The organism is Desulfomicrobium salsuginis (genome assembly GCF_054657795.1).
Genome location: NZ_BAAHYA010000002.1, coordinates 56,575 through 165,254 on the forward strand (window position 1 = coordinate 56,575; position 108,680 = coordinate 165,254).

General features: G+C 64.2%; 117 protein-coding genes and 1 riboswitch (1 of these 118 running past the window's edge). Of the genes, 56 read left to right on the forward strand and 61 right to left on the reverse strand.

The annotated features are described in order from the left end of the window. The 3 genes in view from hypA to ACYQ3G_RS07460 are tightly spaced (at most 17 nt apart) and all read right to left on the reverse strand, a layout consistent with a single transcriptional unit that may run on beyond the window. Positions 1-30, reverse strand: partial view of a hydrogenase maturation nickel metallochaperone HypA gene (gene hypA / locus ACYQ3G_RS07450; RefSeq protein WP_028577460.1) — the start only. 324 nt of this gene lie to the left of the window's left edge; only the first 30 of its 354 coding nucleotides appear in the window; its start codon is at positions 28-30; its stop codon lies beyond the left edge, outside the window. 16 nt (positions 31-46) lie between these two features. After that, positions 47-376, reverse strand: coding sequence for a hypothetical protein (locus ACYQ3G_RS07455; RefSeq protein ID WP_459824295.1), 330 nt, complete (start codon positions 374-376; stop codon positions 47-49). Between the two features lie 17 nt (positions 377-393). Beyond that, entirely contained in the window at positions 394-2,157 is a 1,764-nt protein-coding gene (locus ACYQ3G_RS07460) for a type IV pilus assembly protein FimV (protein WP_459824298.1), read from the reverse strand. 131 nt (positions 2,158-2,288) lie between these two features. Here ACYQ3G_RS07460 and ACYQ3G_RS07465 point away from each other — a divergent pair, with 131 nt between their 5' ends. Next, positions 2,289-2,942 carry a CBS domain-containing protein gene (locus ACYQ3G_RS07465; protein WP_459824301.1) on the forward strand — a complete coding sequence of 218 codons (654 nt, stop codon included), beginning with the start codon at positions 2,289-2,291 and terminating at the stop codon, positions 2,940-2,942. 73 nt (positions 2,943-3,015) lie between these two features. Here the strand turns inward: ACYQ3G_RS07465 and ACYQ3G_RS07470 are convergent, their stop codons facing one another. The 8 genes from ACYQ3G_RS07470 to ACYQ3G_RS07505 form a co-directional block, all read right to left on the reverse strand. Continuing rightward, on the reverse strand, positions 3,016-3,849 hold the full coding sequence (locus ACYQ3G_RS07470; RefSeq protein WP_459824304.1) for an MBL fold metallo-hydrolase: 834 nt from the start codon (positions 3,847-3,849) through the stop codon (positions 3,016-3,018). Between the two features lie 35 nt (positions 3,850-3,884). Continuing rightward, entirely contained in the window at positions 3,885-4,199 is a 315-nt protein-coding gene (gene ppnP / locus ACYQ3G_RS07475; RefSeq protein WP_459824307.1) for a pyrimidine/purine nucleoside phosphorylase, read from the reverse strand. A gap of 123 nt (positions 4,200-4,322) precedes the next feature. After that, the gene (locus ACYQ3G_RS07480) at positions 4,323-5,627 is read right to left on the reverse strand and encodes a M23 family metallopeptidase (protein ID WP_459824309.1); all 1,305 of its coding nucleotides are present in this window, start codon (positions 5,625-5,627) and stop codon (positions 4,323-4,325) included. Positions 5,628-5,767: 140 nt separating this feature from the next. Further along, the gene (locus ACYQ3G_RS07485; RefSeq protein WP_459824311.1) at positions 5,768-6,592 is read right to left on the reverse strand and encodes an ADP-ribosylglycohydrolase family protein; all 825 of its coding nucleotides are present in this window, start codon (positions 6,590-6,592) and stop codon (positions 5,768-5,770) included. Beyond that, positions 6,579-6,854 (reverse strand): HypC/HybG/HupF family hydrogenase formation chaperone, encoded by a 276-nt coding sequence (locus tag ACYQ3G_RS07490; protein ID WP_459824313.1) that lies wholly within the window; start codon positions 6,852-6,854, stop codon positions 6,579-6,581. The genes ACYQ3G_RS07485 and ACYQ3G_RS07490 overlap by 14 nt, the downstream gene beginning before the upstream one ends. A gap of 11 nt (positions 6,855-6,865) precedes the next feature. Further along, a complete protein-coding gene (locus tag ACYQ3G_RS07495) occupies positions 6,866-7,351 on the reverse strand; it encodes a HyaD/HybD family hydrogenase maturation endopeptidase (RefSeq protein WP_459824316.1) in 486 nt (161 codons plus the stop codon). Positions 7,352-7,474: 123 nt separating this feature from the next. Further along, entirely contained in the window at positions 7,475-9,184 is a 1,710-nt protein-coding gene (locus ACYQ3G_RS07500; protein ID WP_028577451.1) for a nickel-dependent hydrogenase large subunit, read from the reverse strand. 50 nt (positions 9,185-9,234) lie between these two features. Continuing rightward, positions 9,235-10,194, reverse strand: a complete 960-nt coding sequence (locus ACYQ3G_RS07505) for a hydrogenase small subunit (protein WP_028577450.1) — start codon at positions 10,192-10,194, stop codon at positions 9,235-9,237. A gap of 408 nt (positions 10,195-10,602) precedes the next feature. Between ACYQ3G_RS07505 and ACYQ3G_RS07510 the strand changes: the two genes are divergently transcribed. Together ACYQ3G_RS07510 and ACYQ3G_RS07515 are read left to right on the forward strand one after the other, a co-directional pair. Beyond that, positions 10,603-11,262, forward strand: coding sequence for an NAD(P)H-dependent oxidoreductase (locus ACYQ3G_RS07510; protein ID WP_028577449.1), 660 nt, complete (start codon positions 10,603-10,605; stop codon positions 11,260-11,262). 29 nt (positions 11,263-11,291) lie between these two features. Continuing rightward, positions 11,292-12,074 carry a hypothetical protein gene (locus tag ACYQ3G_RS07515; protein ID WP_459824320.1) on the forward strand — a complete coding sequence of 261 codons (783 nt, stop codon included), beginning with the start codon at positions 11,292-11,294 and terminating at the stop codon, positions 12,072-12,074. Here the strand turns inward: ACYQ3G_RS07515 and ACYQ3G_RS07520 are convergent, their stop codons facing one another. The 10 genes from ACYQ3G_RS07520 to ACYQ3G_RS07565 all read right to left on the reverse strand — a co-directional run bounded on the left by ACYQ3G_RS07520 (position 12,075) and on the right by ACYQ3G_RS07565 (position 21,466). Next, the gene (locus ACYQ3G_RS07520; RefSeq protein WP_459824323.1) at positions 12,075-13,229 is read right to left on the reverse strand and encodes an MFS transporter; all 1,155 of its coding nucleotides are present in this window, start codon (positions 13,227-13,229) and stop codon (positions 12,075-12,077) included. A gap of 83 nt (positions 13,230-13,312) precedes the next feature. Beyond that, positions 13,313-13,762, reverse strand: a complete 450-nt coding sequence (locus ACYQ3G_RS07525) for a GNAT family N-acetyltransferase (protein WP_459824325.1) — start codon at positions 13,760-13,762, stop codon at positions 13,313-13,315. A gap of 44 nt (positions 13,763-13,806) precedes the next feature. Then, positions 13,807-16,074, reverse strand: coding sequence for a hypothetical protein (locus tag ACYQ3G_RS07530; RefSeq protein ID WP_459824328.1), 2,268 nt, complete (start codon positions 16,072-16,074; stop codon positions 13,807-13,809). Between the two features lie 110 nt (positions 16,075-16,184). Then, positions 16,185-16,844 carry a thiamine phosphate synthase gene (thiE, locus tag ACYQ3G_RS07535; RefSeq protein ID WP_459824331.1) on the reverse strand — a complete coding sequence of 220 codons (660 nt, stop codon included), beginning with the start codon at positions 16,842-16,844 and terminating at the stop codon, positions 16,185-16,187. Further along, positions 16,841-17,467 (reverse strand): sulfur carrier protein ThiS adenylyltransferase ThiF, encoded by a 627-nt coding sequence (gene thiF / locus ACYQ3G_RS07540; protein WP_459824334.1) that lies wholly within the window; start codon positions 17,465-17,467, stop codon positions 16,841-16,843. The genes thiE and thiF overlap by 4 nt, the downstream gene beginning before the upstream one ends. Next, complete coding sequence (gene thiH / locus ACYQ3G_RS07545; protein ID WP_459824337.1) at positions 17,464-18,576, reverse strand: 2-iminoacetate synthase ThiH; 1,113 nt, start codon at positions 18,574-18,576, stop codon at positions 17,464-17,466. The genes thiF and thiH overlap by 4 nt, the downstream gene beginning before the upstream one ends. After that, positions 18,573-19,364: a thiazole synthase gene (locus ACYQ3G_RS07550; protein ID WP_459824340.1), complete on the reverse strand. Its 792-nt coding sequence runs from the start codon at positions 19,362-19,364 to the stop codon at positions 18,573-18,575. Before ACYQ3G_RS07550 ends, thiH begins: the two co-directional genes overlap by 4 nt. Positions 19,365-19,409: 45 nt before the next feature. Beyond that, the gene (thiS, locus tag ACYQ3G_RS07555) at positions 19,410-19,610 is read right to left on the reverse strand and encodes a sulfur carrier protein ThiS (RefSeq protein ID WP_459824343.1); all 201 of its coding nucleotides are present in this window, start codon (positions 19,608-19,610) and stop codon (positions 19,410-19,412) included. A 79-nt stretch (positions 19,611-19,689) separates the two neighbouring features. After that, a riboswitch (TPP riboswitch) is annotated at positions 19,690-19,790 on the reverse strand. 43 nt (positions 19,791-19,833) lie between these two features. Next, the gene (locus ACYQ3G_RS07560) at positions 19,834-20,844 is read right to left on the reverse strand and encodes an inorganic phosphate transporter (protein ID WP_459824346.1); all 1,011 of its coding nucleotides are present in this window, start codon (positions 20,842-20,844) and stop codon (positions 19,834-19,836) included. After that, positions 20,837-21,466, reverse strand: coding sequence for a DUF47 domain-containing protein (locus ACYQ3G_RS07565; RefSeq protein WP_459824349.1), 630 nt, complete (start codon positions 21,464-21,466; stop codon positions 20,837-20,839). Before ACYQ3G_RS07565 ends, ACYQ3G_RS07560 begins: the two co-directional genes overlap by 8 nt. Here ACYQ3G_RS07565 and ACYQ3G_RS07570 point away from each other — a divergent pair. Continuing rightward, a complete protein-coding gene (locus ACYQ3G_RS07570; protein ID WP_459824352.1) occupies positions 21,453-21,740 on the forward strand; it encodes a hypothetical protein in 288 nt (95 codons plus the stop codon). The genes ACYQ3G_RS07565 and ACYQ3G_RS07570 overlap by 14 nt on opposite strands. Here ACYQ3G_RS07570 and ACYQ3G_RS07575 read toward each other — a convergent pair. Both ACYQ3G_RS07575 and ACYQ3G_RS07580 read right to left on the reverse strand, forming a co-directional pair. After that, on the reverse strand, positions 21,722-23,029 hold the full coding sequence (locus tag ACYQ3G_RS07575; protein ID WP_459824355.1) for a histone deacetylase family protein: 1,308 nt from the start codon (positions 23,027-23,029) through the stop codon (positions 21,722-21,724). The two genes, ACYQ3G_RS07570 and ACYQ3G_RS07575, sit on opposite strands and share 19 nt — an antisense overlap. Before the next feature lie 11 nt (positions 23,030-23,040). After that, positions 23,041-24,702, reverse strand: coding sequence for a hydantoinase/oxoprolinase family protein (locus ACYQ3G_RS07580; RefSeq protein WP_459824358.1), 1,662 nt, complete (start codon positions 24,700-24,702; stop codon positions 23,041-23,043). Positions 24,703-24,950: 248 nt separating this feature from the next. Here ACYQ3G_RS07580 and ACYQ3G_RS07585 point away from each other — a divergent pair, with 248 nt between their 5' ends. Beyond that, positions 24,951-25,733 (forward strand): inositol monophosphatase family protein, encoded by a 783-nt coding sequence (locus ACYQ3G_RS07585; protein WP_459824361.1) that lies wholly within the window; start codon positions 24,951-24,953, stop codon positions 25,731-25,733. 10 nt (positions 25,734-25,743) lie between these two features. On the opposite strand, the gene ACYQ3G_RS07590 is transcribed toward ACYQ3G_RS07585, so the two are convergent. The 4 genes from ACYQ3G_RS07590 to ACYQ3G_RS07605 form a co-directional block, all read right to left on the reverse strand. Beyond that, entirely contained in the window at positions 25,744-25,950 is a 207-nt protein-coding gene (locus ACYQ3G_RS07590; protein WP_459824364.1) for a hypothetical protein, read from the reverse strand. Between the two features lie 196 nt (positions 25,951-26,146). Continuing rightward, positions 26,147-26,431 (reverse strand): hypothetical protein, encoded by a 285-nt coding sequence (locus ACYQ3G_RS07595; RefSeq protein ID WP_459824367.1) that lies wholly within the window; start codon positions 26,429-26,431, stop codon positions 26,147-26,149. 83 nt (positions 26,432-26,514) lie between these two features. Further along, positions 26,515-27,357, reverse strand: coding sequence for a menaquinone biosynthetic enzyme MqnA/MqnD family protein (locus ACYQ3G_RS07600; RefSeq protein WP_459824370.1), 843 nt, complete (start codon positions 27,355-27,357; stop codon positions 26,515-26,517). Between the two features lie 58 nt (positions 27,358-27,415). Continuing rightward, positions 27,416-28,087 carry an adenylate kinase gene (locus tag ACYQ3G_RS07605; RefSeq protein WP_459824372.1) on the reverse strand — a complete coding sequence of 224 codons (672 nt, stop codon included), beginning with the start codon at positions 28,085-28,087 and terminating at the stop codon, positions 27,416-27,418. A gap of 140 nt (positions 28,088-28,227) precedes the next feature. Here ACYQ3G_RS07605 and ACYQ3G_RS07610 point away from each other — a divergent pair, with 140 nt between their 5' ends. Next, positions 28,228-29,031 carry a hypothetical protein gene (locus tag ACYQ3G_RS07610; protein ID WP_459824374.1) on the forward strand — a complete coding sequence of 268 codons (804 nt, stop codon included), beginning with the start codon at positions 28,228-28,230 and terminating at the stop codon, positions 29,029-29,031. A 158-nt stretch (positions 29,032-29,189) separates the two neighbouring features. On the opposite strand, the gene ACYQ3G_RS07615 is transcribed toward ACYQ3G_RS07610, so the two are convergent. The 10 genes from ACYQ3G_RS07615 to ACYQ3G_RS07660 all read right to left on the reverse strand — a co-directional run bounded on the left by ACYQ3G_RS07615 (position 29,190) and on the right by ACYQ3G_RS07660 (position 40,455). Next, positions 29,190-29,975, reverse strand: a complete 786-nt coding sequence (locus tag ACYQ3G_RS07615) for an ABC transporter permease (protein WP_459824376.1) — start codon at positions 29,973-29,975, stop codon at positions 29,190-29,192. A 166-nt stretch (positions 29,976-30,141) separates the two neighbouring features. Then, entirely contained in the window at positions 30,142-31,011 is an 870-nt protein-coding gene (locus tag ACYQ3G_RS07620) for an ABC transporter permease (protein ID WP_459824379.1), read from the reverse strand. Between the two features lies 1 nt (position 31,012). Next, positions 31,013-32,218, reverse strand: a complete 1,206-nt coding sequence (locus ACYQ3G_RS07625) for an ABC transporter substrate-binding protein (protein ID WP_459824382.1) — start codon at positions 32,216-32,218, stop codon at positions 31,013-31,015. Between the two features lies 1 nt (position 32,219). Further along, entirely contained in the window at positions 32,220-33,209 is a 990-nt protein-coding gene (locus ACYQ3G_RS07630; RefSeq protein ID WP_459824384.1) for an ABC transporter ATP-binding protein, read from the reverse strand. Positions 33,210-33,216: 7 nt separating this feature from the next. Further along, entirely contained in the window at positions 33,217-34,329 is a 1,113-nt protein-coding gene (locus ACYQ3G_RS07635; protein WP_459824387.1) for an NAD(P)/FAD-dependent oxidoreductase, read from the reverse strand. A gap of 110 nt (positions 34,330-34,439) precedes the next feature. Then, a complete protein-coding gene (nudC, locus tag ACYQ3G_RS07640) occupies positions 34,440-35,372 on the reverse strand; it encodes an NAD(+) diphosphatase (protein WP_459824390.1) in 933 nt (310 codons plus the stop codon). Beyond that, positions 35,327-36,304 (reverse strand): radical SAM/SPASM domain-containing protein, encoded by a 978-nt coding sequence (locus tag ACYQ3G_RS07645; protein ID WP_459824393.1) that lies wholly within the window; start codon positions 36,302-36,304, stop codon positions 35,327-35,329. Before ACYQ3G_RS07645 ends, nudC begins: the two co-directional genes overlap by 46 nt. Continuing rightward, complete coding sequence (locus ACYQ3G_RS07650) at positions 36,301-38,481, reverse strand: ATP-binding protein (protein WP_459824395.1); 2,181 nt, start codon at positions 38,479-38,481, stop codon at positions 36,301-36,303. The genes ACYQ3G_RS07645 and ACYQ3G_RS07650 overlap by 4 nt, the downstream gene beginning before the upstream one ends. A 189-nt stretch (positions 38,482-38,670) precedes the next feature. Next, entirely contained in the window at positions 38,671-39,102 is a 432-nt protein-coding gene (locus ACYQ3G_RS07655; protein WP_028577425.1) for an ACT domain-containing protein, read from the reverse strand. 51 nt (positions 39,103-39,153) lie between these two features. Next, a complete protein-coding gene (locus ACYQ3G_RS07660; RefSeq protein ID WP_459824398.1) occupies positions 39,154-40,455 on the reverse strand; it encodes a phenylacetate--CoA ligase family protein in 1,302 nt (433 codons plus the stop codon). A 278-nt stretch (positions 40,456-40,733) separates the two neighbouring features. On the opposite strand from ACYQ3G_RS07660, the gene rsfS reads away from it, so the two are divergent. Both rsfS and gpmI read left to right on the forward strand, forming a co-directional pair. Further along, positions 40,734-41,093: a ribosome silencing factor gene (gene rsfS, locus ACYQ3G_RS07665; RefSeq protein ID WP_459824401.1), complete on the forward strand. Its 360-nt coding sequence runs from the start codon at positions 40,734-40,736 to the stop codon at positions 41,091-41,093. After that, positions 41,090-42,625, forward strand: coding sequence for a 2,3-bisphosphoglycerate-independent phosphoglycerate mutase (gpmI, locus tag ACYQ3G_RS07670; protein WP_459824403.1), 1,536 nt, complete (start codon positions 41,090-41,092; stop codon positions 42,623-42,625). Before rsfS ends, gpmI begins: the two co-directional genes overlap by 4 nt. Before the next feature lie 68 nt (positions 42,626-42,693). Here the strand turns inward: gpmI and gndA are convergent, their stop codons facing one another. From gndA to ACYQ3G_RS07685, 3 genes are all read right to left on the reverse strand, one after another. Continuing rightward, positions 42,694-44,097, reverse strand: a complete 1,404-nt coding sequence (gndA, locus tag ACYQ3G_RS07675) for an NADP-dependent phosphogluconate dehydrogenase (RefSeq protein WP_459824405.1) — start codon at positions 44,095-44,097, stop codon at positions 42,694-42,696. A gap of 110 nt (positions 44,098-44,207) precedes the next feature. Continuing rightward, complete coding sequence (locus tag ACYQ3G_RS07680) at positions 44,208-44,576, reverse strand: cupin domain-containing protein (protein WP_459824406.1); 369 nt, start codon at positions 44,574-44,576, stop codon at positions 44,208-44,210. A gap of 2 nt (positions 44,577-44,578) precedes the next feature. Beyond that, entirely contained in the window at positions 44,579-45,295 is a 717-nt protein-coding gene (locus ACYQ3G_RS07685; RefSeq protein WP_459824409.1) for a CHAP domain-containing protein, read from the reverse strand. Between the two features lie 292 nt (positions 45,296-45,587). Here ACYQ3G_RS07685 and ACYQ3G_RS07690 point away from each other — a divergent pair, with 292 nt between their 5' ends. From ACYQ3G_RS07690 to ACYQ3G_RS07705, 4 genes are all read left to right on the forward strand, one after another. Continuing rightward, positions 45,588-45,866: a hypothetical protein gene (locus tag ACYQ3G_RS07690; protein ID WP_459824411.1), complete on the forward strand. Its 279-nt coding sequence runs from the start codon at positions 45,588-45,590 to the stop codon at positions 45,864-45,866. Continuing rightward, a complete protein-coding gene (locus ACYQ3G_RS07695; protein WP_459824414.1) occupies positions 45,859-46,179 on the forward strand; it encodes a hypothetical protein in 321 nt (106 codons plus the stop codon). Before ACYQ3G_RS07690 ends, ACYQ3G_RS07695 begins: the two co-directional genes overlap by 8 nt. A 190-nt stretch (positions 46,180-46,369) precedes the next feature. Next, positions 46,370-46,624: a type II toxin-antitoxin system RelE family toxin gene (locus ACYQ3G_RS07700; protein ID WP_459824416.1), complete on the forward strand. Its 255-nt coding sequence runs from the start codon at positions 46,370-46,372 to the stop codon at positions 46,622-46,624. Beyond that, positions 46,621-46,995 carry a helix-turn-helix domain-containing protein gene (locus ACYQ3G_RS07705; RefSeq protein WP_459824418.1) on the forward strand — a complete coding sequence of 125 codons (375 nt, stop codon included), beginning with the start codon at positions 46,621-46,623 and terminating at the stop codon, positions 46,993-46,995. The genes ACYQ3G_RS07700 and ACYQ3G_RS07705 overlap by 4 nt, the downstream gene beginning before the upstream one ends. Positions 46,996-47,795: 800 nt before the next feature. Here ACYQ3G_RS07705 and ACYQ3G_RS07710 read toward each other — a convergent pair. Continuing rightward, positions 47,796-48,695, reverse strand: a complete 900-nt coding sequence (locus ACYQ3G_RS07710) for a DMT family transporter (RefSeq protein ID WP_459824421.1) — start codon at positions 48,693-48,695, stop codon at positions 47,796-47,798. Between the two features lie 205 nt (positions 48,696-48,900). On the opposite strand from ACYQ3G_RS07710, the gene ACYQ3G_RS07715 reads away from it, so the two are divergent. From ACYQ3G_RS07715 to ACYQ3G_RS07740, 6 genes are all read left to right on the forward strand, one after another. Then, complete coding sequence (locus tag ACYQ3G_RS07715; RefSeq protein ID WP_459824423.1) at positions 48,901-49,644, forward strand: ABC transporter substrate-binding protein; 744 nt, start codon at positions 48,901-48,903, stop codon at positions 49,642-49,644. A 94-nt stretch (positions 49,645-49,738) separates the two neighbouring features. Next, positions 49,739-50,407: an amino acid ABC transporter permease gene (locus ACYQ3G_RS07720; RefSeq protein ID WP_459824425.1), complete on the forward strand. Its 669-nt coding sequence runs from the start codon at positions 49,739-49,741 to the stop codon at positions 50,405-50,407. Between the two features lie 3 nt (positions 50,408-50,410). Beyond that, positions 50,411-51,181, forward strand: coding sequence for an amino acid ABC transporter ATP-binding protein (locus ACYQ3G_RS07725; protein ID WP_028577416.1), 771 nt, complete (start codon positions 50,411-50,413; stop codon positions 51,179-51,181). Then, positions 51,178-51,849, forward strand: coding sequence for an amino acid ABC transporter permease (locus ACYQ3G_RS07730; protein WP_459824427.1), 672 nt, complete (start codon positions 51,178-51,180; stop codon positions 51,847-51,849). Before ACYQ3G_RS07725 ends, ACYQ3G_RS07730 begins: the two co-directional genes overlap by 4 nt. Before the next feature lie 90 nt (positions 51,850-51,939). Continuing rightward, a complete protein-coding gene (ettA, locus tag ACYQ3G_RS07735; protein ID WP_459824430.1) occupies positions 51,940-53,622 on the forward strand; it encodes an energy-dependent translational throttle protein EttA in 1,683 nt (560 codons plus the stop codon). A gap of 116 nt (positions 53,623-53,738) precedes the next feature. Then, the gene (locus ACYQ3G_RS07740) at positions 53,739-54,191 is read left to right on the forward strand and encodes a methyltransferase family protein (protein ID WP_459824433.1); all 453 of its coding nucleotides are present in this window, start codon (positions 53,739-53,741) and stop codon (positions 54,189-54,191) included. Positions 54,192-54,271: 80 nt separating this feature from the next. On the opposite strand, the gene ACYQ3G_RS07745 is transcribed toward ACYQ3G_RS07740, so the two are convergent. Then, positions 54,272-55,141, reverse strand: coding sequence for a hypothetical protein (locus ACYQ3G_RS07745; protein ID WP_459824435.1), 870 nt, complete (start codon positions 55,139-55,141; stop codon positions 54,272-54,274). Between the two features lie 351 nt (positions 55,142-55,492). Beyond that, positions 55,493-56,215, reverse strand: a complete 723-nt coding sequence (phnF, locus tag ACYQ3G_RS07750; protein ID WP_459824437.1) for a phosphonate metabolism transcriptional regulator PhnF — start codon at positions 56,213-56,215, stop codon at positions 55,493-55,495. A gap of 102 nt (positions 56,216-56,317) precedes the next feature. On the opposite strand from phnF, the gene phnG reads away from it, so the two are divergent. The 9 genes from phnG (at position 56,318) to ACYQ3G_RS07795 (ending at position 63,494) form a co-directional block, all read left to right on the forward strand. After that, positions 56,318-56,767, forward strand: a complete 450-nt coding sequence (gene phnG, locus ACYQ3G_RS07755) for a phosphonate C-P lyase system protein PhnG (protein ID WP_459824440.1) — start codon at positions 56,318-56,320, stop codon at positions 56,765-56,767. After that, entirely contained in the window at positions 56,767-57,369 is a 603-nt protein-coding gene (phnH, locus tag ACYQ3G_RS07760) for a phosphonate C-P lyase system protein PhnH (protein WP_459824442.1), read from the forward strand. The genes phnG and phnH overlap by 1 nt, the downstream gene beginning before the upstream one ends. Positions 57,370-57,371: 2 nt before the next feature. Further along, entirely contained in the window at positions 57,372-58,469 is a 1,098-nt protein-coding gene (locus tag ACYQ3G_RS07765) for a carbon-phosphorus lyase complex subunit (RefSeq protein ID WP_459824445.1), read from the forward strand. Then, positions 58,459-59,307: an alpha-D-ribose 1-methylphosphonate 5-phosphate C-P-lyase PhnJ gene (locus ACYQ3G_RS07770; RefSeq protein WP_459824447.1), complete on the forward strand. Its 849-nt coding sequence runs from the start codon at positions 58,459-58,461 to the stop codon at positions 59,305-59,307. Before ACYQ3G_RS07765 ends, ACYQ3G_RS07770 begins: the two co-directional genes overlap by 11 nt. Beyond that, positions 59,308-60,081, forward strand: coding sequence for a phosphonate C-P lyase system protein PhnK (gene phnK / locus ACYQ3G_RS07775; RefSeq protein ID WP_459824450.1), 774 nt, complete (start codon positions 59,308-59,310; stop codon positions 60,079-60,081). Between the two features lie 7 nt (positions 60,082-60,088). Next, positions 60,089-60,787 (forward strand): phosphonate C-P lyase system protein PhnL, encoded by a 699-nt coding sequence (gene phnL / locus ACYQ3G_RS07780; RefSeq protein WP_459824453.1) that lies wholly within the window; start codon positions 60,089-60,091, stop codon positions 60,785-60,787. Between the two features lie 5 nt (positions 60,788-60,792). Then, a complete protein-coding gene (locus tag ACYQ3G_RS07785) occupies positions 60,793-61,926 on the forward strand; it encodes an alpha-D-ribose 1-methylphosphonate 5-triphosphate diphosphatase (protein ID WP_459828298.1) in 1,134 nt (377 codons plus the stop codon). Positions 61,927-62,328: 402 nt separating this feature from the next. Beyond that, entirely contained in the window at positions 62,329-62,889 is a 561-nt protein-coding gene (phnN, locus tag ACYQ3G_RS07790; RefSeq protein WP_459824455.1) for a phosphonate metabolism protein/1,5-bisphosphokinase (PRPP-forming) PhnN, read from the forward strand. A 2-nt stretch (positions 62,890-62,891) separates the two neighbouring features. Further along, the gene (locus ACYQ3G_RS07795) at positions 62,892-63,494 is read left to right on the forward strand and encodes an LbetaH domain-containing protein (RefSeq protein ID WP_459824458.1); all 603 of its coding nucleotides are present in this window, start codon (positions 62,892-62,894) and stop codon (positions 63,492-63,494) included. Between the two features lie 17 nt (positions 63,495-63,511). On the opposite strand, the gene ACYQ3G_RS07800 is transcribed toward ACYQ3G_RS07795, so the two are convergent. The 3 genes from ACYQ3G_RS07800 to ACYQ3G_RS07810 all read right to left on the reverse strand — a co-directional run bounded on the left by ACYQ3G_RS07800 (position 63,512) and on the right by ACYQ3G_RS07810 (position 65,878). Beyond that, positions 63,512-63,775 carry a type II toxin-antitoxin system RelE family toxin gene (locus tag ACYQ3G_RS07800; RefSeq protein WP_459824461.1) on the reverse strand — a complete coding sequence of 88 codons (264 nt, stop codon included), beginning with the start codon at positions 63,773-63,775 and terminating at the stop codon, positions 63,512-63,514. Continuing rightward, on the reverse strand, positions 63,762-63,995 hold the full coding sequence (locus ACYQ3G_RS07805; RefSeq protein WP_459824464.1) for a CopG family transcriptional regulator: 234 nt from the start codon (positions 63,993-63,995) through the stop codon (positions 63,762-63,764). Before ACYQ3G_RS07805 ends, ACYQ3G_RS07800 begins: the two co-directional genes overlap by 14 nt. Before the next feature lie 530 nt (positions 63,996-64,525). After that, entirely contained in the window at positions 64,526-65,878 is a 1,353-nt protein-coding gene (locus tag ACYQ3G_RS07810; RefSeq protein ID WP_459822997.1) for an IS1380 family transposase, read from the reverse strand. Positions 65,879-66,242: 364 nt separating this feature from the next. On the opposite strand from ACYQ3G_RS07810, the gene rbp reads away from it, so the two are divergent. After that, entirely contained in the window at positions 66,243-66,506 is a 264-nt protein-coding gene (gene rbp / locus ACYQ3G_RS07815) for an RNA-binding regulator (protein WP_028577408.1), read from the forward strand. Between the two features lie 157 nt (positions 66,507-66,663). Here rbp and ACYQ3G_RS07820 read toward each other — a convergent pair whose 3' ends face one another. Beyond that, positions 66,664-67,083: a type II toxin-antitoxin system RelE/ParE family toxin gene (locus tag ACYQ3G_RS07820; RefSeq protein ID WP_459824468.1), complete on the reverse strand. Its 420-nt coding sequence runs from the start codon at positions 67,081-67,083 to the stop codon at positions 66,664-66,666. A 42-nt stretch (positions 67,084-67,125) separates the two neighbouring features. On the opposite strand from ACYQ3G_RS07820, the gene istA reads away from it, so the two are divergent. Both istA and istB read left to right on the forward strand, forming a co-directional pair. Next, positions 67,126-68,658, forward strand: coding sequence for an IS21 family transposase (istA, locus tag ACYQ3G_RS07825; RefSeq protein WP_459822249.1), 1,533 nt, complete (start codon positions 67,126-67,128; stop codon positions 68,656-68,658). Beyond that, complete coding sequence (gene istB / locus ACYQ3G_RS07830) at positions 68,652-69,395, forward strand: IS21-like element helper ATPase IstB (protein ID WP_459822251.1); 744 nt, start codon at positions 68,652-68,654, stop codon at positions 69,393-69,395. Before istA ends, istB begins: the two co-directional genes overlap by 7 nt. Positions 69,396-69,724: 329 nt before the next feature. On the opposite strand, the gene ACYQ3G_RS07835 is transcribed toward istB, so the two are convergent. The 10 genes from ACYQ3G_RS07835 to ACYQ3G_RS07880 all read right to left on the reverse strand — a co-directional run bounded on the left by ACYQ3G_RS07835 (position 69,725) and on the right by ACYQ3G_RS07880 (position 77,634). Continuing rightward, positions 69,725-70,456, reverse strand: a complete 732-nt coding sequence (locus ACYQ3G_RS07835) for a DUF1045 domain-containing protein (RefSeq protein WP_459824470.1) — start codon at positions 70,454-70,456, stop codon at positions 69,725-69,727. An 84-nt stretch (positions 70,457-70,540) separates the two neighbouring features. Beyond that, on the reverse strand, positions 70,541-71,674 hold the full coding sequence (locus tag ACYQ3G_RS07840) for an alpha-D-ribose 1-methylphosphonate 5-triphosphate diphosphatase (protein WP_459824473.1): 1,134 nt from the start codon (positions 71,672-71,674) through the stop codon (positions 70,541-70,543). A 13-nt stretch (positions 71,675-71,687) separates the two neighbouring features. Continuing rightward, positions 71,688-72,491 carry a phosphonate ABC transporter, permease protein PhnE gene (gene phnE, locus ACYQ3G_RS07845; protein WP_459824475.1) on the reverse strand — a complete coding sequence of 268 codons (804 nt, stop codon included), beginning with the start codon at positions 72,489-72,491 and terminating at the stop codon, positions 71,688-71,690. Between the two features lie 59 nt (positions 72,492-72,550). Beyond that, positions 72,551-73,516, reverse strand: a complete 966-nt coding sequence (gene phnD / locus ACYQ3G_RS07850; protein ID WP_459824479.1) for a phosphonate ABC transporter substrate-binding protein — start codon at positions 73,514-73,516, stop codon at positions 72,551-72,553. 31 nt (positions 73,517-73,547) lie between these two features. After that, on the reverse strand, positions 73,548-74,387 hold the full coding sequence (gene phnC / locus ACYQ3G_RS07855; RefSeq protein WP_459824482.1) for a phosphonate ABC transporter ATP-binding protein: 840 nt from the start codon (positions 74,385-74,387) through the stop codon (positions 73,548-73,550). Positions 74,388-74,582: 195 nt separating this feature from the next. After that, positions 74,583-74,762, reverse strand: coding sequence for a hypothetical protein (locus ACYQ3G_RS07860; RefSeq protein ID WP_459824485.1), 180 nt, complete (start codon positions 74,760-74,762; stop codon positions 74,583-74,585). A 117-nt stretch (positions 74,763-74,879) separates the two neighbouring features. After that, positions 74,880-75,464, reverse strand: coding sequence for a tetratricopeptide repeat protein (locus ACYQ3G_RS07865; protein ID WP_459824486.1), 585 nt, complete (start codon positions 75,462-75,464; stop codon positions 74,880-74,882). Between the two features lie 3 nt (positions 75,465-75,467). Then, positions 75,468-76,013, reverse strand: a complete 546-nt coding sequence (locus ACYQ3G_RS07870; RefSeq protein ID WP_459824488.1) for a cysteine peptidase family C39 domain-containing protein — start codon at positions 76,011-76,013, stop codon at positions 75,468-75,470. Further along, complete coding sequence (locus ACYQ3G_RS07875; RefSeq protein WP_459824491.1) at positions 76,000-76,398, reverse strand: PA2779 family protein; 399 nt, start codon at positions 76,396-76,398, stop codon at positions 76,000-76,002. The genes ACYQ3G_RS07870 and ACYQ3G_RS07875 overlap by 14 nt, the downstream gene beginning before the upstream one ends. A 114-nt stretch (positions 76,399-76,512) precedes the next feature. After that, the gene (locus tag ACYQ3G_RS07880) at positions 76,513-77,634 is read right to left on the reverse strand and encodes a LeuA family protein (protein ID WP_459824493.1); all 1,122 of its coding nucleotides are present in this window, start codon (positions 77,632-77,634) and stop codon (positions 76,513-76,515) included. A gap of 312 nt (positions 77,635-77,946) precedes the next feature. Between ACYQ3G_RS07880 and nifH the strand changes: the two genes are divergently transcribed. From nifH to ACYQ3G_RS07940, 12 genes are all read left to right on the forward strand, one after another. Further along, positions 77,947-78,777, forward strand: a complete 831-nt coding sequence (gene nifH, locus ACYQ3G_RS07885; protein ID WP_459824496.1) for a nitrogenase iron protein — start codon at positions 77,947-77,949, stop codon at positions 78,775-78,777. A 181-nt stretch (positions 78,778-78,958) separates the two neighbouring features. Further along, positions 78,959-79,315 (forward strand): P-II family nitrogen regulator, encoded by a 357-nt coding sequence (locus ACYQ3G_RS07890; protein WP_459824498.1) that lies wholly within the window; start codon positions 78,959-78,961, stop codon positions 79,313-79,315. 2 nt (positions 79,316-79,317) lie between these two features. Then, on the forward strand, positions 79,318-79,692 hold the full coding sequence (locus ACYQ3G_RS07895) for a P-II family nitrogen regulator (RefSeq protein WP_459824501.1): 375 nt from the start codon (positions 79,318-79,320) through the stop codon (positions 79,690-79,692). 41 nt (positions 79,693-79,733) lie between these two features. Continuing rightward, positions 79,734-81,374: a nitrogenase molybdenum-iron protein alpha chain gene (gene nifD / locus ACYQ3G_RS07900; RefSeq protein ID WP_459824504.1), complete on the forward strand. Its 1,641-nt coding sequence runs from the start codon at positions 79,734-79,736 to the stop codon at positions 81,372-81,374. 12 nt (positions 81,375-81,386) lie between these two features. Beyond that, positions 81,387-82,763 (forward strand): nitrogenase molybdenum-iron protein subunit beta, encoded by a 1,377-nt coding sequence (gene nifK / locus ACYQ3G_RS07905; protein WP_459824507.1) that lies wholly within the window; start codon positions 81,387-81,389, stop codon positions 82,761-82,763. A gap of 46 nt (positions 82,764-82,809) precedes the next feature. Next, positions 82,810-83,151, forward strand: coding sequence for a NifB/NifX family molybdenum-iron cluster-binding protein (locus ACYQ3G_RS07910; RefSeq protein WP_459824510.1), 342 nt, complete (start codon positions 82,810-82,812; stop codon positions 83,149-83,151). A gap of 26 nt (positions 83,152-83,177) precedes the next feature. Then, positions 83,178-83,480, forward strand: a complete 303-nt coding sequence (locus tag ACYQ3G_RS07915; RefSeq protein ID WP_459824513.1) for a (2Fe-2S) ferredoxin domain-containing protein — start codon at positions 83,178-83,180, stop codon at positions 83,478-83,480. 23 nt (positions 83,481-83,503) lie between these two features. After that, positions 83,504-83,998 (forward strand): GNAT family N-acetyltransferase, encoded by a 495-nt coding sequence (locus ACYQ3G_RS07920; protein ID WP_459824516.1) that lies wholly within the window; start codon positions 83,504-83,506, stop codon positions 83,996-83,998. Beyond that, complete coding sequence (nifE, locus tag ACYQ3G_RS07925) at positions 83,976-85,364, forward strand: nitrogenase iron-molybdenum cofactor biosynthesis protein NifE (RefSeq protein WP_459824519.1); 1,389 nt, start codon at positions 83,976-83,978, stop codon at positions 85,362-85,364. The genes ACYQ3G_RS07920 and nifE overlap by 23 nt, the downstream gene beginning before the upstream one ends. Continuing rightward, positions 85,357-86,709 (forward strand): nitrogenase component 1, encoded by a 1,353-nt coding sequence (locus ACYQ3G_RS07930; RefSeq protein WP_459824522.1) that lies wholly within the window; start codon positions 85,357-85,359, stop codon positions 86,707-86,709. The genes nifE and ACYQ3G_RS07930 overlap by 8 nt, the downstream gene beginning before the upstream one ends. A 216-nt stretch (positions 86,710-86,925) precedes the next feature. Continuing rightward, positions 86,926-88,182: a nitrogenase cofactor biosynthesis protein NifB gene (gene nifB / locus ACYQ3G_RS07935; RefSeq protein ID WP_459824525.1), complete on the forward strand. Its 1,257-nt coding sequence runs from the start codon at positions 86,926-86,928 to the stop codon at positions 88,180-88,182. A gap of 395 nt (positions 88,183-88,577) precedes the next feature. After that, positions 88,578-89,987: a D-alanyl-D-alanine carboxypeptidase family protein gene (locus ACYQ3G_RS07940; RefSeq protein WP_459824528.1), complete on the forward strand. Its 1,410-nt coding sequence runs from the start codon at positions 88,578-88,580 to the stop codon at positions 89,985-89,987. Between the two features lie 479 nt (positions 89,988-90,466). On the opposite strand, the gene ACYQ3G_RS07945 is transcribed toward ACYQ3G_RS07940, so the two are convergent. The 4 genes from ACYQ3G_RS07945 to ACYQ3G_RS07960 all read right to left on the reverse strand — a co-directional run bounded on the left by ACYQ3G_RS07945 (position 90,467) and on the right by ACYQ3G_RS07960 (position 94,365). Continuing rightward, positions 90,467-91,507 carry an IS110 family RNA-guided transposase gene (locus tag ACYQ3G_RS07945; RefSeq protein ID WP_459822339.1) on the reverse strand — a complete coding sequence of 347 codons (1,041 nt, stop codon included), beginning with the start codon at positions 91,505-91,507 and terminating at the stop codon, positions 90,467-90,469. Positions 91,508-91,868: 361 nt separating this feature from the next. After that, positions 91,869-92,216 carry a PilZ domain-containing protein gene (locus tag ACYQ3G_RS07950; protein ID WP_028577392.1) on the reverse strand — a complete coding sequence of 116 codons (348 nt, stop codon included), beginning with the start codon at positions 92,214-92,216 and terminating at the stop codon, positions 91,869-91,871. A 100-nt stretch (positions 92,217-92,316) separates the two neighbouring features. Continuing rightward, positions 92,317-92,646 (reverse strand): PilZ domain-containing protein, encoded by a 330-nt coding sequence (locus tag ACYQ3G_RS07955; protein WP_028577391.1) that lies wholly within the window; start codon positions 92,644-92,646, stop codon positions 92,317-92,319. 315 nt (positions 92,647-92,961) lie between these two features. Further along, positions 92,962-94,365 carry an SLC13 family permease gene (locus ACYQ3G_RS07960; protein ID WP_459824532.1) on the reverse strand — a complete coding sequence of 468 codons (1,404 nt, stop codon included), beginning with the start codon at positions 94,363-94,365 and terminating at the stop codon, positions 92,962-92,964. 226 nt (positions 94,366-94,591) lie between these two features. Between ACYQ3G_RS07960 and ACYQ3G_RS07965 the strand changes: the two genes are divergently transcribed. The 14 genes from ACYQ3G_RS07965 (at position 94,592) to ACYQ3G_RS08030 (ending at position 108,582) form a co-directional block, all read left to right on the forward strand. Further along, positions 94,592-95,296 (forward strand): Crp/Fnr family transcriptional regulator, encoded by a 705-nt coding sequence (locus tag ACYQ3G_RS07965; RefSeq protein ID WP_459824534.1) that lies wholly within the window; start codon positions 94,592-94,594, stop codon positions 95,294-95,296. 370 nt (positions 95,297-95,666) lie between these two features. Then, a complete protein-coding gene (locus ACYQ3G_RS07970) occupies positions 95,667-96,563 on the forward strand; it encodes a transporter (protein WP_459824536.1) in 897 nt (298 codons plus the stop codon). A gap of 210 nt (positions 96,564-96,773) precedes the next feature. Beyond that, positions 96,774-98,222: an aryl-sulfate sulfotransferase gene (locus tag ACYQ3G_RS07975; RefSeq protein ID WP_459824538.1), complete on the forward strand. Its 1,449-nt coding sequence runs from the start codon at positions 96,774-96,776 to the stop codon at positions 98,220-98,222. 54 nt (positions 98,223-98,276) lie between these two features. Next, positions 98,277-99,098, forward strand: a complete 822-nt coding sequence (locus ACYQ3G_RS07980; RefSeq protein WP_459824540.1) for a thioredoxin domain-containing protein — start codon at positions 98,277-98,279, stop codon at positions 99,096-99,098. Between the two features lie 25 nt (positions 99,099-99,123). Then, positions 99,124-99,510, forward strand: coding sequence for a glycine cleavage system protein GcvH (gene gcvH / locus ACYQ3G_RS07985; RefSeq protein ID WP_459824543.1), 387 nt, complete (start codon positions 99,124-99,126; stop codon positions 99,508-99,510). Positions 99,511-99,625: 115 nt separating this feature from the next. Then, positions 99,626-101,038 (forward strand): dihydrolipoyl dehydrogenase, encoded by a 1,413-nt coding sequence (gene lpdA / locus ACYQ3G_RS07990; RefSeq protein ID WP_459824546.1) that lies wholly within the window; start codon positions 99,626-99,628, stop codon positions 101,036-101,038. A gap of 337 nt (positions 101,039-101,375) precedes the next feature. Beyond that, complete coding sequence (locus ACYQ3G_RS07995; protein ID WP_028577383.1) at positions 101,376-101,936, forward strand: 4Fe-4S dicluster domain-containing protein; 561 nt, start codon at positions 101,376-101,378, stop codon at positions 101,934-101,936. Next, complete coding sequence (locus ACYQ3G_RS08000; RefSeq protein WP_459824550.1) at positions 101,929-102,813, forward strand: CoB--CoM heterodisulfide reductase iron-sulfur subunit B family protein; 885 nt, start codon at positions 101,929-101,931, stop codon at positions 102,811-102,813. Before ACYQ3G_RS07995 ends, ACYQ3G_RS08000 begins: the two co-directional genes overlap by 8 nt. Before the next feature lie 10 nt (positions 102,814-102,823). After that, positions 102,824-104,806 (forward strand): 4Fe-4S binding protein, encoded by a 1,983-nt coding sequence (locus ACYQ3G_RS08005; RefSeq protein ID WP_459824553.1) that lies wholly within the window; start codon positions 102,824-102,826, stop codon positions 104,804-104,806. After that, positions 104,773-105,276, forward strand: coding sequence for a hydrogenase iron-sulfur subunit (locus tag ACYQ3G_RS08010; RefSeq protein ID WP_028577380.1), 504 nt, complete (start codon positions 104,773-104,775; stop codon positions 105,274-105,276). Before ACYQ3G_RS08005 ends, ACYQ3G_RS08010 begins: the two co-directional genes overlap by 34 nt. An 8-nt stretch (positions 105,277-105,284) precedes the next feature. Next, entirely contained in the window at positions 105,285-106,241 is a 957-nt protein-coding gene (locus ACYQ3G_RS08015) for a 4Fe-4S dicluster domain-containing protein (RefSeq protein ID WP_459824556.1), read from the forward strand. Next, positions 106,241-107,269 carry a 4Fe-4S dicluster domain-containing protein gene (locus tag ACYQ3G_RS08020; protein ID WP_459824559.1) on the forward strand — a complete coding sequence of 343 codons (1,029 nt, stop codon included), beginning with the start codon at positions 106,241-106,243 and terminating at the stop codon, positions 107,267-107,269. The genes ACYQ3G_RS08015 and ACYQ3G_RS08020 overlap by 1 nt, the downstream gene beginning before the upstream one ends. Then, positions 107,266-108,096, forward strand: coding sequence for an FAD/NAD(P)-binding protein (locus ACYQ3G_RS08025; protein ID WP_459824562.1), 831 nt, complete (start codon positions 107,266-107,268; stop codon positions 108,094-108,096). The genes ACYQ3G_RS08020 and ACYQ3G_RS08025 overlap by 4 nt, the downstream gene beginning before the upstream one ends. Positions 108,097-108,105: 9 nt before the next feature. After that, complete coding sequence (locus ACYQ3G_RS08030) at positions 108,106-108,582, forward strand: ferritin-like domain-containing protein (protein WP_459824565.1); 477 nt, start codon at positions 108,106-108,108, stop codon at positions 108,580-108,582. Positions 108,583-108,680 lie beyond the last annotated feature (98 nt).

Here is a 108,680-nt window from a genome sequence, read left to right on the forward strand (position 1 = left end):
GAGGCTCTCGGCGATGGACAGTTCGTGCATGTTTTCTCCTTGTGTGCTACGAGCGGCGCTCCGATGCGTAAGCCGTGTCCAGGGCGTTGTCCAGAGCGATGCGCGCCCGCGTCATGGCTCCGCCGGCGATGGTCACGCGGAACATCTCCCAGTCCTGGTGGTTGATGATGTCGACAATGCCGCGGGCGTCGGGGCCCAGCAGGGGCAGGAGGCCTTCGAGGTCGCTGTCCACGTCGACGAAGCCGCCTTCGTGCAGGAAGTCGAGGACGTTGCCGGCGGCCTCGCATTCGTAGGTCGCCAGATGCGCGGTGCAGGCCTGCATGCGGTCGTGGTCGAGCCCGACCAGATGGCCGTAGACACGGAAGTCGTGAGGCATGGGTCAATCCTTGGGGTTCAGTCCGGCAGGACGAAGCACGTGTAGCCCTCGCGGGAAAGGACGGAAACGAGATACGGGTCGGCGAAGCGCCTGTCCAGCAGGATGATGCGGGAGGCTCCTCCGGATACGTTCCAGGCCGGTACCTGGATGCCGATGCGGGTGCCCGGGCCGCTGGCCCAGGAGGCGCTCGCCATGCCCTGGTGCAAATCGTCCTTGCTGCGCAGCAGTTGCAGGAGGGCGCTCAGGTCGGCGGGCAGGCCCTGGCCGAAATAGGCCTCGGGATTGGCCGGGTTGATGGCTCGGATGAGGTCCATGTGCGTGGCCACGGGCACGTAGATGGAATCCCGGGGTCTGGCGGGCAGCCGGGAAAGTTCGTTGAAGGCGTCCAACTCGATGACATTGACCTGGGCCTCGTCCAAGACCTCGTGCAGGCCCTGGGGCAAGGGCGATTCGCCCGGAGTCTGTCTGGCCCAGACCATGTTGACGGTCTTTCTGCCCCCCATGTCCACGATGGCCATCTGCGGGGACTGCAGGGTCAACCCGACTCCGGACCTGGTCAGGACCAGGTCGCGGTCCGCGGACCACAGGCGGAAAGCGCGGGGGGATGCCTGGGCCACCTTCTCCAGCACCTCCTGCAGGGACCAGCGGGGCGAGACGGTGCAGACCTTCATGCCCAACTTGTTGGCGTTGGCGATCCAGTCGGCGCTTTTGGGCACGGGGCAGAAAAGGATCTTGTCCCCCCAGGGCGCCTCCACCAGCGGCGTCTCGAAGAGCTTGACATGCAGCCAGCCCGAGCCGGGAAGGGGGAACATGCTCTCGTCGCCGGGCATGAACGTGAAGCGCATCTCCTTCAGGACGGTCTTGATGAACGGAAGGCCCGTCTGCGGCGTGCGGGTGTCGGCAGGCCCGGTCGCGTTGGATGCGGAGGGCGCCGCGTTGGCGACTTCGGGTTGCGCAGGCTCCTGCGGCCGGGATTCGGGGAGCGGAGACGGGGCCGGTTCCGGCGCGGGGCCCGCCTGCGACACGGCCGGCCCGGCCGCTGCGGGGGACGGTGCGCCGGACAGCCCTTGCATGGACGTTCCCGTCTGGTTCGCTACGGCCTCGACTCTCGTATCCGGCGAAACCGGCACGGCGACGATGGTCACTGGCTTGGCGGGTGCCGGGGTTGGATCCGGCGCCTTCTCGACCTGCGCGGGCTTCTGCGGGGGCGTCGTTTCGGCGGGAGCCGTGGCCGGGGCAGTGCCTCCCTTGACCACGGGCAGGATGATTTCCTGCCCGGCGCGCAGGGTGTTGGTGTCGGGGATCGAGGGGTTGAGTTCCAGGAAGAGGTCCATGTACTTGCCGAAAATCAGGCTCGCAGGCACGCCCTGGTGCTGCAGGATTTCGACCAGGGTGTCGCCGGCCTGGACCACGTAGGCCCGCTTTTCGTAGGTGTCGGGCGAAATGTTCGGGGACGGCCGGGCAGGGGCTGGCGGCGCGGCCGCGACGCCCTCGGGAAGGCGGATGATCTGGCCGGGCTTGAGGCGGTTCAAGTTCGGTATATTGGGGTTCAGGGCCTGTATGCCGGGCATGAGCTGCTGGATCTGCGTGCCCGAGTATCCCTTGTCCTGCAGGATCTTGAAGAGCCATTCGCCCTGCCGGACGGTGTGCTCCTGTCCGGGTTCGGCCTCGACGCTGATGTTCTTCTCAAAAAAAAGACGCAGCGGTTTTTCTGAAAAAGCGGGCCTGGTTATGCTTGTCAGGAAGCACAGGCCGATAATAAGAAGAACTGCACGTCTCATGATGTTTCGAACGGGGCCTTGTTTCACATGGTGGTTATTTCCGGCAATGGAAACAAGGATATAGCAAAAAGGATCGTGGCTGTCACTGCACTTTGCGTGAGGGAATCACCCAATTTTTCAAGGAGAAAACCATGTATGTAGGCCTTGCCATGCAGAAGCATGTCCCCACCATCACCTCCGACACCTTGATCATCAAGGCGGACCGGATGATGGAGGAGAACAAACTCTGGATTCTGCTCGTCGTCGAGGGCGGGAAGCTCAAGGGCTATGTGGCCAAGGAGGACATCCGGGCCGCCCTGCCGTCGGGTGCGACCACCTTCAGCAAGCACGAGCTCAATTACCTCTTTTCCAAGCTGACGGTGAAGGATCTGGTGCGCAAGGAGATGCCCACGGTGCATCCGGAGACGGAGATCGAGGTGGCGGCCAAGATCATGCACGACCGGGACCTGGCCGGGCTGGCCGTCGTCGATAGTGACAGCCGCCTCAAGGGCTACATCAGCCGCAGCTCCATGCTGGCCGTGCTGGTCGAGGAGATGGGGCTGGAGTTGGGCGGCAGCCGCATCGCCATCGAGGTCGAGGACCGCAAGGGCGTCATGGCCGACCTGAGCCGACTCTTCTTCGACCTGGGCGTGAACATCCTGTCCACCTCGACCTTCTACCGCGACAGCAAGCGCCTGATCGTCTTTCGCATCCTGGCCGAAGACATGGCCGCCATCGCCAAGGTCGTCACGGACAAGGGCTACAAGATCGCCGGGCCGGAATACTTCGCGCACGAATGGGCCTAGGCCGGACCGCCTCGCCGACCGCAGGGACGTTTCTTCACGGAGCGTCCCTTTTTTTGCACCGTTGTCCGGCAGCCTAGGCGTAACTGACCGTGAGCCCCACGCCGACCTCGCGCAGGGGTGCCGCTCCGGCCAGGGCGATCTTCGAGTGCAGATCCGTGCAGTGGCAGGGGCTTAGGCGTTGCGGGGCGAGGGTGCGCAGATGCGCGACGGTCCCGTGCAGGCGTTTAGCCGAGGGGGACAGGAGGTGCAGGCCGCCGATGACGTCCTGGATGCGGGTCTCGCCGGTCAGGGCGACGGCGTGGTCGACGATGTTGCAGACGCCTGCATGGGAGCAGCCCGTGACGACTACCAGCCCGTCGTCCCCTCGCCAGACCAGGGCCGAGTCGTCGGGGAGCAGGTCGGGACTGTCGTCCCCTTCCTTGGTGCCGATGCCCGGGGACACCTCGAAGGCGTGGCTGCGCGGGATTTCCCCGAGGAAGAGAAGACGCTCGCCCATGGGCAGGGGCGCGGCGGAGAATTTCAGGGCGAAGTGCCGGGAGAGCTTGCACGGCTCCAGCAGCGGGCCGAGTTCCGGGTTGCCGCCTTCGCAGATGCTGCGGAAGGCCGCCGGGTGAGCCACCAGGGTCGGGCGGGAGCAGGGGCGGCCTTCCAGGCGCTCCTCGCACAGGTGGCGGGTCAGGGCTTCGAGGCCCCAGGTGTGGTCCAGATGCCCGTGGGACAGGACGACGGCGTCGAGGTCCGAGAGCGTGATCCTCATCTTGCGGGCGTTGTCCAGGAAGAGCCCGGAGTAGCCGCAGTCGAAGAGGACCTTCAGGCCTTCGTCCTCGATGAGCAGGCAGAGGCCGGGCTCGGCCCGGAAATAACGGTCGATGAGGGTGGCGTTGTCCACCAGGACGGTGATCTTCATGGCGTGGTGTCCGGGCCGGATGTCCGGCCCGTGGGTCACTTGACGAAGGAGCAGCAGTAGTCCGTGAGGGTCCGGACCTTGAGGGAGAACTTCGAGTTGGCGGGCACCTCGAAGGACGTGCCGGCGGCGAAGGCCTGCCAGGCGTCGGCGCCGGGCAGCAGCACATCCAGCTCTCCAGCAAGGATCTCCATGATCTCCCTGTCGGCCGTGCCGAATTCGTAATCGCCGGGGAGCATGACGCCGAGGGTCTTTCTGGACCCGTCGGGAAAGACGATGGTGCGGCTGGTGACCTTGCCGTCGAAGTAGACGTTGGCCTTCCTGATCACGGTGACGTTGGCGAATTCGGACATGGGATCCTCGTGGCGTGCTGGGGTTGCGGCCGGGGCCGGGGCGATGCAGCCTTCTAGCAAAGCCCGGCCCGGCTTGTCACCCGTGTTGCACGGCACGAAAAAAGGCCCCGAAGGGGCCTTTGGTCACTGCAGCTTGGAGGTGATGTTGTCCTTGATCCAGTGCGGGTCCCACCATTCGATGGGCTGCACCTCGAGGCCTGAGACGAGCATGCCGAAGTGCAGATGGTCGCCTCCAGCCATGCCCGTGGCGCCGGTCTTGCCGATGATCTGGCCGCGCTGGACGGTTTCGCCCTTGTGCACGTGAATCTCGCTCAGGTGCGAGTACAGGGACTGGATGCCGAAGCCGTGGTCCAGGACGACCACGTTGCCGTAGATGCCCATGAACTCGGCCAGGACGACGCGGCCGGTGTTGCCGGCGGGCACGGGCGAGGTGGCCAGGGATGCCAGGTCCACCCCGAGGTGGGTCTGGTTGTCCACGGCCTGCCCGCCATGCATGTACGTGCGGTTGTCGGCGAACCCGGCCATGGGCGCGCTGTTGGGCAGGCGGACGAAGGGGCCGTCCCAGAGCTTCTGGGGCACCGTGTCCTTGCCGAGCTGCAGCAGGTAGGCGACATTCTTGGCCCTGAGTTCGCTGTTGACCTTGAGGAAGATGTCGATGGGCTGGGTCTGGTCAGGGAAATACTGCGTGAACTGACCCATCTTCGACTGCAGGAAATTGTCGGAGATGTTGATGCTGTCGTGCTTGAACGCCTTGGCCTTGGGGTTGAAGAAGAACCCGATGGACACCTCGTTGCCGGCCAGGTCGCTGGCCACCAGGGCCGGGGTCAGGGTCTTGACGTCGGCGTCGTAGGGGATGGCGAAGAAGCACAGGTACTTGCCCGGTTGGAAGGGAAAGCCCGGGAAGAAGTGCTCGCCCATGCGCACGCCGCTTCTGCCCAGTTCTTCGTCGGTGCTGTAGACCAGAAGGCCCGTCCCGCCCTGGTTCACGTTGTGCTGCCCCGAGAGGACGGAAACGACGGGAGGCTTGGAGTCCACGGTCATGTCGCGCTTGAAGTCGGCCCTGTTGCCGTGGCCAAGACGATGCCAGGAGTTATCCTTGACCGTGACGGCGAGGGTAACGGCGCCGTTGGACACGTTTTTTGGCAGGGAGAAGGTCTCGGTCAGGTCGCGGGTTCCCTCGGGGAGGTCCTTCTTGACGATGTCGATGGTGTTGCCGTTCTGCGTGGCCGTGACGTGCAGGAGCCTGAGGCCCGAGTCGGCATCCGAAGCCGTCACGGTAAACACGGTCGACGCGCCCGCCGTGGACTGGTCGGGCGTCACGGACAGGGTCGGCGGGTTCCACTCGCCCTTGACGTAGTAGAGGGCTCCCAGGGCACCGGCCAGCAGGAGGAAGACGAAGAAAAAGGCGAAGGATATTCGGCTGCTCATATTGCAAACTCGCTTATGTTCTGTGTTCTTTCGGCAAAGGGGCAACATCCGCAGGGCCTTGGGCGCAAAAAAAATGGGAGCGCCGCAAAGGCGTTCCCATGCTACGGACGGGGGGGGCTTTTGGCAAGTTTTGTCGGACTTCAGCTTTTCTGCAAGGACTCCGCCGCCTTCTGCAGCAGTTCGACGCGGGCCAGACTCCGCCGCCAGGCCGCGGGTATGGCCTCGAACCCGTACCAGGCGCCGGCCAACTGCCCATAGGCGGCCATGGCGCGCGGTCCGTGCGGCAGGCACAGGGCGCAGCCGTAAGCGAAGGATTCGCTTCCGGCAAAGGCGTTCACGGCCGCGGCCAGCGCCCGGCAGGCCGGGTGTTCGCCAGGGGCCGGAGCGGTCCCGCACAGGCTCGCTGCTTCGGGGCAGAGGTCCGCGGGAGGCTGCGGGCGCAGGACGCGCTGCTTGTCCGCTCCCGTCAGGGCTTCGTCCAGCATGGCCGCCAACAGTCTGCAGGCGTCCACGCTCTGGCGGCCAGAATGGGTGATGCGGGTGGCGCGTGCGCAGGCGTCCAGGGCCGCTTCGGTCGCACCTGCGAAAAATATTGCCGTCGGCGCGACGCGGGCCAGGCACGCATCGCCCTGGGTCAGGTCTTCGTCGATGGGGTTCCAGGTGCGCTCGAAGCGCATGATGGCGGCCTTGACGGTATCGTCGATGCGGTCGCAGGTCTCCCCGGAGCTCTGGTAGCCGTAGCGGAACCAGCTGGTCAGGCGGACCATCTGGTCGCGCTCGTCCACGCCGCCGCATTCGGCCAGGCTCTCGGCAAGGGCCAGGGTCATGGAGGTGCCGTCACCCCACAGCCCGCTCTCCAGGGGCACCGTGACGGGCGGGGTCGTTCCGGAAAGTTCGGCCAGGGCCTCGCACACGGCCAGCCCCGTCAGGCAGCCGAGGGCCTTGTCGGCATCAGGCTTCGACACCGCCGACCTCCGTGTCGTACTTGCGTTGCACTTCGTCGTAGGCGTTGGCCAGGTCGCGAAGGATGGTCAGGGTTTCCTGGGCTTCCTTGAGGTCCAGCTTGCGGATGGCGAAGCCGGCGTGGATGATGACGTAGTCTCCCAAGGTTGCTTCCTGGTCCAGAAGCATGAGGGAGGCGGTCACGAAGGTCTCGCCTTCGCCGACGCGGCACTGGGCAACGCCGTTCTCGATGGATTCAATTTTTGCGGGAATGGCCAGACACATGGTTGCCTCCTTCAGTTGGGTGTGCAGGTTCCGCCGGCCGAGAGGATCTCCCTGACCACGGACTCGATCATGACGGGCATGGCGCGGTCGGCGGTTTCCGAGAGCTCCAGGGCCATGGTGTGGTAGTCGAAGGGCTCCATGCCGATGACGATCGCCTCGGGCCGGTTGCCGACCAGTTCGCACATGCCCAGGGTGTCCACCAGGTCCGTCTGGTGCATGGAGTCGCGGAAGGCGAGGCTCTTGCGCAGGTCTTCGCCCATGAGACGGTACACGGAGCCGGGCGCGTCGCCGCACAGGACCGCGTCGCAGACGATGAGGTAATCCGATTCGAGGATGGATCCCATGAGCTTCGTGCCCAGGGTGCCGCCGTCCAGGAGGCTGACGTTGTCAGAAAAGGTGAAGTCCTGCTGCATCCTTTCGATGCAGCGCACGCCGATGCCTTCGTCGGTGAACAGGATGTTGCCCACGCCGAGAACGAGAATGCGCTTGTCTGCCATGAACTGTTCCGTGTTGGAAAATGGGTGACGATGTCCGCTTCGCCGCTTGTGCTACGCAAAAACGGGTTCCGGTTCAAGGAAAGAAAGGGGCCCCGGAAAGCGGGGCCCCCTTTGTGTACATGATTACAGGATCTTGAACTTGCGGACCTGGTTGGTCTTGGCGTCGATGACATGCACGCCGCAGGCGATGCAGGGGTCGTAGGAGTGCACGGTTCTGAGGATTTCCACCGGGCGTTCCGCGTCGGCGATGGGGGTGCCCATGAGGGCTTCTTCCACGGCCGAGAGTTTACCCTCGGAGCAGCGCGGGCCGAGGTTCCAGGTGGACGGGACGACCAGCTGGAAGTTCTCGATCTTGCCGCCCTTGATCTTGATCCAGTGGCTCAGGGCACCGCGGGGGGCGTTGACGAATCCGACGCCTTCGGCTTCGTCGGGCATCTTCCAGTCCTGGTAGATCTTGGTGTCGCCCTTTTTCACGTTCTCGGCCAGCTCGTTGACCCAGTCCATGAGCTTGTCGGCGATGACCTTGGTCTCGATGCCGCGGGCTGCCGTGCGGCCCAGGGTGGAGAAGAGGGCCGCCGGGCCGACGCCCAGATGGTTGAGGACGTAGTCCACGGTCTTCTTCACTTCGGGGTGGCCCTTGCCGTAGGCGACCAAGACGGTGGCCAGGGGGCCGGTTTCCACGGACAGCTTGTCGTAGCGCGGGGCCTTCATCCAGGAGTAGCGGTCCCGGTCCTCATAGGAGGTGTACTTGGGCTCGGTCACGCCCTGGAAGGGGTGGTGGGCCTTGTCGCCCTGATACCAGCTGTGGCGGACGTGCTCTTCGATCAGTTTGGGGTTGAAGGCGTCGACCTTGCCGATGTTGCGGTTGAGGATGACGCCCGGGGGCAGCCAGCGGCTGTTCAGGTCGTTTTCCACGGCCGGGAACTCGCCGAAGCTCATGAAGTGGGTGGTTCCGCCGATGGCGGCCCAGTCCTTGTAGTAGGAAGCCACGGCCAGGAGGTCCGGGATGTAGCATTCGTCGATGAACTTCTTGGTTTCCTGGAACAGGCCCACGAACTCGGCCATGCGCTCGTTGGTCAGGCTCTCGTAGCAGGTCACGCCGCCGACCACGGTGAACTGGGTGTGCGGGTTCTTGGCGCCAAACACGGCCATGGCGCGGGCTGCCTTGACCTGCAGGTGCAGGGCTTCCAGGTAGTGCGCGGTGGCGATGAGGTTGACTTCGGGCGGCAGGTAGTAGGCGTCGTGGCCGCCGAGGAAGTAGGCGTTGGTGAAGATGCCGAGCTGGCCGGAGTCAACCAGGCTCTTTACTTTGTCCTGCACGGCCTTGAGGTCTTCGGCCTTGGTCTGGCGGGTGGAGATGGAGTTGGCGATGGATGCGGCCTTCTTCGGGTCCGCGGTCAGGGCTGCGGTCACGTCGACCCAGTCCAGGGCGTGCAGGTGATAGAAGTGTACGATGTGGTCATGCAGGAACTGCGCGGCCAGGACGAGGTTGCGGATGAGGCGCGCGTTGTCGGGCAGATTCTTGTCCACGCCGACGGCGTTGTCCACGCAGCGGGTCGAGGCCAGGGCGTGGGTGTAGGTGCACACGCCGCAGGAGCGCTGGGTGAAGTGCTGGGCGTCGCGCGGGTCACGGCCCTTGAGGATCAGTTCCAGGCCGCGGAACAGCTGCGAGCTCGACCAGACGTTGGTGACCTTGCCCTTGTCCACTTCGACTTCGATCTTGAGATGACCTTCGATGCGGGTCACGGGGTCAACGATGATGGGCCCCTTGAAGTTCTTATCCATTGGGGTGGCGACGACACCCGGAGCTTGGTTGGGTTTGCAACCGGACATATGTTCTCTCCTCTGAATTCAGTGATGTTTGTGCCTGACGCAACAGCCGATTACGCTTCTTCGTAGAAGGGCGAAGAAGAATCCCAGAAATCGGGTTCACTGCAACCGATACACGGGTGTCCGGCCTTGACCGGCCAGTTCGTCTGGTTGAACAGGACCTTGGGGCAGTTGTTGTAGGTGGTGGGGCCTTTGCAGCCGAGCTTCGCCAGGCACCATCCCTTGCGGGCTTCTTCTGAATCAAAGGAGGGAGCGAACTCGCCGGCCTCGTAATGGGGCAGGCGTTCGCACTGTTCGTGCACGGTCTCGCCGTAGAACATGATTGGACGGTTGATGTCGTCCATCTCGGGGATGGCCAGGTTGTGGGTCAGCAGGTGAACGATGGTGCCGACCAGATTGTAGGGGTTGGGCGGACAGCCGGGGATGTTCACGGCGTTGACGCCCAGGTGCTTCAGGGCGTCGTTGACGCCCAGGGCGCCCGTCGGGTTGGGCTTGGCCGCCTGCACGCCGCCGTAGGTGGCGCAGGTGCCGTAGGAGATGGTCGCGATGGCTTTGGGCACGACTTCGGAGCAGATTTCCAGCATGGTCCGTCCGGCGACCTTGCCGTAGATGCCGTTGTCCTTGGTCGGGATGCCGCCTTCGACAACGCAGAGGAAGCCGTTGGGCGAACTTATGGCCTGATGGAGGGCTTCTTCTGCCTTGTGACCAGCGGCGGCCATGATGGTCTCGTGGTAGTCAAGGCTGATTGTGTCCAGGATCAGGTCGTCGATAAAGGGACGAACCGCGCGCAGAATGGATTCGGAGCAGCCTGTGCATTCTGCGTTATGCAGCCAGACCACGGAAGGACGCTTGGGAGAGGTCATCGCCAGGGCGATTTTGTTGGCAAATGACGCCTCCATACCCATGACCGCGGCGATGGTGGAACAGAACTTCATGAAATCTCGGCGTGAGATCCCACTTTTTTCCAGCCGTTCCTCGGCCCCGGGTTTGCCTAAACCTACCGCAAACTTCATAACACACCTCCATCAGTGTATGAATAAAAAGACAGGCGCCGAGAAGGCGCACAGTCGTAACCGCAACAGTTCTGTAGCGTAGAAGTTTGGCCTTTCTTTCCCATAGCATAGGGAAATGATGCAGGTCAATGGGGATAAGGAGAAAAACAGAATACTATCGGCCATCTGTATATAGATATTGCGTACATATAGGCGGGGCCGATTTCGTGGCGTCGGTAGTACGAAATTTAAATTTATAACACTTACCAGCTCATTTCGTATTTTTTGTTATCTTGGTTGGCGTCGGGGAAGAAGGCATTCAGACTTGAGGGGCCCTCCGGCCTTGAACTCATGGGCGACCATGCGTACTGCAGAGATGGCCGGACATGACCCGGCCCTTCGTACGACCCTTTCCCCGGAGACTACTTTATGGATAAGCAGATCATTCTCGATGCCTTCATGTTCCGCCATGCCTGCAAGGAGTTCGATCCCGAAGCCAAGATTTCCGAGGAGGACTTTCTCTTCATCCTGGAGACGGCGCGGCTCTCGCCGAGTTCCTTCGGCTTCGAACCCTGGCTCTTCCTGGTGGTCCAGGACATGGACTTCCGCCGCAAGCTCCTGCCCCACACCTGGGGCGGAAAGACCCAGATTCCCACGGCCAGCCATTTTCTGGTCTGCCTGGCCATGAAGACCCCGCTGCTCAAGTTCGACAGCGTCGGCATCGCCGAGTTCATGCGCACCATCCAGGAACTGCCCGAGGAACGCATCACGGCCCGTACGGAGTACTACGCCACCTTTCAGCAGTCGGACTTCCGCCTTCTGGACAGCGATCGGGCCATGTTCGACTGGGCCTGCAAGCAGTGCTACATCGCCCAGGCCAACATGATGACCGCCGCGGCCCTCATCGGCATCGACTCCTGCCCCATCGAAGGGTACGCTCAGGACAAGGTGGACGAGGTGCTGGCCGAGGATTTCGGCGTGGATCTGGATGAATACGGGGTGGCATACATGCTGGCCTTCGGCTACCGGGTCAAACCCGCCAGGCGCAAGAAGCGCCGGCCCCTAGAGCAGATGGTGCGCTGGTTTTGAGCGTGACGAAAATCGACATGGATTCGGGAATGATCTCTGAGGACGGATGCTCCATCGCGGAAGTGTCCAAATACTGCATGGCCACGGACCTGGGGCTGGAATGCGTCTGCTCCAAACGGTCCTCGGTCACCATCGGCACCGGCACCACGGCCAAGAGGGAGGACAGCACCCTCTACTACTACGCCAAGCAGATCGATGACGACCTCTTGGCCGTGCAGTCCCTGAACGCCAACTGGGCCCCCTCGGGACCGGCCGTGGAGGTCACCCTGGCCGAGCTGATCACGCAGTATCAGCCGGAAGTGGACATGTTCCTGAAGAAGGTCAAGCCGGTCATGAAGCGGATCGCCAAGCACGTGGCCAAGGGCGACCGGCACCGCGCCAAGGGCGAGCCGTATTCGGCGGCCATGGAGTACACCAACGCCCTGGGCCTGGACGAGAAGAACGTGCGGGCCATGTTCGGCCTGGGCCTGACCTACCTGCAGTACGACCAGCACGAAAAGGCCAAGGTGCTCTTCGAGGAGCTCATCGGCCTGGACGGGTTCGCGGCGCCCGAACACAAGCATCTCTTCAACCAGTTCGGCATCGAGCTGCGCAAGCAGAAGATGCTCGAACAGGCGCGCAGATACTACGCCCGCGCCATCGAACTGTGCACGACGGACGAGAACCTCTACTTCAACCTGGCCCGGGCGTTTTTTGAGGACGGACGCATCGGCGACGCCGACAGGACGCTTGAGACGTGCCTTGACATCAATCCGGGCCATGAAGAGGCCCTCAAGTTCAGAAGATACCTTTCCGCGGTCAGCCTGAGCTGATCACCGGCCGCCGCGCAGCTCGCGCACGCCTGCGGCCAGAAGCAGCGCGAGCATGGCCAGCCCCGACCCCGTCACCCCGGTCCAGCCGAAGTGCTTGAAGCCGTACCCCATGACCGTGATCCCCGCCGACCCGCCCAGATAATACCACAGGATATAGAGCGAATTGGCCCTGCCCCGGCTGGAGGAGAGCCTGCGGTTCATGCTGCCCACGGCGGCGGCGTGGATGGCAAAGAACCCGGCGCAGGCCAGGCCCAGGCTCAGGCAGACCACGCCCAGGTGCGGGACGTGGCTCAGGAGCAGCGCCGCGGCGAAGGTCAGGGAGCCCAGGATCATGGTCAGGCCGTTGCCGAAGCGGTTGCTGAACCTGCCCGAGAGGGGGGCGATGATCACACCGACGATGTAGGTCAGGTAGAGGAGCGTGATGCGGTTGGTGCCCGCCGAGAAGGGCGGGGCGCTCAGGTAGAAGGGCAGATAGTTGAAGGTCGCGCCGAAGACGAAGAGGGAGCCGAAGCCCACGGCGAAGTTTTGCAGCAGGTCGGGACGGCGCATGAGTTCAAGGTAGCCCGGACCCGTGTCGGTTTTTCCGGCCGGCCGCTCCTCGGCGGGTAGGAGAACAACGGCGGCCGCGGCCGTGACCAGGACCAGGACCGAGGCCGTGACGAAGGCGTAGCGCCAGTGCAGGGGCGGGTGGATCCAGCCGCCCAGCAGCCGCCCGCCCAGCCCGCCGACGACCGTGGCCGAGACGTAGGAGCCCATGACCACGTTCAGGCGCTCCACGGGCAGGTTGCGGGCCAGGTAGGCCGCCAGGCAGGTGGTCAGGGCCGGGATGCCCAGTCCCTGCACCAGGCGCAGGGCGATGATGGCGTCGAGGCTCCCGGTCAGGGCGCAGGCCATTCCCGCCGCGGCAACCACGGTCCCGCCGACGGCGATGAAGGGCTTGACCGGGTACATGTCGGCCAGCCGCCCGAAGACGAGGGTCGAGAGGGCCACCCCGAGGATGACCATGGACACGGTCTGGGCGGCCCGGGAGATGGAGACGCCGAACTCCGCCTGCAGCACGGGCAGCACGGGCTGGACCAGATAGATGGTGGTGAAGCTGGCCGAGACCAAGGCGAAGACCAGGGCCTGCAGGGCCAGGGGTGAGAGTTGCTTCATGCAGCGAGGTCCTTGGGAGGGCGGATGGGAGAGGCCCCAGACCTGAGGCGGGGCCGTCCGGAGTCGTGCGCCGCCGGTGCGGCTCAGAGGGGGACTGCTCCTTCGGGCGGGGGCTCTTCGACGCAGCGCATCAGGACGTGGGGGATGCCGGCTTCCATGAATTCCTCCCCGCAGGCGCAGAAGCCGTGCCGGGCGTAGAAGCCGAGGGCCCTGGTCTGGGCGTTCAGGACGAAGCGGTGGAAACCGTGCTCCCGGCACTGGTCGAGCATGAAGGCCAGGAGCTTCCCGCCGACGCCCCGGCCGCGCCAGGCCCGGCGCACGGCCAGACGCTGCAGTTTGGCCTCGCCGGCCAGGAAGCGGATGCGGCCGCAGGCCACAGGCTCCCCGTCGATCACGCCCAGGACGTGCAGGGCGGCGTGGTCGTGCCCGTCCATCTCCTCGGCGCAGGAAATCCCCTGCTCCTCCATGAACACGATGGCCCGGATCATGGCCACCTTGACGAGTTCGTCCGCCGTCGTGACGAGTTTGAACATCGGCGATCCTCAGTAAAGAGCGCCGGCCATGGGGCCGGCGCCGGTCATTTTGATGGTTGGGCAGGTGTGGCCGGACCCGCCGTGGCATTGGGTGCCGGGGCCTGTCCAGCGGCGTTGGACGCGGGAGCGACCTGCTCCGTGGCGTTGGTTTGCCTGCCGCCGAAAAGCGGCTTCAGCGCGTCAGCCAGTTGCCCGATGTACCCCTTGTCCCAGGCCATGCCAAGGGCGACGAAGAGGGCCAGGATGACGGCCCAGCGTTTCCACGGGGTCTTTTTCTCGGCAAAGGGGTCGCGTAGGGAGCGCTGGGCGCCCTTGGGCAGTTCCGCGACCTTGGTCAAGGTCGCGCCGAAGGGGATGTTGATGCTGGCCCGGGTGTTCACGGCCCAGCCGCACGCGTCGAGGATCGGGCCGAGGTTGCGCTGCCTGAGTTTCAGGTAGGCGATGAGCATGGACGGCCCCGAGATCATGAGCATCACGCCGCCCACCACCAGCGGCATCTGCCACACGGCCAGGGACAGGAAGCCGCCCAGGACGGATGCGATGGCCGTGCCGATGGCGCCCAGGGCCAGGCCGATGGCGGCGAAGATGCCGGCGAACTTGCCCACGTCGAAGGGCGGCTTGACCGCCGCGTCGGGTTTGGCGCCGACATCCGCCAGCTTGGCGCCGGCGTTCGCGTTCACCGCGCTGTCCTTGGCCGCGGCGAACTTGGCGACCTGATCCCCGATCATCCGTCCCATCCGCTTGTAGGGCAGCCAGAACGCCTGCCGCACGCTGATGGGGTGCTCGACGATCTTGACGATGGCCGCGTCCCAATCCTGGCCGTCGCGGTCGTAGAAGATGCCGTTGCGGCCGACCATGAGGTTGTCCGCATCACCCCCCGTGAAGGCCGCGGCGATGAACATCTGTTCCGTGCTGCCCCGCCGGGTGCAGCGGCAGTAGGCCAGGTAGGTCTGGCTCAGGGCTGCCAGGGTTGCGTGGGCGTCGGGGGACGCGACGCGGATGCACAGCTCGCAGGCCCGTCCGTCCAGGTACAGGGTGCCGGCCTGGAAGACCGCCTTGCGGTCCTGGACGTAGAAGTCGCGGAAGGACACGAAGTTGTTCAGCAGGACCAGGAGGTCGCGTGTGCAGTGCACGAGCCGGATGACGCCCTCGAAGCTCTCGACCTGCTCGGCCAGGCTCAGGTCCTCCTCCAGGACCTTGCTCAGCCGGTCCCGGGCGTCGCCGGCCAGGAGCGCCCGGACCCGGTCGGGCCCCAGGGCCTCGACCTCGATCCCGGCCTTGGCCGCCTGCCACGCCTCGTAGGGGGCCATGAGGGACTTGAGGCGCTCCCAACCTTCGGCATCAAGGCTGTTGGCTTCCCCGAGAAGAGGCGCGACGACCCGGGTCCGGAATGTCGTCAGGGCGGCAGCCCAGGCCGGGTTGACCCCGCTGCCCAGGGGCAGCGCCCGACCGGCTTCGATGCGGGCCAGGGGCAGCCGTTCGAGTTCGGGGTCGGCGGCCAGGTCCCGCAGGGACAGCCCTTCGTAGGTGGCCAGGGCCGGGCTCAGGGCCTCGCCGGCCTTGGGGTCGTAGGCCGCCAGGGCGCAGCGCGTGAAATAGTCGTCGATCTTGGTCCGCAGCGTTCGCATGCAGTCCGCCGCGTCCGTCGTGCCGTCGCGCAGGGGCATGACCGGCGGGGTCTGGCCTTCCTCCCACCAGGCGGCATGCAGGGCCGCGGCCTGAAAGAACGCCTCGATCTGCTCGGCCCCGATCCCGTCCGCGCCGCCCCGGTCCGGGACGCTGCCGACGCAGGACATGATCTCCTCGATGAGCGCGTGCGTGTCCTCGTCGCGGGCCGAGGCCGGGGTGATCACGCCGTCGCCGTTGAAGGGCGAGTCGTGGAGCAGGGTTTCGGTGCCGGCCACGTCCTCGACGGAAATCTCCTCCACCCCCGGCTTGTTCAGGAAGTTGAGGATCTGCCTGGCGGCGGCCAGCAGGCGGCGCCCTTCGGGGTCGACCTCGTTGATGGCCGCCAGGGGCAGGGCCTCCCGGCCTTCCATGACGGGCTTGAGGTCGCGCAGCACGGTGCAGACCCAGCGCACGGCGGCCAGGATCTCCGGGACGCGCACGCGGCCGTCGCCGTCGGTGTCGAGCAGGGCAAGGGTGCGGCGGTCGAACTCCAGCCCCGTGACCGGGCAGCTCAGGGCCGCCCAGAGCTTCTGGTCGAGTTCGCTCAGATGGAGAAGATCCTCGGCGGAATCGAGGCGGACCTGGTCGAAACCTCCCAGACGGAAAAAACGCCAGCGGTGTGTGGAAACGGCTGCGGTATCCATGCGTGTTCCTCGCGTATGCGTATTATTGATAAGAGAAAGTGAGACGATGGAATCAGGTACGCCCAATACGCATGTCAGATCAAGGAGGAATGCGGTCTGACAGGGATGCCTTATTTCCGGGTTGCGCCGAGTATGCTGTGCAACGCGGCGACCTTCGTCCGAATGTCCGGCGCCCCGACGATTTCGGTCACCAGAGCCGGACAGCGCGCCCCGCGACCGGCCACCTCGGCCAGGTTGCCCTCCTTGATGCCGCCGATGGCCACGAAGGGCAGGTCGATTTCCCGGACCACGAAGTCCAGGTAGGACAGGCCCACGGGCGCGCAGACGTCGTCCTTGGTCTGCGTGGCGTAGATCGGCCCCACGCCGATGTAGTCCGCGCCTGCGGCCACGGCCGCCCGGGCCTGCTCCGGCGAGTGGGTCGAGAGGCCGATGGCGCGCCCTTCGCCAACCAGGGAACGCACGGCCGCCACGGGCAGGTCCTCCTGGCCGACGTGCACGCCGTCGGCGTCGACCAGCAGGGCCAGGTCGATGTCGTCGTTGACGATGAAGGCCGCGTCGGCCTGGCGCGTCATGGCGCGCAGGGCCAGACACTCCTCGTATTTGGCGCCCATCTTTTTCGTCTTCTCGCGGTACTGGATGATGCGCACGCCCGCGTCGAGCATGGCCCGGACCACGTCCGTGTTGCTGCGCCCGAGGGAGAATTTCCCGGCAGTCAGCCCGTAGATGCCGCCCTGGCGGATGAGTTTCGTGACGAGCAGACGTCCATTCATGGTTTCTTCTCCTTATATACGGTCAGGAAATGGTGCAGGACCTCGTCGGCCTGCATGGCCGCGGCCATACCCACGCCGGGGGACAGGGGGGGGGTGGCCGCGTCGCAGGGCGTGGTCAGGTCGCCGACCAGAACGAGGTTCGGCAGCGGCCGCGACACGCGCATGCGTTCCGAGACGCCGGCCCCGCCCAGGCCCGACGCGCCGACCACCAGCCGTCCCGTGGGCAGGAGCGTCTCGATCACGAGCTTCTTGGTCCGGGCGTCGTCCACGGCTTCGATCACGGCCCGGCAGGAACCGAACAGCTCCCCCATGCTTCCCGCGTCCACGGCCCGGACGTGGGCCCTAATCCGCGCGTCCGGGTTCACGGCCAGCAGGTTGTCGCGCAGGGCCAGGACCTTGGGCCGCCCGACCTGGGCCAGGGTGAAGTGCTGGCGGTTGAGGTTCGACGCCTCCACCGTGTCCGGGTCGGCCAGGACCAGGTCGGTGAAGCCGGAGCGGACCAGATGCATGGCGCAGTTGGAACCCAGCCCTCCGGATCCGATGACCCCGACCCGGACCGTGCGCAGGAAGGCGATGAACCCTTCGTCCAGATACAGGGTCAGGCCGCGCTCGAAGGCGTTCACGCGCTGGCCTCCAGGGGTTCCCAGTCCTTGAAGACGGGCTGGTAGCCGCGGCCCTTCAGCATGGCGCAGACCTCGGCCACGCTGCGCGGGTCCGAGATCTCGAACTGGCCGGTTTCCGCCGCCTTGGCGTGCCCGCCCACGGCCGTGCTGACGCCCGCCGACATGCGCGTCACGCCCAGGGGCAGGATGTTGTCGCGGAAGGCCGGCGTCTCGCGGGTGGAGATGGTGATGGACAGGCGCGGCAGGAAGATGCGCAGGGCCGTCATGGCCTGGACCAGTTCTCGGTCGGACACGGGGCAGGCCGGCTGGAACGCCCCGGCGTGGGGCCTCATGCGCGGCAGGGACACGGCCACGTCGACGCCGGGGTAGCGCTTCATGAGCCAGGCCGAGTGCAGGCCCGTGACGAAGATCTCCCGCCGCCAGCCGGTCAGCCCCAGCAGGGCGCCGATGTTGACCACGCGCATGCCCGCCTCGGCCCCGCGCATGGGCGTGTCCAGGCGCCAGGCGTAGTCGCGCTTTGGGCCGGCCGGGTGCAGCTCGGCGTAGAGCTCCGGGTCGTAGGTCTCCTGGAACACGGTCAGGCCGTCCACGCCCGCCGCGGCCAGGCGCCTGTAGTCGTCCGTGGCCATGGGGAAGACCTCCACGGCGATGGACGGGAACAGCGGGCGCAGGGTGCGCACGCAGTCCTCCAGATATTCCACCCCGGCCCTGGCGGGCGACTCGCCCGTCAGGAGCAGCAGTTGTCGCAGGCCCGTTGCGGCGATGGCCTCGCCCTCGGCTCGCACCTCGTCCATGGTCAGTCGGGAGCGGGGGATGGAGTTTGGGGCCGCGAAGCCGCAGTAGCGGCAGTGGTTGGCGCAGTGGTTGGAGACGTAGAGGGGCGTGAAGAGGCTGAGGGTGCGGCCGAAGCGGCGCAGGGTCAGGTCCCGGGCGCGCCCGGCCATGGTTTCCAGATGGGCGCCGGCGGCCGGGGAGAGCAGGGCCAGGAAACCGTCCTCGCCGACGCGCTCCCGTTCCAGGGCGCGCAGGGCGTCGTGGCCGGTCGCGGCGGCCATCCGCTCCTCCAGGGGTTCGCGGTGCAGGCGCAGGGCCTCGGGCAGGAAGCTCATGCCGCGCCCCCCGCGTCGCCCAGGAAGCCCGTCAGGGGGGACGAGGCCCGGGCCAGGGCGGACACGGCCCCGGGGCCGGCCAGGAAGGCCTCGCGACCGGCGGCCACGGCCCGGCCGAAGGCCCGGCCCATGAGCACCGGGTCCGCGGCCGTGGCGATGGCCGTGTTGACCAGGCAAGCCGCCGCACCCATCTCCATGGCCTGGCAGGCCTGGCTGGGCGTGCCGATACCGGCGTCGACGATGATGGGCAGGTCCATCTCCTCGATGAGGATGCGGATCATCTCCTCGGTCCGCAGGCCGCGGTTGGTGCCGATGGGCGCGCCCAGGGGCATGACGGCCGCGGCCCCGGCGTCGGCCAGGGAACGGGCCACGTAGAGGTCCGGGTTCATGTACGGCAGGACGACGAAGTCCTCCTTGGCCAGAGTTTCCGTGGCTCTGGCCGTCTCGTAGCCGTCGGGCAGGAGGTGGCGGTTGTCGGAGATGACCTCGATCTTGATCCAGTCCCCGCAGCCCATGGCCCGTGCCAGGCGGGCGATGCGCACGGCCTCGTCGGCGGTGCGCGCCCCCGAGGTGTTGGGGAGCAGGGTCATGTGGCCGGGGATGTGGCGCATGACGTTGTCCGCGCGGCCGTCCAGGTCCACCCGGCGCAGGGCCACGGTGATGACCTGGGAGCCCGAGGCCTCGCACACGGCCGGGATGAGGCTGTCGTCGCCGTACTTGCCCGTGCCCGTGAAGAGGCGGCTGGTCAGGCGCTTGCCGCCCAGTTCGAAAATATCGGTGTGTTCCATGACGGTTCTCGCTGTTGGTGGTGGGGAAAGGTGGACGGCGCGCGCTCAGCCGCCGCCGACGAAGCTCAGCAGTTCAAGGCGGTCGCCGTCGTGCAGGACGGTTGCGGTGAACTGCGCGCCGGGCACGATGTCGCGGTTCAGTTCCGCCACGACCACTGCCGGGTCGAGGTTCATGGACAGGACCAGGTCGCTCAGGTTTTGGCCCGGCGCGATGTGGCGGCTTTCGCCGTTGAGGGTGATGTGCATGTCTGCCTCCGCGTTCTGTGTCGCAAGCGGGGGAGGCGAAAGAAAAACCGCGCCGGGGAGGCGCGGTTCATAGGGTGGACGATTCCGGAACCAGCTTCCCTCCGGCAGCATGAACTGCGTCAGGTTCAAAGGGTCGGGATCGTATCCCCTCTCAGCCCGAAGGCTCCCCCAGCTTGTGTGCGAAGACATGTACGGCGTATGGCCGCCGCTGTAAAGTTTCGAACTAGTCGGCGATGCCCATGAGCGTGAATACGTAGAAGGTCGCCCCGGCGATGAGGGCCGAGGCCGGGATGGTCAGAATCCAGGCCACCACGAGGTTGCCGGCGATGCCCCAGCGCACGGCCGAGAGGCGCTTGGTGGCCCCCACGCCGAAGACGCAGGCGCTGATGGTGTGGGTGGTGGAGATGGGCGCGCCCATCAGGGACGCGCCGGTGATGACCATGGCCGCCGACGTCTCGGCCGCGAAGCCGTGGACCGGCTCCAGCTTGAAGATGCGGTGTCCCATGGTCTTGACGATCTTCCAGCCGCCCAGGGCCGTGCCCGTGGCCATGGCCATGGCGCAGGCCAGCTTGACCCACAGGGGCACGTGGATGGTGTCGATCTTGTGGAAGAGGAAAAGGGCCAGGGTGATGACGCCCATGGTCTTCTGGGCGTCGTTGAGCCCATGGCTGGTGGCCATGAAGGCCGACGAGAGAATCTGCAGTTTTTCGAACCAGCGCGAAAGGGTGTGCCGGTTGGCCCGCCAGAAGACGAGCATGATGGCCGTCATGACCACGTAACTGACCCCGAAACCCGCCAGGGGCGAGAGCACCAGCGGCAGCAGGACCTTGTTGCAAATGGACAGGCCGTTCAGGGAGGACACTCCGGCGTGGCAGATGGCCGCACCCATGAGACCGCCGATGAGGGCGTGGGATGACGAGGACGGGATGCCGAAATACCAGGTGATGAGGTTCCAGGCGATGGCCCCGATGAGGGCTGCCAGGACCAGGATCTGGCTGCCCATGACCATGTCCGTGTTGACGATGCCGGAGCCCAGGGTGTGGGCCACCTCCTCGCCCAGGAGGGCGCCGAAGAGGTTCAGGCTGGCCGCCATCATGACCGCCGAGCGGGGCGACATGACCTTGGTCGAGACCACCGTGGCGATGGCGTTGGCGCAGTCGTGGGCCCCGTTGGTGAAGTCGAAGACCAGGGCCACGAGGACGATGACGACGAGCAGGATCGGCAGCTCAGGCATTTTTCAGCACCACTTCCTCGATGGCGTCGGCCAGGTCGTCGATGCGCTCGATGGCCATCTCGAAGCGGTCGTAGACCTGGGTCCAGCGCATGATGTCGATGACCTCCTTCGTGTCGCCCGTCTCCACGTCGTGCAACTCGGCCAGCCCAGTGGAGAAGAGCATCTCGCACTCGTTCTTGAGTTCCTTGATCTTGCGTATGGTGTCGGACACGTCGCGCTTGCCTTCCAGGCAGCAGATCATTTCCCCGGTCAGGGCGGTCATGCCCAGGATGTTGCGCGCCATCTTGCGGGCGGGGAAGCGGATGTAGTCGAAAGCGCACAGGCGCATGCGCGAGGCGATGGCCGTGATGCGGTTGATCGAATCCTCCTGGGTCATGTTCAGGCGGTAGATGTCTTCGCGGTCGATGGGAGTGATGAAGGTCTGGGAGAGCTGCTTGGCGATTTCGCGGCAGAGTGCGTCGGCGTCCGCCTCGATGAGGGTCACGGTCTTGCAGGCCGCATCCACGCAGTTGAGGTCCTCGACGATCCTGGCCAGTTGCCCGGCGGATTCGTTCAGAATCCGGTTCTGCCTGTTCAGGAGTTCGAAGAAGTGAATGTTACGGGGAAAGATGGAAAAAGCCATGCGCGCACTCCGCGTTGTGATTGCAGCCACGGGATTCCCGGAAATCCGGGGGCTTGGGACGGGTTCGGAAGGCTTGGACCGTCGCGAACGGGAGGACATTAATGCCGCGCACGGATGGGCGCAATGGTTCTCGTCATACAAATGTAACATTTCACAAAGAATGTTACATGTTGATGAACTTTGGAAAAAAATTGGGGAAATTCAGGAAGATGCAAAGAAGGGGCATGAGGCGGACATCCTCATGCCCCGCGCGGGCTATTTGGCGTATTCGTAGCGCTTGGTCACCCGGTCCGAGAGCTGGGCGTAAGCGAATCCGGCCTGGCGGGCCTTGGCGAAACGCTCCTCGGCCTCCTGGCTGCACATGTCGCAGCCCTGGACGGGGACGTGCAGCCCAAGGCAGCGCGGCGTGTCGGCCGTCTCGCTCTCGACGATCAAGAGGCCCGGGCAGTGGGGACAGTCCTTGAGGCGCTCTACCTGGTTCTCGGTGATGTCGTCGGTGTCGTAGTAGATGGAGCGGCGGCGCACGAAATACCCGCCCTCGCGCACGGCGTCTGACGGCCTGGGGTTGAAGTAGACCTCGGGCAGCTGGTCGCACAGGGCCGAGAGGTAGTCCATGGTGGACTTCTGCTCGCGGATCTTCTCGCGGTCGAGTTCCGGTTCCTGCACGGCCGTGAAGTCCACGCCGGCCAGAGCCAGGCTGATGCCCAGGTTGACGTAGGGCAGGGCGCCCTTGATGGCGTAGCCGCCCTCGAGCACGGCGATGTCGGGCTTGAGCATCTCGGTCAGCCGCGCGTAGCCCTGGGCCGTGAAGTTCATGTTCGTGATGGGGTCCGAGAAGTGGTTGTCCTGGCCCGCGGAGTTGATGATCAGGTCCGGCTTGAAGTGCTCCAGGATGGGCATGACGATGCGCTCCACGGTCATCAGGTAGCCTTCGTCCGAGGTGCGCGGCGGCATGGGCACGTTGATGGTCCGCCCCATGGCCTTGGGTCCGCCGCATTCGGACGGGAAGCCCGTGCCCGGGTACAGGGTGCGCCCGTCCTGGTGCAGGGAGATGAAGAGCACGTCGGGGTCGTGCCAGTAGATGTCCTGGGTGCCGTCGCCATGATGGCAGTCCGTGTCCACCACGGCCACGCGCAGATTGCCGTAGTGCTCGCGGATCCACTCGATCATCACGGCTTCGATGTTGATGTTGCAGAAGCCCCGGCTGCCGTGGACCGTACGCATGGCGTGGTGTCCGGGGGGGCGCACCACGGCGAAGGCGCGCTGCCTCTCCTTCTCCATGACCAGCTGGGCTGCGCGGATGACGCCGCCGGCGGAGATGAGATGGGAGTCGGTGCATACGGCCTGCACGTTGGGGAAGCAGAAGTGGGGGCGCAGGATGTCCTTTTGCGTGGCCACCAGGGGGCGGTATTCGCGGATGCCCTCGATGTCGAAGATGCCTTCCTCCCGGAACTGGTCCTGGGTGTAGAGGAGGCGCTCCTCGCGTTCGGGGTGGGTCGGCGAGATGGCCCAGTCGAAGGCCGGGAAGAATATGATGCCGAGGCTGTTTCGTGCGGTGAGCATGGTCCCTCCGTTCATGGCTCCAGGGTGGTGATGACGCCGGGCCGCATCTGGCAGCGGACGCGGATGTTGCGGCCGATGGTGTAGTGGCCTTCTACCATGTTGAAGGCGTCGGCCTGGATGACCTGGATGTCGCCCTCCTCGGCCGGGATGCCCTGGCGGTCGAGTTCCGCGCGCAGCATGGTGGTGGCGTCGTGTACGGCCTCGTCCAGGGTGTATGTGCGTTTGATGGGCTTGTGGATGCCCAGGCCCGGCACCGTGAAGCTGCCGCGCGAGGTGTCCACGGTCAGGACCAGGGACTGGGTCGGCCGGGTCAGGCAGGCGCCGATGGCGTTGGCCACCTGGGCATGACGGGGGGCGATGACGGGCAGGCCGAAGGTCTCCTCCAGCAGGGGGACCATGGCCTCGGCCGGGCCGCCGATGACCATGATGCGCTTCGGCTTGACCGTGCGGTCCTCGAGGATTTCCTGGATGGTGTAGACGGGACGGGAGTTGATGGCGTTCAGGAAGGCGTCGACCTTGCGCTTGAGGATGGACATGGCCATGTGCACGGCCTGCTCTGCGCATTCGCGGGCCGAGAGGCCCTGGGCCATGGCCACTTCCTTGATGCCCTTGGCCGAGCGTTCGCGGTCCCCGAAGGCGGCGTGGCCCAGGACGTTCATGGCGTCCATGAGGGCTGGGGCCGGGCCGCCGGCGGCCATGCACGGGCCGTGGCGGTCGGGGCCGACGCTGAGTTGCCCGCCGCGGGAACTGATGAACGAGTCGCCGCCGATGCCGATGGACTCGACCTTCAGGGCCCGGACCAGGGTCGGGTGCTCGCCGATGGAGATGCCGTCGCGCTCCAGGAGCGGGATGCCGTCCAGGAGCACGGCCATGTCCGTGGTGGTGCCGCCGATGTCGAGGATGAGGGCGTCCTCGGTCTGCGGGGCGGTGCTGAGTATGCCCATGACCGAGGCAGCCGGGCCGGAGAAGATGGACTGCACCGGAATCTCACGGGCGAGCTTGAGCGGCATGGTGCCGCCGTCGGCCTTGACGATGTTGATGTCGGCCTGGATGTTCAGGTCCAGAAGGCTCTGTTCCAGAGCGTCGGCGAAGGAGTTGAAGGTGCGCCAGACGGCCGAGTTGTAGTAGACGGTGCTGACGCGACGGCCGAAATTCAGGGACTCGGACACGCGGTGCCCCTGGGTCACGAAGTCGGCCTGCGGGGCCAGGGCCTCGGCGATGGCCATCTCCTGCTCGGGGTTGCGCGTGCAGAACTTGCCGACCACGCCGTAGACGCGGATGCCTTCTTCGCGGCAGCGCGCGGTCATGGGCTTGATGTGGTCGGGGCGGACCTTGGCCGAGACGGCACCGCGATGGTCAACGCAGCCACAGAGCACATGGTACTGCGCGCCCAGGGCGTAGGCCTGGGGGTTGATACCGGGGCCGGGGATGACGAACATGCCGACTTTCTCGGTATGGCCGGTGACGATGGAGTTGGTGGACAGGGTCGTGCTCAGGTTGAGGGTGCGGATCTCCGCGCCCTTGCAGTCCTTGAGGATGAGGCGGAGCACTTCGGAGATGGTCGCGAGCAGGTTGTCGTGGTCCGTGGGCACCTTGGCCATGGCTTCCACCCGGCCGTCCCGGATGCAGACACCGTCCGTGTGGGTTCCGCCGACATCGATTCCGATAAGCATATATCCGATCCTTGGGGCTGACGGTTGGCCGTGGCGGACGCCGCGGCTTCCGGGCGGCTTCGGCCGGCCAGGCGTGCGCGGGCGGGCTGAAGTCGGACTTGAGTTTTTTCCAAGCATGCAGCACCTCTGGCCGCAGGCGCCGGAGTCTGGTGACTCCGGGCGGGAGAAACGCAAGTTGCTTTTTCAGGTTGCATATTTACCGGACTGCAGGCGAAGCGCAAGCAGAATTCCGTAAACGGAGGGATATGATGGATAAACAGCTGGTGGACGGTTTTTTGGACTGCGTACGTGAGGCCGGGAGAGTAGTGCGTGAGCAGTGGAACGACCCCAGGGAGATCGCCTTCAAGGGGCGCATCGATCTCGTCACCCAGACCGATCTGGCCGTGGAGCGCCTGCTGTCCGAACGCCTGCCCGCGCTTTTGCCGGGGTCGTCCGTGCTGGCCGAGGAGTCGCATACGACCCTGGTCCCCGGCGATCTGACCTGGATCGTGGACCCGGTGGACGGAACCACGAACTACGCGCACCGGATTCCGATGGTCGCCGTCTCCGTGGCACTGTGGCGCGGGGGAAGGGTGGAACTCGGCGCGGTGTTCCTACCCGTCATGGACGAGCTTTTCTGGGCCGTCAGGGGAGAGGGCGCGTTCCTGAACGGCGAACGCATCCGCGTCAGCGGCGAGGCGGTCATGCAGTCGGCCCTGGTCGCAACCGGTTTCCCGTATTCGTTTTACGCGGAGATCGACGAGGTTTGCGCGCGACTGCGCCGCGTGCTGCTGGCATCCCAGGGCATCCGCAGGATGGGCGCGGCGGCCGTGGACCTGGCCTACACGGCCTGCGGCAGGCTCGACGGCTATTACGAGACGGGGCTCAAGCCTTGGGACACGGCCGCAGGGTGGCTTCTGGTGGAGGAAGCCGGAGGCCGCGTCAGCGCCCTGGACGGAGACTACGCCCTGGGCAGCCACATGATCGTGGCCACGAACGGCGCCGTGCACGACGAGTTGCAGGAACTGCTGCGGCTTGGGGACGAGGTCTGAGGCTCCCGGTTCAGATGTCGATGTCCAGGGACGAGAGCGGCGCGATCAGATCCCCCTTGGAATTGTAGAGCCCAGCATCGGGCTGCCCTGCCGGGGCGCCCTGGTCCTGTCCGGAATACCGCTTCCGGTGTTTCTTGCGCTGGTGGGTCAGATCCCAGGAGGGCTGTCCGTCCCTCCATCGCCGCTGCGATTCGGATTCGAGAACACGCAGGCCCATGCCCGCCTCCTTGGCCGTCCGTGGCCGCTGTCGTTGCCTGGAAAGGGCTTCCCTGCCCATGTACGTTCTATCGGACGCCCGCCGGAAAACTTGAATCCGTGTTTTTCCGCCCCCCCGACACGAAAAAGGCCCCCGGTGAACCCACCGGGAGCCTTCTTGCGGAGCGTCGCCCGCAATGAGCGTCATGCCTGTTCCCTCAGACCGAGCTGTCCAGGAGCGTGCCCCGGCCCGTGTACACGGGCATGAGCACATCCGTCTGGAAGGTGTACGAGTTCTGGTTCTGATGCTGGTTGGTGTTTCTGTTCATGTAGTCGATGGTCGTGCTGACCACGGCCGCCCCGAAGGTCTCCCTGTCGAAGGGCGCGGCTTTCGGGGACCCGTCGCCGTGCATGTAGTCGAGTGTCTTCCCGACCACGGCGGCGCCGAAGGTCGTCTTGTCGTAGACGGGGGCGTATCCCCCCGACATGCCTTGAATGTCCATGACTCCTCCCTGGTTTCGGGAACATGACGCCTGATTGGAACAATCGGCCGGATGGGCGGAAAACTTGAGGCCGGGACGGCGCGTCAGGAAAACCAGCGCAGGCCCGGCATGCCGGGCAGGAGCCCCTGCCGCGTGCAGCACTCGCCGAAGAGGGCCAAGCCGGCCTGCTCCCTGGGGCCAAGGTCGTAGTTCATGGCGCGCCAATAGCGGAGCAGGGCGGGGCTGGTCAGCCAGTCGGGCAGGTCGGGCAGGCGGGAGAGGGCTTCGAAACGGTCTTCCAGGCCGGCGGTGATGGCGGCGATATGCGCCTGCAGCCGTCCGAGCTGTTCCCGCGCGGCCCCGGCAAGTCCGCGGCGCACGATCCACACGGCGAAGACGAAGGGCAGCCCGGTCCAGGCCGCCCATTCCGTGGCCAGATCGACGATGTGCCAGCCTTGGGGCGGGTGCACGAAATGGCGCAGGGCGATGTTGCCGATCTCCAGGAAGGGTCGTCCCGTGGCCAGGCCGGCTCCGGGTTCGACCTCCTGCCATCTGGGCGCGGGCAGGCCCCACTTCTGGCTCCAGAGGACCTTCAGCAGCGCCGTGGACGTGGCCGACGCGCCGGTCAGGCAGACGGGGCCCGGGTTGCGCTGGAGCCATGCGGGCAGTTGGGCCAGGGGTACGGGCGAGAGGAAGAGCACGCTCTGCACTTCGGCGTGGGCGCAGATGGACGCCCCGGGCAGGAGTTCGTATTTTTCGGCGCGGAGCAGGTATTCGAAGGCCGAAGACGGGGAGATGTCCAACTCGCCCGAGGCCAGGGCCGCGTTCAGGCGGCTGGGATGGCCGGGTACGTAGCCGAAGTCAGGGCCCTCGGGGCAGACGCCTTCCAGCAGATGGAAGACGTGCCAGATGTTCAGATAGTCGATTCTGCCGATGCGAAGTGTCATGTGCGTAAAAAAAGGCGGGGTCGCCCCCGCCTCCGGTTCGTCATATTTCGGGGCCGGATCAGTCCAGCTGGGCCATCAGCGTGGCGCGGATGTCGTCGATGGAGCCTTCGCCGTCCAGTTCAATGTACTTGAAGCCGGCCTCTTTGGCCAGATTCTTGTAGTAGTAGGATGCGGCCAGGGTGCCGGTCTTGGCATCGTAGTAGATGTCGTGGCGCTTGTCGATGGCGCCTTCGTCCTGGTCGTCGGCGCGAGCGGAGAGATCGCCGCCGCAGACGCGGCACTTGTCGCCGTTGGGCTTGATGGCGTCAATAAAGATGTTGTTGGGGTGGTTGTTGTCGTTCTTGCAGAGGCGGCGGCCCATGATGCGGTTCTTGGCCACTTCGCGGGGCAGGAGGATCTCGATGACGAAGTTCAGCTTCACGCCGTCGGCCTGCAGGGCTTCCCACAGCTTCTGGGCCTGGACGATGGAGCGGGGGAAGCCGTCCAGCAGCCAGCCGTTGGGGCTGGAGTTCTTCAGCACGTCGAGGACCATGGGGATGGTGATGTCGTCAGGCACGAGTTCGCCCCTGTCGATGTACTCCTTGGCCTTCTTGCCGAGTTCGGTGCCGCCGCCGATGTGCTTGCGGAAGATGGCGCCGGATTCGATGTGGTCGAGGTCGTACTTCTTCTTGGCCAGAGAGCCCTGGGTGCCCTTGCCGCTGCCATTGGGTCCGAAAATGAGAATATTCAAGGCGAAAACCTCCTGTAAAAAATTTCACAAAGTACTATAGGCAGGCTTTTGGCCTGTCAATGAAAGATCGGAGGCGCTCTTGTCAGGAGAGGGACGCGCGGTTAGGGTCGCCCTACAACCATGAGCAGACGGGAGGGACCATGGGGCTGTTGGACGAATGGGGCGACGCCCTGGTGGAGGAGGGACTCAAGGAGGCCGCCGACACCTTTTTCGGGGCCCGCAAAGCCCTCGACGACGAGATCGCCTGGTTCGAGGAGCAGACGGCCAAGCTCCGGGCCAGGGCCGTGGAGATCCGTTCATGGTTCGCCGGACTGAACTGCCTGCTCGGCTCCGAGGCCGCCTCCCGCATGCTGTTCGACGCCCTGGGCGTGACCCTGGGCGACCCGTCCCTCCATGCCCACCAGGTCTGCAGCCTGCAGTTTCGCAGGCCGCGCAGCTTCACCCGCAAGGGCCTTTTCGCCAAGACCGTCTGGGAAGTCTACGAGCCCCTGGCCCGGTTCATCGAGGCCTACATGCACGGCGCCCCCTTCGCCGATCCCCTGCAGCCCGGCCGCGTCCTGATCACCGTCAACCACGACCATCTGCGCAAGCGCTGCGCGGAGATCAACGCGCGCATCAGGGGCGTCAACGAGTCCAACCGCCCCTCCGAATCCCTAGGCTTCGCCAAGAAGATGGACCAGATGCAGATGCTGAAGGAGTCCATCACGGGCGGCGGCGGCCAGACCTGGACCCTGGACAGGGACATGGCCTTCACGCCCCTGGACTTCGACACCTACGACCTCCCCGCCTTCCCCGACCTCCCCGTGGACAGCCGCGCCCAGGACAAGATCAGGTCATGCTGCAACACCATCTTCGCCACACGCCGCGACCACGTGGAGGACGTGCTGGGCGAGGTGTTTTCGCCGGATGACAAGAGGTTTTGCGTCTTGAGCCGGGAGGGGTGAGGAGGGGGAGAGAAAAGGATGGACGATATGGACGAGATGGACGTTATGGACGAACACGGACCGGGCGCGGGGTGACCATTGTCCGTGCAGGTCCGTGAAAGTCCGTGTCAGTCCATAAAGTCCATCGTGTCCATTTCGTCCATTGCCCTCTCTCCTGCCTACCTCATGCCCCTCTTCCTGAAATACCCCCCCAGCAGCAGTTCCAGCATCACGAAAAGCGCAATCGGCACGGCCAGGAAGATGAGCGTGACCATGGCGCCGAGGCCGCGGTTTGACGAGGTGATGACCGGGAAGAGGTAGCCCGTGAAGGACGGCACCGTGCCGCCGCCGATGAGGAAGACCAGGAAGTACTCCGAGAAGGCCACCAGGAAGACCACGCTGCCGCCGGCGGCCAGGGCCGGGAGGAGCAGGGGCAGTTCGACCTGGCGGAAGGCCTGCCAGGGCGAGGCGCCGAGGTTCAGGGCGCAGGTGCGGTAGTCCGGTCCCAGATGCGCGCAGGCCGTGGTCAGGGCGCGCAGCATGTAGGGGTAGGAGGCGATGGACAGCACCAGGACCACGCCGACCGTGCTGTCGGCCAGGCCCAGGCGGATGAACGCGAAGTGCAGTCCCATGCTGTAGGTCATGGCCGGCACCAGGGCCGGCGTGAGAAGGAGCCCTTCCAGCAGGTTCTTGCCCCGGAAGGACGCTCGGGCCAGGAACCGCGCCGGCCCCAGGGTCATGGCCACGGTCAGGGCCACGGTGGCCAGGGAATACGCCATCGACGACCCGAGGGCCGTCAGCATGGCGCCCGGGTTCCGCAGCGCCTGGGCAAAACCGTCCCAGGACAGCTCCGGCGGAAGCACATCCGGATAGCGCCACCCCGGCGCGCCCGCCTGGAGCAGGAGCACGCCCACGGGCAAAACGAAAAGCACGCCCAGCAGCACCAACGTCGCAGCGTTTCTCATGCCGTGTTCCACCCCACCAGCAAGGGGTGCAGGGGACGCGTCCCCTGCCCGCCGGAGGCATGCCTTCTCCCCCCGTCACAGCGTTTCTCATGCCTTGCCCCACCCCCCTGCAAGGGGTGCAGGGGACGCGTCCCCTGCCCGCCGGAGGCATGCCTTCCTCCCCCCGTCACAGCTTCCTCCCCCGGTCGTCCACGCGGCGGGCAAGGGCGTTGTAAAGCATGGTGAAGAGGGCCGTGAAGGCGAACATGAGGGCCAGGATGGCCATGGCCTGCGGTCGGTCGGCCAGGTCCTTCTGGAAATAGATGTCGTAGACGCGCATGGACAGCATGCCCGGCCGCGACTCGCCCAGCAGGAAGGGGATGTCGAAGGCCCCGAAGGCGTAGAGGAAGAGGATGATGAAGGCGCTGTGCATGGCCGGCAGCAGCCGCGGCAGGGTCACGCGGCGGAAGGTTTCGAGGGGGCCGGCGCCGAGCATGGCCGCGGTCTGCAGCAGGCGCGTGTCGAAGCCGAAGAGCACGGCCAGGACCATGAGCATGGCGAACGGCGTGCCCTTGAACATGTAGGCCAGGATCATGCCCAGCCCATCGCCGGCGTAGAGGAGTTGCGGGAAGTCCTGCGGGGTGGGGGCCAGACCCAGCGCGTGCGCGAGGGAGGCCAGCAGGCCCGTCTGCCCGAAGCAGAGGAGCACCAGGAAGGCCACGGCCACGTGGGGCAGGATCAGGCCGACCTTGTAGACCACGGCCGCTTGGCGCAGGCGCGCCGGGAGCTTCCAGACCATGTACCCGAGGGTCGTGCCCAGGAAGACGGAGCCCAGGGCCGAGACCAGGGACACGTAGAGGGTGAAGGCCAGGGAGCGCCGCATGGCCGCGCTGCCCAGGACCGCCCAGTAATGCTCCAGGGTGGGTCCGCCTGACGCGGTCGGCAGGAATAGTCCCAGGCTCTGCAGCGCGGTCAGGCACAGCCCGGCGGCGAAGATGCCGGCGAAGGGCGCAAGCAGCGGCAGCAGCGCGCGCGACGTCAGCGGGCTACGGGTCATGTCACCGGTCCAGGACGTTTGATTCCCAGTCTTTTTCCAGCAACTCCAGATAGTCTGAAGGGATTTCTGGGACTGCGGCCGCCGCCAGCGCGTCGGCGGGCAGGGTGGCCGCGCCGAGGTCCACGGCGGCGAACGCGACGGCCATGTCGGCCGGGAGGCGCTTCATGTCCAGGGCCGGCAGGTCGCCCCAGTTGGCGGGCAGGTACTTGGACAGCTGGGCCTCGGGGCTCATGAGGAAGTCGGCCACGACCATGGCCCCGGGCTTGTTGGGGGCGTTGAAGGGCATGGCCGTGAAGTGCGTGTTGGAGATGGTCCCCTCCTGCATGACGAAGGTGCGCACGGTGTCAGGGTAGGTCTTCTCTAGGATCTTCATCTGGGCGTGGGCCGGGTGGTAGGACATGCCCATGTCGATCTCGCCGCGGGCGAAAAGGGTGTCCAGGGCGGCGGCGTCCTTGGGGTAGGTCTTCCCCTGGCGCCACAGGGCCGGCGCCACCTCGTTCAGCCAGGCCCAGGTCTTGGGGGCGTTCGCGGCGTAGAGGCCCGCGTCGAGGCCCTGCATGTACTGTCCGTGTCCGCCCGTGGTCGCGTAGAAGACCTGGCGGACGAAGGCCGAGCCCGTGAAGTCCGGCGGCTGGGGGTAGGTGAAGCGGCCCGGGTTGGCCAGGATCCAGGCCTTCAGTTCGGCGAAGCTGCGCGGCGGGTTTTTGATCTTGGCGCTGTCGTACTCGAAGACGAACTGGGCCCGGCCGTAGGGGGCCTCGAAGCCGTCCACGGGGAAGCCGAAGTCGAAGCGGGACGCTTCGGGGTCGTAGTATGCCTTGAAATTCGGCATGCGGTCCAGGAACGGGCCGTAGAGCAGGCCGGCCTGGCGGGCGTTCTTGAAATTCTCGCCGTTGATCCACAGCAGGTCCATGGTTCCCGTGCCTTTGCCCGCGGCCTTCTCGGTCAGCAGCTTGTTGACGAAGACCGACGCGTCCATGGGCACGCGCACCAGCTTGATGCCGAAGCGCTTCCCGACCTCGGCCGCGACGTAGGTGTCGACCCAGGCGTTGATCTGGTCGCCGCCGCCCCACATGTGCCAGCGCACCTCGGTGCCCCGGGCCGCGGCCAGCATGTCGGCGTGGGTCATGGAATCGATCTCGGCGGCGCGGGCAACCCCGGCCAGGGACAGAAGGCAGAGCAGGGCAAGGATCAGATGTCGCGGCATGTCAACTCCCGTGTGTCGGATATGTGGTGTCGTCGATGGATGTGCGCAGGTCGGCGCCCGGCGCGCAGAGGCCGACGCGCACGCGCTGGCCGGTCTCGCCCACCGGGGCGAGGCTGTAGACGGTCAACGCGGCGCCGCGCAGGCTGACCTGATAGCTGATGTAATGACCGGCGAAGTGGAGGCCCTCGATGCGTCCCGGCCCGTCGTCGTCGACGGTCAGGCACAGGGATTCCGGGCGCAGGAGGGCGGCTTCGGCGGGCAGGCCCAGAAGGGCGGCCTGGGCCGGTTCCAGGCGGTTCACGGGCCCCAGGAACCGCGCCGTCTCCTCGTCGGCCGGGCGCAGGTAGACCTCACGGGGGCTGGCGTACTGGCGCAGGCGGCCGTCCAGCATGATGCCGATGCGGTCGGACATGGCCAGGGCCTCTTCCAGGTCGTGGGTGACGCTGACGGTGGTGGTCGAGAATTCCCGCTGGGTGGCGCGGATGAAGAGGGCCGTCTCCATCTTCAGGTTGCGGTCAAGGTTGGCGAAGGGCTCGTCCAGGAGCAGGAGCGCCGGTTCCACGACCATGGCCCGGGCCAGGGCCACGCGCTGCCGCTGGCCGCCCGAGAGCTGGGCGGGGTAGGCCCGGGCGCGGTCCTGCAGATGGAAGTAGCCGAGCATGTCCGTGACGCGCCGGCGGATTTCGGCGCGGGGCAGACGTCTTGCGCGCAGGCCGAAGGCCACGTTCTCGAACACGGTCATGTTCGGGAACAGGACGTAGTCCTGGAAGACGAGGATGGCCGGCCTTTCGCGGGTGACGGGCGGGTCCGTGGCCACGTGGCCGCGGTCCGCCCGTTCCAGGCCGGCGATGATGTGCAGCAGGGTGGTCTTGCCCACGCCCGAGGGGCCGATGATGGAAACCAGTTCCCCGTGCCCCGCCTCGAAGCTGACGTCGCGGAGCACGGGGACGCCCTGGAAGGACTTGCCCAGGTTGGAGATGGCCAGGCGCATGGGAGCGCTATTTCTCCAGAGCCTGGAAATGGCGCATGAAGCGCCGGTCGATGAAGTCCTTGAGCGTGAAGGCCAGGGAGTTGCGGAACGCGAAGGGCCCCTTGCTGAAGATGGCCGTATCGTCGCCCATGTTGAAGAGCAGCAGGTAGCTGCCACCCGGGTCGAAGGCCATGAGCCGCTGGCCGTTCAGGCTGGCCCTGACGTTGCGGTACAGGACGGGGTTTTCGCGCACGGCGTATACGCCGACCTTGTCCAGGGGTTGGGGCGCGAAGTCGATGCAGTCGCCGCCGCCGAAGATTTCCGGGTGCTCGACGCACTGCAGACGTTCGTTGACCAGCAGCCCGCCCGTGGGTCCCGTGGGCAGGCCCGATTCGGCGAAGATGCGTGAAGGGCGTACGCCCGTGGCGACGAAGACGAGGTCGGGACGGTGCGTCATACCACCCTGAAGCACGGCGCCGTCGCGGATCTCCTGCACGTAGCCGTCCTCACGGATGTCGATGTCCTGGGCGCTCAGGGACTGTCGGGCCATGTCGCGGATCTTGTCCGGCAGGCGCCCCAGCAGGCCGCGGCCGGCGAAGAGGGTGATGCGCGGGGCGTGACGCCCGCGGTGCCTGGCCAGCCTGCGGACGTTGCCCGCGATCTCCAGGGCGGCCGGCCCGCCGCCGACCACGGCCACGTGCCCCTTGGTCCTGGCGGCGCACAGGGACACGACGGCGCGTTGGGCCTCCTGCAGGCGTTCGATGGGCTTGACCGTGAAGACGTTCGCCGTTTCGCCGTGGATGTTGTCGAAGGGGATGAAGCTGCCCGCGTTGCAGGACAGCACGTCGTAGGCGATGACCTGGCCCGAGTCGGTCGTCACGGTGCGGTCCTGGGCGTCGATGCCCGTGACCTTGGCGCGCACGAAGGAGCCGCCCTGGCGATCGACCACGTAGCGGGTGGCGAAGCGGATGTCGTCGGGCGAGTAGCTCAGGCCGAGCATGCCCGGTCCCATGCCGGAATAGTAGTGGAAATCGGAAGGTTGGATGACGACGACCTCATGGCCGTCCCTGACCAGGTCCCGGATGTGGGCCAGGATGGTCATGTGCGCATGGCCGCCTCCGGCCAGGACGAGTCTGCCCATATTTATGCTCCGTGATGAAGTTGGAGACGAGGCGGCAAGGCCGCCTGATCATGTTTAATCATACTCTCGGGGGCGATGCAACGACTTGGCCGCAATGGCGCCCGTCCGCCTCAGGGCGCCGGGATGCGGCCTTCGTACCAGGCGTCGAAGAGATGGCGGGAGATGGTTTCGGACGCGGGCAGGGCCAGCACGCCGGATTCGAGCAGGGCCGGAATCTCGGCGCGTGCGAACCAGCGCGCGTCTTCGAGTTCCTCGTCGTTCAGGCGGATGCGGGTGGAGGTCGCCCTGGCGTGGAACCCGAGCATCAGGGAGTTCGAGAATGGCCAGGGCTGGGAGCAGAAATAGCGGATGTCCGTGACGTGGATGCCCGTTTCCTCCAGGACCTCGCGCATGACGGTGTCCTCGGCGCTTTCGCCGGGTTCCACGTAGCCGGACACGGCCGAATAGACCCGCGGCTTCCACCCGGCCTGCCGCCCGAGCAGGCATCGGTCCCCGTTTTCGTCCTCGTGGCGGACCAGCACGATCATGGCTGGGTTGACGCGCGGGTAGTGCTCCATGCCGCAGGCCGGGTTGGTGCAGGCCTGGGCCAGGGAGAATGGACGGGGCGTCGTGGGGTGGCCGCACAGGCTGCAGAAGCGGGCCTGGTTGTGCCAGGACGCCACGGAGCGGGCATAGCCCAGCAGGGCCGTCATATGCGGCTCAAGGGACGCCGCCCGGGGCCGCAGCGGTTGGAAGACGCCGAGGCCCGAGATGCAGTGGGCGGTGCGTTCGGGCAGGCGGTCGATGCTCACGGCGAAATAGCTTGTCTCGCCGTCGTCGCCCAGGAGCAGGGTCTCCAGGCGGATGCAGTCGCATCCTTCGAGCATGCGCGCGGACAGGAGCAACGGCTCGCCGAGGCGGTCGTCGAAGAGGATCTCGTCACCCCTGACGATGATGTAGGCTTCGCGCCCGCTTGGGGCGGTGTCTGCGGCGGGGCGGGCGGGCTTGCGGTTCAGGATCAGTCCCGAGAAGGCGTTGCGGGCGGAGCGGCTGTAATGGTCCATGAGGCTTCTTCACTGTGTTTGCGTTGGGCGCGGTGCGTTGCGTGCAGCCGTTGTGCCTTGCTTTGGAACCTGCGGCAATAGGTGCAGTGGCGGCAGACCTCCTCCGTCAGTTCGCCCCGCGCAAAGCCCTGGCGCATGGCGCGGGCCCGCGGCGCGGCCAGGATGTCGTCCAGGGGGGCTTCGTGCAGGTTGCCCAAGGCCAGGCGGCCTTCGGCGTCCAGGCAGCAGGGGCAGACCGTGCCGTCGGCCAGGATGGCGCAATGCGTTGACAGGGCGTGGCAGAAGCCTTGCGCCTGTGCCTCGCCGGTCAGGTCGCCCGGCCAGTCGAAGACCGTGTCGGCGTGGAGGTAGACGCGCCCCGTCAGGCGCAGGCTCTTGCGTCCGGCGGTCGGCGCGGGGAGGGCGATGCCCAGGCGCTGCGCGACGCGGTCCAGGACGGGCGCGTTGAAGTCGCCCAGCATGGGGTCATGCCGGTCGTCCAGGGTCCAGAGCCTGAGATTGATGTAGAGTTCGGGCCGCTGCCGCATCGCCTGCAGGCAGAAGGAAAGGATGCGCTCCAGGGCGTCCCGGTCGAAACCGTCAGAGGTCCGCAGGGCCTGCAGGGAGAAGTTGACCTGACGCAGGGCCGGGGCCGCCAGCAGGAGTTCGCCCCGTCGGTCCAGCAGAAGGCCGTTGGTGGTCAGGTTGACCTCGATGTCGGCCGCGGCGCTTCGTCCCATGATCTCGGGGAACTGGGGGTGCAGGAGGGGTTCGCCCAGGACGTGCAGGCAGATCTGGCCGGTCAGCGGGGCGACCTGCTCCAGGACGCGCCCGAAGAAGGCTGGCGCCATGAACGCGGCGGCGCGCTGTGTGCCCGGGCAGAAACTGCAGCGCAGGTTGCAGACGTTGGTGATTTCCACATAGACGCGCTGCAGGCGTCCGGACGCCGTCAACCCTGCCCCTCCTCTTCGCCCGGAGCCGGGACAAGCGGTAGGGAGAAGTGGAATTCGCTGCCCTGGCCCGGTTCGGAAATCAGGCACACGCTCGAACCCATCAGGCGCAGCAGGCGCTTGACGATGGCCAGTCCCATGCCCGTCCCGCCGAACTCCCGGTTTGCGGCCATGTCGGCCTGGGTGAAGGGTTCGAAAATGGCGGCCAGCTTGTCGTCGGCGATGCCCACGCCGGTGTCGCTGATCGCGAAATGCACAATGCCGCGTCCCGCGCCGTTGCGCAGGGGCAGCATGGAAATTTCCACGCGGACGGAGCCGTGCTGCGTGAACTTCAGGGAGTTGCCGACGAGGTTGAAGAGGACCTGCCGGATGCGGCGGACGTCGCCGGTCAGTTTCTCCGGCACGTCGGGGCCCGTGGTCACGGTCAGCGTGAGGCCCTTGCGCTGCGCCTCCTCCTGGAGGGAGTTGCGGATGGGCTGGATGAGTTCTGCGGTCACGAAGGGATGCGAAACGAGGCAGAGCGTCCCTGTATCCATGGCCGAAAGATCGAGCACGTCCTGCAGGATGGTCAGCAGCCCCCGGCTGGAGTCGATGGCCATGGCGATGAAATCGCTTGCGTCCTCGAGCTTGACGTCGCGGATGACCTGCAGGGAGCCGAGGATGCCGTTCAGCGGCGTGCGGATTTCGTGGCTCATGACGGCCAGGAACTCGGACTTGGCCGTGCTCGCCGCCTCGGCGGCCTCCTTGGCCTTGAGCAATTCCTCTTCGACGAGCTTCTGCCTGGTGATGTCCACGAAGGACTCGATGAGCACCGGCCTGCCGCCGATCTCGGTCCGGATGGCCGATTTGAGGATGTGGAAGGGCCTGCCCGAGGCGTCCTTGAGGTGCACCTCGCTGCCGATGAGGCGGATGCCCTTGTCCAGCACGGGACACGTGCCGTTGCAGGCGCTGCAGATGTGATCCTGGCAGCTTGAGCCGACCAGTTCCTCGGCCGTGCGGCCCGTCATGTCCATGAGCTTGGGGTTGATGTAGCTCACCCGCCGTTCTTCGGTGTCCACCACGGCGATGCCGACCTGCAGGTTGTCGAGGATGAGGCGCAGGCGCTCTTCGTCGCGCCGCAGCTTTTCCTGGGCCTGCACGCGCTCGGTCACGTCCTCCATGATGGCCAGGGTGCGGCCGTCCTCGAGGCGTCTGGCCTGCATTTCGAAAAGCCGCATCGACCCGTCCTTGCACGTCACGGGCCCCAGGGTTCCAGGGCCTTCGATGCCTTTGAGGCGATGGGCATAGATCCTGAGCATCTCCGTCCTGAGCGGGATTTCGGGGAAGGCCCTGCGGAACCAGCTGTTGCGGGTGCCGACGTCGCGCAGTTCGTACCCCGTCAGGGCGGTGAAGGCAGGGTTGACCAGGCTGACCCTGTTGTCGGGCTGGATGACCATGAGGCCCATGGGCAGCCGCTGGATCAGGGTGTCGAGCATGTCCAGATGGACGCGCGTTTCCTTGTGCGAGACGTTCAGGTCGTCGATGTGCATGCGGTAGAAACGGCGGATGATTCCCGAGGCCGGAATCAGAAAGCTCAGAAAGAGCAGGGCGGCAACGGAGCCGATCAGCGCGTGCGTGGCGTTGATGCGCGAGAGGTCGCGGATCTCCATGTCGGCGCAGCTCAGGTACGGTTTCCCTGTCGGGCTGGTTTCGTAAAGGCAGGTGGTCCGGAAAGCGCCCCACTCGTCCTTGTAGGACACTGAGGCGTCCGTGCCGTCGCGCAGGGCCGCGAAGAATTCCGGCGGCGCCTCCTCGTACGGGCAGAAGTACCAGACCTTGCGTTCCTTGGCCTCTTCCTCGGTCACGGTCGGGGCGGAGAAGAAGAGGGCGCCATCCTTCATGACGAGGGTGTAGACGTAGATCAGCTCGTTGGCCTTGGCGAAGGCGTTGAACCTTTCGCGGTTGGCCATCTCCTCGTCGAAGCCGATGGAGCTGTTGTCCACCGCCCGGTCGTGAAAGTCCGGGGCCAGGAGGAGCTTGAGGCTACGTGCGGCGGCGTTCAGCCGCAGGTCCGTCGCCTGCAGGGTCTTGTCGTTTTCGAAGCGGGTCCAGGCCATCGTCATGGCCGCGATGACGGCGATATAGACGGCGAGCAGCAGGAAGGACCGGAGGAAAAGTGAGCGGTATCGTGCGTCTTTCATGGCATGGGCGTCGTATCCGGATGTGAGATGTCGAAACGGTGATATTCGGTCATACCCGTCCTGCGCTTCCAAGGCAATGTCGGACGCCATATAATGGGAAACTTCCGGTCGGGTTGCGTCATACCGCCGCGTGACGGCCCGGAAATGCAGAAAGCCCCCGCTGCGGCGAGGGCTTTCTGTCGTCTGCGCCTAGAGCGAGTAGAGTTCCTCGCCCGAAAGGACGCGCACGTTGTTCTTCTGCAGCACCTCGATGGCCTGGTCCGTGCGGTCGAAGCGGAAGATGAGGATGGCGTTGCGGCCGCTCTGGGTGACGAAGGCGTACATGTACTCGACGTTGACGCCGCCGGCGTTGAGCATCTCCAGGATGGCGTGCAGCCCGCCGGGCTTGTCGCCGACCTCCGCGGCCACGACGTTGGTGCGGCCCACGGTGAAGCCTTTGGCCTTCAGGGCCTCCTTGGCCTTCTCGTTGTCCGTGACGATGAGGCGCAGGATGCCGAAGTCGGAGGTGTCGGCCAGGGACAGGGCGCGGATATTGATCTGGTTCTCGGCCAGGGTCTTGGTCACTTCGGCCAGGCGGCCGGCCCTGTTTTCCAGAAACACGGAAATCTGTTCAACTTTCATGAGTCCTCCCGGGAGGGGCTGCGGGCGCGGGCGGCCGCGCCGAACGGTTGATTACGCGTTGCGCAGGTCGATGATGCGCTTGGCCTTGCCCTCGGAACGTTCGATGCTCCTCGGCTCGGACAGGGTCACCTTGGCGGTGACGCCGAGAAATTCCTTGATATTCTTTTGTATCTTGGCTTCGATACGCTGTAAATGCTTGATCTCGTCCGAGAACATCTTTTCGTCCACCTCGACCTTGACCTCGAGCATGTCGAGGCTGCCCTCGCGGGTCAGGATGAGTTGGTAGTGCGGGGCTACGCCCTGCGTTTCGAGCAGGATGGTCTCGATCTGCTGCGGGAACACGTTCACGCCGCGGATGATGAGCATGTCGTCGCTGCGGCCCTGGATGCGGGCGATGCGCCGGTGGGTGCGGCCGCAGCGGCAGGGGATGGCGTCGATGCGCGTGATGTCGCGGGTGCGGTAGCGGATCAGGGGCTGGGCCTCCTTGGTCAGGGTGGTGATGACCAGTTCGCCCGTCACGCCCAGGGGCAGCTGTTCGCCCGTCTCGGGGTCGATGATCTCGATGAGGAAGTGGTCCTCCCAGATGTGCAGGCCGTCTTGGGCGTCGCAGCACTCCATGCCCACGCCGGGACCCATGATCTCCGACAGGCCGTAGATGTCCAGGGCCTTGATCCTGAGCTTGGACTCGATGTCGGCGCGCATCTTTTCGCTCCAGGGCTCGGCGCCGAAGATGCCGGTGTGGAGCTTCAGGTCGTCGATGCTCATGCCCGCGGCGATGATGGATTCGTAGAGGAACAGGGCGTAGGACGGCGTGCTGCAGAGGATGGTCGAGCCGAAGTCGCGCATGAGCATGACCTGGCGCCGCGTGCCGCCGCCGGAGATGGGCAGGATGGTCGCGCCCAGGCGCTCCACGCCATAATGCATGCCAAGCCCGCCGGTGAAGAGGCCGTAGCCGTAGGCGTTGTGCACGATGTCGCGGCGGCTGGCCCCGGCGCACATGAGCGAGCGGGCCATGAGCTCGGCCCAGGTGTTCACGTCGCGCTGGGTGTAGCCCACCACCGTGGCCTTGCCCGTGGTGCCCGAGGAGGCGTGCACGCGCACGACGTTGTCCCGGGGCACGGCGAAGAGGCCGAAGGGGTAGTTGTTGCGGAGGTCCTGCTTCTCGGTGAAGGGCAGGTACTTGAGATCGCTCAGGGAGCGGATCTGCTCGGGCAGCAGGTTCATCTCGTTGAATCTGTTCTGGTAGAAGGGCACGTTGTAGTAGACCTTCTCGACCAGGGACTTGAGCCGGCGCAGCTGCAGGGCTTCCAGGTCCTCCCGCGGCATGGTTTCGTTGGACACGTCGAACAGCATGGCTGAACCTCCAGGTGAAAAAAATGAAAAAGCCGTGAACATGGGGCTGTTCACGGCGGCTGAAATCGTCTGCGCGCTGCGCGCTACACCGTGGCCCCTTCCCGGAAGGGGCCGGTAAATATCGGGAAACGCATTGAATCGACAATAGATTGCATGGCTGTCCTATGCCTTGGCCGGCCATGTTCGTCAAGGTTTGACTCATTGCCCTGTGGCGGGTTTTGGCGTAGACAATGCGCCTTTGAGCCTTACATCACAACGAACGGAGAATGATACGCAATATGGAAGATAAGATAGGTCAGATCGCGACCTGGCTCGCGGACAAGAAGGGCACGGCCATCAGGGCCCTGGACGTGCGCGGCATCTCACCCCTGACCGAGGCCATGGTTTTCGTCACGGCCCGCTCGGCCAGACACGCCCAGGCCCTGGCCGACGAGATCATGCAGCGCCTCGGGGAGAAGAAGTGGGAATTTTTCGGCGTCGAGGGGCTGCAGGCCGGACAGTGGGTCTTGGTCGACTGCAACGACGTCATCGTGCATATTTTCCAGGACGAGACGCGCTCTCTCTACAATGTCGAAGGACTCTACTCCAAGGCCGCGGACTTCGAGCTGCCCGAGGCCGTCCTGAACGGAGAAAAATGATGAAGAAGCCCTGCGTGCTCCTGATCCTCGACGGGTGGGGAAAGGCCGCGCCCGGACCGGGCAACGCCGTGAGCCTGGCGCGGACCCCGAACATGGACCGCCTCCTGGCCGAACATCCCGGCGGGCAACTGAAGTGCATGGGGCGCGACGTGGGCCTGCCCGACGGCCAGATGGGCAACTCCGAGGTCGGGCACCTGAACCTAGGGGCCGGGCGCATCGTCTATCAGGACATCATGCGCATCAACCTGGCCATCGAGGACGGCTCCCTGGCCGTCAACCCCGTGCTCGTGAACCTGGCCCGGGCCGCGGCGGCCGGTTCGGGGCGCGTGCACCTCATGGGCCTGGTCTCCGACGGCGGCGTGCACAGCATGCAGAGCCATCTGGTGGCCCTCGTCTCGGCCCTGAAGGGGCACGGCGTGGCGGACCTCTGCGTGCACGCCTTCCTGGACGGCCGCGACACGCCCCCGCGCAGCGGGCTGGGCTACGTCGAGGAACTGGAGGGCGATCTGGCGCGCCTGGGTGCGGGCCGCATCGTCTCCGTCTCGGGCCGCTACTACGCCATGGACCGCGACCAGCGCTGGGACCGGGTCGAGCTGGCCTACGCGGCCCTGACCGAAGGGCGTGGGCTGACGGCGGAAAGCGCGGCCCAGGCCGTACGCGACGCCTACGAGAACGGCGAGAACGACGAATTCGTCAAGCCGCGGGTGGTGCTGAAGGACGGACATCCTGCGGGTCTGGTGCAGGACGGGGACGCGGTGCTCTTTTTCAACTTCCGGGCCGATCGCGCCCGCGAGCTGACCCGGGCCCTGACCGAGGAGGCCTTCACCGGGTTCGACCGGCCGCGCAAGCCCGTCCTGTCGGGTTTTGTGACCATGACCCGCTACGACAAGAATTTTGACCTGCCCGCGCTTTTCCCGCCCGTCACCCTGGATCGCATCCTGGGTGAGGTGGTGTCCGAGCGGGGGCTGACCCAGCTGCGCACGGCCGAGACCGAAAAATACGCCCACGTGACGTATTTCTTCAACGGCGGGCAGGAGACGCCCTTTTCCGGCGAGGACCGCGAGTTGCTGCCGTCGCCCAAGGACGTGCCGACCTACGACTTCAAGCCCGAGATGAGCGTCTTCAAGGTTACGGACACCCTGGTGGCCGCCCTGGAGGCCGGGAAGTACGACCTGGTGGTCTGCAATTTCGCCAACCTGGACATGGTCGGCCACACCGGGGTCATCCCGGCGGCGGTCAAGGCCGTGGAGGCCGTGGACCAGTGCCTGGGTCGGGTCATGGAGACCGTGGCCAAGGCCGGCGGGACGCTCCTGGTCACGGCGGACCACGGCAACGCCGAGGACATGCTCGACGAGAACGGCAACGCCAAGACCTCCCACAGCCTCAACCCCGTGCCCTTCATCTACGTGGGGCAGGGGAGCTACCGTGTCCGGGACGGGCGGCTGGCCGACGTGGCCCCGACCATCCTGCACATCATGGGCATCCCCAAGCCCGTCCAGATGACGGGCGAGAGCCTCCTCGTCCAGCTGTGACGACGAGGGCGCAAGGCGCCCGCACACCAGAGCACCCAACGAGAAAACGCCGGTCCGACCGGCGTTTTTCATTCCTCCCAGGGGCCGTGGAAGACGCCCGGCATGTCGGTGCGCTCGAAGCCGTGGGCCCCGAAGTAGTCGCGCTGGGCCTGGATCAGGTTGGCCGGCAGGCGGGCGCTGCGCAGGCTGTCGTAATAGGCCAGGGACGCGGCCAGGCCCGGAGTCGGGACGCCGAAGCCCGCGGCCTGGGACACGGTCCTGCGCAGGGCCGCCTGGCCGGAGGCCACGTGGGCGTCGAAAGCGCCTGACAGCAGGATGTTGTGCGCGTCGGAACGGGCGGGGGAATCGTGGACGAGATCGTCCAGGAAGGCCGCGCGGATGATGCACCCCTCCCGCCAGACGCGGGCGATTTCCGAGGTGTCGAGGCCGAAGCCCCAGGCTTCCTCGGCGGCCCGGATCAGGGCGAAGCCCTGGGCGTAGGCGGCCAAGGTGGCCAGGAAGAGGGCCCGGCCCAGGCATTCGCGGTCGGCAGGGGGCGGGGTTTCGCGCGGTCCTGGCAGCAGGGGCGCGGCCATGCGGCGCAGGTCCCGCAGGTTCGAGAGCATGCGCGCCTCCACGGCGGCGGTGATGGTCGGCACGGGCACGCCCAGGGTCAGGGCGCTGCGGCTCGTCCACAAGCCCGTGCCCTTGCTGCCGGCGGTGTCGGTGATGACGTCGAGGATGGGGGCGTCGGTCAGCGCGTCGCGGCGGGCGAGAATGTCCGCCGTGATCTCCAGCAGAAAGGACGCCTGGCTGCCCGCGTTCCACTCGTCGAAGACCTCCGACTGGGCCCGGGCCTCCATGCCGTGCCCGCGCAGGAGCAGATCGTGGGCTTCGGCCAGAAGCTGCATGACGCCGTACTCGATGCCGTTGTGGACCATCTTGACGAAATGTCCGGCCCCGTCGCGCCCCATATAGCCCGTGCAGGGCCGGCCGTCGCCGGCCTTTGCCGCGATGGCCGCGAGCATGGGCACGACGCGCTCCCAGGCCTGGCGCGGCCCGCCGGGCATGATGCTCGGGCCGAGCAGCGCCCCTTTCTCCCCGCCCGACACGCCTACCCCCAGGAAGGACACGCCCTTGTCCCGCAGCCGCAGAACGCGCGCCGCCGTGTCCTCGAAATGCGAGTTGCCGCCGTCCATGACGATGTCGCCGGGTTCGAGCCAGGGCAGCAGTTCGTCCAGCAGGTCGTCGACGGCGCTGCCGGCCTTGACCATGAGAAAGACTGTCCGGGGCTTTTTGAGGGAGGCCGCCAGGGCCTTGAGGTCCATGGCTGCTATGATGGGCGCGCCCTGTGCCGGGCCGGCCATGAATGCCTCGGTTTTCTCCCATGTGCGGTTGTAGACTGTCACGCCCAGGCCGTGCCGGGCCATGTTCAGGGCCAGGTTCTGGCCCATGACGGCCAGACCGACGACGGCGATGTCGTTATCGTACATTGCGGGCCCCCGGATGAGCGGGTTTGAGGGAATGCTGATGCCTCGACGTTACAGCCTTGCGCCGCTCGCGGCAAGGCGAGGGCGGCATGTCCCGCGTTCCGTCTCCGAGGTCAGCCTTCCAGGGGAATGTAGGCCTCGGGGGTGAAGCGCGGCGTGCAGACGGCCACGAAGATCAGGTCGGCGTGTCCTGTGTTGGCGATGCGCTGCCTGCACCCCGACGGGATGAGAACCACATCGCCCGGTCCCACGGGGTGCGGCGGCAGGTCGCCCATTTCGACCAACCCGTGTCCTTCGAGGACGAGATAGCGTTCCACCGTGTCTCGCAGGGCGTGCCAGGCCGTGGTGCGGCCCGGTTCCACGCGGGCCCGGGCCATGGACACGGCGGTGTCGTGTTCGCCGTTGGACAGTTCCGTGATGAAGCAGCCCTCGTGGAAGAAGTACTCGCGCGCGGGGTGGTGGTGCAGGACAAGGGGCCGCATGCTCATCTCAGGATGAAGCCCAGGATCTTCAAGTCCTTGGCCCAGGGCTTCCAGGGGCCGCTCTGGAACGCGGCGCGCATGGTCTTGGGGTTGAAGAGGACCTTGGCGTCCAGATCCAGGTGGCATTTGCGGTCGAAGTTGGTGTGGCTGAAGCGCAGGGTCCAGGTTCCGTCGGGGTTGGGGCAGGCTTCCTCCACGTACCCGAGGTGGCCCGTGGTCATGCTGTGCCCTTTTTCGGAGCCGATGACCATGATGGAGCCCGCCTTGGGCACGGACGAGGTGTTCTTGTTCTTGCGCGCGCATTCGAACCACTCGATGGGTCCCGTGTCGCCCAGGCGGCAGGTCATGATCCCGCTGCGGCAGCGGGCGTAGGGGATGCATTGGGGTTCGCAGCGGCCCGTGACGGTCTTGCCCTTCTTGTTTTTGACGGCCTTTCCGGGTCGCAGCTTGAAGCAGCCGGCGCGGTCCTTGTCCGGCGTCACGGACTCGCATTCCAGGCATGTCCCGTCCGTGGCGGGTTGCTGCACGCCGGTGCGGCTGTCCGTTTGCGGTGCGGACGGGGCAGTCGCGTTCTGCGGGGGAAGAGGGGCCTCCTGCGCAGCGGCCGGCGGGGTGGGGGCCGCGGGCTGGGCCGGTCCGGGCGCGGATTTGGAGCAGGCGGTCAGGGCCAGGAAGGTCAGGGTCAGCAATATGAAGGTCGCGTTGGGTCGGCGGCGCATCCGATTCTCCTTGAGGGTGCAGTGGTGATTGTCCGGGCCCTGTAGTGTCTGGGGGCAGGCTGCGTCAATCGTGCGGGACGGTTGAGCCGAAATGGAAAGGTATGAACGAAGTTCATGGCGCTCTGTTTCCCAAAAGCTGTTTATGGCCTTGCGTAAGTCTTCCGGGGCGTCGCTGTGATCCATGCGCACCAGGTGACGGCTTTGCTTTTCTTGCGGTGGCACATCCTTGACGGGAGCGAGTTTACCATTATAAATATTTCGTGCAGCACGAATATTGTAAGGAGAGCATGATATGGCAGCTATGGGACATGCTTCGCAGGTTAAGGTTGTTGGTCTTAACGGACAGATATCTTTAGGAAAACAGTATGCGGGCCGACAGGTGTTGGTGGAAGAACGCGAGCCTGGTGTTTGGCTTGTGCGGACCGCCACGGTCATTCCGGATAACGAATGCTGGTTGCATGAGCCGCAGGCGGCTTCTGATCTGCAAACGGCCTTGTCATGGTCCATCACCCATTCTGCATCGGATGCCGATTCTGAAGAAACGCTCAGGCAGCTTGCACACGATGAGTAGCCGCGAAGGGCGAGTCCGCCTCGATCTCAACAACCCGGTCTTTCAAGAGCAACTGCTCGCGTTACAGAAAGCGGAACGCCACGCAGCTCTTGATACCCTGAACAAGATTCGTCAGCTGACGTGGAACCAAGTGTACCGCGATCCAGGTCTGAAGTGGGAAAAGATTACGAGCATAAGACCGCCTAAAGGCATAGATGCGCTCTATTCAATGCGCATCACGCAGGCTCGCCGCGCTACAGCGTATCGTGACGGCGAGTTTATGCGGTTTCTGACCATCGCTCCGGACCATGATGCGGCATATGGAAAGAAATAGTGCCCACGCCGACACAATAAGTGGACGTCATCCCCGCGAAGGCGGGGATTCACGTTTTTGGGAACGAGGAAGTGTGCTTTTCGGGAAGCACGTTACTTTCGGGTCCGAGTTGAACTGGTTATGATGGTGAGTGAAATGGCTTGTGTAATTATTATCTTGTCAGATTAATAACTAAGAGTTAATTATTTCCATGTCCATCACGTACAGCAAGCAGGCGCTCAAATATCTTCGTAAAATGCCTAGGGCTAGGGCCGAGGACATCATGTCGGCGGTGCGCGAGATCGATGCGGACAGATCGACCTTCAAGGGGGACCTGATCAGGATGACCAATAGCCCATATCATCGTTTGCGGGTCGGAGAGTACCGGGCCATTCTCGATATCGATGACGGGAAGCTCGTCGTGCTCGTGCTCAAGATAGGAACCAGAGGAGATGTGTACAAATGAACGTCCAGATCATTGAAAACAAGTCGGGAAACCCCGCCTACGCCGTGGTTCCGTGGGACGAGTATCGGGTAATGGTGGATCGTCTCGAAGAACTCCAGGATATTGTCGATGCCGACAAGGCTATGGCGGACATCGACGACGGCGGGGAGACCTATCCTTCCGAACTTGTTGAGCGGTTGGTGCGCGGGGACAATCCGGTCAGGGTCTGGCGCGAGCATCGCGGCATGACGACCGCGGCCTTGGCTGCCGCGGCGGGGGTCACGTCTTCGGCGATTTCGCAGATTGAAGGTGGTAAGCGGGGTTTGTCCGTGGAGTTGCTGAAGAGGCTGGCGGAGGTGTTGCGGGTGGGTATGGATGATCTTGTTGACTGATTGCAACTCCGCTTGCACAAATTTCGGTTACCTGCGGGATCGTCGGTGGCCAACCCGAAGCCTCCAAGGAGATCAAAATCTAAGGGGGCTTCAAGTTTTGGGACGCAGGAAAGTTTACGTGATGTTGCCCGCCGGAGGCATTCTTCCTGGGAGTCGCGATCCGTCGCGGGCCGGGCAAGGGCTGTCGGAACTTCCTCGCGGGCCTCGTAATGCTTCCCGGCCTTGAGTTTTGGGCAGAGAGCGGCGCGTTGAGCGTTTGGCGGCCGGGAAGCAAGCGATGCCTGGCTCGGTCGGACAGCCGGCAGCCCTTGCCCGGCCCGCGCCGGACCGCTTGAGGCAGTGCGGAGAGGGGGGGAATGAAGGCGTGCATGGGGTGCAGGGGGCGAGCCCCCTGCCCGCCGGAGGCATTCTTTGTGGGGATCGCGTTCCGTCGCGGGCCGGGCAAGGGCTGCCGGAACTTCCTCGCGGGCCTCGTAATGCTTCCCGGCCTTGAGTTATGGGCAGAGAGCGGCGCGTTGAGCGCTTGACGGCCGGGAAGCAAACGATGCCTGGATCGGTCGAACAACCGACAGCCCTTGCCCGGCCCGCGACGGACCGCTTGAGGCGGTGCGGAGGGTTGTGAGGAAAGAAAGTCGTGCATGGGGTGCAGGGGACGTGTCCCCTGCCCGCCGGAGGCATTCTTGGCGGCTTTTAAAGGGGGTAGGGGCAGGCGATTCGGCGGCGTTTGGGGGGTGGGGTGCAGGCGAGCAGGGCGCTGTTCAGCAGGGACAGGGCGGCGAGGAGCAGGAAGCGGCGGCGGGTCATGGGGCGGTCTGGCGGTCGGCCAGTTTCTGGACGGCGGTGCCGGCCAGGATGAAGGCCAGGCCGACGAGGGTCGAGGGGAGGATGGCTTCGCCGACCAGGAAGTGGATGATGAAGAGGGACAGGAAGGGGGCCAGGTAGATGAGGTTGCTGACCTGGGCCGTTGTGCGAGACAGGCGCAGGGCGGAGATCCAGAGCACGAAGGTCACGCCCATTTCGAAGGTGCCGATGTAGGCCGCGCCCAGCAGGCCCGGGAGGTTCGGCGTCAGGGGGAAGCCGGCCAGCAGGGCCCAGGCGCCGGTGTAGATCGTTCCGCAGCAGAAGTTGAGGAAGAGGCGTAGGTTCGGATCCAGGTCGTCGCGGATGCCGAAAATCCAGAACAGGGCCCAGATGACGGTGCTGCCCATGGCCAGGGCGAAGCCCGTGGGGCTCTCCATGCGGAAGCCCAGCAGGTCGCCGTGGGTGGAGATGACCAGGGCCCCGAGGTAGCTCAGGCCGATGGCCACGAACTGCAGGCCTCGGATGCGCTGCCCGAGGAGCGGGATGGACAAGAGGCTCATGGTGATGGCCCAAGTGTAGTTGATGGCCTGGGCCTCCTGGGCGCGCAGCAGGTCGTAGGCGCGGATGAGGACGAGATAGTAGAGGAATGGGTTCAGGGCGCCGAGAACCAGGGAGAAACGCGCCCGGGTCCAGGACAGGGTCCTGAGTTCACCGAGGCGGCCCTGGACGGCCAGCACCAGGGCCAGGACGACGGCGGAGGTCAGGCTGGCCCAGAAGACCATGGGCTCGGGCCCCAGATGGCGCAGGGACAGCTTGAAGGCCGTGGCCGCAGTGGACCACAGGCAGACCGCCGCGAGGCCGAGGGCGTAGGCTTTCTTCTGGTTGGTCCGCTTTTCCATGGCCGTGTCCGAGTTGCGGTTTTCGAAAAATGAAGTTACCGACTCTGTTGCGGAGTGAGGCTGCAAATCATTCGGTTTTGCCCGCACGGCACCGCAGATTGAACTGTGCCGACGACCAGAAAGGTTTTAAGGCCGCCGGTCCGGTTTCGACGTACTTGTGGGGGAAGCCCATTTTTTGTCAAACCTTTTCATGAGGATGGAGAACATGCTGAAACGTGCTGCTTTCGTGATCGCCTGTCTGCTGTGCATGGTTGCCGGCCCGGCCCTGGCCGAGGAAAAGGTCTTCATCAACGGCATCGACGCCAACTATCCGCCGTTCGCCTTTGTGGACCAGAGCGGCAAGCCCAGCGGCTTCGACGTTGACGCCGTGGACTGGATCGCGGCCAAGATGGGCTTCAAGGTCAAACACGTGCCCGTGGACTGGGATGGCATCATCCCCAACCTGCTGGCCAAGAAGATCGACTTCATCTGCTCCGGCATGACCATCACCCCGGAACGCGCCGAAAAGGTCAACTTCACCACTCCCTACTGGGAAGTGAAGAACGTCTTCGTGACCAAGAAGGATTCCAAGCTCACAGCTGAGGAGATCTACGGCAAGGACGTGACCGTGGGCATGCAGGCCGGCACCTCCGAGGCCAAGTGGATGGCCGAGGAAAAGGAGAAGCAGGGCTGGAAGTTCACCATCAAGTACTATGATTCCGCCCCCATGGCCATCGAAGACCTGGTCAACGGCCGCATCGAAGCCGCCGCCATGAACTATCCGCCGGCCCGCGACGCCGAGAAGAAGAAGCCCGTGCAGATCATCGGCATCTTCGGCGAAGTCGAGGAATTCGGCGCCGCCGTGCGCAAGGAAGACAAGGAACTGCTCGACAAGCTGAACAAGGGCTTCGAACTGCTCAAGGCCGACCCCTACTGGGAAGAGCTCATCGCCAAGCACCTCAACAAGTAGGCCCCTCGCCGCGTGAATCCATGGGAAGGCCCGGAATCGTCCCGGCCTTCCCGTTTTTTTGCCGCCTCCAGACCCTGAAGGAATCAACCCGGACATGAACGAAACCCTGACCGTCCTCCTCGACGCCCTGCCCTTTGTTCTGCAGGGCGCCGCCGTCACCGTCACCGCGGTGGTCGGCGCCATGTTCCTGGGTCTTTTCATCGGCGTGCCCCTGGCCGTGGGGCAGGTTTACGGCGGCAGGGCCGTGCGTTTCGTTTGCGACACCTATGTCTGGTTCTTTCGCGGCGTGCCCATTCTGGTGCTCCTTTTTCTCTTTTATTTCGGACTGTTCAACTTTATCGGCCTGAACCTGAACGCTGTGGCCGCCGCGACCATCGTACTCGGCATGACCAGCGGGGCCTACCAATCGCAAATTTTCCGTGGGTCCATCCTGTCCCTGCCCAAGGGGCAGCTCAAGGCAGCCCGCGCCCTGGGCATGTCCGACGCCCTGGCCATCCGGGCCATCATCCTGCCCCAGGCCCTGCGCCTGTCCATTCCCGGCTGGTCCAACGAGTATTCCATCATCCTCAAGGACTCGGCTCTGGCCTTCGTGCTCGGGGCCAGCGAGATCATGGCCCGCACGCATTTCGTGGCCTCCCGGACCTACCAGCACCTGCCCCTCTACATCAGCGCGGCGGTGCTCTATTTCCTCCTGACCTGGGCCGGCGTGGCCGCCCTGCGGGTCCTGGAGAAACGTGTCAGAATAAAAGGGTATGTGCACTAGACCATGAAGACCAACGACAAGACGCCGCTGATGCGGGTGCAGGGCCTTTCCGTCAGGCTGGGCGGCCGCGAGATCCTCAAGTCCGTGAGCCTCGATCTCTACGAAGGGGAGATGAAGGTGCTCATCGGCCCTTCGGGCGGAGGCAAGAGCACGCTGTTGCAGTGCATGAACTACCTCATCCTGCCCGACCGCGGTGAAATCGAGCTGGAAGGCCGCCACGTGGACCCGCACAACGCCGGCGCCCTGTGCGGCTTTCGGCAGCAGGTGGGCATGATCTTCCAGGATTTCAACCTGTTCGATCACCTGACCGCCATCGACAACGTCAGCATCGCCCTGCGCAAGGTGCGCGGCATGGGCAAGGCCGAGGCCCGGGACCGGGCCATGGCCGAGCTTTCGCGAGTGGGGCTGTCCGACAAGGCCCGCCTCTATCCGGCGGAGCTGTCGGGCGGCCAGAAGCAGCGCGTGTCCATCGCCCGCGCCCTGGCCATGGACCCCAAGGTCATGCTCCTGGACGAGCCCACCTCGGCCCTGGACCCGGAGCTGGTCAGCGAAGTCCTGACCGTCATCCGCAGCCTGGCCCAGAACGGCATGACCATGGTCATGGCCACCCACCAGATGGGCTTCACCCGCGCCCTGGCCGACGAGGTTTTGTTCATGCAGGACGGGTGCATCATCGAGCAGGGCAGCCCCAGGGAACTGCTGGCCGAGGGCTCGGGCACGAGAACGCTCGATTTCTGTTCCCAGATCCTCGAAGTCGAGGGCTGCACGCCGTGATCAGCGGGGAACTGGCCTTCCTGCTGCAGAAGCTCATCCCGACCCTGAACGAGGGCGTGCTGATGAGCATAAAGCTCATCATCCCCTCGGCCGTGCTGGGCCTGGCCCTGGGCGTGGTCGTCGGGAGCCTGCGGGCCTACGGCGGGCGTATTTTTTCACCCCTGGCCAACGGGTACGCGGCGCTCTTTCGCGGCACGCCGCTGGTCATCCAGCTCTTCATTCTCTATTTCGGGCTGCCGAACGTGGGCATCTACTTCAAGCCCTACACGGCGGCGGTGCTCGGCTTCATCATGTGCAGCGCGGCCTACCACTCGGAGTACATCCGCGGGGGGCTGCTTTCCATCCGGCGCGGCCAGGTCCTGGCGGCTCAGGCCCTGGGCTTCTCGACCTTCAGGACCCTGGTCTGGATCATCATCCCCCAGGCCTTCCGGCGGGCCCTGCCCGGGTGCGGCAACGAGATCGTCTACCTCATCAAGTACTCGTCCCTGGCCTACGTCGTGACCTGCTTCGAGCTGACGGGCCAGGCCAAGATCGTGGCCAGCGAGACCTTCCGCTTCAGCGAGGTCTTCATGGTCGTGGGCGTGTACTACCTGGCCCTGGTCACCGTGGCCTCCTGGGGCCTGCGCCGGCTGGAGAAGAGACTGGAAATTCCGGGCTTCGGCCATTAGATTTCAGCGGCGCACCGGCCTGTTCGCCGGTCCGCCCGCATCCCCGGCCGTCCGGCCGGGCCATCATCCCAAAGAACACGAGGTTATGCCATGAGCGACGAACCAAATAAGATCATCTATTCCATGCTGAAAGTGTCCCGCTTCTACGACAAGAAGCCGGTCATCAAGGACATCTCCCTGTCCTTCTTCTACGGCGCCAAGATCGGCGTGCTGGGCCTGAACGGCTCGGGCAAGAGCTCGCTCTTGAAGATCATGGCCGGCGTGGACAAGGAGTACAACGGCCAGATCGTCATCTCGCCCGGCTATTCCGTGGGCTACCTGGAGCAGGAGCCGCAGCTGGACCCAGAGAAGACCGTGCGCGAGGTCGTGCAGGAGGCCGTGCAGGAGACCGTGGATCTGCTGCAGCAGTTCGAGGAGATCAACGCCAAGTTCGCCGAACCCATGAGCGACGACGAGATGGACGCCCTCATCGCCCGTCAGGCCGAGGTGCAGGAGAAGCTCGACACCGCCGACGCCTGGGACCTGGACTCCAAGCTCGACATGGCCATGGACGCCCTGCGCTGCCCCGAGCCCGAAACCAGGGTCGCCGTCCTCTCGGGCGGCGAGAAGCGCCGCGTGGCCCTGTGCCGCCTGCTGCTGCAGAAGCCCGACATCCTGCTTCTGGACGAGCCTACCAACCACCTCGACGCCGAGACCATCGCCTGGCTCGAGCACCACCTGCAGCAGTACCAGGGCACCATCATCGCCGTGACCCACGACCGCTACTTCCTGGACAACGTGGCCGGCTGGATTCTGGAGCTTGACCGCGGCGTGGGCATCCCGTGGAAGGGCAACTACTCCTCGTGGCTGGACCAGAAGCAGAACCGCCTGGCCCAGGAGGAAAAGGAGGAGAGCGCCCGCCAGCGCACCCTCAAGCACGAGTTGGAGTGGATCAGGATGTCCCCCAAGGGGCGCCACGCCAAGTCCAAGGCCAGAATCTCGGCCTACGAGACCATGCTGAACCAGGAGACCAGGGACAAGATCAAGACCCTGGAGCTCTTCATCCCCTCGGGCCCGCGCCTGGGCGACGTGGTCATTGAGGCCGACCACGTGAAGAAGGCCTACGGCGACAAGCTCCTCATCGAGGACATGAGCTTCGCCCTGCCCCCCGGCGGCATCGTCGGCGTCATCGGCCCCAACGGCGCCGGCAAGACCACGCTCTTCCGCATGATCACCGGCCAGGAGCAGCCCGACGCGGGCTCCATCCGCCTCGGCCAGACCGTGAAGCTGGCCCACGTGGACCAGGACCGCGGCGTGCTGGACCCCAAGAAGAGCGTGTGGGAGATGGTCTCGGACGGCTATGACATGATCAACCTGGGCGGCCGCGAGATCAACTCGCGGGCCTACGTCGGCAAGTTCAACTTCACCGGCGCCGACCAGCAGAAGCTCGTCGGCATGCTCTCGGGCGGCGAGCGCAACAGGCTGCACCTGGCGCTGATGCTGAAAAAAGAGGCCAACGTACTCCTTCTCGACGAACCGACCAACGACCTGGACGTGAACACCATGCGCGCCCTGGAGGAGGCCCTGGAGAACTTCGCCGGCTGCGCCGTGGTCATTTCCCACGACCGCTGGTTCCTGGACCGCATCGCCACGCACATCCTGGCCTTCGAGGGCGACAGCCAGGTGGTCTGGTTCGAGGGCAACTACTCGGAGTACGAGGCGGACTACAAGCGCCGCACGGGCTCGACCCTCGCGGTTCCGCACCGCATCCGCTACCGTCAGTTGACGCGTTAGGGACGACGGAATGGAACCCGGCCGGATTTTTTTCCCGCCGGGTTCTTTTCAATCCCGCCCTGCGGTGCTAGTTTCTTCTTTCCTGTGAATTCCCATTTTCCGACGAGGAGAGAGCGATGAGTTCCAAAAGCGTTTCTTCCAAGATTCTTGGTCCCGGATATGGCGTCATCGTGGCCGGCTGCGTGGTGGAGAACTTCATTATCCGCACGCAGTGGTTCAAGCTCGGTTCGGTCATCGGCCTGCTGTGGATGGCGGTTGGGCTGGCCGCGCTCTTTTTCGCCCTGCGCGAACTGCGCAAGGGCGAGGGCTACATGCTGGTCGAGACCGGCCTCTACGCCGTGAGCCGCAACCCCATCATGGCCGCCAACCTGCTGGGCGTCATGCCCGGGCTGTGCCTGCTTCTGAACACGAACATCGGCATCCTGGGCATCGCCCTGGCGGCGTATTCCTTCTTCAGCACCGTCGGCGCCGAGGAGACGGCCCTGGAGGACGAGTTCGGCGAGGCGTACCAGGTCTACCGCGAACGGGTCAGCCTGCTGGTGCCCGTTCCCTTTGGCGGCGGTGCCTGATCCGGGTTTCGACCTTTCTGCCCATCAACGCAAAAACGCCCGTAAAAGGGCGTTTTTGCGTTGACGGGGGCGTCCTTCGGCTATCGCGGCAGGACCTGCTTCAGGTTGCCGATCTGCTGGATGAGCCGCCCGTACTCGTTGATCCGTTCGGCATTGCAGGTGTTGTTCCGCACACCGGAGACGATCTCGGCGTTGGCTTTCTTCAGGGTCTCGATGGCGGTCTGCATGCGCAGGCCGATTTCCACAGCCCTGATTCTGATGTTTCTTGCCATGTAGGCAGCGAGGACGATCCGCCTGCGCTCCCCCATGTCCGCAAATCTGCCCGTGTCGAGCATGGAATCGGCCATGCTCTGGAGCTGGCGCGCCTCGGCTTCGTAGACAGCCAAAAAGCTCGTGGGCCGGCCGTCGAGGATGAAGTCGGCCAGGATACGGTCGGCCATGGTGTTGACCACGTCCTCGAAGGCCAGGACGACCTCGCGGATGGAATTTTCCTTGCGCCTTTCGGTCCAGATGCGGGTAAGCCCGTCGATGATGCCGTCGATGGCCGCCTGTTGGCGTGGGTTCAGGCTCGCCCCCATGGTTTCGGCGGCGCTGTCGGCGAAGGTGATGGCGGATCTGCGGACGAATTGGGATCGGTCGTCGGAAGCCAGCCTCATGAGCAGGTCGCCATACATGCGCAGGGTCTTGCAGGCCGAGATGCGCTCGGCCGTGGCCGCGGCCGTGGCGGGGCCGTCATACTGCAGATCCGTTGATTTCACCCTGCCGTCGAGAATGGCCTGGTGCGTGTTCAGCCGGATGATGCCGGAGCGGACCGCGGTGAACTCGTCTTCGCCCAAGCGGCCGATGCGTTCCGTCGCCAGACCGAAGGCCTCGGTCGCGTCACGCTGCGGAGCCGTTGTGGCGCACCCCGCGGCCAGGATGAAGAGGCCGACGAATAAGAGGCGTTTCATGCCATTTCTCTAGTTATTCCGGTTGGATGCATTTTGAGTGCGTTGTAATTCCGTTCGTGATCCGAACGCTTTTCAAATGCTTGTACGATATGAAATGGCTTCGTGCAAGGGTAATGCATTATTTATGTTGTCATACAACATAAATAATGCGCCTCAATGCGCTCATTGGTGTGCACCATTTTGTAGTCAGTCTTGACGTGTATTCAGCTGGTGACAGTGGTCATTGAGTATTTTGGATTGGTGTTGGCGAGCCTCGAGTATCGAAGCGGTCGTCAGACTTGGGGTTGCGACGCTCCATGCTTCACGGAGCGACCGCACTGCATTCTATCGGTTATGACATGACCCGTGCCATCAGGTCTCGATGACGAACTGCACCCGGTCGGCGCAGAAGCGCGATTCGCAGTATTCGATGGGCCAGTCGCGCGTGTCGACGTTGACGCTCTCCGTGACTAGAATGGGGCGAGTCCGGGGCTGTGCCAGAATGCGGGCCTCTCGGGCCGTGGGCAGCCGCCCGGAGATCTGCGTCCGCCTGCGGCGGTAGTCCTTGACGCCGAAGTGGCGCAGGGCCTGCGTGACCGAGCCCGTCTGGCGGTACAGGTCGTCGAGGCCGGGGAAGCGGGACTGCGGAAAATGCGCGCTGGCCAGGCAGATGCGCACTCCGTCGGCTTCGCCGAGGGTTTCGAGAACCAGGACCGGATCCCCCTTTTCCAGCTCCAGGGCCCGCGCCACCACGGTCGTGGCCGGGATGACGCTCGACGAGATGAGCTCGCCGCGCGGTTTGCGCTCCTGCCGCAGGAGGTTCTCGTGGAAGCGCGTGCGCGTCCCCACGGCGTAGTCGATGAGCTGTTCGCGCACGAAGCTCCCGCTACCCTGTTCCGTGCGCACGAGGTCCTTTTCGGCGAGCAGTGACAGGGCCCTGCGCACCGTGTGGCGGTTGACCCCGAACTGCACGGCCAGCTCCTGTTCCGTGGGAAGCCTGCTTCCGGGCTTCAGTTCTCCTTCCCTGATCCGGTATTCCAGCCAGTCCTGAATCTGCCTCCACAAGGCCACGCCGCTTCTGCGCTGTAACTCCATCGCCGTCTCCCTGAATGCAAGCTGTCACAATCCGATGCCAAACCGTGCTTGTCGAAAAGACATAGACATCTAGACAAATTTTCCTATTGTGGAGTTTCTTTCATGTCAACAACCGAATCGCGACGCAGGAAGTGGATGGGCGCCCTGGCCCTGGCCGACGGGGCCAGGCTGCGGGAAGCCTGGGAAGGGCTGGCCGCAGCGCCCGAATACCGCGTCATCCGTGGGCCCGAGACCGGGCTGGTCATGGTCCGGGCCAGGGCCGGCAATACCGGCCGGCGCTTCAACCTCGGAGAGATGACGGTCACGCGCTGCACCGTCGGCCTGGCCGACGGCATAATGGGCTATGCCTGGATCGCTGGGATCAGGCCTGAACACGCCAGGCTGGCGGCGCTGTTCGACGCGCTCATGCAGATTCCTCACCGTTCGGAAGAGATCGGCGTCACCCTGATCGAACCGCTGCTGCGCGACCGCTGCGAGCATCTGGCCCGCCGGGCCGACGAGGTGCGGCCCAGCAAGGTCGATTTCTTCACGCTCGTGCGGGGGGAGGACTGATGCTGCAACCCATCCCCGCCGGTTTCTCCCGGCCCGTCTTCGAAAGCCAGAGCACCTTCCGCGCCGTGCTGCAGGCCATGGCCAACCCCGGCCGGACAGTTCCCGTGCCGGTCACGGCCCAGGGGCCGCAGGGATGGTCCGGCTCCATGGCCGCCCTGGTCCTGACCTTGTGCGACATGGATACCTCCATCTGGCTCGATCCTACGGCCGCCAGCCCAGAGGCGCTTCGCTTCGTGCGTTTCCATTGCGGCAGCCCGCAGGCGTCCGCACCCCATGAGGCCGCTTTCGCCGTGGTCCTGGAACCGAAGGACATGCCCGCGCTCCGCGCCTTCACGCCCGGGACGGCCGAATTCCCGGAACGCTCGTCCACGGTGCTGCTCTGGTCCGCAAACCTCGGCCAGGCCGGCTCCGGCGCCCGGGCGTCAAACATCCAGGGCCCCGGCATCGACGGCCGCGGCGAACTGCCCCTGCACTGGCTGCCCGAGGGTTTCGCCGAGCAATGGCGAGCCAACGCCGGACTCTTCCCCTGCGGCGTGGACGTGATCCTCGTCGGACCCGAAGCAGTCGTCGGCCTGCCGCGCACCGTCACCATGGAGGGTTGATCATGTACGTTGCCGTCAAAGGCGGAGAAAAGGCCATCGCCGAAGCCCACGCGCTGCTGGCCAAAGAGCGGCGGGGCGACCCGGCCGTGCCCGAACTTTCCCTGGGCCAGATCCGCGAACAACTTTCCCTGTCCGTGGACCGGGTCATGAGCGAAGGGGCCCTGTATGACGAGGATTGCGCGGCGCTGGCCGTCAAGCAGGCCCGCGGCGACCTGGTGGAGGCCGTCTTCCTGCTGCGCGCCTACCGCACAACCCTGCCGCGTTTCGGGTACAGCCAGCCCGCGGACACGTCGCGCATGCACGTTCGGCGGCGCATCTCCGCAACCTTCAAGGATGTCCCCGGAGGCCAGGTCCTGGGGCCGACCTTCGACTACACCCACCGTCTCCTGGACTGGAGCCTGGCCGGTGAAGGGAAGGGGGGCGGAACCGAAGAGAGTTGGGGCGCTGATTCCGGCGTCGAGGTCCCGTCGCCCATGCCCCGTGTCCTCGACGTCCTCGGACGCGAGGGCATCATCGAGTCCGAGGGCAGCGGGGACGACCACGAACCCGCGGACCTGACCCGCCAGCCCCTGGACCTGCCCGCAGCCCGCGACGTGCGCCTGCAGAATCTGGCCCGGGCCGACGAGGGGTTCCTCCTGGCCATGGGCTACTCCAGCCAGCGCGGCTTCGGCTCTACCCACCCCTTTGTCGGCGAGATCCGCATGGGCGAGGTGGAGATCGAGTTCGAGCCCGAGGAGCTGGGCTTCACCGTGACCATCGGCGAGATCACCCTGACCGAGTGCGAGACCGTCAATCAGTTCATCGGTTCCGGCGAGGCGCGCTTCACCCGCGGCTACGGCCTGACCTTCGGCCAGGGCGAGCGCAAGGCCATGAGCATGGCCCTCGTGGACCGCGCCCTGCGCGCCCCGGAACTGGGCGAGGAGAAGAAGGGACCGGCCCAGGACGCGGAGTTCGTCCTCTATCACAGCGACAACGTCGAGGCCTCGGGCTTCGTCCAGCATCTGAAGCTCCCGCACTACGTCGATTTCCAGTCCGAGCTCGTCCTCGTTAGAGGGCTGCGCCGGGCCGTGCGGGAAGAGGAGAGCGGCCATGACAGCTGAAACCATGCCGGGCTACAACTACGCCTATCTCGACGAGCAGACCAAGGCCATGATCCGCCGGGCCATCCTGAAGGCCGTGGCCATCCCCGGCCATCAGGTCCCCTTCGGCAGCCGCGAGATGCCCTTGCCCTACGGCTGGGGCACGGGCGGCATCCAGATCACGGCCAGCATCATCGGACCCCGGGACGTGCTCAAGGTCATCGACCAGGGCTCCGACGACACGACCAACGCCGTGTCCATCCGCTCCTTCTTCGCCAGGACGGCCGGCGTGGCTACCACCACTCGCACCGAGGAGGCCACGGTCATCCAGACCCGCCACCGCATCCCCGAGACGCCCATGACCGACGGGCAGATCATCGTCTATCAGGTGCCCATCCCCGAGCCCCTGCGCTTCATGGAGCCCAGCGAGTCCGAGACGCGGACCATGCACGCCCTGGAGGAATACGGGGTCATGCACGTCAAGCTCTACGAGGACATCGCCGAGCACGGCCGCATCGCCAAGAGCTACGACTACCCCGTCAGGGTCCAGGGGCGCTACGTCATGGCCCCGTCGCCCATCCCCAAGTTCGACAACCCCAAGATGCACGACTCCCCGGCCCTGCAGCTCTTCGGCGCCGGCCGTGAGAAGCGCATCTACGCCATCCCGCCGCACACGCGGGTCGAAAGCCTCGATTTCGAGGATCACCCCTTCGAAATCCAGAAGTGGGACGAGGCCTGCGCCATCTGCGGAGCCAGCGACAGCTTCCTGGACGAGATCATCACCGACGACCGGGGCGGGCGCATGTTCGTCTGCTCCGATTCCGACCACTGCGCGCGCAGGGTCGGGGAGGACTGCTAGATGGACCAGGAACTGCTGCGCGTCTCCGGCCTGACCCGCTACTACGGCAGCCGCGTGGGCTGCCGCGACGTGAGCTTCAGCCTCTGGCCGGGCGAGGTCCTGGCCATCGTCGGCGAATCGGGGTCGGGCAAATCCACGCTCCTGAGCCTGCTTTCGGGACGGCTCGCACCCACCGCGGGCGATGTGTCGTACCGCGACCGCGACGGCCGCTGGCTGTCCCTGCCGAACCTGTCTGAAGCCGACCGGCGGCGGCTGCAGCGCACGGACCTCGGCGTCGTGCACCAGAACCCGCGCGACGGGCTGCGCATGCGCGTCAGCGCCGGCGGCAACATCGGCGAACGGCTCATGGCCCTGGGGCACCGCCACTACGGCCGACTGCGCGGCACCGGTCTGGACTGGATGGAACGCGTCGAACTGGATCCGCAGCGCATCGACGACCACCCCTCGGCCTTTTCCGGCGGCATGCAGCAGCGCCTGCAGATCGCCCGCAACCTCGTGACGGAACCGCGCCTGGTCTTCATGGACGAACCCACCAGCGGCCTCGACGTCTCGGTCCAGGCCCGCCTGCTGGACCTGCTGCGCCACCTCGTCGCCTCCCTGGGCCTGGCCGTGGTCCTGGTCACCCATGACCTGGCCGTGGCTCGCATCCTGGCCCACCGCATGATGGTCATGCGCGGCGGCGAGGTCGTCGAGACGGGCCTGGCCGACCAGGTCCTGGATGACCCGTGCCACCCCTACACCCAGCTTCTCGTGTCCTCCATCCTGCAAGCCTGAGGCGTCCATGCACAACCCCATGATCTCCATCCGGTCCCTGGCTAAAACCTTCGTCCTGCACACCCAGGTCGGCACGCGCATTCGCGCCTTCGACGGCGTGGACCTTGACGTGGCCGCCGGCGAGTGCGTGGCCCTGCACGGCCCCTCCGGCGCCGGCAAGTCGAGCCTGCTGCGCTCCATCTACGCCAACTACCGCCCCAGCTCCGGCCGCGTCGTCGTCCGCCACAACGGCGGCAGCGTCGACATGACCGCGGCCGAGCCGCGCGCCATCCTCGACGTGCGCCGCAAGACCCTGGGCTACGTCAGCCAGTTCCTGCGCGTCATCCCCCGCGTCTCCACCCTCGACCTTGTGGCCGAGCGCCTCACGGCCATGGGCGTCGACGCCGGGGAGGCCAGCACCCGCGCCTGCGGACTTCTGGCACGCCTGAACATTCCCGAGCGCCTCTGGCCCCTGGCCCCGGCCACTTTCTCCGGCGGCGAGCAGCAGCGCGTCAACATCGCCCGCGGCTTCGTCCGCGACTACCCCGTCCTGCTCCTCGACGAGCCCACGGCCTCCCTCGACGGCGAGAACCGCCGCACCGTGGTCGACATGATCCTCGAAGCCAAAGGGCGCGGCGCGGCCATCGTCGGCATCTTCCACGACGACGAGGTCCGCGAGGCCGTCGCCGACCGCTGCCTGCACCTGACCAGACCCAAGGAGGCGTGACCCGCATGATCCTGACCAACGCCCGCATCGTCCTGGCCGACCGCATCGTCCACGGCACCCTGACCGTGCGCGACGGCCGCATCGAGTCCGTGCGCGAAGGACGCGCCGACAGCCCGGACGCCCTGGACATGGCCCAGGACTACCTCGTCCCCGGCCTGGTCGAACTGCACACCGACAACCTCGAAAAGCAGCTCCTGCCGCGCCCCGGCGTCCTCTGGCCCTCGGCCCGCGCGGCCCTGCTGGCACACGACGCGCAGCTCGTGGCCGCCGGCATCACCACCGTCCTCGACGCCCTGTCCTGCGGCCAGTACTACGAAAAGAGCGACCGCCGGACCATGCTGACCCTGGCCCTCGACGCCCTGCGCGAGCTGCGGCCCGCGGGGCACCTGCGCGCCGACCACCTCCTGCACGTGCGCTGCGAAATCTCCGACCCCGACCTGCCGCGGCTCTTCGAGCCATTCCGCGACATGGACGAGGTGCACCTCGTCTCCCTCATGGACCACACCCCCGGACAGCGGCAGTTCGTCGACCTCGGCGCCTACCGCACCTACTACAGCAAGGACCGGCAGTGGACCGACGAGGAGTTCGAAACCGAGATGGCCCGCATGCGTGACGCCCAGGCCCGCTTCGCCGGACCCCACGCCGCGGACATCCTGGCCTGGTGCCGTGAACGCGGCGTGCCCGCCGCAAGCCACGACGACGCCACCACCGCCCACGTCGACTGGGCGAACGAACAGGGCATGGCCATCAGCGAGTTTCCGACCACCATGGACGCCGCCCGCCGCGCCTGCGAGCTCGGCCTCCTGACCCTCATGGGCTCGCCCAACGTCGTGCGCGGCGGTTCCCACTCGGGCAACGTCTCCGTGCGCGAGGTCGCCGCCGCCGGGTTCCTGGGCGGCCTGTCCTCGGACTACGTGCCCGCGAGCCTCCTGCACGCCGCCTGGATCCTGCACGCCGACGTCTCCCTGCCCCTCTGGGACGCCGTGGCCCTCGTCACCGCCAACCCCGCCCGCGCCCTGGGCCTGTCCGACCGCGGACGCATCGAGCCCGGACTCAAGGCCGACCTCGTCCGCGTACACGTCGATCGCGATCTGCCGGTCGTGCGCCGGGTCTGGCGGGATGGGGTGAGGGTGTATTAGAGGGGGAGAGAAGAGAGGCCTCCGGCGGGCAGGGGGCGCGCCCCCTGCACCCCGATCAGGGGGGGAGGGACGAAGCGTTTCCTGCGTCGACTTTATCAAGCTTTTGTGTGGATCTGTATTTTCGGCCTTCCGGGCTGTCTCAAGCGTTCCGGCGCGGCTCGGACAAGGCCTGTCGGCTGTTTGACCGATCCAGGCATCGTTTGCTTCCCGGCCGCGTCGCGCCAGTGCGAAAGAGGGGGGGCCAAATCTCAAGGCCGGGAAGCATTACGAGGCCGGAGAGGGAGTTCCGACAGGCCTTGTCCGAGCCGCGACGGAACTCGTCCCCTGGGCAACATGCCATGCTTCCATGCTGCTTCGTGTACTTACACGGAGGACTTAACCGGGTTTGTGCGGAGGTAATACATGGCTCGTCTGATCTACATCATGGGCCCCTCGGGGTGCGGCAAGGACGCGCTGATGGGCGAGGCGAGAAGAATCTTCCCGCCGGAGAAGCCGGTGGTTTTCGCCCACCGCTACATCACCCGGCCCGCCGACGCGGGCGGGGAGAACCATGTGGCCCTGTCGCGGGCGGAGTTCGGGTTGCGGCTGGCCAGGGGGCTCTTCGCCCTTTCCTGGGAAAGCCACGGCTTCGCCTATGGCGTCGGACGGGAAATCGATCTCTGGCTGGGGAAGGGGCTGACGGTTGTGCTCAACGGTTCGCGAGAGGCCTTGCCTGAGGTGCTGCGCGCGTATCCGGACTTGCTGCCGGTGCTCGTCAGCGTGCCCGAGGACGAGTTGCGCCGGCGCCTCGGAGGCAGGGGCCGGGAGGATGGGGCGGAGATGGAACGCCGCCTCGCCCGGGCCCGGATGATCGTCCCGGAAGTCCCGGGACTCGTGCGTTTCGACAACTCCGGCCCGCTGCCCGAGCGCGGCCGGGCTCTGGCCGATCTCATCCTAGAAACTCTTGACAACAGAAGGGAATGACAGTGCTTTCACCGGAACCGACCATCCACCCCTCGGCGGTGGTGACCGACAGCAGCCTCGGCGTCTGGACCGAGATCGGCGAGCAGACCGAGATCATCTCCTCGACCATCGGGGATTACTCGTACTTCTGCGACCGCTGCCACGTCATGTACGCGGCCGTCGGCAAATTCTGCTCCGTGGCCAACCACGCCCGCCTGAACCCGAGCAACCACCCGACCTGGCGCGCAACCCAGCACCACTTCACCTACAGAAGCGCCAATTTCGGGCTGGGGCCCGATGACGACGCCTTCTTCGCCTGGCGTAGGGAACACCCCGTCACCCTCGGCCACGACGTCTGGGTCGGCCACGGCGCCCTCGTCATGCCCGGCGTGACCGTGGGCACGGGCGCAGTGGTCGCCTCGGGAGCAGTGGTCACCAAGGACGTCCCGGACTACGCCATCGTCGCCGGCGTCCCGGCCAGGGTCATCAAATACCGCTTCCCGGCCGAACTGCGGAAAAAACTCCTCGCCCTGGCCTGGTGGGACTGGGAACACGCCAGGCTGGCGGCGGCGATGCGGGATTTTCGGGAGATGAGCGCGGAAGCGTTCGTGGAGAAACACGGCTGAAAACGCATCGCGGGAGTCTAGCCGTTTTTGTAGACATCCCGCCGGTGACCGACTTTCACCACCACGACGATGAGCTCGTGGTCGCGAATTTCATACAGTATTCTGTATACACCTTGCCGGACCCTGAACCGCTCCTGCCCTGAGAGCTTTTCGCATCCAGCGGGCCGGGGATCCTCGGCCAGAGATTCGATCCTCCCGAGCACAAGGCGTACGTCCCTGGCGGGAAGGCTCCGCAGATCCTTGGCCACCGAGGCTTTGATGCTCAGCTCATATCTTGCCATGGGCCTTGAGGTCGTCGAGGAGCGCTTCGTAAGTCATGGTCGGTTCGGCCAGGCGCATCTCAAAGGCCGCCAGATCTTGCTGATCCTCGGCCAGGGCCCGTCTGACGGCATCGTTGACGATATCGGACAGGGAACGGTTCGCGTGCGCAGCCTTGAGCCGGAGCGCCGCATGAAGCTGTGGGTCGAAGTATATTGTCGATCTTCTCGTGTTTTCGGACATGGCATACCCTCCGCTTCATATCTGACGTTGTGACGTCATGACGTCAATGGGCAGGATGCCGTATTTTGAGAATGCTTGGGGGATGGGCGGTCCAGAGTTCGCCGATCCGACAGTCTTAGGGAAGCGGGCTCTGCACTTTTGTGCTGCTGCCAATGGTGGGGACAAGTTCGATCCTGGGCCGGCGGGCCCGGCAAGTCATGTGAATTGTTCTGGCAATGCAGGATTTCAGGAGGCCTGCGCTCGGTCTTTCGCAGAGAAACTTGGAAATGGAGCAGGAAAGATGTCAGTTGAATGATGATTTGGAAATTATTTTTCCAGGAATTTATATTCATTTAAATCCTGAATCCGTGGACATCTGCTGTCAAAACTGTCCACTCTAAATTTTGAGCCCTTTTTTTCAAAAAATGGGTAAACGTTGGCCACTCAATTTACTTTTGATGACCTCTTATTCTTTCAAGAGTTCCTGGACACCGACTTTTTGCAGTTTTCAGACGTACTACTCCTAGGAATGCAGCCTAATGGCCCTTTCGTTACGCCGTCTTGAGACGATAAAACAGGTCAGAGACCACCTTGAACCATGGCTCCGGGCAGGAGACATGCAGGATCACCTTCCGTGCATGGCGGGTGATCCGGGCGCAAATGCTCATCATGCTCCGCATGACCGTCTTGGTTCTGCGACGGTTGGCTTTTTTCAGCCCCAGCATCCGAGCCACAACCAAGTCCACGGAGGCCACCCGAAGCATGTTGTAGACCAGCATGCCCAAACGCAGAAAGGGTGCATTCACGGCAAACTTGCCCGACGGCAGGCGTTCCATGTCCATCTCGGTCTTGAATTCCCCGTGGTGCTGCTCGCTGGTGCCCCGCTTGCGATACAGCTTCAAAGCCTGATCGGCATCGAATTCCAGGTTAGTCCACAAAACGCAAACGCGGACCTCTGGAATCATCATGAACACACCGTCCTTGCTCAACACTTCCGTGACCTCGAAAACCTGACGGACAGGCATGTTCTTCTTTCCGATCTCGCACATCACGAAGCCCCGGTAGATCCGGCCTTTTTCTCGGGACGTTGCGAAATTCTCTACTTTCTGCGCATGCTCCTTGGCCGTGGCGAGCCAACCGGTCACCGGCTCCCTGCGCAGATTGTGCTTGATGATGAAGCCGGTGCGCGACTGCGTGCACAGCGTCTCCAGACGCTCCTTGCTGTCAAATCCGCTGTCGGCGACCACGAGAACGTTCGCATCCACCATGGACTTGGCGTACCCGAGGCTCTCCAGGATGAACTCATCCGTGCCCTCGCAACTGGAATGGCTCGATCCGGGACGAAGCTTGCCGTTGACCATCCAGCCGCCACCAAGATGAGCAAAGATCGGAGCGAAGCCGAATCTCTTGTCGTACGTCGCGCTGGCACCTTCCTTCTCGGTGTCGGCGTTATCGAAAATGCTGACGTCGATATCAAGGCGCACCCAGTGCTCTTTCTTGTTGTCGTCCCTGGTCATCTCGATAAGTTCAGGCTGCATTCCAGTCTTCTTCCACAACTCGACCGAGCAGCGGGGCAACTGGGCATCCAGGTCAGTTTCCAAGGCGATCCGCTGAAACCGTTGCCGCAAAATCTCGGCGGAAGGAACGCGTCCAAGGCCAAGGCTGGTCGCGAAGAAATCGTCGCCGTAGTACTCACGAACATGGTCGAAATCCGTTTTGCCTTGGCACATGAGGCCAACCAATGTGCGGAAAATTTCACGCTCCTTGATCTGCGGAGCTTTTCCAGGCCCAAGACGGTCGACCAGTGTGTCCAGACCGCAAACCCTGGCCATCTCGCTAATCAGAGCCAGACCGACATGGCCAATGTTGTTTCCTTCGTTTCGCTTGATATCGGTGATGAGCATTGCAAACTCCTGTCGCACCCAATGGGTGCAAAAAATCATTCAGGAAAAGCAGGCTCAATATACCGGTATCATTGATTTATTTCAAGTACAAAATGTTTCAAAACTGTATGTTCAATGTAACTTTTTCACGGATTTAGGTTAAATGATAAAATAGAGACGATTGAATATGAATATAAAATTTGCTGAAAAATAAATTAATAATATTCATTGACAATGTCTATCCATACCCATATTTGTCTCTGGCTTCGCAGGATTTCGTGTTTTCGTTCTTTGTGAATTGAAAGATGAATCTGAATTTTCGATGATATCTGTTTTCATCGGAATTGAAGCATTTTATTCCTTTTTTTTCTCTGGAGTTATTCTTTTGTCTAAGAACATCTATGTTGGTAATCTGTCCTGGTCCACTTCCAATTCCGATCTGAACGCCATGTTTTCCCAGTATGGTCAGGTCACTTCCGCGAACGTGATCGAAGATCGTGACACCGGCCGTTCGCGCGGTTTCGGTTTCGTCGAAATGGACGAAGACGGCGCTCGCAAGGCCATCCAGGCTCTGAACGGCACCGATTTTCAGGGACGCAACCTGAAGGTCAACGAGGCTCAGCCCCGCGAGAGCCGCAGCCGCTACTAAGCCTCTGCAATAAGCACTCTGAAAGCCCGTCCCTGACGGGCTTTTTTTTGTCGTGCGCCCGGCAGAGAGAAACGTCAGCCGGACCAAGGGTGCCCTCCTCAAGGAGGAATCTGCAGGAAGACGATGATTGTGGAGAGATGGTTAGAATTCGTCAGAATCAGGACGTTTCATCCAGCTTCGTGAGTAGACGCTGGCCATGGATTACTGCGACTATCAATACCCGTTCTGTTTCTATGCGATAGATGAGATGGTAGCTGTAGATCAATCGTTCCCTGATGCGTGGATCGCCGAATTCCGGAACAACTCGTCCACGGTTCGGCAGGGTGCCAAGGCTCCGTGCGCTTTCCACAACCGCCTGAACGACAGCGCGTGCATAAAAATCGGAATCACGCTCTGCGTATTCCGATCCAAGCTGAACATGGATTCCGGAGCAAACTGAACACCGATTCCGCGGCAAACTGAACACGGAATCCATGGGAAACTGAACACCGATTCCGGAACAAACTGAACACCGGGTCGTGTTCGATCCCACGGGAAAAATTTCCTCAGCGGGTGCGGCGCTGGATAACTCGGGCATACTCCTTTTCAGGAGGTGCCCATGGCCAATTCGAGGTTATCCATGCGCAAGATCAAAGACGTCTTACGACTTCACTTTCAATCAGGGCTGACCGTGCGACAGATCGGTCAGAGCCTCAGCATTTCACACAACACCGCAATCGAGTATCTGCGTCGATCTCGGGCGGCCAATATAGGTTGGCCTTTGCCGCCCGGCTTGTCCGACTCGGATATTGAGAGCCTGCTCTTTCCGCCCCTGCCGCCGAGCACTGTGAAGCGGCCGGAGCCGAACTGGGCCGACGTCCACATAGAGCGCAAACGACGCTCTGTGACCCTGCTTCTGCTCTGGGAGGAGTACAAGGCAGAGCAACCCGACGGCTTGCAATACAGTTGCTTCTGCGACCGCTACCGCGCCTTCGTCAGCAAACTCAAGCCATCCATGCGCCAAATCCATCTGGCCGGGGAAAAGGCTTTCATTGACTACGCCGGCCAGACCCTTCCCATCCAGGACCCGTTCAGCGGCAAGGTTCGCGAGGCCCAGATCTTTGTGACCGTGCTTGGTGCCAGCAACTACACCTTTGCCGAGGCCACGTGGACGCAGGGCCTGCCGGACTGGATCGGCTCCCATGTCCGCGCCTTCACCTTTTTCGGCGGCGCCCCGCATCTGCTTGTCCCCGACAATCTGCGGTCGGGCGTCAACAAAGCCTGCCGCTACGAGCCCGACATCAATCCGACCTACGACGACATGGCTGCACACTACGGCTCGGCCGTCATCCCGGCCAGGGTGCGCAAGCCCAAGGACAAGGCCAAGGTTGAGGTCGGCGTGCAGATTGTGGAGCGTTGGATTCTGGCCAGACTGCGCAACCGGATCTTTCTGTCCCTGCACGAAGCCAACCTTGCCATCGCCGCCCTGGTAGCCGACCTCAACTCCCGACCGTTCAAAAAGCTGCCGGGCAGCCGAAGGGAGGCTTTCGAAACCCTCGACAAGCCAGCACTCCTCCCGCTGCCGTGCGCCCCTTACGTCTTTGCCGAGTGGAAGCAGGCCACGGTCAACATCGACTACCATGTCGAAGTGGACGGGCATTATTACTCCGTGCCGTGCAGCCTCATCAAAAAACGTGTCGACGTTCGGATCACGGCCACCAGCGTGGAATGCTTCCACAAGGGCCAGCGCGTGTCCGTGCATCCTAGGTCCATGCAGAAAGGACGGCATACGACCGTGATGGAACACATGCCCAAGAGCCACCAAGAATACGCGGGCTGGACCCCGGAGCGCATCATGGAATGGGCACGGAAGCTCGGCCCCAATGTCTTTGCGCTGGCCGAGGCCATCATAGACTCGCGCAAACATCCTGTGCAGGGCTACAGATCCTGCCTGGGCGTCATTGGGCTGGCCAAGGAGCACGGTCCCGAACGCCTGGACGCGGCCTGCGAACGGGCGCTGCATCTGGGCGCCCTTTCTCAGAAAAGCCTCAAGTCCATCCTCAAGACCGGACTGGACCGTCTGCCGTTGCCGATCCGCAACGCTGATCAGACCTCCATACACCACGACAACGTGCGCGGCCCGGAATACTATCGCAAGGAGGCCTCATGCTGAGTCACCCAACCACGCAGACTCTCAATGCCCTCGGCCTTGGCGGCATGGCCAGGGCTCTGGAGGAACAGCGGGCCATGCAGGGCATCGAAGAACTGTCCTTTGAAGAGCGCTTGGCGCTTCTCATCGACCGCGAAAAGATGCACCGCATGAACCGCCGTCTTACGACCAGACTGAAGAGGGCAAAGCTCAGGCACGCGGCCTGCTTCGAGGACATCGACCTCCACACTCCAAGGGGTCTCGACAAACCCTTGGTTATGGGCCTGGGCTCCTGCTCCTGGATCGGCAAGGGACACAACGTGCTCATCACTGGACCGACCGGCGTAGGGAAGAGCTTTCTGGCCTGCGCCCTGGCTCACAAGGCCTGTCTGGAAGGCTTCGACGCCCTGTACATGCGCTTGCCTCGGCTCATGGAGGATCTGCTGATCGCCAAAGCCGACGGCCGGTACGGAAAGCTCATGCGGTCCTTTGCCAAAACCCCTCTGCTCGTGCTCGACGACTGGGGGCTGGCTCCGATGACCCCAGCCGCATGCAGGGAACTGCTTGAACTGCTCGAAGACCGTCACGGAAGGCATTCGACCATCGTCACCAGCCAACTGCCCGTCGCGGCCTGGCACGACTACCTCGCTGACGCGACAATGGCCGACGCCATTCTCGACCGTCTCGTCCACAACGCCTACCAGCTCAACCTCAAAGGAGAATCCATGCGGAAGATGAAATCCATCATTGACCCCAACTGACCAGTTCCCATAGCGTTCCAAAACCAGCGTCGCTTCGCTTCGATTTCCTGGTCAGTTTCAGCCGGAACGCGTGTTCAGTTTGGCATGGAATCAGTGTTCAGTTTCTCCGGAATGCGCAATGTGTTCGATTCAAATCCGTTTGCCATGCAGACCTCGGTGGTTTTTAATTGGAGTCAGACAACCAACGTGTTTGAACACCTCATTGGTTGCGATGCAGTGGCGCGGAAAAATTTGCTGAGGGGCCTGATAACTCGGCAGTATTGTATGACGCAAGCGCAAACGCGACTGAGGACGAGCCGTGTGAACGACATTGTCCAGAAATGTCTGGTTCAGGGTTTCTGGGCGAGTGGGACCCGTGTCAGGACGGTAAAAGGCTTTTCCAGGCACGACTGGCGAAATAGGCAGATCTCCCTCACCGGGATAGGCCTGTGCAGTACGGGTGCGAGAAGTGGGGTGAGCGCGGCGTGGATGCGTTCCCGTTCGGCGGGGTCGTGGATGCTGGCGGTCAGGGTCAGGTGGAACATGAACTCTTCGAGAACGTACGGGTAGCCCCAGCGTTCCAGCAGTCGATCCTGGGCCGGAGTCAGGCCTTTGTCTCGGCGGCGGGCCAGTTCCTCGGGGCCGGGCGTCCGGCGGAAGCGGTCCAGTTCGACGACGCAGGCCCTGGCCAGTTCCTCCAGGTCGGGGCAAGGTCCGGTCGACGTCAGCGCCAGGAAGGATTCGATGGCTGCGAGCCGCAGGGGAGGGAGGTCGAAGGCCATTCGGCTGGCGGCCAGATTGGCCGTCGCCTCGAAGAGATCGGTTTCAGTGACACCTTCTGTCAGAAAAAATGGCGGTTTGAGGGTGCCGTGGAACCCGTAGCGTCGCGGCGAAGCCGTCAGTTCGGCCAAACGTTGCGGCTCCACGCCCGGAAGCACGGGCTGCGCCAGCTCCTTTCCCGTCCGGGCGCAACGCCCGAGTACCGATGCGCAGACGCGCTCCAGTCCCGACCCCGCACCCGGCGCAAAATATACGGCATACCGCGCATCGGCCATGCTCACACCGTTAGCATCACGTCGCATCGATTTCCCCCCCCCATAAACGGGGTGCAGGGGGCGCGCCCCCTGCCCGCCGGAGGCATTCTTCCCTTCCATCACCATCCCCCCTCACATCACCTTCCGCCCTTCGCGCCACACTGCGACAACAACCGGCACGTCGTCCACCATGCGCACGCGCAGGAGGTCGGCGCGTTTGCCCGGGACGAGCTCGCCGCGGTCGGTCAGGCCAAGGGCCTTGGCCGGGTTTGCGGTGACGGTGGCCAGGGCCTGGTGCAGGGGCGTACCCAGGCGCTGGGCCATGACGAAGGGCGCCTGGAGGAGGCTCGCGGGCATGTAGTCCGAGGACAGGATGTCGACGAGGCCGTCAGCGGCCAGGTCCAGGGCCGAGACGTTGCCGGAGTGGGATTCGCCGCGCACGACGTTGGGTGCGCCCAGGACCGTGGCCAGTCCCAGTTCGCGGGCCCTGGCGGCGGCGGCGCGGGTGGTGGGGAACTCGGCGATGCGCATGCCCAGGCGGGCGGTCTCCTCGACGTGCTCCACGGTGGTGTCGTCGTGGCTGGCCAGGGGCAGGGCGCGCTGTCGGCAGATGGAGAGGATTGTTTCGCGGTTGGGCTCGGCGTGGCTGGCCTGGACGGAGCGCAGGCGCTCGATTTCGGCCAGGAGTTCCTCGTCGGTCCATTTCTTGTCGGCGTGGAAGGAGCGGTACTTGTCAAGGTCGCTCCATTGGCGCTGCCCCGGCGTGTGGTCCATGATGGAGACCAGGCGCAGCAGTTCGTGGTCCATGACCGAGGTGAACATCTCGACCACGGCGCGGTCGGCCAGTTCGCAGCGGATGTGCAGGAGGTGTTCGGCCCGCAGCAGATCGTTGCCCATGGCCTGATCCAGTGCCTCCAGGGTGGCGGTGAAGATCTCGCGGCGCATGCGCTTGGCACTGAATTCCCCGGCGCTGACGGCGTCCAGGACCGTGGTCACGCCGGCGCCGACCATGTGCGTGTCGTGGGCCATGATGGCCGTCAGGCTTGTCGGCCAGCGCACGCCGGAGCGGGGCATGAAGTGTTTTTCGATGTTGTCGGTGTGGATCTCCACCAGTCCCGGCAGGAGGTAGTCCCCGTCGAAATCGACGGCCGGCGTGGAAGTGTTGAATCCGAGGTCGGTGATCAGACCGGCCGCGGCGGTCAGGGAACCGTGGACGACCCCGCACGGGGTGACCATGCGGGCGTTGGTGCAGCACAGGGAAGGCATGTGGGGCTCCGGTTCAGACGAAGAGTTTGCGCAGGCGTTGGGAGGCCAGGTCGATGAGGGTCACGGAGACGATGATGAAAAAGATGATGGAGCAGGTCTGGGCGAAGTAGAAACCGCGGATCATCTCCCACAGGATGACGCCGATGCCGCCCGCGCCAACCATGCCCAGCACCGTGGCCGAGCGGACGTTGGATTCGAAGCGGTACAGGGAGTAGGAGATCCACAGCGGGATGACCTGCGGGATGACGCCGAAGATGACCTCCTCCAGGATGCTCGCGCCCGTGGAGCGGATGCCCTCGACGGGTTGCGGGTCGATGGCCTCGACGGCCTCGGAGAAGAGCTTGGCCAGGACGCCCGTGGTGTGCACCCACAGGGCCAGGACGCCGGCGAATGGCCCGAGGCCCACGGAGACGACGAAGAGCATGGCGAAGACCATCTCATTGATGGCCCGGCAGGCGTCCATGACGCGGCGCATGGGCTGGTAGACCCACCAGGGGGCGATGTTCTCGGAGCTGAGGATGCCGCACGGGATGGCGCAGATCACGGCCAGAAAGGTGCCCCACAGGGCGATCTGGAAGGTGACTACGATCTCCTCGACGTACATCCGCCAGTCCGTGAAGTCCGGCGGAAAGAAGTCGCCGGCCAGGGCGGCCATGTTCGCGGAATCCTGGATCAGGGCCAGGGGCCGCATGTCTGCGCCGTCCCAGGACCAGGCCAGGGCGGCCAGGACGATGCCCCAGCCGAGCAGGGTGCCGAGGGTGTTCTGGAGGGATCTGGGCGGTCGGGTGGCGACGAGGATCGTTTGCTGGGTGGTCATGAAGTCGTCCTTGTCGGCGGCCGGCATTTACGCGCCGACCGCCGGGGGGGAGTGGTGGGCTACATCCTGGCCTTGATGGCTTCGAGCTTGGCGTCGATCTCGGCGAGCTTCTTGGTCTTTTCATCGGCGGCGATGTTGGCGTCGCCTTCGACCTTCATGCGGCTCTTGAAGAGTTCGAGCTGGCGGATGGGCAGGAGTTGGTCGTCGGTGGATTCCTTGAAGGGGGCCCAGCCCAGGGCCGCCAGGATGGCCTTCTCGTTTTCCTTGCCCGTGGCGCCGTAGGTCATGATGAAGTTCTTGACCTTGGTCTTGACGTCCTCGGGCAGGTCCTTGCGCCAGACCAGGGGGTCGCTGGGGATGAGCGGGGAGGTCCAGATGACTTTGATCTGGGCGCGCTTCTCGGGATGGGACTTTTCCAGCTTGGCCAGATTCTCGCTGTTGTTGGTGGCCACGTCGATCTGCTTGTTGGCCACGCTCAGGGCGTTGGTCTCATGGTTGGCGTTGAGGACATTCTTGAAGATCTTCTTGGGCTCTACCTTGTTCACGGCGAAGACGTAGTAGCCGGGGACCAGGAAGCCGGAGGTGGAGTTGGGGTCGCCGTTGCCGAAGGCCAGACTGCCGGCCTGCTTCAGGACATCCTCAAGGGAGTTGAGCGGAGAATCCTTGTGGGCGATGAGATGGGAATAGTAGCCGGGGGTGCCGTCGGCGGGCACGGTCTGGGCGAAGATCTCGCCGTCGGCGCGGTCCACGGCCTCCATGGCGCTCTTGTTGCCGTACCAGGCCACCTGCACCTTGTTGAAGCGCATACCCTCGATGATGCCGGCGTAGTCCGAGGCGAAGAAGGCGTTGATCTTGAGGCCCGTGGCTTTCTCCATTTCGGCCAGGAATGGCTCCCAGTCCTTCTTGAGGTTCATGGTCGCCTCGGTGGAGATGATGCCGAAGTTGATCTCCTTGACCTCGGCGGACACGGTCTGCGCCCCCAGCAGGGCGACGAGGACGAAGAGGCCGAATAGCTTGCGAATCATGGTCTGGACTCCTTTGAAACGTGATCGATGATTAGGCCGCGGCGGGCGCCGCGGCCGATTTGCTGTGCAGGGCTTTCTGGCTGCGCGCCGCGCCTTCCACGGCGGGGGAGAACAGCTCCTCGGTCTCGGCGCCGTAGATATCCTTGAGGAAGGAGGGGGTCAGGGCGTGGCTCGGACCGTCGTAGACAACGCGGCCGCGGCGCAGGGCGATGGTGCGCGGGCAGTAGCGGATGGCGTACTCGACCTGGTGCAGGGAGACGACGATAGTCATTTTGTCCTGTCGATGGACGTCTGCCAGGATGTCCATGACCACGCGGGAGGATTCGGGGTCGAGGGAAGCGATGGGCTCGTCGGCCAGAAGGACCCGGGCCCGCTGGGTCAGGGCGCGGGCGATGGCCACGCGCTGCTGCTGGCCGCCCGAAAGTGTCGAGGCGCGCTGCCAGGCCTTGTCGGCCATGCCGACCCGCGCCAGGGACTCCAGGGCCAGGCGGCGTTCGGCCGGCGGAAAGAGGTTGGACACGGCCCGCCACGTGGGCACGCGGCCCAGGGCGCCCATCAGCACGTTGGTCATGACCGAGAGACGGTCCACGAGATTGAACTGCTGGAAGATGACCCCGACCTCCGTGCGCACCTTGCGGGCGTTCCTGGAGAGGCGCCCGTCGCGCTGCATGACGTGGTTGAGGACCTCAATCTGTCCCGAAGTCCCCGGGTCGCAGCACATCAGGCCCGAGATGTGGCGCATGAGGGTCGACTTGCCCGAGCCGGAAGAGCCGATGAGGGCGACCATTTCGCCGCTTCCGATCTCCGCGTTCACGTTGTCGAGGCCTTTGGTGTTCCTGAAGGTCTTGGTCAGCTGCTTGATCTGTATCATGGCGTTTCCTCGCGTTTTGTCTTCACTAGGAAACGTCTGTGACGGGATTGTGTCCGGAAAAAGACAATTCCGGAGCGAGTGGTCTAGACAACTTTGGCGGTTGTCGTTCTGTTCGGCCGGGCTGGCTCCTGCCGCCGCCGTTGGTGGGGGACTGTCAGCTGAAAGGACGTTCCGGGCGCCGCGCTCGTGGTGCGCTCAGTTGTCGCCGAAACCGGCTTCGACGAGGTCGCGCTTGAGTTCATCGAGTTCCGTCAGGATGGCGATGAGCACCTCGCGCCGCGGGTCGTTCTCGGCCAGGTCGGCGAGCCGGTCCTGAAGCCTGAGGATGCGTGCGCCGAGGATGTCGTAAAAGCGGGCGGGGAGGTTCTGGCGCATGGGTGTACGCTCTGCGTGGATGTTTGAAGGCGGTGACGGCCGTGCTCGGCGGCTGCGCCCCGGGGAAAGGGGGGGCGTCAGGCTGCCGTGTGGAATCTTCGGGGAGGATACATCGATTCAGGGCCACATGTCGACGCTCTCTCCGGGGGCAGCCCGCAGGGCGCGATCCCGCAGGGCGGCGGCTTCCTGCCGCAGCGGGTCGCCTGCGGGCAGGGCGGACAGGGCCTGGTCGAGAAGGGCGACGGCTTCGTCGCGCCGTCCGCTTTGCAGCAGGCCCAGGGCTCTGGTGCTCATGAAGAGGGGGTTGCCGGAGTCCAGGGCCAGGGCCGTGCCGGACCATTCCAGGGCCTCGGCCGTTCGGCGTTGTCGCGCCAGGCTGTAGGCCAGGTTGTTCATGGCCTCGGGGTTGGCGTTGTTGCGCCGGAGGGCCTTGCGGTAGGCTCCCTCGGCCTCGGGCCACTGGCCCCGGGCCGCGTGGACGTTGCCGAGGTTGATGAGCGGCTGGTCCCAGGACGGGTCCTTGTCGGCGGCTTCGGCGTAGGCCTGCAGGGCCAGGTCCAGTTCCCCGGCCGATTCGTAGGACGCGCCGAGGTCGTTGCGTTCCCTGGCGTCGAGGGGGTCCGAGAGCACGACGATTCTGGGCGTCGCGCAGCCGGCCAGGAGCAGGGTCAGGAAAAGGATGGCGCGCACGGCGATGTTCACGGGTCACTCCACTACGAGGTACAGTCTGTTCATGCGGTTCCAGCCCTGCAACAGTTCGTCGTCGCGGACGTAGAGGCTGCCCCGTGTCCCGGCGTGCAGCAGGAAACCCCTTTCGTCGTGGCCGTAGACCACAAGGTAGTGGCCCTGGCTGAAAAAGGGGCCGCCCATGTCCGCCAGGACGATGACCGGGGAGCCGGCGTTCACGGCCTCCCGCAGGACGGTCGTGTCGCCGCTGCCCGAGCGCGTCGAGAAGCCCAGGGAGCGCGCGAAGTTCTCCATGTCGGGCAGCAGGGTGCGCTGCATGGCCGGGGTGTGGACGCGCCTCGTGACTTCGTCCAGGGGGATGTGCCGTCCGCGGAAGGCCAGGACCGAAGTCAGGGCCGCCGGGCCGCAGTCCGTCCTGCCGGTCTGCTGCACGAACGGCACGTCGAGGCGCACGGCTTCCGGTGCCGCGAACGAGGCTGCGCGGAATGCGGAGCCGAGCCCGCATCCCGCGCAGAGCAGAAGCAGGGCCAGATACGTGGCCCGGCAAAGGTTATTGGACGACAATGCGTCTGTCGCTGATCTTGAGGATGAGCACCACCAGAAGGACGATCAGCAGCACGCCGATGACCACTCCGATCACGCCGCCGCCCACGTCGTCCGAGAGGCTGGCCAGCTGGTGGAGCTGGTCGTCGCTCAGGGACCCGAGCTTGGCGCCCACCTCTTCGGGGGTCAGGCCGTAGTCGGCCAGGCGCTGGGCCACGACCTTCTGCTCCAGGGCGGTCTTTATGGACGCGATGTCGGCCGTTCGCTGCTCAATGGACTGACCCGTGGACAGTCGGCTCTGAGCCAGGAAGGCCGCCGCGTCGGTGGGGATCAGGGCGAGGAAGAAGTAGGAGAAGAGAACCGCCCAGCAGAGTCGGGGGTCGAAGAACCATTTGTGATGGACCATGATGCAGCCTCCTGAAAAGATTGGGTCTGAACAAGCAATGCGCAAAATCATGGCCCAAGATCCGGTTTCAGGTCAAGCCTTGGAGGTCTGTTTGGATTCTTCGCCGGAACCGCGTCAGCAACTCCCGCTGTCCAGGCATTCCCGGCTCGCGGCCAGGGCCCGCAGTTCCTCGGCCCGCAGGGGTCGCCCTGCGTGTCCGGCCTTCTCGCGGATGGCGTTCACCAGGCCGCCGATGGAATGCAAGGGCTTATTGAGGCCCATCTGCCGGAGCATGGTCCCGACGGCCCCGCGCCCGGCCTTGGCTCCCAGGCCCAGGACGCGGTTGGCGCCCGTGTGGCAGGGGTCGTAAGGCTCGAAGATGTCCGGGTTCTTTAAAATGCCGTCCACGTGCAGCCCCGACTCGGCCGCGAAGATGTCCTTCCCGGCCACGGGGCGGTTGCGGGCCACGGGGATGCGCGCGTGTTCGGCCACCAGGTCGCACAGGCCGCGCACGGCGTTCATGTCGTAGATCTCGTAGCGCTGCACGAGGCGCAGGTGGGCCGCCACCTCCTCCAGGGCCGAGATGCCCGAGCGCTCGCCGATACCCAGCACCGAAACATCCGCCCAGTGGGCTCCGGACTCCAGGGCCGTGACGGCGTTGGCCGTGGCCATGCCGAAGTCGTTGTGGCAGTGGATGGCGATTTCCATGTCCACGCCGCCGGCGAAGAAGCGCACCAGCTCGGCGATGCGCAGGGGCGTCATGACGCCCAGGGTGTCGGCCAGGCGGATGCGCGCCGCGCCCAGTCCCTTGGCCGTGCGGGCCATGGCCAGGGCGAAGTCCTGGTCGGCGCGGGTCACGTCCTCCAGGCCCACGCTGATGCGCCTGATGCCGCAGGAGTGGGCCAGGCCCACGGTCTCCTTCAGCATGCGCGTCAGCCCCTCGCGGTCCGTGCGCAGGCGCTCGGCGATGTGCAGGTCCGAGACGGGCAGACCGATGTTGATGGTGTCGATCCCCAGCCCCGCGGCACGGTACACGTCCACGGGCCGGCAGGGAGACCAGACGCTCAGGTCCGCGGTTACGCCCTGGGCGCGCAGGGCTCCCACCAGCTGTCCCAGCCCTTCCTGGCCGACCCAGCCCACCTCGATCTCCTCCACGCCCATGGCCGCGATGCGGCTGGCCATCTCTATGCGCACGGATTGCGGGACATAGTTCCCGAACATTTGCGCCCCTTCCCTCAGTGTCGTGTCGATCAGCATGCTACCTCCCGTGTTTGCCTCTCTCTGTGCACGGTCGATGCCAATCGTGGATCAGATACAACATGCCGGAAACATTGAGCGACATCATGTCGCAGATACCTGCGTCGCAACGGACGGAAGTGTCCGCGGCTACACTTTTGTCTTTGTAGGCAGTGTAGATCGAAGTTGTCCGAAATTGCCGGGCGATGTCTGAAATATGTGCTTTTTCAGTTAGTTATTTCAATTGTGGAGTTTTGGCACGACCGTTGCCCTAGGCTGGTCCAGGTACAGCACACCAAGCACACCACAACTCTCACATAAGGAGCACACGTCATGAGGAAGATCGCGATTTACGGAAAGGGCGGCATCGGAAAGTCCACCACCACGCAGAACACCGTCGCCGGCCTGGCCGAGATGGGCAAGAAGGTCATGGTCGTGGGCTGCGACCCCAAGGCCGACTCCACGCGCCTGCTGCTGGGCGGCCTGGCCCAGAAGTCGGTTCTCGACACCCTGCGCGACGAAGGCGAGGACGTTGAACTGGCCGACATCCGCAAAGGCGGCTTCAGCGGCACCTGGTGCGTCGAGTCCGGCGGGCCCGAACCGGGCGTCGGTTGCGCCGGCCGCGGCATCATCACCTCCATCAACATGTTGGAGTCCCTGGGCGCATACCATGAGTCCGAAGGCCTGGACTACGCCTTCTACGACGTCCTGGGCGACGTGGTCTGCGGCGGGTTCGCCATGCCCATCCGCGACGGCAAAGCCGAGGAGATCTACATCGTCTGCTCCGGCGAGATGATGGCCATGTATGCGGCCAACAACATCTGCAAGGGCATCATGAAGTACGCCGAGTCCGGCGGCGTGCGCCTGGGCGGCCTGATCTGCAACTCCCGCAACGTCGATAACGAGCGCGAGATGATCGAGGAGCTGGCCAAGAAGATCGGCACCCAGATGATCTATTTCGTGCCCCGCGACAACGACGTGCAGCGCGCCGAGATCAACCGCATGACCGTCATCGAGTGGAAGCCCGAAGCCCCCCAGGCCGACCACTACCGCAACCTGGCCCGGGCCATCGACCAGAACAAGATGTTCGTCGTGCCCAAGCCCCTGGAAATCGAGGAGTTGGAGCAGCTCCTGATGGACTACGGTCTCCTTGAAGCCGTCTAGGCGGTCGTCCACAAATCCGTTCTGGACTGCGTTGCGCCACGATTTCGAAGGGCTCATGGAGTCGGCTACACTTTGCCCTTCAAAATCGCGTCGCGCCTTGCCACAACGAATTTGTGAACGATCTCGGCGTGAAAGTGAAAAAATAACAAGAGTTATCGGAAAAACGAAGGAGAGAAAACATATGATCATGGTCAGAGCAATCGTACGCCCCGAAAAGTCCGACGACGTCCTCGCCGCCCTCATGGATGCGGGTTTCCCGGCGGTGACCAAGTATTCCGTGGCCGGTCGCGGCAAGCAGCGCGGCATCAAGATCGGCGAAGTGACCTATGACGAGATTCCCAAGACCATGCTCATGAGCGTGGTCAAGGCCGAGGACAAGGACTTCGTCATCAGCGTCATCATGAAGGCCGCCCGCAGCGGCGCCAAGGGCGCTTTCGGCGACGGCAAGATTTTCGTGAGCGAAGTGGGCGACGTCTACACCATCAGTTCCGGCATCTGCGACAGCGCCCCCGCAGGATACGCGAGCGCAGGGGCATAGCCATGAAAGAAGTGATCGCGGTCATCCGCATGAACATGATGAACAGGACCAAGAAGGCTTTGCAGGACGCGGGCGTGGTCGCCTTTTTTGCCCACGAGGCCTACGGGCGCGGCAAGGGCCTGGTGGATTTGAAGCCCCTGGAGGGGGCCAAGAAGGGGATCGAGGAGGCCGTGGCCGTGCTCGGCGAGAAGGGCAAGCTCTACCCCAAGCGTATGCTGACCGTGGTGGTCACCGACGACCTGGTGCCCGAGGTGGTCAGAGTCATCACCGACACCAACAAGACCGGCCAGCCCGGCGACGGCAAGATCTTCGTCCTGCCCATGATCGACGCGGTGCGGGTCCGGACCGGAGAAAAGGGCGCCAAGTCCATTGAATAGACCCGATTTCGACTGAAATCGGGACAGATAAGGAGAACACCATGGCATCGACTGCGAAAAAGCTCGTCAACTGGACGCCCACGGACGTGAAGGCGGAAATGCTCGCCAAGTATCCGCCCAAGGTGGCCAGGAAGCGTGCCTCCCAGATCCTCGTCAACGAGGCCCTCGGCAACGAGACGCCTGAAATATCGGCCAACGTGCGCACCATCCCCGGCATCATCACCATGCGCGGCTGCACTTACGCCGGCTGCAAGGGCGTCATCCTCGGGCCAACCCGCGACATCGTCAACATCACCCACGGCCCCATCGGCTGCGGTTTCTACTCCTGGCTGACCCGCCGCAACCAGACCGACGCGTCGGGCGAGGGCGCCGAGAACTTCATGCCCTACTGCTTTTCCACGGACATGCAGGACCAGGACATCATCTTCGGCGGCGAGAAGAAGCTGCAGGCCGCCATCCAGGAAGCCTACGACCTCTTTCACCCCAAGGCCATCGCTGTCTTCGCGACCTGTCCCGTGGGCCTCATCGGCGACGACATCCACGCCGTGGCCCGCAAGATGAAGGCCAAGTTCGGCGACTGCAACGTCTTCGCCTTCAGCTGCGAAGGCTACAAGGGCGTCAGCCAGTCGGCCGGCCACCACATCGCCAACAACAAGATCTTCAGCGAGGTCGTGGGCGAGAACGATGCCGAGAAGCCCGGCAAGTTCAAGATCAACCTCCTGGGCGAGTACAACATCGGCGGCGACGGATTCGAGATCGACCGCATCCTGAAAAAATGCGGCATCACCAACATAGCCACCTTCTCCGGCAACTCGACCTACGACCAGTTCGCCTCGGCCCACAAGGCCGACCTGTCCGCCGTCATGTGCCACCGCTCCATCAACTACGTGGCCGACATGCTCGAGACCAAGTTCGGCATCCCGTGGATCAAGGTCAACTTCATCGGCGCCAAGTCCACGGCCAAGTCCCTGCGCAAGATCGCGGAATACTTCGCCGACCCCGAGCTGACCGCGCGCGTTGAGGCGGTCATCGCCGAGGAGATGCCCGCCGTGGAGGCGGTCATCGCCGACGTCCGCCCGCGCACCGAAGGCAAGAAGGCCATGCTGTTTGTCGGCGGCTCCCGCGCCCATCACTACCAGGACCTCTTCGCCGAGATGGGCATGAAGACCCTGGCCGCCGGCTACGAGTTCGCCCACCGCGACGACTACGAAGGCCGCCAGGTCATACCGGACCTGAAGGTCGACGCCGACAGCCGCAACATCGAGGAAATCCACGTCGATGCCGACGAGAAGCGCTACGCCCCGCGCAAGAGCTCCGAGGACATGGCCAAGCTGGAAGCGGCCGGGTTCAAGTTCAAGCACTACGACGGCCTGATCCCGGACATGGAGCACCAGACCCTCATTGTCGACGACCTGAACCAGTACGAGGCCGAAAAGCTGGTCGAGATCGTCAGGCCCGACATCTTCTGCGCGGGCATCAAGGAGAAGTTCTCCATCCAGAAGCTGGGCGTGCCCATGAAGCAGCTGCACAGCTACGATTCCGGCGGTCCCTATGCGGGCTTCCAGGGTGCGGTGAACTTCTATCACGAGATCGACCGCCTCGTGAACAGCAGGGTCTGGGGCTACATGAAGGCGCCCTGGCAGGAAAACCCGGAACTCTCCGCGACGTACGTCTGGGAATAAGAGGAAATAATCATGCTACTTCGCCACACCCCCACTGAAATAAAGGACCGCAGCGCCTTGACCATAAATCCGGCCAAGACCTGCCAGCCCATCGGGGCCATGTACGCGGCCCTGGGCATCCACGGCTGCCTGCCGCACTCCCACGGCTCCCAGGGCTGCTGCGCCTACCACCGCAGCGCCCTGACCCGGCACTACAAGGAGCCCGTCTCGGCGGCCACCAGCTCCTTCACCGAGGGCGCCTCGGTCTTCGGCGGCGGCGCCAACCTGCAGACCGCCATCGAGAACATCTTCACGGTCTACGAGCCCGACGTCATCGCCGTGCACACCACCTGCCTGTCCGAGACCATCGGCGACGACCTGCCGCAGATGACCGACAAGGCCAAGAAGGCCGGCAAGGTCCCGGCCGGCAAGCACGTCATCTACGCCAACACCCCGAGTTACGTCGGCTCCCACGTCACGGGCTTCTCCAACATGGTCAAGGGCATGGCCAAGGGCTTCGCGACGGCCACGGGCAAGAAGAACGGGCGCGTGAACATCATCCCCGGCTGGGTCGAGCCCTCGGACATGGAAGAGGTCAAGCGCCTGGCCGCCCTCATGGGCCTGGACATCATCCTCTTCCCCGACACCTCCGGCGTCCTGAACGGCGCGCTGACGGGCGAGTACAAGATGTTCCCCGGAGGCGGCACCCCGGTCGCCGACCTCGTGGCCGCGGGCGACGCCATCGGCACCCTGGCCCTGGGTGAGTGGTGCTCGGCCGACGCCGCGCGCTGGCTCGACACGCAGTGCAAGGTCCCATGCTCGGTCCTGGATATGCCCTTTGGCCTGAAAGCTACGGACCGGTTCATCGACACCCTGCGCAAGGTCGGCGGCGTGAGCGTGCCCGATTCGATCGCCTTCGAGCGCGGCCAGCTCGTGGACCTCATCTCCGACATGCACCAGTACTTCTACGGCAAGAAGGTGGCCTTGGTCGGCGACCCCGACCAGGTCATCGCCCTGACCGAATTCCTGGTCTCCATCGATATGAGGCCCATGCACATCGTCACCGGCACGCCAGGGTCCAAGTTCGAGAAGCGCATCGACGAGATCACGGCCGAGGCCGGCTACAAGGCCAACGTCAAGGCCGGCGGGGACATGTTCCTGCTGCACCAGTGGATCAAGAACGAGCCCGTGGATCTCATCATCGGCAACACCTACTGCAAGTACATCGCCCGCGACGAGGACATCCCGTTGCTGCGCTTCGGCTTCCCCATCCTCGACCGCGTCGGCCACCAGTACTTCCCGACGGTCGGCTACAAGGGCGGGCTGCACATGCTGACCAGGATTCTGGACCTGATCCTGACCCGCACGGACCGCGACGAAACCGAAGAGAAGTTCGAACTCGTCTACTGATTGCCCGGCGGCGGGGTTTTTCCCGCCGCCACCCAAGGAGCCGATCATGACATTTGCGCCCCCCCAGAGAACCCGGCCCCTCGTGGCCGTCGCGAGCAGTTCTGGATCGACCGTGGACACCCACCTCGGACATGCCCGTGAATTCCGGATCTACGGCAGCGATGAGGGCGTGGTCGGCCTGATCGGCACACGGCCCGCGCCACAGCCCGGGTCCGGCGACGCCCGCTGGGAAGGCGTGGCCGAAATCCTTTCGGACTGCACGTACCTGCTGGTGGCCGGGGTGGGGCGCAAGCCGCTGGAAATCCTGGCCGGGCGGGGGCTGACGGTCATCGAGGCCGAAGGCTACGTGCAGAGCCTCGTGCGGCAGCTTTACGGCGGAATAGAGTAAAACATTTCATCATATTGGAGATAAAAATGGCCATTCCTGAAAGACAGATTCTGGTGTGTCAGAGCTTTCGCGTCGGCGGCGACCCCAAGGGCGTGTGCTTCAAGCAGACCGACGGCTTCCTGCAGTACCTGGAGGAGGAGATCCTGGCCCGGGGGCTCGACATCCTGATCACGGCCACGGGCTGCATGAAGCTGTGCGAAAAGGGCCCGGTCATGGTCGTCCAGCCCGACAACTGGTGGTTCGGCGGCGTCAGCAGCGAGGAAGCCATCGACGCCATCCTGGACGGCATCGAGGCGGGCGAGGCCTGTCCCGAATACCTGATCGCGTAACCTTTGTCCGTGCGGAGACGCTCATGCCCATCACCATCCGACACGCCCAGGCTGAAGACATTGCGGCCATGGCCGGCCTGCTCGGGCAGCTCTTTGCCATCGAAGCCGACTTCGCGGCCGACGAGCAGGCGCAGATGCGCGGGCTGTCTTTTCTCCTTCGCGCGGGCATCTGCCTTCTGGTCGCCGACGAGGATGGAGCGGTGGTGGGCATGGTTTCCGTCCAGACTGTGATCTCCACGGCCGAGGGCGGCCCGGTGGGTCTCATGGAGGATCTGGTGGTTGCCGAGGGGCGTCGGGGCCGGGGCATCGGTTCCCGGTTGCTCCACGCTGCCCTGGCCTGGGCCGGGGAACAGGGGATGACCCGCGTGCAGCTTCTGGCCGACAAAAACAACACAAAAGCAATTGAATTTTATGGTAAACACGGTTTTTGCGGCACGCAGCTCGTCTGCCTGCGCATCACACACCGATCGACGGCCGCACACCAAGGAGCACTCCATGAACCAGACCATACTCGATGAACGAAAAAGCCAGGTCCACCGCATCGGCGAAGAGCCCTTCGCCATGGCCTGCAACCGCCCGAGCCTTGCCGGCGCGGTCAGCCAGCGGGCCTGCGTGTTCTGCGGTTCGCGGGTGGTGCTCTATCCCATAGCCGACGCCCTGCACCTCGTGCACGGCCCCATCGGCTGCGCCACCTACACCTGGGACATCCGCGGCGCCATCTCCTCCGGCCCGCAGTTGCACCGCCTGAGCTTTTCCACGGACCTGCAGGAGATGGACGTCATCTTCGGCGGTGAGAAGAAGCTCGAAGCCTCGCTGCGGGAACTGATCAGCCTGCACAATCCCAAGGCGGCCTTCGTCTATTCGACCTGCATCGTCGGCCTCATCGGCGACGACATGGAGGCCATCTGCCGCCGCGTCGCGGCCGACACGGGCATCCCGGTCCTGCCGGTCATGAGCGAGGGCTTCAAGGGCAACAAGCGCGAGGGCTACACCGCCGCCTGCAAGGCCATGTTCCGACTGGTCGGCACGGGCGACACGGCGGGCATCTCCCCCATGAGCGTGAACATCCTGGGCGACTTCAACCTGGCGGGCGAGACATGGATCGTGCGCGAATATTTCCGCAAGATGGGCGTGGAGGTCGTGGCCAACGTCACGGGCGACGGCCGCGTGGACGACATCCGGCGCTGCCACGGCGCGGCGCTGAATCTCGTGCAGTGCTCCGGGGCGACCATGGAACTCGCCAAGATGATGCAGGAAAAATACGGCACGCCCTTCCACCGGGTATCCTACCTCGGCGTGGAGGACATGGCCGACTCCCTGTACAAGGTGGCCGACTTTTTCGCCGGGCATGACCCGTCCATCAAGGCCAGGACCGTGGAACTCGTCCGCGCGGAGCTTTCGGATCTCATGCCCAAGCTGGCCGAGCTCAGGAAGGACCTGGAAGGCAAGAAGGTCGCCATGTACGTGGGCGGGTCCTTCAAGGCCTTCTCGCTCATCAAGGCTTTTCGGCACTTGGGGATGCGGGTCGTGGTCGTCGGATCGCAGACCGGGACCGAGGAGGACTACAAGGAATTGGCCGAGATTTCCGACCCCGGGACCATCATCGTCGACGACGCCAACCCCCTGGAACTGGCCCAGTTCATCAAGGAGAAGGACGTCGACGTCTTCGTCGGCGGCGTCAAGGAGCGCCCCATCGCCTACAAGCTGGGCGTTGGCTTCTGCGACCACAACCACGAGCGCAAGATCGCGCTGGAAGGGTTCGTCGGCATGTACAATTTCGCCAGGGAGATCCACGCCTCGGTCATGAGCCCGGTCTGGAGGTTCATGCCCCGGCGTTCTCCCGCCCGCGCGGCCTGCGCCGCCAAGGAGGCCGTCAATGGCTGAGAACTACGTATCCACCACCAACGCCTGCAAGATGTGTACGCCCATGGGCGCGGCCCTGGTCTTCAAGGGCATCGAGAACGCCGTCCCCTTCCTGCACGGCTCCCAGGGCTGCGCGACCTACATGCGCCGCTACATCATCAGCCACTACCGCGAACCCGTGGACATCGCCTCCTCGGCCCTGGGCGAGAAGAGCGCTGTCTACGGCGGCGGGCCGAACCTGAAAAAGGGCATATTGAACGTCATGCGCAAGTACGACGTGTCCCTGGTCGGCGTGGCCACGACCTGCCTGACCGAGACCATCGGCGACGACGTGGGGCGCTATCTGAACGAGTTCCGCGAGGAGTTTTCCGACCTGTCCCTGCCCGAACTGGTCCACGTGTCCACCCCGAGCTACTCGGGCACGCACATGGAGGGCTGGCACGCGGCCGTGCGCTCCCTGGCCGATCAGGTGGCCAGGGAGAAGGGCAGGGCCCACGGCGGGGTGAACCTGCTGCCCGGCTTCCTCTCGCCGGCCGACTATCGCTTCCTGAAGGCCCTGGGCGAGCGGGCGGGCGTGCGCTTCACCATGCTGCCAGACCTGTCCGAGACCATGGACGGTGTGATCTGGGACGACTACCACTCCCTGCCCGACGGCGGCACCCCCGTGGCCGAGATCCGGGCCATGGGCGGCGCGGCCGGTACTGTCGAATTCGGCATGTCGGGCGGGCTGTTCGAGTCCGCCGCCGGGGTGCTGGAGCGCAAGTTCGGCGTGCCGGCGCGGCGGACCACCATGCCCATCGGCTTGCGGGCGACGGACAGGTTCATGGACGTCCTGGCCGAGTTCGCGTCCTGCGACATGCCGGCCAAGGATGCCTTCGACCGCGGCCGCCTGCTCGACGCCATGGTCGACGGGCACAAGTACATCTTCGGGAAAAGGGCGGTGGTCTACGGCGAGGAGGACTTCGTCGTGGCCCTGTGCTCCTTCCTGGGCGAGATCGGCGTGCAGCCGGTCCTGGTGGCCACGGGCGCCAAGAGCGACCGGTTCAAGGCCGCCGTGACGGATGCATTGGCCGAGGTCTGCCAGACCATGCCGGTCATCCGCGACGACGCGGACTTCAAGGACATCGAGGACGAGGCCGCCGCCCTGAACCCCGACCTGCTCGTGGGGCACAGCAAGGGCTACAAGCTGGCCCGGGCCAAGAACATCCCGCTCATCCGCGTGGGTTTCCCCATCCACGACCGCTTCGGCGGCCAGCGTATCCTGCACGTCGGCTACGAAGGGGCGCTGGCGCTCTATGACAGGCTGGTCAACGCGGTTCTGGAGAAGAGTCAGGATGAGTGTCCGGTGGGGTATGGGTATTTGTAGACGGTTTTTTTGAAGTGCCGGGGTTGAAAAGCATGGATTCCCGCCTTCGCGGGAATGACGCGTGGAAGATGCGGCAGGCTGTGCCTGGTTCCTTGGCGGATTCCCGATCAATGCGCGAACATTGCGCTTCACCCCGATGTCATTCCCGCGAAGGCGGGAATCCATCTTCGGATTTCATAAGCGTCTCAGGCGCACCAACATACAAGGGAGGACACCATGTCCGAAGCCAAAGACAGATCCAAGCATCCCTGTTTCAATAAGAGTTCCTCCGGTTCCTGCGGCCGTGTGCACCTGCCCGTGGCGCCTGGCTGCAACATCCAGTGCAACTACTGCAACCGCAAGTACGACTGCGTGAACGAGTCCCGCCCCGGCGTGACCAGCGCCGTGCTTCCGCCGGACAGGGCCGTCGAGTACCTGGATGAGGTGCTGAAGAAAGAGCCGCGCATCACCGTGGTCGGCATCGCCGGGCCGGGCGATCCCATGGCCGAGGCCGAGAAGACCATCGCCACCATCGAGCGCATAAACGCCAAGTACCCAGACATGCTCTACTGCCTGTCGTCCAACGGCTTGGCCCTGCCCGAGCATGTGGACAGGCTTGTCGAGCTTGGCGTGACCCATGTCACCGTGACCATGAACGCCGTGGACCCCGAGATCGGGGCGAAGATCTATTCCTGGGTGCGCGTCGGCAAGGTCGTGTACCGGGGTGTGGAAGGGGCCAGAATGCTCCTGGAGCGGCAGCTCGAATCCATCCGTCTGCTCAAGGCCAAAGGCGTGACGGTCAAGGTCAACAGCATCATCATCCCCGGCGTGAACGACGGGCATCTGGCCGAAGTGGCCAGGGTGGCGGCGGAGCTCGGGGCCGACATCCAGAATCTCATCCCCCTGCACCCCACGGGCGATACGCCGTTTGCGGACATGGAGGAGCCGTCGAAGGAACTGGTTCACGAACTGCGGGCGAAAAACGGCCAAATGATCCCCCAGATGACCCATTGCCGTCGCTGCCGGGCCGACGCCGTGGGCCTCTTGTGCTCGGACCGCTCCAGCGAGCTCATCCCGACCCTGAACGCCCTGGCCTGCGGCGGTAAGAAGAACGCCAAACCCTATGTGGCCGTGGCCACCCGTGAAGGCATGCTCGTCAACATACATCTGGGCGAGGCGCCGTCCTTCCAGATTTGGGCGCCTCAGGGCAAGGGCGCGCGCATGATCGAGGAGCGGGCCGCGCCGGAGGTTGGCTGCGGGCCGGACCGCTGGCACAGACTGGCGGAAATCATGCACGACTGTTCCCTCGTCCTGGTCGAAGCGGCGGGCAAGCAGCCCAAGCAGGTCCTGGGCGAACACGGGATTTCGGTTCTGGAATGCAACGGGCTCATCGCCGAGATTGTCGCAGAGCATTTCCAGGGCGGTGACATTACCCGCTACAGAACCCGCCACCACAAGGCCGGCTGCGCAGGGATGGGAACGGGCTGCGGATGATCCGCTTCGGCGGGAGTTCATGTCCCGAAACGGCGACAGGGCGGCTTGTCGCCGTTTTCGCCTTTCTGCGCGCACACGCAGTGCCGATGTGGATGCGGATCGTTCGGATTTTCGTTCTCGCCCGTGGTGGAGATTGTTGGGTGTGTCCTACAGATGGGCGCCACGGCAACAGCGTGCGGAAAGCCCTTGTATCCTCTCGCATTGCGAGTGTTTTTTTGCCGCTTCAGGTTGAAATGCATGGTGTTTTGCTGTAAGACATGAGCGTCTGCAGGGTGGTTTGTTGCCGCCATGGCGACGATGTGAAGATCTAGTGTGTTGAATTTGCAGATTAAAGTCTGTTTTTTTGACCGCATTCTTCCTTGACCTGTGTCTGCATCAACCGTATGGCAAGGCCCATGAAGAAACAAGCTTTTCTGAATTTTCTGTGTTTTCTTCTTGTCGTTGCAGTTTCCGCCAGCCAGGCCGGGCCCATCGCGGTCGCCACTGCGCCCTCCGGCTCGCATGTCTATAGGGCCTCCATCGCTCCGCGGCCCGAATCCAAGCCCGCCAGTCCGTCCGCCAAGACCGAGCAGGTCCAGGCTCCGGCAAAGGCCCCGGCGAATGTCGCTTCGGTTCCGGCTCCGGCAGCCAAGAAAGTGAAGGCCCAGCCTGCCAAGTCGTTGAAGAAGACCAAGGCCGCGGCGTCCTCGAAGAAGTCCGGGTCCGCCAAGACCGTGCAGAAGACCAAGGCCCCGTCGGCTGCGAAGACCAAGTCCGCAGCCGTCAAGACCGCTGCCCCAGCCAAGAAGAGTTCCAAGAACGTTGTGCGTCGGTCCGTTTCCGCGCCGTCTCCCGCAATGGCGCAGACTGTCGAGGCTCCCGTGACCGAAGCGCCTGCGGACGAAGTTGCCACGGTCGAGGCCGTCATGCCTGACGCCCAGGATGCACCGGCCGTGGCGGCCGTCGAACCGGACGCCGGGATCAGGGTCAGGCCCCCGGCCGGTGATGACGGGACGGCGTCGGCCAAGGATCTCTTTCTCAACGTCAAGTCGGCCATTCTCATCAACATGACCACGGGCCAAGTCTACTACGAACACAATGCGGACAGGACCATCCAGCCCGCCTCCATCACCAAGCTGCTGACGCTCTATCTGATTCGCGAAGCCATTGCCCAGGGCCGCATTTCGGCCTCCACGCCCATCCCCGTCAGTACGGCGGCTGTCCAGACGGGCGGCTCGCGCATGCGCCTCAAGCGCGGGGAGAAGGTCCCCCTGAGCGAACTCATCAAGGGCATCAGCGTGGTCTCGGCCAACAACGCCTGCGTGGCCGTGGCCGAGTACATGGGCGGCGGCGACCCGTCGAAGTTCGTGGCGCAGATGAACGAAAAGGCCAGAAAGATCGGCATGACCAGCAGCCGTTTCAGGAACCCCAGCGGCCTGCCCGACAGGGCACAGCTCTCCACGGCCAGGGACATCGCCAAACTTTCCATGAACTATCTGCGCAGCTTCCCCGAGTCGCTGCAGATTCACTCCATGACCACCCACACCTTCCACGGGTCGACCCACCGCAACGCCAATTCGCTCCTGAAGACGTACAAAGGGGCGGACGGGCTGAAGACCGGCTTCGTCTGCGAGGCGGGTTACAACATCACCGCCACGGCCAAGCGCGGCAACACCCGCCTGCTGGCCGTCGTGCTCGGCGCGCAGAATTCCGCCGTGCGTCAGCGTGAGACCGCCAAACTGCTCGATTTCGGGTTCAAGCGGGTGGAACGTGAGAACGGCCTCGGCAACCGGGCTTCAGGCCCGTCCAAAAAGCCCAAAGCCTGAACCGGGCGACAGGGGGATCTGAGCCCCGAAAGACGAAAAGGGATTTTGGCGACAAAATCCCTTTTTTTGGCTCATCCGGTCAGAGCGTCCAGGCTGTCATTGGATGCCCACTCACGTCGTTGAATGTTGAACCGAGCGCATCGCCACAAGTGCCCCGTCATCGTCATGTATAGACCCGCCCTCAGTGTCAAAACATTTTGCAACAAACGAGAGGAATGCAGTCATGTATCCGGCATCTGGTCACTGAGACCGTGCCCTGATGAAATCCGCGCTTTGGAATCCAAACATTGCGACGGCATGTTTCTGCCGATGACGCTTCCGGAGTTTCCCAAAGCCGGTTCGACCGTTTGTGCATCATGTTTTGCGGCACTCCACAGGATGAGTTTTTTCGCGTTTATCCACAGTTGGCTGGCGCGGCCCTTGCGTGGGACATCCAAAAAAATGTCGCATAGCAAGGGCCGTGACAGCCCCGGCATATCTCAGTTCGTTGCCTTTGCTGCCTGATATTCCTCGCCTCGTGCCAATACCGCCCAGGCAATTCGAGCGGTTTTGTTCGCCTGAGCCACTGAGGCCACAAATTGCCCTCGTCGAGCAACCACTCCTTGAAGCCACGCCTTGCGTTTATCATTGGCTGTTTCCACAATGCCGGACCAAGCCCGGCAAACATTCCGAGCCCCCTGTATCAACAGTTTGCGGATGTATGTGTTGCCTCGTTTGGTGATGCCAAGAAGTTTCTGTTTTCCGCCGGAAGAATGCTCTCTGGGCGTCAACCCCAAGTATGCAGCAAGCTCTCTGCCGTTTTTGAACTGTTTGGCATCGCCCACATGGGCAACAAGCGCGGAGGCTGTCACTGGGCCAATACCAGGTACCTTCATCAGTCGAGTGCAATGCTCGTTGGCTTTTGTGATTGCCTCCATCTTGTGATCCAATTCGGCAAGACGTTCGTCAGCCTCATGGAGTTCTGTGTAGAGGTCGGAGAATAAATCACGAGCCTTGATGCTTAATCCGTTCTGAGGATCTTCCACAATTTCCGGTAAGCGCTTGCGTACATGGGTGATGCCTTGAGGCAAAATGATTCCTTTTTCGGACAGAAGACCGCGTATCTGGTTCGCAAGGGCGGTTCGGCTTTTGAGCAACCGCTCACGGACACAATGCCAGGCAGACATGTCTTGCTGCTCTTCAGTTTTGACCGACACAAAACGTGTTGACGGTCGTCCTGCGACTTCACAGATGGCCCGGGCATCCGCAGCGTCAGTTTTATTGTTGATAACGAACGGCTTCACGTGGCGAGGCGAAATCAAACCTACAGTGTGTCCCAGTTTCTGTATCTCCCGCCCCCAGTAATGCGCACCTCCGCAGGCTTCCAAGCCCACCGTGCAAACGGGAAGGTTGGCAAAAAACGCCAGAACATCCTTTCTGTTCAGCTGCTTGTTGAAAACGTCTTTTCCGTGCTTGTCCACGCCGTGCACCTGGAATTTATGCTTTGCGATATCAAGCCCAATACGGCATACTTGTTTCATGACCCGCCTCCCAGATTAAGTGTTTGGAGATACTCACTTATGGCACATTCGATGCCGTTATGCCATGGGCATATGGGGGGCGGGTCTATCCCATCATTGCGAGGAGTCTTCGACGAAGCAATCCAGATATTCGGTGGATAAAGGCGGACGAGGCATGGATCGCCACGGCGAAGACGCCTCGCGATGACGGGTTTCCACAATGATCCATTCTGGTTGAGCACGTCCAGAGTTGACTGTCGCGACGGACAATCCCATGGACGCGCAACCCTGATGGCCCCTTTTTTCTTGATCAGATGGCTTGGTTATGGCGACTGCGGTCCGGAATGAACGATTCCGGTTTCTGCAGCAGGGCTCAGGTAAATCAGGACTTCTGCGTGGCGGCCTGCTTGAGGGGCAGGAGATCGTCGAACTCGATGCCGATGTAGAAGAGGCCCATCAGGGATACCTTGTCGAGCTGTCCCCAGCGCACCGTGCCATGCACCTCCTCGAGGCCCCCGAAGCGGTCCGCTTCCGATTCCGCACCTGTGGCGATGATGACTCTGGCGCCGGTGGGGAAGTCGTAGTCGGCTTCAATGAGCACCCCGCCTCGACCGATGTTGATGATGCGGGCCGAGATGAACATGTCGGCTTCCTTCTCGGGGATGACGCGGCATGGGAGCAGGCATCCGTACCGTTCCCATTTTCTGTTCCGGGGCGTCTCGTCTGGCATTGGTGGTCCTGGGATTATGAATGTACGAGTGACGAAAAATCAGTATCTCCCCATACCTTTAGAAGACAAGGGGATACAAGACAAGCAGAATACGGCTTGTTTATTGTTCAGTCAGCACAATTCGTGTCGGCAGCTCCGCCTCCAGGGCGACGCCCACATGGTAGCGGCCGCGCCCGGCCGTCGCCTGGCTCCAGCGAACGGTGCCCCGCATGGTTTCGGCGAATTCGAAGAGCAGGGAGTCATTGCCGTCCTCAAGGGTGATGGACACGCGCTCGTTGGCGATGAAATTCTGCTCCGCGGCGAGCATCAACCCGCCTGGGCTCAGGTTGACGATGCTGGCCCGGGCCGGGTTCGGGATGCCGTCGGCATAGCTGATGAGGCATTGCACCTCGACGGGCTGGCGCTCCCAGCGTCGATTGTTGCCGGTCATGGGTTCTCCTCGGCGTGTTGCAGGTTCTGAAGATCGGGATCCGGTGCGGGCCGGACCAACTGTCTGGGAAGTTGCGGCCGGGAAGAGTCGCATTTTGGATAAAGCGCGGCACGCACATCGTCGGGACCCAATATGTACGTGTTCGAACCGTTATTCAAGGCAATCTTCGTCAGCGAAGCCGGGTGCGGTTGCTTGTGAAAGGATGGAGCGTATGGCGTGGCTGCCAGAGAAATGGATACGCGGCGCAGGATCGAGGATGGAAAACTGCCCGGGCTTTGATGTTCAGGGCCCGGGCAGAGGTGGTCGCGGACGCGGTTAGAGGACGAACTGCCAGAACGGGATGGCGATGAAGGCGATGAATACGCCTGTTAAAATCATGCGCACGGCCAGTACCTTGACCATGTCCCTGAAGAGCATGAAGCCTGAGCTGAAAAAGTAGAGAAGAACGGCGTATTCATATGGGAAAATATAGTTATCCAGACCGTACTGGAATGCATAGTACAGGATTCGCGGATTCATTTCCATCTGGACACCGAGTTCGACCAGGGGCGAGGTCATGGTCGTCGTCGCAGCCAGGGGGGTCAGCAGGAAATTGGCCAGGGCGCCCAGGACATAGGCGGACGTTCCGGCCGTAGTCGGGCTCATTTCGTGGAAGTAGGGCAGGGTCATCTCGGCGATCCACTGGGTGACCTTGAGGTGTCCGCCGGCGCTGCCGATGGCCATGCAGCCCATGATGAAGAAGAGCGGCGCGAAGTTGATCTTGCTGAAGCGGTCTCCGTTCATGAGGTTCAGTCCGGGCAGGAAGGAGACGAAGGCGACCATGATCAGTACGAGACCGGCGTTGATGCCGTGCAGCGTGTCCGTGGCCAGCAGGACCAGGGTCAGAAGCATGAGTATGCTGGCGATCTTCTGCTGTTTCGTGACCGGACCGAGTTCCTTGAGCTTCGTTTCCAGAATGGGGCCCAGCGCCTTGCGGTCGACTTTGGAGGGCAGCATGAACATGACCAGTCCGACGGACATGACCGTGTAGATGGTGCCGGGGATGAAGTTGTGATACGCGTACTGCATCCAGGCCGTCTTGGTGTCCATGACTTTATCCGCCAGACCCATGCCCAGGACGAGGTCCGCGCCGCCGGTCAGGTAGCAGAGCTTCGTCGAAGCCACGGCCAGGCAGGTTCCCAGGATGACGGCCGTCGCTTCCCTGCTCTTGGGCTTGAAGTCCAGGGCTTCGCACAGGCTGATGGCGATGGCGCAGAAGATGGCGGCCTTGCCGGTGATGGCCGGGACCAGGGGCGCGACGATGAAGACGGCCAGAGTCAGCCCCCACAGCGCGCCGACGAAGCTGCCGCCCATGGCCCGCACGCAGGTCAGGCCGATGCGCTTGCCGAGCCCCGTCTCCTGCAGGATCTTGCCCAGAGTGAAACCGCCGATGACGATGATGGGCACGTCAGACGTCCAGGGACCGTAGGCGACCTTCTGCGGCACTCCGCAGATGACGATGTAGAGTACCGGCAGCAGGATGCCGACGGCCACCTCGTTGATGATGTCCAATGCCCAGACGACGACGGCCCAGGCCGTGACTGCAAGGAACATCGCCATGGGCTGGGTTACGGTCTGGCCGTCGATGGGCAGCATGAAATAGACGAGGAGGGGGATGATAAGACTGCCGGCCCATTTGACCAGGGTTCCTTTTTCGAGCACAGACTGAGTTACGGCCATCGGATGTCTCCTTTGAGTGAAATTTGATTGGCGGAGAATACGGGGGCGGCGGCAACCGTGCTGTAACAAACGCCACATTTTTCGAGGTTGACATCGACTATTGTCATTTTTTTCACGATTTCGCCTGGGATGGCGCGTCCACGTTCAACCTTCGGAATCCTGGCGCGTTCGGGAATCTTCCCGCGACAAGCCGCAATCCTGCGCACGTGAGCCTGAGGAGTGGCCGATGACAGCGGACAAAATCGATGGCGGACTCAAGGAACTGGAGTTTTCGCGCATACCTTCCGTCGCGGAATGCTGGCGCAGGGTCCTGTCCCAGGGTCGGCGGATGAAGTTTGCCAAAGGAACCCACATCTCCTCCTATGGGACGGACGCCGGTACCCTTTATTATCTGGAGCGTGGAGAGATCTGGCTGACCCGCTCGACCATGGACGGCCGGGAAAAGATCATATGGGCCATCGGCCCCGACTCCCTGTTTGGCGAAACCCCGTTTTTCGACGAGCTCCCGGCTCGAAGCGCCATGGTCGCGGCCACGGATTGCACGGTTTACGCCTTTGCCCGGCAGTGCGTCCTGTCGCAGATTCTGCCCGCTCACCCCGATCTCATGTTGGCCCTGTTCAGATCCCTCGCCCTGAAAGTTCGGGTGTTAAGCAATCAGGCCGTCAGTCTGAGTCTTGACGACCTGCCGTCCCGCATCTGCAAGTATCTGCATCTGCGCCGGCAAGACGACGCCCCGAAGAAAGGCCCCCTGGTCGTCTCGCCCGGCCTCAACCAGCAAGACCTGGCCAACCTCTTGGGCGTGCACCGGGTCACGCTGAACAAGTCCCTGCGCGAACTGGAGAAGTCCGGTGTCCTGGGGCCGTATTCCCGCAACGAGGTCTACGTTCTGGACAGGAATCGGTTCGATGAACTGGTGCGGCAGAACGAATAGGTCGATCCCGGCGAGGTTTTTCAGCCCTCTCTGCGCCGTCTCCGCTCTTGCAGAGATATAGGTATGGATCGCGTCCGTATCTGTCCGCTGCTTCCGGCGTTACACGTCGTGAACCGGCCGGCAATCGAATCCCCCGTCACAGATCATGCGGATCACGGCGTTTTTCTGCCTTGATTTTCCCTCGCGGGCTTCTCTGCCCAAAGCTCCCCTTGGCCTGAATTCATGACGAATTTGTACGGATTGTAACAAAAGCAACAGCGTTTGCCACGAGAATTCCCTTAGGTCGTTCTTGGTTTCACAAGCGGTTCGCGGTCACGCTCCGTTGTCGTGATTGCGCTTTCCTCAACCCGGACATCCTAGGGAGATTCACATGCGTCTGAAAGTTCTTTCGAGCCTGTTGTTGGCCTGTTGCTTCATCCTGCCCACCGTTTCTTCAACGGCCGCGCAAAACGCCACAGCTCCGGTTCCTGCCGGCCCGGTGGGCGTGAATCATGGAGCGGGCGGCCTGGGCTTTCCCGTCGGCAAGTTCTGCGCCGTGGCGAACTACCGCTACGCCCACAAGGATCAATGGTACCTGCACACCTCCGACGAGGACGGCCTGGACCGGGAAGTGTCCAGCCACAATATCGTCTTCAAGACCCGCTACGGCATCGCCGAGGGCTGGGACGTGCGCACGGCCACGCCATTCATGCTCAACACCATCGAAACCGATGGCCGCAACGACGCCTGGTCCGGTGGCCTGGGCGACACCACGGCCATTCTTCACCAGCAGTTCGCGTCGCAGAAGCAGGGCGCTCCCGTGAACCTGGCCTGGGATCTCGGCGTCCTCGTTCCCACCGGCGAGGTCGGTGCCAACAATATCGGCACCGGCGCATGGGGCGGGCTGGTCGGTTTGGGCGCAACCTGGCTTGTGGGCTCCCACCGCCTTGAAACGGATATGAGCTACGTCATGTTCACCGAGGGTTACAAGGACGTAACCAAGGGCGACCGGCTGCGCGTCAACGGCCATTACGCCTATGCCCTGAACACTCGTCTCGATCTGGGCCTTGAAGGGTATTACGAGTGGACGCAGTCCGACGAGGCCGATGGGGAAGACCTCGAAAACGATGCCAAGACCCTCTACGCTGGTCCCAAGTTCAACCTGAAATTCCCCGAATACGGCGTGACCTTCGGAGGCGCGCTGCTCGGAGCCGCCTACCGGGAATACGAGAAGAAGAGTCTGACCGAGGATTGGCGCACGGAATTCAAGCTGATCAAGATGTTCTGATTATTTTGCAGGCCAAACACGGCAGTTATCTATAACGTTTTAAAATAATACATTATTTTATAATTAAAGGAAGAGTGTTTTTTGTAATGATTGTAAGGAACGCAACAGCGCGGATTTCCGATTCGTGGGAGAGCGTTTCGTAGGTAAGGTAAATCGGAAATATTGCCGGGGCATGCCGGCATCATAGCAGACAACGACAAGGAGTACATCATGGGTCACCCAACAATCTATCCCACCGGCGTAACGGTTTACGATCCCGAAAAGTGCTGGAACGGTCTCACCATTTTTCAGGCCCAGGAAGTTGGCGCCGTGCTCATGGACATGAACGGCCGCGAGCACAATGTCTGGAAGGGCGTACTCGGCATGCCCAACAAGATCTTCCCCGGCGGCTACCTGATGTCCAGCCGCGGCCGTCGCGACGGCAAGTTCAGCGTCCAGGACGGCGTCGACGTGGTCCAGATCGACTGGGAAGGCAAGGTCGTCTGGAAATTCGACCAGAACGAGTTCATTGAGGACCCGGGCTATGAAGGCCGCTGGATGGCGCGTTACCACCACGATTTCCAGCGCGAGGGCAACCCCGTCGGCTACTACGCCCCGGGCATGGAGCCCAAGACCGACTCGGGCAACACCCTGGTCCTGGCCCACCGCAACGCCCGCAATTCGGCCATTTCCGACAAGCTGCTCCTGGACGACCTGATCCTTGAAGTGAACTGGGAAGGCGAGATCGTCTGGGAATGGAACTGCCACGAGCACTTCGAGGAGTTCGGCTTCCGCGAAGGCCCCAAGAACACCCTGTCCCGCAACCCCAACTATCGCCCGACCAAGCCCGAGGGCATGGGCGACTGGATGCACATCAACTCCATGTCCGTCCTCGGGCCCAACAAGTGGTACGACGCGGGCGATCAGCGCTTTCATCCGGACAACATCATCGTCGACGGCCGCGAAGCCAACATCACCTTCATCATCGACAAGAAGAGCGGCAAGGTCGTCTGGAAGCTGGGCCCGGATTACGATTCCACGCCCGAGCTCAAGGCCATCGGCTGGATCATCGGCCAGCACCACTGCCACATGATCCCGGCCGGGCTGCCCGGCGCCGGCAACATCCTCATCTTCGACAACGGCGGATGGGGCGGCTACGACGTGCCCAACCCCGGCGCACCCACGGGCGTGAAGGCCGCCCTGCGCGACTACTCCCGGGTGCTCGAGATCGACCCCGTGGCCATGAAGATCGTCTGGCAGTACACGCCAAGCGAAGCCGGCTTCCTCTTCCCCATGGACAGCAGCCGCTTCTACAGCCCCTTCATCAGCGGCATGCAGCGTCTGCCCAACGGCAACACCCTGATCACCGAAGGCTCCGACGGCCGCGTGTTCGAGGTCACCATGGACCACAAAATCGTGTGGGAATTCATCTCGCCCTACAAGGGCAAGCACGTGCCCATGAACATGACCTACCGCGCCTACCGTGTGCCCTACGAATGGGTTCCGCAGGTCAAGAAGCCCGTCGAGACGCCCATCAAGCCTCTTGATGTAAATACCTTCCGCGTTCCCGGCGCCGCCGCTTTCGGCGACCGCGTCAAGGAAGTCAGCGTGGACGGCTGCGTTCCGTACGGCGGCAGCAACGCCCTGTGCGTGGCCTCCGTGGATGACGACGAGAAATAACACGACCGCGGGAGAGGCTGCCGGCCTCTCCCGCGCCTTTCCGGAGAAAAGACCATGAGCATCACCCTCTACACCGCCCCCGACTGCCTGCGCTGCAAGATCGTCAAGGAATTCCTGGCCGAGCGCGGACACGAGTACACTGCCTTCGACTTCAAAGCCGACAAGGACATCTTCAACACCTATTATCGCGCCAACCGCTCCTCCATCTACCGCAACCCCGAGGGCGTGGAATTTCCCATTTTCGATGACGGCACGGTCATCAGGCAGGGCACGGGCGAGATTCTGGCCTACCTGCTGTCGGGCCGGGTCCTCGAAGCCTGCGTGACGCGCAGCGAGCTGCTGCACGGCTGGATTTCCGGCCTCAACGTTTCGGCCTGTCCCGCCGGGCAGGAGGACAACTTCGTGACCCTGGTGCGGCTGCTGGCCAAGGGCGGCCTGACCGTGGAGCTGCATGCCGACGGACGCCGCGCCGACCTGCTGCAGCGCGTGCTGGACGAAGGGCACGTCAGCCGCATGGTCCTCGACGTGGTCGCGCCTGCCGCTTTGTACCCGGCCATCGCCGGCGGCGAGATCGCCCAGGAAGACCTGAAGCGAAGCATCGCCCTGACCCGCGGGCACAAGGATCACCTGATCCGCCTTGTCGTGTCCGCCTACGCGGGAGAGGGCGGGGCCATGACCCGCGTCACGCCGGTCGAGGTTGCCGAGGCCGCGAAGATGGTCTTCGAGGCCTACGGGGACCGCATGCTGCCCGTGTTCATCGAGGCGCAGCAGGTTCCCGGTCTGGAGAAGCTCGAAGATCAGGCCCTGCTGCCGTACCGCTCCAAGGCTCGCGCGACCCTGGTCAAGGCCGAGATCCGCAAGCCCGAGGCGCATTGATCTTTCCATCCAAGGAGGAATTGACATGTCCGCACTGACCTATCCCGACGACCGCCGTTACCACGCCGAACACCTTTGGGCCAAGGAGGCCGGTGACGGCTCCTTCGTCATCGGCATCACCGATTTCGCCCAGGACCAGTTGGGCGAGGTCATCTTCATCGACCTGCCCGAAGCGGGCGCGCATTTCGCCCAGGGCGTGTCCTGCGCCGAGATCGAGTCGGCCAAGGTCGTGTCCCCGGCCATCATCCCCCTCTCGGGGACCGTGGTGGAAGTGAACGCGGCCCTGAGCGACACGCCCGAACTGGTCAACTCCGACCCGTACGGCGCGGGCTGGCTGGTGCGCATCACGGCCGACGACGCGTCCGAAGCGACCATCACGGCCGCCCAGTACGCCCGGCTCGTATCGGCCTGACCTTTCCCTGTTTCCCTCCCTGTTCCCGGGCCGACTCTGCGGGCCGGTCCGGGAACGATTCCGCAAACCGGGACGCCCTGTCGCCCGGAGTCAATCCACTCACGAGGAGGTTGCCATGTCGCAACGCATCACCATCATCGGCGGCGGCCCCGGCGGGTACACGGCCGCATTCGCCGCGGCCAAGGCCGGGGCGCAGGTCACCCTTGTCGAAGCGGCCCACATGGGCGGGACCTGCCTGAACTGGGGCTGCATCCCGACCAAGACCCTCAAGGCCTCGGCCGAGGCCCTGGAGACGGCCCACCGTCTGGCCGAGTTCGGCATCAGCGGAGGCGGCGAGGCCCGGCCGGACATGCCGGCCATCGTGGCCCGCAAGAACAAGGTTTCGGAGATCCTGCGCGGCGGCCTGGAAAAGACCTGCGCCAAGCTCAAGGTCACGCTGCTGCGCGGCCGGGGCGAGGTCGTGAGCGCGGGCCTGGTGCGCGTGCACGGCGCGGACGGGGCGGTGCAGGAGGTGGCGGGGGACAAGGTCATCATCGCCACGGGGTCGAGCACCCTCAATCTGCCGACCCTGCCCGTGGATCACACGCACATCATCACCAGCGACGACGCCCTGGAACTCAAGACCATCCCGAACCGGATGCTCGTGGTCGGCGGCGGCGTCATCGGCTGCGAGCTGGCCTTCATCTTTCAGGCCCTGGGCTCCAAGGTCACGGTGGTGGAGGGCCTGGACCGCATTTTGCCCGTCCCGTCCATCGACGCGGACCTGAGCAGGCTCATCCAGCGCGAGATGAAGAAGCGCGGCATCGGCTGCGAGCTGGCCCGCACGGCGTCCAAGGCCGAAGTGACGGATGCCGGCGTGCAGGTGACCCTCGGTCCGTCCCCCTTCGTCAAGGATCTTCCCGCGTCCGCGCAGAAGGAGAGTGTGCTGGAGGCCGACGTGGTCCTGGTGGCCGTGGGCCGCGTGCCCAACACCGCAGGCCTGGGCCTGGCCGGGGCCGGGGTGGAGACGGACCAGCGCGGCTGGATCAAGGCCGACGCGAAGCTCGAAACCACCGTGCCGGGCATTTATGCCGTGGGTGACGTGCTGGGGCCCGCACGCATCATGCTGGCCCACGTGGCGGCGGTGGAGGGCATGGTTGCGGTGCGGAACTGTCTGGGCGCCTCCGAGGCCATGGACTACTCCGCGGTACCGGCGGCGGTCTTCACCTCGCCCGAAGTGGCCACGGTGGGCCTGACCGAGGCCCAGGCGCGGGAGAAAGGCTTCAACGTGACCTGCCCCCAGAGCAACTTCCGCGAACTGGGCAAGGCCCAGGCCATGGGCGAACTGGCCGGCGTGTTCAAGCTCGTCGTCGACGCCGACAGCGGCCAGCTGCTGGGCGCGCACCTGGCCGGCGCGCACGTCTCGGACATCATCGCCGAACCGACCCTGGCCTTGCAGCTCGGCGCATCGGCCAAGGACCTGGCCAAGACCATCCACGCCCATCCCACTTTGGCGGAAGGGATCTTCGAAACGGCGCACCTGCTCTAGGCCCCGCGTCATCACTTCCGGGGGCATGCCGATTTGGGCATGCCCCCGGAAATGCATTTTTTCCCTCAAACCGCCAGTGCCGGCTGTCGCGGCCGCTGTCCGGGACAGGACCGGGGCTGGACAAGCGCCTGTTCCGGGGACTATGGCATTGAATCTGCTTAAAAGATATCCCAAGTCCCGAAAACTGGGGAGTTAGGGGGAATCTGTGTATCACTTTGGGTCATCCGTCCGTGTCGGCGGTGTGTCAAAAAGGTGCATCCGGTACACTGCTTCCCCGGGACGGGTTTCCTCTCAACCGGACGGCTCGCCGTTCCTTACCGCAAAGTTGGGTATGCCTATGCAAATCTTTAATCTCGCTGATGCCGACCAGGGCTTCACTGCCGAGGTCGAAGCCCGCAGCCACCAGAATGTCAAGACCTGCTACCAGTGCGGCAACTGTACGGCCGGATGCCCGTACACCTTCGCCTACGACTATTCGGTCAGCCAGATCATGCGTCTGGTCCAGACCGGGCAGAAGGAAGCAGTCCTGAAATGCCGGTCCATCTGGCTGTGCGGCTCGTGCCAGTCCTGCACCACGCGCTGTCCGAACAAGATCGACGTGGCGCTGATCATGGACGTCTGTCGGCACATGGCGCGCGAGGAGGGCTACGCCACGGAGCGTTCCGTGAAGGTCTTCGCCGACTCCTTCCTCGAATCCGTGGAACGCCATGGGCGTGCCTACGAACTGGGTCTCATGGCTTCGTACATGACCCGCTCGGGCCGCGTCTTCACCGATGTCGACCTCGCCCCGCAGGTGCTCATGCGCGGCAAGCTGCCGTTCAAGCCGCACCCGATCCAGGGCCGCGAGCAGGTGGCGCGCATTTTCGAGCGGTTCCGCAAAGGAGGCAAAAATGCTTAAAATCGCGTATTATCCGGGATGCTCCGGGCAGGGGACGTCTCTGGAATACGACACGTCCACCCGCGCCGTGTGCAAGGCCCTGGACGTGGAGCTGGTGGACATCCCGGATTGGAGCTGCTGCGGCTCCACGCCGGCCCACACCGTCAATCACGTTCTCTCCGCCGCCCTGTCGGCCCGCAACCTGGCCCAGGTCGAGTCCATGGGCATGACCAAGGCCACCACACCCTGCCCCAGCTGCCTGACCAACCTGCGCACCGCGTCCCACAAGATGGACGACCCGGAGTTCAAGGACAAGGTCAACGCCCTGCTGGACGTGCCGTGCAGGAATGCCGTGGACACCCAGTCCGTGCTGCAGGTCCTGGCCGAGAACGTCGACCCCGGCCTGATCAAGGGCAAGGTCGTCAAGCCCCTCTCGGGCATCAAGATCGCCTGCTACTACGGCTGCATCATGAACCGTCCGCCCGAGGTCATGAAGTTCGACCACCACGAAAACCCCATGGCCATGGACAACCTCATGGCGCTTCTGGGCGCCGAGGTGGTGCCGTTCCCCCTGAAGGTCGAGTGCTGCGGCGCTTCGTACGGCATTCCCCGCGGGGACATCGTGCACAGGCTGTCCGGCAAGCTCCTGGACGCCGCGCGTGACGTTGGCGCCGACGCCATCGTGACCGCCTGCCCGCTGTGCCAGATGAACCTGGACCTGCGTCAGGGGCAGATCAACGACGCCCTGCGCGAGAATTTCCGGATTCCGGTTTTCTACTACACCCAGCTCCTTGGCTACGCCTTGGGGATCGACCGCGCCGAGCTCGGCTTCGAGAAGCTCTGCGTGGATCCGAGGCTTGCCCTGGGCAGGATCAAACAACCGCAGCAGGCCATGTAGGGAGGGCGCGATGCGAATTGGTGTTTTCATCTGCCATTGCGGCAGCAACATAGCCGGCACCGTGGACTGTCCCTCTGTGGCGGCCACCGCCCTGACCTACCCCGACGTGGTCTTTTCCACGGACACGATGTACGCCTGCTCCGAACCGGGCCAGGACGCCATCATCCAGGCGGTCAAGGACAAGAACCTCGACGGCGTGGTCGTGGCCTCCTGCACCCCGCGCATGCACGAGCAGACCTTCCGCCGCGCCGTGGAGCGCGCCGGTCTGAACCGCTACATGTTCGAGATGGCCAACATCCGCGAGCACGTCTCCTGGATTGGCAAGACCAAGGACCTCAATACCGGCAAGGCCTCCGAACTGGTGCGCATGGCCGTGGAGAAGCTGCGCCGCAACCGGCCGCTCATGGCCAAGCGCTTCGAGACGACCAAGCGCGTGCTGGTCATCGGCGGCGGCGTGGCCGGCATCCAGGCGGCCCTGGACTGCGCCGACGGCGGCCAGGAAGTCGTCCTGATCGAGCGCGAGCAGAGCATCGGCGGCAAGATGGCCAAGCTGGACAAGACCTTCCCCACGGTCGACTGCTCGTCCTGCGTGCTCGGCCCCAAGATGGTCGACATCGCCCAGCACCCCAACATCACCCTCTACACCTGCTCCGAGCTGGAGAGCGTGGGCGGCTACGTCGGCAACTTCCAGGTCACGATTCGCAGGAAGGCCACGTACGTCGACTGGACCAGATGCACGGGCTGCGGCCTGTGCGTCGAGAAGTGCCCCAGCCGCAAGATGCCGGACCCCTTCAACGAGAATCTCTGCAACGCCCCGTCCATCAACATCCCGTTCCCCCAGGCCATCCCCAAGAAAGCGGCCATCAACGCCGCTTCCTGCCTGATGCTGACCAAGGGCAAGTGCGGGCTGTGCGCCAAGGTCTGCCCGGTCAAGTGCATCGACTTCGAGCAGAAGGACGAGCTGGTCAACGTCGACGTGGGCGCCATCGTCGTGGCCACGGGCTACGACCTCTTCGATTGGCACAAGTACCCGCAGTACGGCGAGGGCCGCTACAAGGACGTCATCACGTCCCTGCAGTACGAGCGTCTGCTTTCGGCCTCGGGCCCCACGGGCGGGCACATCAAGCGCCCCTCCGACGGCAAGGAGCCCAAGAACGTGGTCTTCATCCAGTGCGTGGGTTCGCGCGACAAGTCCGTGAACCGTCCGTACTGCTCGGGTTTCTGCTGCATGTACACGGCAAAGCAGGCCATCCTGACCAAGGACCACATTCCGGACTCCCAGTCCTACGTCTTCTACATGGACATCCGTTCCCCCGGTAAGCTGTACGACGAGTTTGTCCGCCGGGCCATGGAAGAGTACGGGGCGCAGTACGTGCGCGGCCGCGTGGCCATGATCTATCCCAAGGGCGACAAGCTCGTCGTGCGCGGCGCCGATACCCTGGCCGGCACGCAGGTCGAGGTCCCGGCCGACCTGGTGGTCCTGGCCGTGGGCGCCGAGTCCGCCAAGGGCGCGGTGCAGCTGGGCGAAAAGCTGCGCGTGGCCCCGGACCAGTACGGCTTCTTCGTCGAGAGCCACCCCAAGTTGAAGCCTGTCGAGACCAACACGGCCGGCGTGTTTCTGGCCGGCGCGTGCCAGGGTCCCAAGGACATCCCGGCCTCGGTCGGACAGGGCAGCGCCGCCGCATCCAAGGTCCTGGGCCTCCTGTCCAAGGCCATGCTGGAGTCCGACCCGGCGGTCTCGCGCGTCAACCCGGGCCGCTGCGTGGGCTGCGGCAAGTGCATCCAGACCTGCCCCTTCGGCGCCATCAAGGCAGTCCAGGACCGCTTCGGCAACCCCAAGGCCGAGGTCATCGACACGGTCTGCCAGGGCTGCGGCATCTGCACGGTGACCTGCCCGCAGGGCGCCATCCAGCTCGAACACTTCACAGATAACCAGATCCTCGCGGAGGTGAATGCCTTATGCCCGCCCAAGATGTTCGCGAACTTCGAATAGTAGGCTTCCTGTGTAACTGGTGCTCCTACGGCGGCGCGGACACGGCGGGAGTGGGGCGGTTCACGCAGCCCACGGACCTGCGCATCATCCGCGTCCCCTGTTCGGGCCGCATCGACCCGCTCTTCATCGTCCGCGCCCTCATGAACGGGGCCGACGGCGTGCTGGTCTCGGGCTGCCATCCGCGCGACTGCCACTACGCCGAGGGCAACTTCTACGCCCGGCGCCGCCTGGAAATGCTCAAGCGCTTCCTGCCCATCACGGGCATCGACGAGCGCCGCTTCGAGTACACCTGGGTCTCGGCTTCGGAAGGGCAGCGCTGGCAGCACGTGGTCACGGAGTTCACCCGCCGCATCCACGAACTCGGCCCCGCGCCGAGCTTCAACCCGAAAAGCGACGTGGACTGGAACGCTCTGGCCGTGAAGGCCAGCCAGGGGCAGGGATGCCCCTGTCACGGTTCGATTCAAGCATAGGAGGACACATGTCCCAATTGGATGATCTCAAGACAGCCATCAAGAGCCAGCTCGGCGAGCTCGAGTGCGTCATCGGCTGGGAGCAGGGCTACGACCCGCTCCACGCCACGCCGCTCTTCATCCGCTCCGAAGCCGATCTGGACCGGCTCATCATAGGCCCCTTGGCCGTGCACAACCTGGCCACCTACCTGACGGGCTTCAAGGGCAAGAAGGTCGGCGTCGTGGTCAAGGGCTGCGACAGCAAGAGCGTCATCGAGTTGATGAACGAAACGCTCATCAACCGCGAAGACGTCGTCATCTTCGGCCTGTGCTGCGACGGCGTGGTCAGTCAGCGCAAGATCCGCGCGGCCCTGCCGGCGGACCCGGGCTTCGTCGAATCCGTGGAGGTCGGCGACGACGCTCTCAAGATCACGGTGGCGGGCCAGTCGGCCACCCTGAAGCTGGCCGACATCCGCGCCGACAAGTGCGCGGTCTGCGACGCCCCCGACGCCATCGTCTCCGACGTCCTGGTAGGCAAGCCCCACACCCCGGCCCCGGCCGCGAGCCTGAAGTGCCAGGAAGAGTTCGAGGCCAGGTCCGACGCCGAGAAGTTCGCCTTCTGGCAGGAGACCATGGGCCGCTGCATCCGCTGCTACGCCTGCCGCAACGCCTGCCCCATGTGCGTCTGCCGCGACTACTGCATCGCGACCAGCCGCGATCCCCTGTGGGTCAGCCAGGAGAACCTGCCGTCCGAGAACATGATGTTCCAGATGATCCACGTGTCCCATCTGGCCGGGCGCTGCACCGAGTGCGGCGAATGCGAGCGGGCCTGTCCCGTGGACATCCCGCTCATGCTCCTGCGGCGCTACATGAACAAGCAGGTCAAGGACGTGTTCCAGCACGAGGCCGGCAAGGCCCTTGATCAGACACCGCCGCTCCTGACCTTCAAGGTCGAGGAAGAGCGCATCAACGAGCGAGGCTGGTAATGGAAAAATTCATCACCAAGGAAAACCTGAACCGCCTGGCCGGGGAACTGGCCGCCACCTGCCGCGTGCTGGCGCCCGTGGCGGACTGCGGCACCGTGACCTTCCGCCGCTTCCAGCCGGGCATGGTCATGGACCTGCACTCCCGCATGGCCGCCGTGTCCCCCAAGGCCGCGACCTTCCCGCAGACCGAGACCCTGCTGGTGGTCAAGCGCGAAATCCCCGAGAAAAAACCGGAGATCGTCGAGACCCTGCCCGAGGGCAAGAACGTGGTCATCGGCTGCCGTCCCTGCGGGGCGCGCGGCAAGCTGATCTTCGACCCGGTCTACGAGACCGACAAGATCAAGGACCCGTACTACCTGCAGCGCCGCCAAAACACGGTCTTCATCTCCCTGGCCTGCGACCGCCCCGAGACGACCTGCTTCTGCCACAGCGTGGGCAGCGGCCCGGCCGACCCGAGCGGCTCCGACGTGCTCCTGACCCTGGTGGGCGAGGGCTACGTGGCCCGCTCCGTCACGCCCGAGGGCGAGGAGATCATGAAGATGGCCCTGTTCACCGACGCCGGCGACAAGGGCAAGGAGGCCGACGCCAAGAACGCCAATGCGCGCGAGCTGATGGGCGAGGCCCACGACTACGCGTCGGCCCCGGCCAAGCTCCTGGCGCGTTTCGATGACATGGACTTCTGGCTGGCCCAGTCGGCCAAGTGCATCTCCTGCGGGGCCTGCACCTACATGTGCCCGACCTGCTACTGCTTCAACATCACGGACGACGACCTGGGCCTCTCCAGCCAGCGCATCCGCACCTGGGACAACTGCATGTCCCACACCTTCACCCTGGAGGGCAGCGGCCACAACCCGCGCTCGACCAAGGCCCATCGTCTGAAGAACCGCGTCGGGCACAAGTTCAGCTACTATCCGGACCTGCACAAGGGCGTCATCGCCTGCTGCGGGTGCGGCCGGTGCATCAAGCAGTGTCCCGCCGGGGTCGATATCCGGCAGATCGTCAACGCCGCACAGGAGTACGCCGAATGAACGCCAATCCCTATCTCCCGGACATGGCCACCATCGTCGAGGTGATCCAGGAGACGCACAACATCAAGACCTTCCGCATCGTGCTCAACAACGAGCAGCGCATGAAGGACTTCACCTTCCGGCCCGGCCAGGTGGGGCAGCTCTCGGTCTTCGGCGTGGGCGAGTCGACCTTCGTCATCAACTCCTCCCCGACCCGCAAGGACTACCTGCAGTTCAGCGTCATGCGCGTCGGCGAGGTGACCACCCGCCTGCACCAGCTGCAGCCCGGCGATCAGATCGGCGTGCGCGCCCCCTTGGGCAACTCCTTCCCCCTCGAAGACCTGAAGGGCAAGAACATCGTCTTCGTGGGCGGCGGCATCGGCATGGCCCCTTTGCGGACCCTGTTCACCTACATGCTCGACAACCGCAAGGATTACAAAGACATCACGCTTCTCTACGGCGCGCGCAGCCCGGCCGACCTGACCTACAAGGCCGAACTGCCCGAGTGGACGAGCCGCAAGGACGTCAACACCGTCCTGACCATCGACAACCCGTCCGAGGGCTGGGAGCACAAGGTCGGGCTCATCCCCAACGTGCTGCTCGAGATCAACCCCAAGCCCAAGAACACCGTGGCCATCACCTGCGGTCCGCCCATCATGATCAAGTTCACCCTGCAGGCTCTCAAGAAACTGGGCTTCGAGGATGAAAACATCATCACAACGCTCGAAAAGCGCATGAAATGCGGCGTGGGCATCTGCGGGCGCTGCAACATCGGCACGAAATACGTGTGCATCGACGGTCCCGTCTTCACCTACGCCCAGCTCAAAGAGCTGCCTTCGGAACTTTAGGAGACTATCATGGCAGGAATATTCAAGGCGACGGACATTCTCCTGGCCGCCCAGGAAGTCGAGACCCGTGGCGAAGTCTTCTACAACCGTTTAGTCGAGACCACCACAGAGCCGAAATTAAAAGACCTGTTCTCCTTCCTGGCCAAGGAAGAGACCAAGCACCGCGAGATCTTCGCCAAGCTCTACGAGCGCGTGGGCGAGGTGGAACTCCCGGCCTGGGCCGAGGAGGACGAGTATGTGGACTACCTGAAGTTCCTGCTCGACTCCCACACCCTGTTCCGCCTGGGCGACGTGGACCATCTGAAGCAGTTCATGGGCACGGCCGAGGAGGCCATTGAGACGGCCATGGGCTTCGAGAAGGACACGATCCTTTTCTTCGTGGAGATGCAGGAGTTCGTGCCCGAAGGGGAAAAGAAATACATCAAGGCCTGCATCGACGAGGAGCGCTCCCACCTGCGCCTCCTGGCGAGCATGCTGCGCAAGTAAGAACGCTTTCTCCTCCTTGCGGGGCCCCCGGGCGAAAGTCCGGGGGCCCTATTTATTTGGTTCTTCGACGTGTAGGCTGACCCGCCGTGCATGGTAGC

Excerpts from the sequence above, each read along its gene's own strand:
- ACYQ3G_RS07455 (WP_459824295.1), bottom strand. The coding sequence starts at position 376 with ATGCCTCACGACTTCCGTGTCTACGGCCATCTGGTCGGGCTCGACCAC.
- ACYQ3G_RS07460 (WP_459824298.1), bottom strand. The coding sequence starts at position 2,157 with ATGAGACGTGCAGTTCTTCTTATTATCGGCCTGTGCTTCCTGACAAGC.
- ACYQ3G_RS07465 (WP_459824301.1), top strand. The coding sequence starts at position 2,289 with ATGTATGTAGGCCTTGCCATGCAGAAGCATGTCCCCACCATCACCTCC.
- ACYQ3G_RS07470 (WP_459824304.1), bottom strand. The coding sequence starts at position 3,849 with ATGAAGATCACCGTCCTGGTGGACAACGCCACCCTCATCGACCGTTAT.
- ppnP (WP_459824307.1), bottom strand. The coding sequence starts at position 4,199 with ATGTCCGAATTCGCCAACGTCACCGTGATCAGGAAGGCCAACGTCTAC.
- ACYQ3G_RS07480 (WP_459824309.1), bottom strand. The coding sequence starts at position 5,627 with ATGAGCAGCCGAATATCCTTCGCCTTTTTCTTCGTCTTCCTCCTGCTG.
- ACYQ3G_RS07490 (WP_459824313.1), bottom strand. The coding sequence starts at position 6,854 with ATGTGTCTGGCCATTCCCGCAAAAATTGAATCCATCGAGAACGGCGTT.
- ACYQ3G_RS07495 (WP_459824316.1), bottom strand. The coding sequence starts at position 7,351 with ATGGCAGACAAGCGCATTCTCGTTCTCGGCGTGGGCAACATCCTGTTC.
- ACYQ3G_RS07500 (WP_028577451.1), bottom strand. The coding sequence starts at position 9,184 with ATGTCCGGTTGCAAACCCAACCAAGCTCCGGGTGTCGTCGCCACCCCA.
- ACYQ3G_RS07505 (WP_028577450.1), bottom strand. The coding sequence starts at position 10,194 with ATGAAGTTTGCGGTAGGTTTAGGCAAACCCGGGGCCGAGGAACGGCTG.
- ACYQ3G_RS07510 (WP_028577449.1), top strand. The coding sequence starts at position 10,603 with ATGGATAAGCAGATCATTCTCGATGCCTTCATGTTCCGCCATGCCTGC.
- ACYQ3G_RS07515 (WP_459824320.1), top strand. The coding sequence starts at position 11,292 with ATGATCTCTGAGGACGGATGCTCCATCGCGGAAGTGTCCAAATACTGC.
- ACYQ3G_RS07520 (WP_459824323.1), bottom strand. The coding sequence starts at position 13,229 with ATGAAGCAACTCTCACCCCTGGCCCTGCAGGCCCTGGTCTTCGCCTTG.
- ACYQ3G_RS07525 (WP_459824325.1), bottom strand. The coding sequence starts at position 13,762 with ATGTTCAAACTCGTCACGACGGCGGACGAACTCGTCAAGGTGGCCATG.
- ACYQ3G_RS07530 (WP_459824328.1), bottom strand. The coding sequence starts at position 16,074 with ATGGATACCGCAGCCGTTTCCACACACCGCTGGCGTTTTTTCCGTCTG.
- thiE (WP_459824331.1), bottom strand. The coding sequence starts at position 16,844 with ATGAATGGACGTCTGCTCGTCACGAAACTCATCCGCCAGGGCGGCATC.
- thiH (WP_459824337.1), bottom strand. The coding sequence starts at position 18,576 with ATGAGCTTCCTGCCCGAGGCCCTGCGCCTGCACCGCGAACCCCTGGAG.
- ACYQ3G_RS07550 (WP_459824340.1), bottom strand. The coding sequence starts at position 19,364 with ATGGAACACACCGATATTTTCGAACTGGGCGGCAAGCGCCTGACCAGC.
- thiS (WP_459824343.1), bottom strand. The coding sequence starts at position 19,610 with ATGCACATCACCCTCAACGGCGAAAGCCGCCACATCGCGCCGGGCCAA.
- ACYQ3G_RS07560 (WP_459824346.1), bottom strand. The coding sequence starts at position 20,844 with ATGCCTGAGCTGCCGATCCTGCTCGTCGTCATCGTCCTCGTGGCCCTG.
- ACYQ3G_RS07570 (WP_459824352.1), top strand. The coding sequence starts at position 21,453 with ATGGAAAAAGCCATGCGCGCACTCCGCGTTGTGATTGCAGCCACGGGA.
- ACYQ3G_RS07565 (WP_459824349.1), bottom strand. The coding sequence starts at position 21,466 with ATGGCTTTTTCCATCTTTCCCCGTAACATTCACTTCTTCGAACTCCTG.
- ACYQ3G_RS07575 (WP_459824355.1), bottom strand. The coding sequence starts at position 23,029 with ATGCTCACCGCACGAAACAGCCTCGGCATCATATTCTTCCCGGCCTTC.
- ACYQ3G_RS07580 (WP_459824358.1), bottom strand. The coding sequence starts at position 24,702 with ATGCTTATCGGAATCGATGTCGGCGGAACCCACACGGACGGTGTCTGC.
- ACYQ3G_RS07585 (WP_459824361.1), top strand. The coding sequence starts at position 24,951 with ATGGATAAACAGCTGGTGGACGGTTTTTTGGACTGCGTACGTGAGGCC.
- ACYQ3G_RS07590 (WP_459824364.1), bottom strand. The coding sequence starts at position 25,950 with ATGGGCCTGCGTGTTCTCGAATCCGAATCGCAGCGGCGATGGAGGGAC.
- ACYQ3G_RS07595 (WP_459824367.1), bottom strand. The coding sequence starts at position 26,431 with ATGGACATTCAAGGCATGTCGGGGGGATACGCCCCCGTCTACGACAAG.
- ACYQ3G_RS07600 (WP_459824370.1), bottom strand. The coding sequence starts at position 27,357 with ATGACACTTCGCATCGGCAGAATCGACTATCTGAACATCTGGCACGTC.
- ACYQ3G_RS07610 (WP_459824374.1), top strand. The coding sequence starts at position 28,228 with ATGGGGCTGTTGGACGAATGGGGCGACGCCCTGGTGGAGGAGGGACTC.
- ACYQ3G_RS07615 (WP_459824376.1), bottom strand. The coding sequence starts at position 29,975 with ATGAGAAACGCTGCGACGTTGGTGCTGCTGGGCGTGCTTTTCGTTTTG.
- ACYQ3G_RS07620 (WP_459824379.1), bottom strand. The coding sequence starts at position 31,011 with ATGACCCGTAGCCCGCTGACGTCGCGCGCGCTGCTGCCGCTGCTTGCG.
- ACYQ3G_RS07625 (WP_459824382.1), bottom strand. The coding sequence starts at position 32,218 with ATGCCGCGACATCTGATCCTTGCCCTGCTCTGCCTTCTGTCCCTGGCC.
- ACYQ3G_RS07630 (WP_459824384.1), bottom strand. The coding sequence starts at position 33,209 with ATGCGCCTGGCCATCTCCAACCTGGGCAAGTCCTTCCAGGGCGTCCCC.
- ACYQ3G_RS07635 (WP_459824387.1), bottom strand. The coding sequence starts at position 34,329 with ATGGGCAGACTCGTCCTGGCCGGAGGCGGCCATGCGCACATGACCATC.
- nudC (WP_459824390.1), bottom strand. The coding sequence starts at position 35,372 with ATGGACCATTACAGCCGCTCCGCCCGCAACGCCTTCTCGGGACTGATC.
- ACYQ3G_RS07650 (WP_459824395.1), bottom strand. The coding sequence starts at position 38,481 with ATGAAAGACGCACGATACCGCTCACTTTTCCTCCGGTCCTTCCTGCTG.
- ACYQ3G_RS07655 (WP_028577425.1), bottom strand. The coding sequence starts at position 39,102 with ATGAAAGTTGAACAGATTTCCGTGTTTCTGGAAAACAGGGCCGGCCGC.
- ACYQ3G_RS07660 (WP_459824398.1), bottom strand. The coding sequence starts at position 40,455 with ATGCTGTTCGACGTGTCCAACGAAACCATGCCGCGGGAGGACCTGGAA.
- rsfS (WP_459824401.1), top strand. The coding sequence starts at position 40,734 with ATGGAAGATAAGATAGGTCAGATCGCGACCTGGCTCGCGGACAAGAAG.
- gpmI (WP_459824403.1), top strand. The coding sequence starts at position 41,090 with ATGATGAAGAAGCCCTGCGTGCTCCTGATCCTCGACGGGTGGGGAAAG.
- gndA (WP_459824405.1), bottom strand. The coding sequence starts at position 44,097 with ATGTACGATAACGACATCGCCGTCGTCGGTCTGGCCGTCATGGGCCAG.
- ACYQ3G_RS07680 (WP_459824406.1), bottom strand. The coding sequence starts at position 44,576 with ATGCGGCCCCTTGTCCTGCACCACCACCCCGCGCGCGAGTACTTCTTC.
- ACYQ3G_RS07685 (WP_459824409.1), bottom strand. The coding sequence starts at position 45,295 with ATGCGCCGCCGACCCAACGCGACCTTCATATTGCTGACCCTGACCTTC.
- ACYQ3G_RS07690 (WP_459824411.1), top strand. The coding sequence starts at position 45,588 with ATGGCAGCTATGGGACATGCTTCGCAGGTTAAGGTTGTTGGTCTTAAC.
- ACYQ3G_RS07695 (WP_459824414.1), top strand. The coding sequence starts at position 45,859 with ATGAGTAGCCGCGAAGGGCGAGTCCGCCTCGATCTCAACAACCCGGTC.
- ACYQ3G_RS07700 (WP_459824416.1), top strand. The coding sequence starts at position 46,370 with ATGTCCATCACGTACAGCAAGCAGGCGCTCAAATATCTTCGTAAAATG.
- ACYQ3G_RS07705 (WP_459824418.1), top strand. The coding sequence starts at position 46,621 with ATGAACGTCCAGATCATTGAAAACAAGTCGGGAAACCCCGCCTACGCC.
- ACYQ3G_RS07710 (WP_459824421.1), bottom strand. The coding sequence starts at position 48,695 with ATGGAAAAGCGGACCAACCAGAAGAAAGCCTACGCCCTCGGCCTCGCG.
- ACYQ3G_RS07715 (WP_459824423.1), top strand. The coding sequence starts at position 48,901 with ATGCTGAAACGTGCTGCTTTCGTGATCGCCTGTCTGCTGTGCATGGTT.
- ACYQ3G_RS07720 (WP_459824425.1), top strand. The coding sequence starts at position 49,739 with ATGAACGAAACCCTGACCGTCCTCCTCGACGCCCTGCCCTTTGTTCTG.
- ACYQ3G_RS07725 (WP_028577416.1), top strand. The coding sequence starts at position 50,411 with ATGAAGACCAACGACAAGACGCCGCTGATGCGGGTGCAGGGCCTTTCC.
- ettA (WP_459824430.1), top strand. The coding sequence starts at position 51,940 with ATGAGCGACGAACCAAATAAGATCATCTATTCCATGCTGAAAGTGTCC.
- ACYQ3G_RS07740 (WP_459824433.1), top strand. The coding sequence starts at position 53,739 with ATGAGTTCCAAAAGCGTTTCTTCCAAGATTCTTGGTCCCGGATATGGC.
- ACYQ3G_RS07745 (WP_459824435.1), bottom strand. The coding sequence starts at position 55,141 with ATGAAACGCCTCTTATTCGTCGGCCTCTTCATCCTGGCCGCGGGGTGC.
- phnF (WP_459824437.1), bottom strand. The coding sequence starts at position 56,215 with ATGGAGTTACAGCGCAGAAGCGGCGTGGCCTTGTGGAGGCAGATTCAG.
- phnG (WP_459824440.1), top strand. The coding sequence starts at position 56,318 with ATGTCAACAACCGAATCGCGACGCAGGAAGTGGATGGGCGCCCTGGCC.
- phnH (WP_459824442.1), top strand. The coding sequence starts at position 56,767 with ATGCTGCAACCCATCCCCGCCGGTTTCTCCCGGCCCGTCTTCGAAAGC.
- ACYQ3G_RS07765 (WP_459824445.1), top strand. The coding sequence starts at position 57,372 with ATGTACGTTGCCGTCAAAGGCGGAGAAAAGGCCATCGCCGAAGCCCAC.
- ACYQ3G_RS07770 (WP_459824447.1), top strand. The coding sequence starts at position 58,459 with ATGACAGCTGAAACCATGCCGGGCTACAACTACGCCTATCTCGACGAG.
- phnK (WP_459824450.1), top strand. The coding sequence starts at position 59,308 with ATGGACCAGGAACTGCTGCGCGTCTCCGGCCTGACCCGCTACTACGGC.
- phnL (WP_459824453.1), top strand. The coding sequence starts at position 60,089 with ATGCACAACCCCATGATCTCCATCCGGTCCCTGGCTAAAACCTTCGTC.
- ACYQ3G_RS07785 (WP_459828298.1), top strand. The coding sequence starts at position 60,793 with ATGATCCTGACCAACGCCCGCATCGTCCTGGCCGACCGCATCGTCCAC.
- phnN (WP_459824455.1), top strand. The coding sequence starts at position 62,329 with ATGGCTCGTCTGATCTACATCATGGGCCCCTCGGGGTGCGGCAAGGAC.
- ACYQ3G_RS07800 (WP_459824461.1), bottom strand. The coding sequence starts at position 63,775 with ATGGCAAGATATGAGCTGAGCATCAAAGCCTCGGTGGCCAAGGATCTG.
- ACYQ3G_RS07805 (WP_459824464.1), bottom strand. The coding sequence starts at position 63,995 with ATGTCCGAAAACACGAGAAGATCGACAATATACTTCGACCCACAGCTT.
- ACYQ3G_RS07810 (WP_459822997.1), bottom strand. The coding sequence starts at position 65,878 with ATGCTCATCACCGATATCAAGCGAAACGAAGGAAACAACATTGGCCAT.
- ACYQ3G_RS07820 (WP_459824468.1), bottom strand. The coding sequence starts at position 67,083 with ATGCCCGAGTTATCCAGCGCCGCACCCGCTGAGGAAATTTTTCCCGTG.
- istA (WP_459822249.1), top strand. The coding sequence starts at position 67,126 with ATGCGCAAGATCAAAGACGTCTTACGACTTCACTTTCAATCAGGGCTG.
- istB (WP_459822251.1), top strand. The coding sequence starts at position 68,652 with ATGCTGAGTCACCCAACCACGCAGACTCTCAATGCCCTCGGCCTTGGC.
- ACYQ3G_RS07835 (WP_459824470.1), bottom strand. The coding sequence starts at position 70,456 with ATGCGACGTGATGCTAACGGTGTGAGCATGGCCGATGCGCGGTATGCC.
- ACYQ3G_RS07840 (WP_459824473.1), bottom strand. The coding sequence starts at position 71,674 with ATGCCTTCCCTGTGCTGCACCAACGCCCGCATGGTCACCCCGTGCGGG.
- phnE (WP_459824475.1), bottom strand. The coding sequence starts at position 72,491 with ATGACCACCCAGCAAACGATCCTCGTCGCCACCCGACCGCCCAGATCC.
- phnD (WP_459824479.1), bottom strand. The coding sequence starts at position 73,516 with ATGATTCGCAAGCTATTCGGCCTCTTCGTCCTCGTCGCCCTGCTGGGG.
- phnC (WP_459824482.1), bottom strand. The coding sequence starts at position 74,387 with ATGATACAGATCAAGCAGCTGACCAAGACCTTCAGGAACACCAAAGGC.
- ACYQ3G_RS07860 (WP_459824485.1), bottom strand. The coding sequence starts at position 74,762 with ATGCGCCAGAACCTCCCCGCCCGCTTTTACGACATCCTCGGCGCACGC.
- ACYQ3G_RS07875 (WP_459824491.1), bottom strand. The coding sequence starts at position 76,398 with ATGGTCCATCACAAATGGTTCTTCGACCCCCGACTCTGCTGGGCGGTT.
- ACYQ3G_RS07880 (WP_459824493.1), bottom strand. The coding sequence starts at position 77,634 with ATGCTGATCGACACGACACTGAGGGAAGGGGCGCAAATGTTCGGGAAC.
- nifH (WP_459824496.1), top strand. The coding sequence starts at position 77,947 with ATGAGGAAGATCGCGATTTACGGAAAGGGCGGCATCGGAAAGTCCACC.
- ACYQ3G_RS07890 (WP_459824498.1), top strand. The coding sequence starts at position 78,959 with ATGATCATGGTCAGAGCAATCGTACGCCCCGAAAAGTCCGACGACGTC.
- ACYQ3G_RS07895 (WP_459824501.1), top strand. The coding sequence starts at position 79,318 with ATGAAAGAAGTGATCGCGGTCATCCGCATGAACATGATGAACAGGACC.
- nifD (WP_459824504.1), top strand. The coding sequence starts at position 79,734 with ATGGCATCGACTGCGAAAAAGCTCGTCAACTGGACGCCCACGGACGTG.
- nifK (WP_459824507.1), top strand. The coding sequence starts at position 81,387 with ATGCTACTTCGCCACACCCCCACTGAAATAAAGGACCGCAGCGCCTTG.
- ACYQ3G_RS07910 (WP_459824510.1), top strand. The coding sequence starts at position 82,810 with ATGACATTTGCGCCCCCCCAGAGAACCCGGCCCCTCGTGGCCGTCGCG.
- ACYQ3G_RS07915 (WP_459824513.1), top strand. The coding sequence starts at position 83,178 with ATGGCCATTCCTGAAAGACAGATTCTGGTGTGTCAGAGCTTTCGCGTC.
- ACYQ3G_RS07920 (WP_459824516.1), top strand. The coding sequence starts at position 83,504 with ATGCCCATCACCATCCGACACGCCCAGGCTGAAGACATTGCGGCCATG.
- nifE (WP_459824519.1), top strand. The coding sequence starts at position 83,976 with ATGAACCAGACCATACTCGATGAACGAAAAAGCCAGGTCCACCGCATC.
- ACYQ3G_RS07930 (WP_459824522.1), top strand. The coding sequence starts at position 85,357 with ATGGCTGAGAACTACGTATCCACCACCAACGCCTGCAAGATGTGTACG.
- nifB (WP_459824525.1), top strand. The coding sequence starts at position 86,926 with ATGTCCGAAGCCAAAGACAGATCCAAGCATCCCTGTTTCAATAAGAGT.
- ACYQ3G_RS07940 (WP_459824528.1), top strand. The coding sequence starts at position 88,578 with ATGAAGAAACAAGCTTTTCTGAATTTTCTGTGTTTTCTTCTTGTCGTT.
- ACYQ3G_RS07945 (WP_459822339.1), bottom strand. The coding sequence starts at position 91,507 with ATGAAACAAGTATGCCGTATTGGGCTTGATATCGCAAAGCATAAATTC.
- ACYQ3G_RS07950 (WP_028577392.1), bottom strand. The coding sequence starts at position 92,216 with ATGCCAGACGAGACGCCCCGGAACAGAAAATGGGAACGGTACGGATGC.
- ACYQ3G_RS07955 (WP_028577391.1), bottom strand. The coding sequence starts at position 92,646 with ATGACCGGCAACAATCGACGCTGGGAGCGCCAGCCCGTCGAGGTGCAA.
- ACYQ3G_RS07960 (WP_459824532.1), bottom strand. The coding sequence starts at position 94,365 with ATGGCCGTAACTCAGTCTGTGCTCGAAAAAGGAACCCTGGTCAAATGG.
- ACYQ3G_RS07965 (WP_459824534.1), top strand. The coding sequence starts at position 94,592 with ATGACAGCGGACAAAATCGATGGCGGACTCAAGGAACTGGAGTTTTCG.
- ACYQ3G_RS07970 (WP_459824536.1), top strand. The coding sequence starts at position 95,667 with ATGCGTCTGAAAGTTCTTTCGAGCCTGTTGTTGGCCTGTTGCTTCATC.
- ACYQ3G_RS07975 (WP_459824538.1), top strand. The coding sequence starts at position 96,774 with ATGGGTCACCCAACAATCTATCCCACCGGCGTAACGGTTTACGATCCC.
- ACYQ3G_RS07980 (WP_459824540.1), top strand. The coding sequence starts at position 98,277 with ATGAGCATCACCCTCTACACCGCCCCCGACTGCCTGCGCTGCAAGATC.
- gcvH (WP_459824543.1), top strand. The coding sequence starts at position 99,124 with ATGTCCGCACTGACCTATCCCGACGACCGCCGTTACCACGCCGAACAC.
- lpdA (WP_459824546.1), top strand. The coding sequence starts at position 99,626 with ATGTCGCAACGCATCACCATCATCGGCGGCGGCCCCGGCGGGTACACG.
- ACYQ3G_RS07995 (WP_028577383.1), top strand. The coding sequence starts at position 101,376 with ATGCAAATCTTTAATCTCGCTGATGCCGACCAGGGCTTCACTGCCGAG.
- ACYQ3G_RS08000 (WP_459824550.1), top strand. The coding sequence starts at position 101,929 with ATGCTTAAAATCGCGTATTATCCGGGATGCTCCGGGCAGGGGACGTCT.
- ACYQ3G_RS08005 (WP_459824553.1), top strand. The coding sequence starts at position 102,824 with ATGCGAATTGGTGTTTTCATCTGCCATTGCGGCAGCAACATAGCCGGC.
- ACYQ3G_RS08010 (WP_028577380.1), top strand. The coding sequence starts at position 104,773 with ATGCCCGCCCAAGATGTTCGCGAACTTCGAATAGTAGGCTTCCTGTGT.
- ACYQ3G_RS08015 (WP_459824556.1), top strand. The coding sequence starts at position 105,285 with ATGTCCCAATTGGATGATCTCAAGACAGCCATCAAGAGCCAGCTCGGC.
- ACYQ3G_RS08020 (WP_459824559.1), top strand. The coding sequence starts at position 106,241 with ATGGAAAAATTCATCACCAAGGAAAACCTGAACCGCCTGGCCGGGGAA.
- ACYQ3G_RS08025 (WP_459824562.1), top strand. The coding sequence starts at position 107,266 with ATGAACGCCAATCCCTATCTCCCGGACATGGCCACCATCGTCGAGGTG.
- ACYQ3G_RS08030 (WP_459824565.1), top strand. The coding sequence starts at position 108,106 with ATGGCAGGAATATTCAAGGCGACGGACATTCTCCTGGCCGCCCAGGAA.